Source organism: Mucilaginibacter sp. BGA-UO-ETr-C110, assembly GCF_059567985.1.
Window position 1 is genome coordinate 1,267,606 of the sequence record NZ_JCAQPB010000002.1, and the last position, 115,343, is coordinate 1,382,948.

At 42.0% G+C, this 115,343-nt stretch carries 77 protein-coding genes and 1 riboswitch (2 of these 78 only partly in view); of the genes, 46 read left to right on the plus strand and 31 right to left on the minus strand.

Going from position 1 to position 115,343, the window contains the following annotated elements; all coding sequences use genetic code 11:
* The 9 genes from AC57BQ_RS06545 to AC57BQ_RS06585 all read left to right on the plus strand — a co-directional run.
* A protein-coding gene (locus tag AC57BQ_RS06545; RefSeq protein WP_496405506.1) for a bifunctional YncE family protein/alkaline phosphatase family protein crosses the window boundary here: on the plus strand, positions 1–1,444 show its 3' portion. The gene continues 1,292 nt to the left of window position 1, outside the view; 1,444 of the gene's 2,736 nt are visible here — the last part of the coding sequence; its start codon lies off the left edge, out of view; it ends in the stop codon at positions 1,442–1,444.
* 139 nt (positions 1,445–1,583) lie between these two features.
* Positions 1,584–2,123 (plus strand): RNA polymerase sigma-70 factor, encoded by a 540-nt coding sequence (locus AC57BQ_RS06550; protein ID WP_496405507.1) that lies wholly within the window; start codon positions 1,584–1,586, stop codon positions 2,121–2,123.
* 93 nt (positions 2,124–2,216) lie between these two features.
* On the plus strand, positions 2,217–3,311 hold the full coding sequence (locus AC57BQ_RS06555) for a FecR family protein (protein ID WP_496405508.1): 1,095 nt from the start codon (positions 2,217–2,219) through the stop codon (positions 3,309–3,311).
* Between the two features lie 285 nt (positions 3,312–3,596).
* Positions 3,597–6,863: a TonB-dependent receptor gene (locus AC57BQ_RS06560; protein WP_496405509.1), complete on the plus strand. Its 3,267-nt coding sequence runs from the start codon at positions 3,597–3,599 to the stop codon at positions 6,861–6,863.
* Positions 6,864–6,870: 7 nt separating this feature from the next.
* A complete protein-coding gene (locus tag AC57BQ_RS06565; RefSeq protein ID WP_496405510.1) occupies positions 6,871–8,346 on the plus strand; it encodes a RagB/SusD family nutrient uptake outer membrane protein in 1,476 nt (491 codons plus the stop codon).
* 138 nt (positions 8,347–8,484) lie between these two features.
* Positions 8,485–10,689 (plus strand): alpha-N-acetylglucosaminidase, encoded by a 2,205-nt coding sequence (locus AC57BQ_RS06570; protein ID WP_496405511.1) that lies wholly within the window; start codon positions 8,485–8,487, stop codon positions 10,687–10,689.
* Positions 10,689–13,625: a beta-galactosidase gene (locus tag AC57BQ_RS06575; protein WP_496405512.1), complete on the plus strand. Its 2,937-nt coding sequence runs from the start codon at positions 10,689–10,691 to the stop codon at positions 13,623–13,625. Before AC57BQ_RS06570 ends, AC57BQ_RS06575 begins: the two co-directional genes overlap by 1 nt.
* A 15-nt stretch (positions 13,626–13,640) precedes the next feature.
* On the plus strand, positions 13,641–14,768 hold the full coding sequence (locus AC57BQ_RS06580) for an acyltransferase family protein (RefSeq protein WP_496405513.1): 1,128 nt from the start codon (positions 13,641–13,643) through the stop codon (positions 14,766–14,768).
* An 8-nt stretch (positions 14,769–14,776) separates the two neighbouring features.
* Positions 14,777–18,073 (plus strand): GH92 family glycosyl hydrolase, encoded by a 3,297-nt coding sequence (locus AC57BQ_RS06585; RefSeq protein ID WP_496405514.1) that lies wholly within the window; start codon positions 14,777–14,779, stop codon positions 18,071–18,073.
* 6 nt (positions 18,074–18,079) lie between these two features.
* On the opposite strand, the gene AC57BQ_RS06590 is transcribed toward AC57BQ_RS06585, so the two are convergent.
* The 13 genes from AC57BQ_RS06590 to AC57BQ_RS06650 all read right to left on the minus strand — a co-directional run bounded on the left by AC57BQ_RS06590 (position 18,080) and on the right by AC57BQ_RS06650 (position 43,742).
* Entirely contained in the window at positions 18,080–18,601 is a 522-nt protein-coding gene (locus tag AC57BQ_RS06590) for a hypothetical protein (RefSeq protein WP_496405515.1), read from the minus strand.
* Complete coding sequence (locus tag AC57BQ_RS06595; RefSeq protein ID WP_496405516.1) at positions 18,594–19,865, minus strand: phthiocerol/phthiodiolone dimycocerosyl transferase family protein; 1,272 nt, start codon at positions 19,863–19,865, stop codon at positions 18,594–18,596. Before AC57BQ_RS06595 ends, AC57BQ_RS06590 begins: the two co-directional genes overlap by 8 nt.
* Positions 19,862–21,142 carry a condensation domain-containing protein gene (locus AC57BQ_RS06600; protein ID WP_496405517.1) on the minus strand — a complete coding sequence of 427 codons (1,281 nt, stop codon included), beginning with the start codon at positions 21,140–21,142 and terminating at the stop codon, positions 19,862–19,864. Before AC57BQ_RS06600 ends, AC57BQ_RS06595 begins: the two co-directional genes overlap by 4 nt.
* Positions 21,139–22,419, minus strand: a complete 1,281-nt coding sequence (locus tag AC57BQ_RS06605; RefSeq protein ID WP_496405518.1) for a condensation domain-containing protein — start codon at positions 22,417–22,419, stop codon at positions 21,139–21,141. Before AC57BQ_RS06605 ends, AC57BQ_RS06600 begins: the two co-directional genes overlap by 4 nt.
* Positions 22,420–22,429: 10 nt before the next feature.
* Complete coding sequence (locus AC57BQ_RS06610; RefSeq protein WP_496405519.1) at positions 22,430–23,635, minus strand: glycosyltransferase; 1,206 nt, start codon at positions 23,633–23,635, stop codon at positions 22,430–22,432.
* 14 nt (positions 23,636–23,649) lie between these two features.
* Positions 23,650–24,855, minus strand: a complete 1,206-nt coding sequence (locus tag AC57BQ_RS06615; protein WP_496405520.1) for a glycosyltransferase — start codon at positions 24,853–24,855, stop codon at positions 23,650–23,652.
* A 28-nt stretch (positions 24,856–24,883) separates the two neighbouring features.
* Positions 24,884–25,645, minus strand: a complete 762-nt coding sequence (locus AC57BQ_RS06620) for an alpha/beta fold hydrolase (RefSeq protein WP_496405521.1) — start codon at positions 25,643–25,645, stop codon at positions 24,884–24,886.
* Positions 25,636–25,935, minus strand: coding sequence for an acyl carrier protein (locus AC57BQ_RS06625; protein ID WP_076369424.1), 300 nt, complete (start codon positions 25,933–25,935; stop codon positions 25,636–25,638). The genes AC57BQ_RS06620 and AC57BQ_RS06625 overlap by 10 nt, the downstream gene beginning before the upstream one ends.
* Positions 25,923–30,209, minus strand: coding sequence for a beta-ketoacyl synthase N-terminal-like domain-containing protein (locus tag AC57BQ_RS06630; protein ID WP_496405522.1), 4,287 nt, complete (start codon positions 30,207–30,209; stop codon positions 25,923–25,925). The genes AC57BQ_RS06625 and AC57BQ_RS06630 overlap by 13 nt, the downstream gene beginning before the upstream one ends.
* A 24-nt stretch (positions 30,210–30,233) precedes the next feature.
* Positions 30,234–37,286, minus strand: a complete 7,053-nt coding sequence (locus AC57BQ_RS06635) for an SDR family NAD(P)-dependent oxidoreductase (RefSeq protein ID WP_496405523.1) — start codon at positions 37,284–37,286, stop codon at positions 30,234–30,236.
* An 888-nt stretch (positions 37,287–38,174) separates the two neighbouring features.
* Complete coding sequence (locus AC57BQ_RS06640; protein WP_496405524.1) at positions 38,175–39,614, minus strand: SusD/RagB family nutrient-binding outer membrane lipoprotein; 1,440 nt, start codon at positions 39,612–39,614, stop codon at positions 38,175–38,177.
* A 5-nt stretch (positions 39,615–39,619) separates the two neighbouring features.
* Positions 39,620–42,802, minus strand: coding sequence for a SusC/RagA family TonB-linked outer membrane protein (locus AC57BQ_RS06645; protein ID WP_496405525.1), 3,183 nt, complete (start codon positions 42,800–42,802; stop codon positions 39,620–39,622).
* 379 nt (positions 42,803–43,181) lie between these two features.
* Positions 43,182–43,742: a TlpA family protein disulfide reductase gene (locus tag AC57BQ_RS06650; RefSeq protein WP_496405526.1), complete on the minus strand. Its 561-nt coding sequence runs from the start codon at positions 43,740–43,742 to the stop codon at positions 43,182–43,184.
* Between the two features lie 122 nt (positions 43,743–43,864).
* Positions 43,865–43,974: riboswitch (SAM riboswitch) on the minus strand.
* A gap of 658 nt (positions 43,975–44,632) precedes the next feature.
* On the opposite strand from AC57BQ_RS06650, the gene AC57BQ_RS06655 reads away from it, so the two are divergent.
* Positions 44,633–46,921: a GH92 family glycosyl hydrolase gene (locus AC57BQ_RS06655; protein WP_496405527.1), complete on the plus strand. Its 2,289-nt coding sequence runs from the start codon at positions 44,633–44,635 to the stop codon at positions 46,919–46,921.
* Between the two features lie 16 nt (positions 46,922–46,937).
* Here the strand turns inward: AC57BQ_RS06655 and AC57BQ_RS06660 are convergent, their stop codons facing one another.
* Positions 46,938–47,972, minus strand: a complete 1,035-nt coding sequence (locus tag AC57BQ_RS06660) for a LacI family DNA-binding transcriptional regulator (protein ID WP_496405528.1) — start codon at positions 47,970–47,972, stop codon at positions 46,938–46,940.
* Between the two features lie 272 nt (positions 47,973–48,244).
* Between AC57BQ_RS06660 and AC57BQ_RS06665 the strand changes: the two genes are divergently transcribed.
* The 3 genes from AC57BQ_RS06665 (at position 48,245) to AC57BQ_RS06675 (ending at position 52,624) form a co-directional block, all read left to right on the plus strand.
* On the plus strand, positions 48,245–49,126 hold the full coding sequence (locus tag AC57BQ_RS06665) for an inositol oxygenase family protein (protein ID WP_090470530.1): 882 nt from the start codon (positions 48,245–48,247) through the stop codon (positions 49,124–49,126).
* 148 nt (positions 49,127–49,274) lie between these two features.
* Positions 49,275–50,963, plus strand: a complete 1,689-nt coding sequence (locus AC57BQ_RS06670) for a sodium:solute symporter family transporter (protein ID WP_496405529.1) — start codon at positions 49,275–49,277, stop codon at positions 50,961–50,963.
* Between the two features lie 182 nt (positions 50,964–51,145).
* Positions 51,146–52,624 (plus strand): amino acid permease, encoded by a 1,479-nt coding sequence (locus AC57BQ_RS06675; RefSeq protein ID WP_496405530.1) that lies wholly within the window; start codon positions 51,146–51,148, stop codon positions 52,622–52,624.
* A 73-nt stretch (positions 52,625–52,697) separates the two neighbouring features.
* Here the strand turns inward: AC57BQ_RS06675 and AC57BQ_RS06680 are convergent, their stop codons facing one another.
* Genes AC57BQ_RS06680 through AC57BQ_RS06700 form a run of 5 tightly spaced genes read right to left on the minus strand, consistent with a single transcriptional unit; the run spans position 52,698 to position 57,004 of the window.
* Positions 52,698–53,723, minus strand: a complete 1,026-nt coding sequence (locus AC57BQ_RS06680; protein ID WP_496405531.1) for a hemin-degrading factor — start codon at positions 53,721–53,723, stop codon at positions 52,698–52,700.
* Between the two features lie 3 nt (positions 53,724–53,726).
* Positions 53,727–54,536, minus strand: coding sequence for a heme ABC transporter ATP-binding protein (locus tag AC57BQ_RS06685; RefSeq protein WP_496405532.1), 810 nt, complete (start codon positions 54,534–54,536; stop codon positions 53,727–53,729).
* 2 nt (positions 54,537–54,538) lie between these two features.
* Positions 54,539–55,582 carry a FecCD family ABC transporter permease gene (locus tag AC57BQ_RS06690; protein ID WP_496405533.1) on the minus strand — a complete coding sequence of 348 codons (1,044 nt, stop codon included), beginning with the start codon at positions 55,580–55,582 and terminating at the stop codon, positions 54,539–54,541.
* A gap of 19 nt (positions 55,583–55,601) precedes the next feature.
* Positions 55,602–56,435: a heme/hemin ABC transporter substrate-binding protein gene (locus AC57BQ_RS06695; RefSeq protein WP_496405534.1), complete on the minus strand. Its 834-nt coding sequence runs from the start codon at positions 56,433–56,435 to the stop codon at positions 55,602–55,604.
* 17 nt (positions 56,436–56,452) lie between these two features.
* On the minus strand, positions 56,453–57,004 hold the full coding sequence (locus AC57BQ_RS06700; protein WP_496405535.1) for an HmuY family protein: 552 nt from the start codon (positions 57,002–57,004) through the stop codon (positions 56,453–56,455).
* 327 nt (positions 57,005–57,331) lie between these two features.
* Between AC57BQ_RS06700 and AC57BQ_RS06705 the strand changes: the two genes are divergently transcribed.
* The 7 genes from AC57BQ_RS06705 to AC57BQ_RS06735 all read left to right on the plus strand — a co-directional run bounded on the left by AC57BQ_RS06705 (position 57,332) and on the right by AC57BQ_RS06735 (position 64,891).
* Positions 57,332–59,680 carry a TonB-dependent receptor gene (locus tag AC57BQ_RS06705; RefSeq protein WP_496405536.1) on the plus strand — a complete coding sequence of 783 codons (2,349 nt, stop codon included), beginning with the start codon at positions 57,332–57,334 and terminating at the stop codon, positions 59,678–59,680.
* Between the two features lie 12 nt (positions 59,681–59,692).
* A complete protein-coding gene (locus tag AC57BQ_RS06710; protein ID WP_496405537.1) occupies positions 59,693–60,364 on the plus strand; it encodes an HmuY family protein in 672 nt (223 codons plus the stop codon).
* A gap of 50 nt (positions 60,365–60,414) precedes the next feature.
* Complete coding sequence (locus AC57BQ_RS06715) at positions 60,415–61,128, plus strand: HmuY family protein (RefSeq protein WP_496405538.1); 714 nt, start codon at positions 60,415–60,417, stop codon at positions 61,126–61,128.
* A 13-nt stretch (positions 61,129–61,141) separates the two neighbouring features.
* Positions 61,142–62,086 (plus strand): SGBP N-terminal domain-containing protein, encoded by a 945-nt coding sequence (locus AC57BQ_RS06720; protein WP_496405539.1) that lies wholly within the window; start codon positions 61,142–61,144, stop codon positions 62,084–62,086.
* Positions 62,087–62,177: 91 nt separating this feature from the next.
* Entirely contained in the window at positions 62,178–62,807 is a 630-nt protein-coding gene (locus tag AC57BQ_RS06725; RefSeq protein WP_496405540.1) for a hypothetical protein, read from the plus strand.
* 77 nt (positions 62,808–62,884) lie between these two features.
* On the plus strand, positions 62,885–63,829 hold the full coding sequence (locus AC57BQ_RS06730) for an SGBP N-terminal domain-containing protein (protein ID WP_496405541.1): 945 nt from the start codon (positions 62,885–62,887) through the stop codon (positions 63,827–63,829).
* A 75-nt stretch (positions 63,830–63,904) separates the two neighbouring features.
* Positions 63,905–64,891 carry an AraC family transcriptional regulator gene (locus AC57BQ_RS06735; protein WP_496405542.1) on the plus strand — a complete coding sequence of 329 codons (987 nt, stop codon included), beginning with the start codon at positions 63,905–63,907 and terminating at the stop codon, positions 64,889–64,891.
* 14 nt (positions 64,892–64,905) lie between these two features.
* Here AC57BQ_RS06735 and AC57BQ_RS06740 read toward each other — a convergent pair whose 3' ends face one another.
* Positions 64,906–65,550 carry an FISUMP domain-containing protein gene (locus AC57BQ_RS06740; protein ID WP_496405543.1) on the minus strand — a complete coding sequence of 215 codons (645 nt, stop codon included), beginning with the start codon at positions 65,548–65,550 and terminating at the stop codon, positions 64,906–64,908.
* 213 nt (positions 65,551–65,763) lie between these two features.
* Between AC57BQ_RS06740 and AC57BQ_RS06745 the strand changes: the two genes are divergently transcribed.
* The 3 genes from AC57BQ_RS06745 to AC57BQ_RS06755 all read left to right on the plus strand — a co-directional run bounded on the left by AC57BQ_RS06745 (position 65,764) and on the right by AC57BQ_RS06755 (position 69,924).
* Positions 65,764–66,495 (plus strand): LytR/AlgR family response regulator transcription factor, encoded by a 732-nt coding sequence (locus AC57BQ_RS06745; protein WP_496405544.1) that lies wholly within the window; start codon positions 65,764–65,766, stop codon positions 66,493–66,495.
* A gap of 213 nt (positions 66,496–66,708) precedes the next feature.
* The gene (gene aqpZ / locus AC57BQ_RS06750; RefSeq protein ID WP_076369376.1) at positions 66,709–67,416 is read left to right on the plus strand and encodes an aquaporin Z; all 708 of its coding nucleotides are present in this window, start codon (positions 66,709–66,711) and stop codon (positions 67,414–67,416) included.
* 378 nt (positions 67,417–67,794) lie between these two features.
* Positions 67,795–69,924, plus strand: a complete 2,130-nt coding sequence (locus AC57BQ_RS06755; protein WP_496405545.1) for a hybrid sensor histidine kinase/response regulator — start codon at positions 67,795–67,797, stop codon at positions 69,922–69,924.
* Between the two features lie 77 nt (positions 69,925–70,001).
* Here AC57BQ_RS06755 and AC57BQ_RS06760 read toward each other — a convergent pair whose 3' ends face one another.
* Positions 70,002–71,627 carry a gliding motility protein RemB gene (locus AC57BQ_RS06760; RefSeq protein ID WP_496405546.1) on the minus strand — a complete coding sequence of 542 codons (1,626 nt, stop codon included), beginning with the start codon at positions 71,625–71,627 and terminating at the stop codon, positions 70,002–70,004.
* A 209-nt stretch (positions 71,628–71,836) separates the two neighbouring features.
* Between AC57BQ_RS06760 and AC57BQ_RS06765 the strand changes: the two genes are divergently transcribed.
* Positions 71,837–74,854, plus strand: a complete 3,018-nt coding sequence (locus AC57BQ_RS06765) for a glycosyltransferase family 117 protein (RefSeq protein WP_496405547.1) — start codon at positions 71,837–71,839, stop codon at positions 74,852–74,854.
* A 151-nt stretch (positions 74,855–75,005) separates the two neighbouring features.
* Here the strand turns inward: AC57BQ_RS06765 and AC57BQ_RS06770 are convergent, their stop codons facing one another.
* From AC57BQ_RS06770 to AC57BQ_RS06785, 4 genes are all read right to left on the minus strand, one after another.
* Entirely contained in the window at positions 75,006–75,497 is a 492-nt protein-coding gene (locus AC57BQ_RS06770) for a hypothetical protein (protein ID WP_496405548.1), read from the minus strand.
* Between the two features lie 232 nt (positions 75,498–75,729).
* Complete coding sequence (locus AC57BQ_RS06775; protein WP_496405549.1) at positions 75,730–76,161, minus strand: hypothetical protein; 432 nt, start codon at positions 76,159–76,161, stop codon at positions 75,730–75,732.
* 29 nt (positions 76,162–76,190) lie between these two features.
* A complete protein-coding gene (locus tag AC57BQ_RS06780; RefSeq protein ID WP_496405550.1) occupies positions 76,191–76,865 on the minus strand; it encodes a hypothetical protein in 675 nt (224 codons plus the stop codon).
* Between the two features lie 10 nt (positions 76,866–76,875).
* Positions 76,876–78,255 carry a hypothetical protein gene (locus AC57BQ_RS06785; RefSeq protein WP_496405551.1) on the minus strand — a complete coding sequence of 460 codons (1,380 nt, stop codon included), beginning with the start codon at positions 78,253–78,255 and terminating at the stop codon, positions 76,876–76,878.
* Positions 78,256–78,454: 199 nt separating this feature from the next.
* Between AC57BQ_RS06785 and AC57BQ_RS06790 the strand changes: the two genes are divergently transcribed.
* The 8 genes from AC57BQ_RS06790 to AC57BQ_RS06825 all read left to right on the plus strand — a co-directional run bounded on the left by AC57BQ_RS06790 (position 78,455) and on the right by AC57BQ_RS06825 (position 92,854).
* On the plus strand, positions 78,455–81,055 hold the full coding sequence (locus tag AC57BQ_RS06790; protein WP_496405552.1) for a DUF3857 domain-containing protein: 2,601 nt from the start codon (positions 78,455–78,457) through the stop codon (positions 81,053–81,055).
* A 462-nt stretch (positions 81,056–81,517) separates the two neighbouring features.
* Entirely contained in the window at positions 81,518–82,753 is a 1,236-nt protein-coding gene (locus AC57BQ_RS06795) for a Pycsar system effector family protein (protein WP_496405553.1), read from the plus strand.
* Between the two features lie 25 nt (positions 82,754–82,778).
* The gene (gene ppk1 / locus AC57BQ_RS06800) at positions 82,779–84,824 is read left to right on the plus strand and encodes a polyphosphate kinase 1 (protein ID WP_496405554.1); all 2,046 of its coding nucleotides are present in this window, start codon (positions 82,779–82,781) and stop codon (positions 84,822–84,824) included.
* A gap of 10 nt (positions 84,825–84,834) precedes the next feature.
* Positions 84,835–85,704, plus strand: a complete 870-nt coding sequence (locus AC57BQ_RS06805; protein WP_496405555.1) for an SdiA-regulated domain-containing protein — start codon at positions 84,835–84,837, stop codon at positions 85,702–85,704.
* A 3-nt stretch (positions 85,705–85,707) separates the two neighbouring features.
* A complete protein-coding gene (locus tag AC57BQ_RS06810; protein ID WP_496405556.1) occupies positions 85,708–86,331 on the plus strand; it encodes a phosphatase PAP2 family protein in 624 nt (207 codons plus the stop codon).
* A 223-nt stretch (positions 86,332–86,554) separates the two neighbouring features.
* Complete coding sequence (locus AC57BQ_RS06815; protein ID WP_496405557.1) at positions 86,555–88,909, plus strand: GAF domain-containing protein; 2,355 nt, start codon at positions 86,555–86,557, stop codon at positions 88,907–88,909.
* A gap of 52 nt (positions 88,910–88,961) precedes the next feature.
* Complete coding sequence (locus tag AC57BQ_RS06820; protein ID WP_496405558.1) at positions 88,962–91,550, plus strand: BamA/TamA family outer membrane protein; 2,589 nt, start codon at positions 88,962–88,964, stop codon at positions 91,548–91,550.
* Positions 91,551–91,582: 32 nt separating this feature from the next.
* Positions 91,583–92,854, plus strand: a complete 1,272-nt coding sequence (locus tag AC57BQ_RS06825; protein WP_496405559.1) for a glycosyltransferase — start codon at positions 91,583–91,585, stop codon at positions 92,852–92,854.
* A gap of 63 nt (positions 92,855–92,917) precedes the next feature.
* On the opposite strand, the gene AC57BQ_RS06830 is transcribed toward AC57BQ_RS06825, so the two are convergent.
* Positions 92,918–94,078, minus strand: coding sequence for a putative sensor domain DACNV-containing protein (locus tag AC57BQ_RS06830; RefSeq protein WP_255366970.1), 1,161 nt, complete (start codon positions 94,076–94,078; stop codon positions 92,918–92,920).
* Between the two features lie 164 nt (positions 94,079–94,242).
* On the opposite strand from AC57BQ_RS06830, the gene AC57BQ_RS06835 reads away from it, so the two are divergent.
* From AC57BQ_RS06835 to AC57BQ_RS06875, 9 genes are all read left to right on the plus strand, one after another.
* Positions 94,243–94,827 carry a Crp/Fnr family transcriptional regulator gene (locus AC57BQ_RS06835; protein WP_496405560.1) on the plus strand — a complete coding sequence of 195 codons (585 nt, stop codon included), beginning with the start codon at positions 94,243–94,245 and terminating at the stop codon, positions 94,825–94,827.
* A gap of 50 nt (positions 94,828–94,877) precedes the next feature.
* Complete coding sequence (locus AC57BQ_RS06840; RefSeq protein WP_496405561.1) at positions 94,878–96,050, plus strand: MFS transporter; 1,173 nt, start codon at positions 94,878–94,880, stop codon at positions 96,048–96,050.
* 103 nt (positions 96,051–96,153) lie between these two features.
* Entirely contained in the window at positions 96,154–97,017 is an 864-nt protein-coding gene (locus tag AC57BQ_RS06845) for an SDR family oxidoreductase (protein WP_496405562.1), read from the plus strand.
* Between the two features lie 63 nt (positions 97,018–97,080).
* Positions 97,081–97,605, plus strand: coding sequence for a DinB family protein (locus AC57BQ_RS06850; protein ID WP_496405563.1), 525 nt, complete (start codon positions 97,081–97,083; stop codon positions 97,603–97,605).
* Positions 97,606–97,793: 188 nt separating this feature from the next.
* Entirely contained in the window at positions 97,794–98,399 is a 606-nt protein-coding gene (locus AC57BQ_RS06855; RefSeq protein ID WP_496405564.1) for a TetR/AcrR family transcriptional regulator, read from the plus strand.
* A gap of 293 nt (positions 98,400–98,692) precedes the next feature.
* Positions 98,693–99,832 (plus strand): efflux RND transporter periplasmic adaptor subunit, encoded by a 1,140-nt coding sequence (locus tag AC57BQ_RS06860; RefSeq protein ID WP_496405565.1) that lies wholly within the window; start codon positions 98,693–98,695, stop codon positions 99,830–99,832.
* A gap of 24 nt (positions 99,833–99,856) precedes the next feature.
* The gene (locus AC57BQ_RS06865; protein ID WP_496405566.1) at positions 99,857–103,054 is read left to right on the plus strand and encodes an efflux RND transporter permease subunit; all 3,198 of its coding nucleotides are present in this window, start codon (positions 99,857–99,859) and stop codon (positions 103,052–103,054) included.
* A 30-nt stretch (positions 103,055–103,084) separates the two neighbouring features.
* Positions 103,085–104,503, plus strand: a complete 1,419-nt coding sequence (locus AC57BQ_RS06870; protein ID WP_496405567.1) for an efflux transporter outer membrane subunit — start codon at positions 103,085–103,087, stop codon at positions 104,501–104,503.
* Between the two features lie 329 nt (positions 104,504–104,832).
* On the plus strand, positions 104,833–106,548 hold the full coding sequence (locus AC57BQ_RS06875; RefSeq protein ID WP_496405568.1) for a beta-N-acetylhexosaminidase: 1,716 nt from the start codon (positions 104,833–104,835) through the stop codon (positions 106,546–106,548).
* A 35-nt stretch (positions 106,549–106,583) separates the two neighbouring features.
* Here AC57BQ_RS06875 and AC57BQ_RS06880 read toward each other — a convergent pair whose 3' ends face one another.
* On the minus strand, positions 106,584–106,925 hold the full coding sequence (locus AC57BQ_RS06880; RefSeq protein WP_076369346.1) for a hypothetical protein: 342 nt from the start codon (positions 106,923–106,925) through the stop codon (positions 106,584–106,586).
* Positions 106,926–107,376: 451 nt separating this feature from the next.
* On the opposite strand from AC57BQ_RS06880, the gene AC57BQ_RS06885 reads away from it, so the two are divergent.
* Both AC57BQ_RS06885 and AC57BQ_RS06890 read left to right on the plus strand, forming a co-directional pair.
* Entirely contained in the window at positions 107,377–109,104 is a 1,728-nt protein-coding gene (locus AC57BQ_RS06885; protein ID WP_496405569.1) for a glycoside hydrolase family 9 protein, read from the plus strand.
* 158 nt (positions 109,105–109,262) lie between these two features.
* Positions 109,263–109,451 carry a hypothetical protein gene (locus tag AC57BQ_RS06890; RefSeq protein WP_496405570.1) on the plus strand — a complete coding sequence of 63 codons (189 nt, stop codon included), beginning with the start codon at positions 109,263–109,265 and terminating at the stop codon, positions 109,449–109,451.
* A 51-nt stretch (positions 109,452–109,502) separates the two neighbouring features.
* Here the strand turns inward: AC57BQ_RS06890 and AC57BQ_RS06895 are convergent, their stop codons facing one another.
* The 3 genes from AC57BQ_RS06895 to AC57BQ_RS06905 all read right to left on the minus strand — a co-directional run bounded on the left by AC57BQ_RS06895 (position 109,503) and on the right by AC57BQ_RS06905 (position 111,032).
* Positions 109,503–109,895 (minus strand): iron chaperone, encoded by a 393-nt coding sequence (locus tag AC57BQ_RS06895; RefSeq protein ID WP_496405571.1) that lies wholly within the window; start codon positions 109,893–109,895, stop codon positions 109,503–109,505.
* A gap of 29 nt (positions 109,896–109,924) precedes the next feature.
* Positions 109,925–110,401: a VOC family protein gene (locus AC57BQ_RS06900; RefSeq protein ID WP_496405572.1), complete on the minus strand. Its 477-nt coding sequence runs from the start codon at positions 110,399–110,401 to the stop codon at positions 109,925–109,927.
* Between the two features lie 409 nt (positions 110,402–110,810).
* Entirely contained in the window at positions 110,811–111,032 is a 222-nt protein-coding gene (locus AC57BQ_RS06905) for a hypothetical protein (protein ID WP_496405573.1), read from the minus strand.
* A 158-nt stretch (positions 111,033–111,190) separates the two neighbouring features.
* Here AC57BQ_RS06905 and AC57BQ_RS06910 point away from each other — a divergent pair, with 158 nt between their 5' ends.
* Positions 111,191–112,249 carry a proline iminopeptidase-family hydrolase gene (locus tag AC57BQ_RS06910; protein ID WP_496405574.1) on the plus strand — a complete coding sequence of 353 codons (1,059 nt, stop codon included), beginning with the start codon at positions 111,191–111,193 and terminating at the stop codon, positions 112,247–112,249.
* A 63-nt stretch (positions 112,250–112,312) separates the two neighbouring features.
* Here the strand turns inward: AC57BQ_RS06910 and AC57BQ_RS06915 are convergent, their stop codons facing one another.
* On the minus strand, positions 112,313–113,287 hold the full coding sequence (locus tag AC57BQ_RS06915; protein ID WP_496405575.1) for an alpha/beta fold hydrolase: 975 nt from the start codon (positions 113,285–113,287) through the stop codon (positions 112,313–112,315).
* A gap of 74 nt (positions 113,288–113,361) precedes the next feature.
* Between AC57BQ_RS06915 and AC57BQ_RS06920 the strand changes: the two genes are divergently transcribed.
* Both AC57BQ_RS06920 and AC57BQ_RS06925 read left to right on the plus strand, forming a co-directional pair.
* Positions 113,362–114,216 carry a LysR family transcriptional regulator gene (locus AC57BQ_RS06920; protein ID WP_496405576.1) on the plus strand — a complete coding sequence of 285 codons (855 nt, stop codon included), beginning with the start codon at positions 113,362–113,364 and terminating at the stop codon, positions 114,214–114,216.
* Positions 114,217–114,282: 66 nt separating this feature from the next.
* On the plus strand, positions 114,283–115,343 hold the beginning of the coding sequence (locus tag AC57BQ_RS06925; protein ID WP_496405577.1) for a M1 family metallopeptidase. Its footprint extends 1,507 nt past the window's final position; 1,061 of the gene's 2,568 nt are visible here — the first part of the coding sequence; its start codon is at positions 114,283–114,285; its stop codon lies off the right edge, out of view.

Sequence of the window (115,343 nt, forward strand, 5' to 3'; positions counted from 1 at the left end):
AGAAATGGGTAAGGGTGGGGCAGATGCTGAGATAAGTGAAAGTAGCCCGGAGGCATACAATTCGCATCATCAAAAAGCAACGGTATCTATTATCCCAATTCCCGGTGAGGCACAGTTAAAGCAATATACTCAAAAGGTAAAAGACCTTAACCTGAGTTTCAGGCAACAAATTGCCCAGCTATTACCCCGGAAAAATATCCCTGCACGGCCAGTACCTGAACGTATAGGTGAACCATCCGTGTTTAATCATGTGCTTTACATTATCAAAGAAAATCGCACCTATGACCAGGTTTTAGGCGATATGCCTGAAGGAAATGGAGCAAAATCATTATGTATCTATGGAGATAGCGTTACACCTAATCAACATAACCTGGCCCGTAATTTCTTATTACTCGATAATTATTATGCATCTGGAAAGTGTTCTGCCGAAGGTCATCAATGGACAGATGCAGCTATGGTGACCGATTATGTTGAAAAAAGTGTACGGTCATGGTTCCGCAGTTATCCGCATGTGCAGGAAGATGCTCTGGTGTATGACGGGAACGGTTTTATATGGAACAATGCGACAGATCATGGCAAAACAGTAAGGATATACGGCGAAGCTTGTGCGGTACATTTTGATGAAAAATTAAGCTGGAGCGATATTTACAACAATTACAATGCGGGTAAACCTTTTGCGTTCAAAAACACCAGTACCATATCCAGGGTACGGCCCATGTTGTCGCAAAACTATCCTGGTTCTGATGAACACAAGATCAACGAACAATTGCGAGCAACTGCTTTTATTAAAGAACTAAATGAGTATGAGCAAAAGCCCGGCGATCAGCTGCCTCAGCTGATGATCATGGCACTTTCAGCCGATCATACGGTAGGTACACGACCTGGATTTCCTACACCAGATGCCATGGTAGCTGACAATGACCTGGCTCTTGGGCGTATTGTTGAAGCAGTATCAAAAAGCCGTTTTTGGAAAAATACGGTGATTTTTGTTACCGAAGATGATTCACAGGCTGGCTGGGATCATGTTTCGGCATATCGCACTACCGGTTTTGTGATAAGTCCTTATAGCCGCTTGCAAAGTAAGGTGAGTAAAAACTATAATCAAACCTGTATAGTACGTTCCATTGAGCAAATACTTGGTTTGCCTCCAATGAACATCATTGATGCAACCGCTTTACCCATGTTTGATTGTTTTACTAATAAACCATCAAACTATACCTATCAGGTAGTAAAAAATAAAATTCCATTAAATAAACTTAGCCCTAAACTATCCTCCCTCAAAGGAGCGGCATTACATTATGCGCAACAATCATCAAGACCAGAGTATGATCATATTGATGGGGGAAATGATGATGTGATGAACCGTATTTTGTGGTTTGCGGCCAAAGGAAAAAAAGCATACCCAGCTAAACTGGCCGGAAAGGACACTGATAACGATGATTAAGCGGCTTTTTTTCAGCGGAAATGTTGTTTAATGTATAAATATGCCAATATAATGTCCTGTTATGTTGTAATAAATTTACACATTTGCCTATCAAAAACATTTCTTAATTAATTTAAGCTGTTATTAAATGTCGTCCATTGTGAGTACACAGGAACATATTCGTCGTATTCAGGTTAATGATGATGAGGCGGCATTTAATGAGCTTTATGGATTGCATGAGCCCAGACTAAACAAATTTGCCAATTCGTTTTTAGGTGATCGGGAGGTGGCGCAGGAGATTGTAAATGATGCGTTTTTGAAAATATGGACAGGACGCGGGAATCTGGATACCATAAAGAATTTGCAGGTTTATTTATATGTCTTGATAAAAAATGCCTGCCTGAACCATTTGCGAAACACCTCTACCAAAAAAGTCAAGGAACTTCAGCTTACCGAAACCTATTATTTCCGGTTATCTGTTGATCCTTCTCACTTACTCATTAGCAAGGAGTTGGAGACAAGGGTTTTGAATGCGGTTAACCTATTACCGCCCCGTTGCAAACTCATATTTAAAATGGTTAAGGAAGATGATCTTTCCGTTAATGAAGTGGCTGATATTCTTGGTCTTTCCAATAAAACCGTTTTTGCTCAGTTAGCCATCGCTATTAAAAAATTAGATGACGCACTTGGCGGTAATTAAACTCCGGCATTTGATTAAGCGGTCTAAAAAAAAGTTTTATTTCTTTTAGGAAAAAACAATAGTTGTGTGTCCTTATAGGGTATACAAATTATTATGGGCAAATCCAGGTTTATAGAGTTAATGGCTAAAAGTATGGGCAAAACCGCCACTACAGAAGAATTAGCCGAACTTAACGTGTTTCTTGAACAATTTCCGGAATCAAAAAAAATGCACCAGGTTACGGCTGCTTTAAAAGGAAGCACGAAACAACCTGATACTGTAAAACAAAAAGATATCAGTACAAAGCTTGAAGAGCTTTGGTATAAAATAAAAAGCTCGGACGAGAATTCGAATACTTTTAACAATACAAGTAAGGTAAAATCTTTATTTAATTGGCAGTGGGCGGCCGCAGCTATTTTGGTATTAGGTATAGCAGGGGGCTTATTTTATACATGGAAGTTTCGGCAGGCTGGTCAGGCTGCAAGATTGGTTATGCATGAAGTTCGGGTTCCTTATGGAACAACCCGGAAATTGGTAATGCCTGATGGGACTAAAGTAATGCTGAATGCCGGGAGTACCCTTACTTACCCTGAAACATTCGCAAAAAATACCAGGGACGTTACGCTTAACGGTGAAGGCTTTTTTGAAGTAACCCACAATGCTAAAAGACCTTTTCTGGTACACACCAACGCGCTAACCGTAAAAGTACTCGGAACCGTATTTAATGTTAAGGCTTATAATAACGACAAAAATATCGAAACTACCTTGCTCAAAGGTAAAGTACAGGTTGAATTGGAAAACAACCCAGAGAAAAATATTGTCCTGTTGCCCAACGAGAAGTTATTGGTGGCTAATAACCAAACCCCAACCCACTCACAGGGTACCGGCAATCTGAAAGAAGCAAAAATAGAATACCAGGTAATTACCCTGCCTGCTGTTAAAGCCGATGAGATCAAAGAGACCGCCTGGCTTGATAACCGGATATTGTTTACTAATGAATTATTTGAGGACGTTGCTAAACAAATAGAGCGAAAATATAACGTGCAGATTGTGTTTGAAAACCGGGCACTTGAAACCGAGCAAATAAGTGGCCTGTTGGATAAAGAGTCACTGCAAGATGCTCTTCGGATCATTGAAATAACAACCCCATTTAATTACCACCTGGATGGGAAGACAGTTTATTTGTCGAAAAAAGAGAAACAAAACTAATTTAATTAACCCCTAAAACTAACGCGTATGACATTGAAACATTACTTATCAGATTCCTGACATCCAATAAACAAGGGAAGAGCTGGCACTCCTCCCTGTAAAAACAAATCGGATTTTTATTAACAAGAGTAAGGTGTTGTAATACAGTACTTACTCTATCCATTAATTTTCAAAACAAATGTAATGAAAAAAACAAGAAGGGTATTTCCGCTTCAGGGTGCCCCCGTATGTCTAAAAGTTATTTTGCTGATGAAAGCAGTTTTCCTCCTAATTCTGGTTACATGCATGCAAGTTTCGGCAACAGTGTATTCTCAACAGAAATTTACACTGAGCATTAAGCAAACCGAAGTAAGCAGTATATTAACCAAAATTCAAAAACAGAGTGATTATCGTTTCTTTTACAACTACACCTCCATCAAAAAATTAGGTAAGGTTGATTTGGATGTAAAAGATGCTACGATAGATCAGATACTAAGCAGCCTTATTGATAATAAACTTTCCTACAAAATGGGTGATGATCATGTGGTGATCATATCCAACCAGGAAGATGCCAGTCGGCAGGCTATAATTAAAGGTAAAGTGGTTGATAAAACCGGTGAGCCATTAATTGGGGTTAGTATTAAGCTACAGGGAACAAATATTGGTGTTACGTCTGATATCAACGGTAATTTCAGTATTAATGCGCCTGATGACGGTACGCTGGAGTTAACTTATATTGGCTATGCAAAAAAGGTTGTTCCTATTGCCGGCAATAAAAGCTTAACCATTACGATGGATGCCCTGCCATCGGCCTTAACCGAAGTTGTGGTGGTAGGTTATGGTACTACTAAAAAGATAGATGTTACCGGTGCTGTAGCCAGCGTAAAGGGTAGCGATATTCAAAACCTTCCTGTAGCATCAGCAACTCAGGCTTTGGATGGCCGTGCAAGCGGTGTTAATATTGTGCGTAACGATGGTTCGCCGGGTGCGGCTTCAAGCATCCGTATCCGTGGTACGGGTACGATTAACAATGCCAATCCGCTTATTGTTGTTGATGGGGTGCCAACCAGTGATCCCGATGCTTTGAGTGATATAAACCCCAATGATATTGCTTCTGTTGACATATTGAAAGATGCGTCTGCAGCCGCGATATACGGTACGCGTGCAGCCAACGGTGTTGTATTGGTAACTACTAAAAAAGGTACATACAACCAAAAGTTGGCTACCAATCTTAATTTTTATAATGGCTTCTCAAATACCACTAAATATCTTAACCTGTTAACCGCTCCTCAGCTTTACCAATTAAAAAGAGAGCGTTACACTAATGATGGGGTAGCTATTGATGCGCCGTGGAATAATGATTATTATGCTACTCAAAGAACCGATTGGCAACGTGCTATCATGAAGACAGGTCACGTAATTAATGGCGATGTTAACCTGCAGGGTGGCAATGAGGTATCTACCTATTATTGGTCTACCTCGGTTTATAATGAGGATGGTATAATTGATAAAACCAATTTTAAACGCTTTAGCACCCGCTTCAACTCGGAGCATAAGGTATCCAGCTGGTTAAAATTGGGCGAAAATATCCAGTTAAACTACGCTAATAATGTTGGGTTTGATAATAACAACTCGCAAACAGGTTTGATCTTTTCTGCACTACGTTTCAACCCTGCTATTCCTTTGGTTAATCCTGATGGTACTTATGGTACATCAAAAGCATTTGCCAACCAGTTAGGTGATATCAACAGCCCTTATGCCACTATACAAGAAGCGGACAGGTTTAATAAAAAATACCGCGCTTTAGCCAATGCCTTCGCAGAGATCACTTTCTTGAAAGAATTAAAGCTTCGCGTAAACTATGCTTATGACGGTACCTTAAATCGTGCTTACAATTTCAGCATAGCAGATGTTAACCAGGCAAGGCAAAATACTACCTCTCAGCTAACTCAAACCGAAGGCGAACTTTCATCTCAGTTGTTAGAGTCGTTCCTGACTTATGATAAAGTGTTTGGAAAAAGTCACGTAACTTTTACAGGTGGCTATTCTTACCAAAACTTTAAAGCATATGGCTTTAGTGCGTGGAGGGTAGGATATGATGATACATCAGAAGATCAGCGCGTACTTGGAACAGGTAACAGCCAGTTCAACAATAGCGTACGGGTAGAGCCATCATCGCTTCAATCGGGTTTTGGAAGGTTATTTTACGACTATGACGGCCGTTTTCTTGCTACGTTAACTTTCCGTGCAGACGGATCATCCAAATTCGCACCATCAAAAAGATGGGGTTACTTCCCGGCATTCTCTCTGGGCTGGAGATTATCTAACGAACAATTTATTAAAAACATTAGCTGGATAAGTAATTTGAAATTATCAGGAGGGTATGGCGAACTGGGTAACCAGAACATTGATCCTTTTCAATATACAAGTTTGATTAGGCTTGGCACTACTTATGAAAATAATGGCTACACCTTTGGCGGTGTCGGATACACCGGTGCGGCAGTTTATAGCCTCGCTAACCCGGATATTACCTGGGAGCGTACAGCGATGACCAATATTAGCTTGGATGCTGGTTTTTTAAATAACCGGTTAAATACAACCGTTACATATTTTAACAAAAACACTAAGGATATGTTAATATCGCCACCGGTTGTAGGTTCGGCCGGTTCGGTGGCTATTCCTAACCAAAACATCGGTACCATGAACAATAAAGGTATTGAGGTTGAGATTAACTACCAGGGTGGCGATAAGGTGAAATATTCGATTGGTGCTAACGCCTCGTTTATCAAAAACAAGGTAACCAAACTTAATGGAGAAGGAACCTTTATTAGTTCAACAGTATATGGCCGTTCAAGCCAGGAAATTTCCAGAACATATCAAGGCCAACCAATAGCTTCGTTCTACGGATGGAAAACAAATGGTTTGTACCAAACACAGGCCGAAATTGATAACGATCCGGCACTTAAAAATGATTCGCGCAAGGCTAATATCAGGCCTGGCGACGTCCGTTTCCTTGACCTTAACGGCGATGGCCTGATTGACGGTAACGACCGTGCAAACCTGGGCAATCCTAACCCTAATGTTACCGCGGGTTTACAAGGCAGCATATCATACAAAGGCTTTGATTTCTCGGCAAACTTTACCGGTGTATTCGGTGTGAGCCTTTACAATGCCGATAGGATGCAGGGGATTGATCCAACCTATCCGTTTAACCTGTATGCCGAAAGTTTAGGCCGTTGGACAGGCGCGGGTACCAGCAACACCATCCCTCGTTTATCGCTTGATCGTGCTAATGATAACTACCGTACATCCGACATGTTTGTTGAAAGCGGAAGCTATGTAAGTCTTAAAAATGCCACTTTTGGCTATACACTTCCCGCGAACTGGTCAAAAAAGGCAACTTTAAAAAGCGTAAGGTTATACGCTTCCGGTCAAAACTTGTTTTTTATAACCGGCTATAAAGGCTATACGCCTGAGTTGGGTTATACCAACGGCAATTTGCAAAGAGGTGTTGACGTAGCTCAATACCCATCGGTAAGGACAATAACATTTGGTGTAACAGTTAAATTATAACATCATCATGAAATCGAACAAAATATTATATACGCTTGTATCACTGGCCCTAATGGGCAGTGGCTGTAAAAAAGCGCTTGATTTAAAGCAACAAGGTGTTTACAGCTCTACCAATTATTTTCGTAATGAAGTTGATGCCGTTAACGCGATAACCGGTATCTACAGCATTTTACCTGAAGAAGATTATATAGGCCATGCCGAATCAACATTTGATACCCCATCCGACGATTACTGGCGCTCAGGCGACCACGGCGAGGACGAAGGTATCGAAAACTTGACCTACGATGCTTCAAACGCGGCTATCAGGTATCCCTGGAAATGGAGATATGAAGAAATTAACCGCGCTACCAACTGTATCATTAATATTCCTAAAATAACAGCCATATCTGCCACGGTAAAAAACCGTAGCATGGGCGAGGCCTATTTTTTAAGGGCTTTTGGTTACTGGCGTTTGATGATCATCCACGGGGATGTGCCTATTATTACTGAAGCTGATTATACATCGCTGAATTTCAATGTTGCAAAATCGCCTATTGAAGCTGTTCGTAGCCAAATTGAAGCTGATTTATTGAAAGCGGTTGATTTGTTGCCTGAAAGTTATGGCGCCACTGATCGTGGTAGGGTAAGTAAAGGAACAGCATTAGGTTTGTTAACCAAGTTGTATATGTATTGGGAAAAACTTCCTGAAGCCATTACAACCGGTCAAAAGGTGATCTCAAACCCGGCCTATGCACTTGCTGCTAATTACCAGGATAACTTTACCCGTGCCAACGAAAGCAGCACCGAATTGCTGTTCTCTATCCAGGCTGTACAAAACGTGGTTCAAAACGATTTTACTGTTTATTACATCCCGAGGCCTTGGGGCGGATACGGTTTCAGTCAGCCATTACAGGGACTTGCCAATGAGTTTGAAGCTAATGATCCGCGTAAAGCTGCAACCCTGCTAAGCGTTGGAGACAAAGTAGATTTGGGTGATGGCAATGGCTTAACAACCTTTACTGCCGATCTTTCGGCTACCGGTTTTGCTTTTAAAAAGTATGCCGTATTCAATACTGCCGCTAATGGTGGTGGTGTCGATCACACTTTCGCAGTACCATTGATGCGCTCGGCAGATATTTACCTGTTGGTAGCAGAAGCGCTAATCCGTACACAAGGAGCGGGGGCTGGAGATGCACTGATCAACCAGATCAGGCATCGGGCATCGCCTTTATTAAAACCAGTTTCTGGTGCAGGTATGAAGGAGTTGATCCACGAGCGCCGTGTTGAATTGGCCGGCGAAGATCAGCGCCATCAGGATCTGATGCGTTGGGATAAAGACAAGATCGTAGATATCGCTGCGATATACAATCTTTCTATCTCAAAAGCGCCGATAGATCAATCTAAGAATGTCATATTTGTTCGGCCTAAAAATTACTATTTCCCGCTTCCGCAGGTTGAAATTGATAAGAGTAAAGGAGTTTTGATACAAAACCCTAACTTTTAAAGGATGATAAAATAAACTACCGGCAATCAGGATAAAAAGTTCTCTTGCAGAATACTTTGTTCTGATTGCCGGTGTTTTATAATTGCCCGGTTACGCTTGCTTTAATATCTTCATAATTTTTATTCAATAAACTATTAAATGAGAAAGTATTTACTTGTACTTGTTGTTATGGCATTTGGCCTAAAAGTCGGTGCCCAGGTTGATCAAAAGGCATCATACGCCTTTATTGAACGGGTTATCCCCGGCAAAAGCAGTTCGTTTATTATAGAGGCTATTCCACAGCAAAATGATAAAGATGTTTTTGAACTTGACAGCAGGGACGGTAAAATAATATTGAAAGGAAATAATGGTTTGTCTATAGCCTCAGCCTTAAATTACTACCTTAAAAATTATTGCTTTTGCGATATCGGCTGGAATGGTACCAATCTTAATTTACCAGCAACTTTACCTGTAGTTAAGAGCCTGGTGCATAAAACAACACCATATCAGTACCGTTATTATTTAAATTACTGTACCTACAATTATTCCATGGCCTGGTGGGACTGGGACCGCTGGCAAAAAGAAATTGACTGGATGGCCTTAAATGGGATTAATCTCCCATTGGCTATTACCGGCGAAGAAGCGGTTTGGCAAAATGTTTACAAAAGCATGGGCTTTACCGATAAACAACTGGATGAATTTTTTAGTGGCCCCGCTTATTTTGCCTGGTTTTGGATGGGTAACATTGATGCCTGGGGTGGTCCGCTGCCACAGCATTGGATGGACTCCCATAAAGAATTGCAAAAGAAAATACTGGAGCGTGAGCGCTCCTTTGGTATGAAACCTGTATTGTCATCATTTACAGGTCACGTACCTCCATCATTTAAAGATAAATTCCCCGGTGCCAAGGTTAAAAAAACCAACTGGGATGCCGGTTTTCCCGATGTATATATCCTTGATCCAGACGACCCGATGTTTGAAGCTATCGGTAAAAAATATATAGAGGCACAAACCAAAGAGTTTGGTACAGACCACCTGTACTCTGCCGATACTTTTAATGAAAATGTGCCGCCAACTAATGATTCTACCTATTTGGACGGTATGAGCAAAAAGGTTTTTAATTCCATGGCCGCAGCTGATCCCAAAGCAATTTGGGTGATGCAAGGCTGGATGTTCCATTATAACAATAAATTCTGGCAACCACAGCAGATCAAAGCGCTGCTAAATGCCGTACCAAACGAACAAATGATCGTACTGGATCTGTATAGCGATGCTCATCCGGTTTGGAACCGTACCGAAGCCTATTATGGCAAACCCTGGATCTGGAGCATGCTACAAAACTTTGGGGGTAACATCAGTTTATTCGGGCGTATGCGCCACGTAGCTGCCGATCCAGCGGTAGCTCTGCATGATCCCGAATCAAAAAATATGAGAGGCATAGGTGTTACCCCCGAAGGTATCGAACAGAATCCGGCGCTATTTGCGCTCATGCTGGAGAATGTATGGAATGATACCCCGATAGATGCTGATAAATGGCTTGTAAATTATGCTCAAAGACGTTATGGTCAAAGCAACACCCAGATCAACGAGGCGTGGCATATTTTATTAAACACCGTATATTCTGGGGGCTTAACCGAAGGTGGCCCTGAATCTATTATCGTGGCGCGACCAACATTCAAGAAGACCATCGACAGGGTACTAACTAAACTGGACTATGACCCTGCACAATTGTTTAAAGCCTGGAGCCTGTTTGTGAATGCCTCAGATAGCCTGAAACAAAGCGATGGTTTCCAGTATGACCTGGTTGATATTACCCGGCAGGTGCTGGCCAACTATGCGAGCCCGCTGCAACAAAAAATGGTGGCGGCTTATCAAAGTAAGGATAAAGCAACCTTTAAATTATACAGCACTCAATTTTTACAATTGATGGATGATATGGATGCTTTATTAAGCACCCGGAAAGATTTCCTGTTAGGTAAATGGATCGCTGAGGCAAGAGCAAATGGCATCACCGAAAAAGAAAAGAACCTATATGAATTTAACGCCCGCGATCTGGTTACACTTTGGGGCGATAAGGAAAGCGGTTTGCGAGAATACTCCAACCGTCAATGGGCCGGCTTGATCAAAGGTTATTATAAACCCCGTTGGGAACTGTTTTTTGATCAGCTAAATAAATCCTTAACCCCAGGCATTTCATTTGACGAGCTTACTTTTGACAAACAAGTGAAAGACTGGGAATGGCAATGGGTAAACAAGCATGATAACGCTTATGCTGATGCAACCAAAGGCAATGCCGTTGAAGTTTCAAAACGGTTATTTGAAAAATATCATACCATCATTCAACAAGCATATATCCAACAGTAATGAAGCGTATTTACTTCATATTATTACTCGCGCTTTGTTGTAGTAAAGGTTATGGTCAGGCCATAAACGATCATATATTTCCGGCCCAGCAATCAGCTAAGCCCTTTATTAATTTTGATAGCAAAGGTTTTTTGATCAACGGCAAACGTACTTTCCTGGCATCAGCCGGATTAGAGTATGCACGGATACCGAGGCAACTATGGTACGACAGATTACTGCGGTTAAAACGGGCAGGCTTCAATTGTGTGGAAGTATATACCATGTGGAATTTTCATGAGCCATTGGAAGGTAAATTCAATTTCAGTGGCGACCATGACCTGAACGCATTTTTGGCTATGGTTAAAAGCCTTGATATGTATGCTATTGTTAGGGTAGGCCCATATTATTGTGCCGAATGGGATCTGGGTGGTTATCCACTGTGGTTGAAATTTAAACCCGGTTTACGCGTCCGGGAGGACAATGAAGAGTTTGAAAAATACGTCGATAGCTTTTTTGATAAGTTATTGCCGATAGTTTTTAACCAGCAGATCAATAAAGGAGGCCCGGTAATATTGGTACAGTTGGAAAATGAGCATAATAATGGCTGGGGAACTATTGTACCAGATAATTATTTTAAACACCTGCAAAGTAAAGCGCTGAGTTTAGGTTTACAAGTGCCATACTTTTTTAGCGGTCTGCACCATGCTAGTGACCCTGCTGGTGACGGCACGTTAGATGATCCTAAACGCCCTAATCCATGGTTTTCTACAGAATTTTGGAGTGTATGGTACTCTCAATACGGTGCAAAGCCAACAGACTCCGCGGTATATGCCCGTCGTACCTGGAAGATAATAGCGCATGGTGGCGGCGGCTATAATTATTACATGGCCCACGGAGGATCGAATTTTGCTTATACCAATAACGACGAGGACGCTGCATCATATGATTATGGCTCGGCGGTTGGTCAGGCTGGTGATCTTAGGCCAATCTATTACGGTTTTAAACGCGCGGCGCTATTTGCCCGTAGTTTTCAGGATATATTGGAGAATTGTACCGATGCTACTGCAGCTTATAAAGATATTGCTGTAGATAGTAGCCTGAAGGTAACCGCAAGGTCGGCTGATATCGGCGACCTTATATTTTTAGACAATCCAACTAAAAATGTTATAAAGCCCAGGATTAAGGTTGATAACGATCTGCCGGTAACTAAGGTAACCATTGCTCCAGACGAGATCTATCCTTTGGTGCACAATTATACCATCAATAATGTAATAACGCTTAACTGGGCGCTTACACGTATATACGGGCTGGTTAAACAAGGCAATACCACAACCATTTTGGTTGAGGCCAATAAAGATAATGCTGCACTACTATATTTTAAGGTAAACGGAAAGCCGTCTGCCATACAGGGAGCCAAAGGATTTAAAATAGCCGATGGCAGTATCAGTCTTGCGGCGGCTTTACAAACAGGAAATCCAACGGAATATACATTCGAAGTATCTGGTCAGCGCGTTCGGGTTTTAGTAGGAGATGCATCGGGTATGGATAAAACCTGGATAACAGAAGCCGGAGGGCTACCAGTTATTGTAAGTGGTGTATCATACCTTGCAGAGTTTAGCTCACAAAACAAACAGGTATCAGCAAAAGCAGAATATCCATTGACGGCAAAAAAAGATGGCCCGGTACGTTTGTACCTGGAGGGTAAGTCAATTTTGTTAACTTCTGTATATCAATTGAATAAGTCATTTGTCTCAACTGTAACTTTAGCGCCATGGCAAAACAAAAATGCTTCTGTTTATGCCGCGACGACTTATGATGATACCAATTGGTTTAGTTCTGTCGATCCGCAACAGATGGGGACTGATAATAACCTGACGGCTGATGCCTGGTATCGAACTACGTTGGACGTTCCATCATCAGGAAAGTATACCATGCAGGTTGATGGTGGTGATCGTGCTACTGCGTTTGTCGATGGCAAGAAGACAGCCCGATGGAAAGTCCGGGATGGGGAGGTAACATTCGATATTGAAAAAGGCAAACATACACTGGCAGTATTTACAGCACATGACGGTCGCGATAAACTGGCCGCATATGTAGGAGCGATCACCGATGTAGATAAAAAAGGCTTGTCGGGGCAGGTTCAATTAAAAAAAGGAGGGCCCTTTATCTCCACCACAACTAGCTGGTATTTTACTAAGGCCGAAAAAGCCACCGACGTAAAGAACACAATACCTGTATTTGACACCACCAGCTGGAAAAAATATAAAATTGGTGATGATGTATTTAACAAGCAGGAGGGTTTCGGTTGGTTTCAAACCACTATTCCGGTTCAGGAAGGCAATCCATCCAAACTAACGATCAATTTTAGAAGCGTGGATGAGGATGCTACCGTATTTATCAACGGTAAACAGGTGGCACAACATAAAGGCTGGAACTCACCTTTTGCTGTGGAGGTTAATGATACGGCTGCACTTCAAAAACCAATCGTGCTTACCCTGTTCATCGAAAATTATTCTAATGAGGGTGGGATAGATCAACCTGTAAAAATTAATAGTATTGGTGATGGAATGATCTTAAGCGGCTGGAAAATGTTTGGAGGACCTGGAAACCCGGATGTTGTTGAGGGCTGGAATAAATTAGTACCAAAAACCTCATTTGCTGGACCGCAGTTTTTCCGGTCGCAGTTTACCGTGCCGCAATCACCGGGTAAACACTTGATATGGCGCGTTCATACGGATGGCTTAAGCTATGGTTCGGTTTGGATAAACGGTCATAATTTGGGTCGTTATCCCGAAAAAATTGGCAATATTGGCATGTATATACCGGAGTGCTGGTTAAAAGTGGGTATAAATCAAGTAGTAATTTATGACGAAAACGGTAACCGGCCGGATAAGGTGAGCATCAGATCAGAAAAAGAGGCCGGCAGAGTAACATATACGCTTCAGGGAAAACTATAATTAAAATTAAGATATATGGCTTTAGCAAAGGATAGATTTATAACGCTTGATATTTTCAGGGGCATGACCATTTGCTTCATGATCATTGTAAATGCCCCAGGTTCAGGTGCAGTACAATGGGCCCCGCTTGACCATGCCGCCTGGTTTGGTTTTACACCAACCGACCTTGTTTTTCCTTCTTTTCTCTTCGCGGTAGGTAATGCGCTAAGCTTTTCCAAAAACAAATTTGAAAGTAACAGTGCCTTTCTGCGTAAAATAGGCAAACGTACGCTTATCATATTTTTACTGGGCTACCTGATGTACTGGTTCCCATTTTTTCATCGTGAAGCCGATGGATGGGCGTTTAACCCGTTAGGAAATACCCGTATTATGGGGGTGTTGCAACGTATAGCGTTATGTTACTTTTTGGGTTCGCTGATCGTACATTATTGCTCAAAGCGTATGGCGGTTATTATCTCCGTTATGCTATTGTTGGGGTACTGGGTATTTTTATTGCTGCTTGGGGAACCAGGTAAAGAACTGGCCATGCTGGGCAATGCGGGTACGCGATTAGATATATTAATTATGGGTAACGCACATTTATACCACGACAAAGGTGGCCCGATAGCCTTTGATCCCGAAGGTTTATTGAGTACACTACCAGCTATTGTGAATGTAATAGCCGGTTATCTGGCCGGGGCATATATACAACGAAAGGGCCGTAATTATGAGTCGGTAACTAAATTATTGATAGCAGGTGTTTGTTTGATTGGCATAGCCTTGTTTTGGGCCCAGTTTTTCCCGCTGGCAAAAAAATTATGGACAAGCACATTTACTTTGCTTACCATCGGTATCGATCTGGTGATCATCGGTGTACTGATCTATGCTATAGAAATAAAGAACATCAAACGAGGTACTAATTTTTTCCTGGTTTTTGGCCGTAACTCGCTGGCGATATACCTACTGTCGGAATTGTTATTTACAGTTATTTCGACCATTTGGGTAAAGCCCAATCTGAGTTTTTACGATTGGGTAAACCAGGTATTTTATCAACCGCTTTTCCCCGGAGCTTTTGGTACACTGGTTTTTGCCTTATGTTATATGATGCTTTGCTGGCTGGTGGGTTATGTAATGGATAAAAGAAAGATCTATATCAAAATATAAGTTTACTTATGTATAAAACATCTTTCATAGTAAAAAAGGCGATTGTGCTATTGTTGTTATCATTTGCGATCACCTCAAACACAAATGCGCAGAACCGCTCGAATCTATCATACGTAAACCCATTTATCGGGACTACCAAAAGCGGTGTACTTACACATTGGGGAGGCGATGGTGGCACCTATCCCGGTGCGGTTGCTCCGGCTGGTTTTATCCAAATCAGCCCGGAAACACGGGTTAAAGGTGCAAACGGTTATGATTATGCCGATTCATCCATTTATTATTTTAGCTGCTTTGGCCATCATAGCGGTTTCCCGGGAGGTTCGGCAGGACGTTTGTTTATTATGCCGGTTGGTGCAGACAAAGATTTTGAACCTGGACGGTATAGCAACCGTTTTTCGCACCGCAATGAAGTTGCACGGCCGGGATATTACCAAGTAAAATTCAGTGATAATCATATCATTACTGAGGTCAGCACTTCTATCCGTACAGGAATATTGCGTTTTACATTCCCCGCTAAAACAAAGGCACAGGTTTATATAGGGAATGCAGGAGATATTACCATTGTTTCCGGAAAAGTGATACATGGAGCGGCGCTGAACACAATGATCAATTTTAGCGAAGCTTTTACCGATAAGAAACCGGTAAAAGGTGGTTATCTGTTTACTTTTAAAACAACAAATACATCGAAGGTTATTGAAGTTAAACTGAGTACTTCAACGATAAGCTTTGCGGGGGCACAAAACAATATTGATAAAGAAATAGCTAAATTAAGCTTTGGAGCCTATGCTACGCGTACTGCCAATGATTGGGCCAAACAACTCTCCACTGTTGATATTACCGATAACAGCGAGGCCAATAAAACTGTGTTTTATACTGCTCTTTATCATTCTTTGTTGATCCCATGGGTAATTTCTGATGTGGACGGTAATTATCGTGGTGAGGATGGAGTGGTTTATCATGCCTCGGGTAAGCTCCAGTATGGCGGGTTTTCTCCATGGGATACCTTCCGGTCATTGCATCCGTTGTTAAGTTTGCTGTATCCTGATAAGCAGAACGATGTAGTTTTATCCATGTTGGATATTTATAAGCAAACCGGTCATTTACCTACGGAGAGCATGACGGGCAACCACGCGATACCCATTATTGTGGATGCTTATTTAAAAGGGATTACCGGCTTTGATAAAACATTGGCCTACAAAGCCATGAAAAGTAATATTGTTGATTCGCCTTTTGTACAGAAAGACATGAGCATCTATCACCGGATGGGCTATGTACCGTATACCAATTCGGAATCAGTAACCCGCACAGTAGAATATGCTTATGACGACTGGGCTTTATCTCAATATGCTAAACTGGTGATGCATAATGAAAATGACTATCAGCTTTTACAACAAAGAGGATTTAACTATCGCAACCTGTTTTACCCGGAAACCATGTTTATGCTGCCGCGATCAGGAGCTGATTTCAAGATCAACCCGGCAATGTCGGGCTATAAAGAAGGTGATAAATGGGTATATTCATACTTTGTACCTCATAATGCTAAGGATCTGGTGAACCTGATGGGGGGCAATAATATATTCATCAATCGCCTGGACTCTGCTTTAAGAAACGATGTGATACTATTTGATAATGAAACGGTTATACATCTGCCATATTTGTTTAACGCCGCTGGTAGACCTGACCTAACACAAAAGTGGTGCAGGGACATTATGCTATCCCGATATAAAAACCGACCAGATGGTTTACCCGGCAATGATGACTTGGGAGCCATGTCAAGCGCTTATATATTTAACGCGATGGGGATATTTCCGGTTAGCCCAGGTAAAGCAGAGTATGCCATTGGTTCGCCTTTGTTTCAGTCAGTAAAACTGCATTTGCAAAACCATAAAACATGGGTTATTGAGGCTAAAAACCAATCGGCAGAGAATAAATATGTGAGCGCATTAACGGTTAATGGCAAAGCCTATGAACAATTAGTTTTATCTCATTCAACCATTACTGGCGGAGGTGAGATGCAATTTACCTTGAACATTAATGCCCATAATAATTGGCCGGCAGATAAAGATCCTATAGCATTATCCGAAACCAAAACACCATCGGATATAAAAGTGACCAGTTATAGCCTGCAGAAAACCAAGGTTGAACCGAATGAGCAACTATGGTTGCGCTTTACAGCACAAAACACTGGCTCAATAGGCACAACCCGTATCAGGATATATGCTGGTGGAAAGGTTGTCGCCAGTAGAAACTATCTTGTTCCACAAGGAAACACAATTAATGATTCTATTAGTTGCAGATTATACCGATTGGGGAACGTAACCATAGGTTTGGATAGTGCGGGTGGTAGCATCGCTGAGGTTATTGATCCGGTACGACCTGTGAAGCAGCCGTTTGAAATATTTGGCGTCACTATAAAGCCATTGATACATCGAGGCCAGGAACAGCAAATAAATTACATGGTAAAAAACCTGACCGGTAAAGATCAATCATTTGCCATACCTGTAAAACTGAATGATTCTCTTTTATATACCGATCATGTACAGTTGGCTCCGGGAGAAAGTAAACCCCAGGCTCACTCATTTGTTGACCAAATAAATTGTGTTAAAAATTTAATAATCAATGATTTAAGGTTTATATATAAAGTATTTAGTGATGATACAGGATCATTACTACTTGACCTTTCGCTTACTGCAAAAGGGAATGATCAAATTATTGGTGATAAGTCTGGATTTGGGAATGACGCAAACATCATTCATCCTAAGACTATTGAATTAGAAAGCGGGAAAATGATATTGTTGGGCGATCATTGTTTTGTAGAAGTTCCAAATGCACCAAGCCTGGATAACCTGGGGCAAACCATTACCATGATGGCCTGGGTTTATCCCGAAGGGAAAGAAACCGGATTGGTGGATATGCTCACCAAGGGTGATACCCATGTTTTGCAAATGATCGATAATAAAGCCCTTACCTTTTTTGCCGGTGGTTGGGGCCGCGGCGACTGTACTGTAAACCTCCCAACAAACTGGAAACAAAACTGGCACCATATAGCTGGTGTTTGTAATGGTAATTTGCTGTCCGTTTACATCGATGGTAAATTAGCAGGTACATCAACTGCAGAAGGTCCGGTGAATCTGTCTGTAGCTAATAAATGGCAGATCGGGCGGAATGAAGAGTTTCCGTCAGAACGAATATTTCATGGTTACATGGACGGCATCAAGGTTTTTGCCCAACCATTGTCAGCTACCGGCATCCTGGATATTTTTAATAAAGAGCAGGCCAGCTATAAAAATCAACCCGGAAATTGATCCGCTTTAAGCAGACACCGGAACTTTGGCCTGTTTAGACATATATTTCTTTAATTTCCTGATCGGAAAATAGGTGAAAACTATGGAGTAAACGGCCGCCAGCGCGCCATCTAGATAAGCCATTACCGGCCCGTTGAATTTATAATGGGCAGGTAAGCTTAACTGCGCTATGAACATTACAGCTAAAACAAACAGTAATGTACCCACGCCATTGATAATAGCCGTTTGCATGGCAAATCTGTTCTTATTCAAATCATCACTGATAGCCAAATCAAGGGCTCCCTGTTCAACTGCCAGTATCGTTTTTTTGAGTATATCCAGGGTGAGGATAAAGGGTAAAAATAACGACATGGGCAGCGTAAGCCTGGCCAGGCTTTGTTCACCTTCAAACAAATGGGTATAGCCTAATTTAGCGAAGCTGGCATAGGCTATAATGGTATTGAAAAAAATATTAGGAATGATGTATTGCAGCAGTTTCTTTTGTGCAAACCGTCGTAACGTAGTTTTATGTATTGGTTTATCAGGCATGCGATAATTGCTGTAAATTGGCAAACAATAGGTCTATTGTGGCGGCTTTTATTTTCAAAGCTTCAGCTTCATCAAGAAAATTGTCGTTTGACATAAAAGTGAAGTCCATCCTGTTTTTAAAAGTGGTTGTTACCAATGTATTAGGGTTGCGCCATGGAAACGCCACCGTTGGGCTATAAATAGTTTCGAGTTCAAATGACTGGTAAGTTTCAGGAATAGAAAGCCGGCCCATGTTGGATAGGGTAACATCGTGGGAGCCATCAGTAGCCTTTAAAAATTTGATCATCCTGTTTACTGTCGCGTGCATGTATTCGCCCATCCATAACATTTCATAGGCGTTCATGGTTTCAATTTTGGCAGTCAGATCGGTTTTTATTTTGCGGGCCTGTTCCCAAAAGCCCTTTGTTGAGTCTTTGTCAATAGTCAGTTCCACAATAGGTGCGAAGGCAAACATGGTATCCTGTTTTATTTCGGGAATAAAGCGCCTGATATCTACCGGGCTAATTACCTTGCCGCGGGCTTTAGTACCCCTTACTTCCTGAAACGCTTTTAAAAACGCCACGCATAAAGCGGCATGTACCGATGTGCCCGCATTTTTAGCCGTTTCTGCTATGGCAATGGTCTGTTCCTCATCCAGCTTCCAGTGGATGACGTAGTTTCGGCCGGTTCCAAATTTGTTCCGGGTATTTTTAAGCAGGAAGAATAGCTTGCCCAAAAAAGAATAGATCCGCCCTTTACGCTTGTTTTTAGCGATATCAAAGCTATCAGGCATTAATTCCTGTACCGAATTAAAAGGAGCGTAGGTATCCAGTTCCTGCGCGGGGTTATCCAGTAAACTCAGTATTTCGCTAAGCAGGGCGACACAGGTACCACCATCACAAACACAATGCGGCATTACCAGCAAAAACTCTGATACGGAGGCTGATCTTACCCAAACCACCCGGGCTAATGGTACATTGTCGCCATCAAATAACTTATACCATTCTGTTTCTGATTCTTTTAACCAATCATCGTCGGTAAGCCGTTCTGCAATACGTACGGGGATCGATCGTACATGCTCGTTGGTAATAAAATAGGGGCCGCCTTTCTGTTCCTCATCTATACGAACCCGTAATAGGGGGTGTTTTTGCTGAACCTTGGTAAGCGCTGTATGAAGATTTTCCGGATTGATACTCCCGGCTATTTTTGCCGTGAATACACAATTAAGCGGCGTAGAAGCATCTACGTGCATAATTCTTTCCACCATCATTAGTTTTCTTTTCATGCTACGGCTACCGCTATGTTACCAATCTGTTCTTTGATCATTGATATTATTTTATCCTTTATCGCCAGGGCGTCTTCATAAGGAATAAACCCTTCGCTGGCAATAAACGAAAAGTCCATTTGCCCACGATAGGTAGATGTTACCATGGTAGTGGTGTTACCCAGCGGACCGATCACGGCCGGACTGAATATAGTTTCCAGTTCGAACGAGCGATATTGATACGGTATATCAATCTTGCCCAAATTGGAGAACATACAATCGTTAGTTGATTTTCCGTTTTTTAGCAAATTGGTAAAATTATCCATGGCGGAGTGCGCCGATTCCATCATCATCATGGTAGCATAAGGATCGAGCTTAGCCGATTTTTGATCAACATCCTTTTGCATAGCTTTAATGTTATCTAAAAAATCCAGACCAGCATGTGCCGAAACTACCAGCATCAAACCAAACGCAAATATCTGGTCTTTCTTGATCTCTGGTGCGAATCTCCGGATATCAACCGGGCACGACACCTTATTATGCGCCTGATCTTTCCTAACCTGTTTAAAGGCGCTTAATAGCACCCCGCATAACATAGTATTTACCGTAATACCTGCCGATTTACAATAAAGGATAAGCTCTTTACTCAAGTCTTCGTCAAATTTCCAGTGAATCAGGTAATCTCTTTTTCTGTCAACCGGATTTTTCTTTACCGGCATCAGCTTCAACACTACGGCGGCCAAACCACCAATCAGTTTAGCCTTTATCTGTTTCCCTTTGTTATTCAAAATAGCTGGTGGAATAATATCTTCCACTCCCTTTATCGGATTTTCTTTGCCTATATCCGTAGTCGGATCGTCTAATAGCTGTAGCAATTCGGCTAATATGCTCATGGCTGAACCTCCATCGCATAAGCAATGATGGATAGTAATGATCATGTCAGATACTGTTTCACCTTTTATCCATACCAGGCGTAAGAGAGGGCCTTTAGCTGTATCAAACGGTGTAAGTAACTCTCTGTGCGACTCTGTTTGCCAATCGTTATCACTTAACCGGTTCTCTATTCTTACCGGGATCTTAACCGGTTTTGCTTCATCGATGATAAACCATGGCCTTTGTTTATCGTCATTTTGCACAAAGGCATTCAGCCAGGGATGTTTTTCCTGCACTCTTCCTAAAGCGTAATGCAGATCAGCCTCAGCAAAAACACCACGCAGCCTGAATGGTATCACGCCGTTAAAAGGCAGTGTACCGTCGCCGTGCAGCATTCTTTCACCAAATAATAATTTCCTTCTCATACCAGACTAAGTTCTTCAGTTCCTGTTAATGATGTAATTGTTTCCATCATTTTATCTTTAATAGCCCAAGCATCTTCATAAGGCAGGCTCCCTTCATTGCTGATGAAAGAAAAATCCATTTGTCCGCAATAAGTAGAGGCCGTAAACGCGGTAGCATGCCCTTCCGGTACCATAACAGAGGGACTAAATATGGTTTCCACTTCAAATTGTTTATACTGTCGCGGAATATCCACCTTACCCAAATTAGAAAACATGCAGTCATTACTTGCTTTCTGTTTTCTTAAAAACCGCACTATTTTGTGCAGCGATCCATGAGCGGCCTCTAACAACATAATGATCTTATATGGATCAAGTTTGGCCATTTTGTTCTCAATATCCTGTTGCATGGCTCTTGCATTGCTGAAAAAACCAAGACCCGGATAAGCCGATACCAGTATCATTAAAGCAAATGCAAAGATGTTGTTCTTTTTTATCTGCGGATTAAAATTGCGGATATCAACCGGGCACATTATTTTATTCAATGCCTTTTCTTGCCTAACCTGTTTAAAAGCATCCAAAATTATGGCACACATAATAGTGTTTACCCTGATATCTTCCGTTTTACAGCAGGCTAGCAGGGCCGAACTGATCTCTTCATTCAGTCTCCAATGTATCAGGTAATCCTTTTTTCGTTCCACTGGTTCATCTTTGGATGGCATCAGCGATAAAGTTAATGACGCTATGCCTACCACCATCTTTGCTATAACCTTATGTACCTTATTATTCAGCATTTCAGGCGGAACAACACCCGCAATACCTGTTATAGGTAATTCGGCTGCAATGTGGGTACCCGGGTCATCCAATAGTTGTAAAAACTCTTCCAGGATAACCAATGCCGAACGACCATCAAAAAGACAATGATGCATCACCAGTATAAACTCCGAAACAGGTTCGCCCTTTATCCATACCATTCGCATCAACGGTTCCTGGTAACTATTAAAAGGTACCGACCATTCTTTTACCGATTCTGTTTGCCAGTCGTCATTACCAATTCGTGTCAATGTACGTATCGGGATCTTAACCTCGCGTTTGTCATCAACTACAAACCAGGGTTGTCCATCCTTGTCATTTTCTACCACTGCATTCAACAGGGCGTGGCTTTTTTGTAAGCCCTCCAAAGCAAGGCGAATATCCGTTTCTAAAAAAATACCGCGTACCCGTACCGGTAGAAGCGCGTTAAATGCGTAGTTCCCATCTCCATGCATCATGCGTTCAATAAAAAGTAGTTTTCTTCTCATAGGCTATTGGTTAACTCATCGTTTCAAGTATTTGCTCAGTTTTTGTAAAATCTTCTAATAATTGTACAGCCTTATCGTTGCCACCGGCGGCTATAAAGGTTTCTCTCACCCTAACCGCTGCTTCACGGTATTTAGGGTTTTGTAATAACTCAAAAACGGTATCGCGCAGATCGGCTATCCGCAAACGTTTATAGCGTATGCTTACACCGGCACCTGAATTTTCGATCAGTTTGGCCGTGTGAAAATGATCATAAGCAATAGGGGTGATCAACATGGGTAAACCGTTGGTAAAAGTATCGTTAACGGTATTAAAGCCTCCATGACAGATCACTGCGTCCATGTGCGGCATTAGTTCAGTCTGTGGCACAAAACCATTTACGATAAAGTTATCTGGCCATACCTCAAAAATATCGGGATTGGTGGCGGCTACTATCGTTACCGGTTGATCTGCAAAAGCGGTTATTAGTTTTTGGAAAAATTCTTTACGGATGTCAACCAATAGTGTACCCAAAGACACAAAAACCTTTGGGGTAGTAGCCTTAGCCAGCCTTTCCCAGTCAAAAGCGGCATTGTTAGGCCGGCCTTTTACCGGACCTACAAATTTCATATGCGGTGATACTTCATCAAAACCAGCAAAAGCCTGTGAAGTAAATACAAGATTGAGTTTATGTGAATGGATAACGATCTCATCGCCATAAACACCAAATTCCTGTTGCAGCCCTTTTACCAGGTTTTGCTGCCATTCAAAAATTTTAGGAGCGCTGTTGGCTGTGTCCCCCATCACATCGGGTGGTACAGGTGTAGTTGTTACCGATGGGATGCCTTTGATATAAGCACATAACGCACCGGCAAAGGTGATGCAGTCATTAATGATCACATCGGGTTTCCAGACATCCACAAAATTGCTTAGTCCCGGCATCATGATGCGGGCAAATGGCACGTAGGTTTCCTCCAGAGCCAATTTCATCACCTCCGGGCCTGAACAGGCCGGGCCGTCATCCTGACGTTTCAGGATACGGTTTATTTCGTCCTGGTGCTGCTCCAACTCGGCAGCGGGATAGATGAACTCGCCACCTGCGGGTATATGTTTATCGGCCAGTGGAGTAACACCCAGCCACTTTACTTCATGACCACGGGCGATAAGGCTTGCGCCGATACTTAATGTTGGACTGATATGCCCGAAAAATGGTGGAACAACAAATAAAAATTTTGCCATGGTAGATGGTAACGTTAGTTTTTTAATACTTCTAAAGATTGTTTGGTGGCGACCTGTTCAAGCATATCTGCCGCGGTCTCCGTTCCGCCGGCTTCAATGAACGATCTTTTGATCGTTTCAGCGGCGGTTTTATAATCTGGGTTATTCAATATCTGATGAACGGCTTCTTTAAGATGGTGAGCCTTAAAGCGGTTAAAGTTTAAACGCTCGCCTGCACCGATACGAACCACCCGGCCTGCAACATGCGACTGATCATAGGCAATAGGAATAACCACTAATGGCAATCCATTGGATAGGGTTTCGCAAACGGTATTATGACCACCATGGCAAACAACCGCGTCAAGATGGGGCAGCAGATCAAGCTGCGGTACCTGGCGTTGTACTATAAAATTATCAGGCCATTGCTCAAATAAAGCAGGGTCAGAAACTACCACCACTGTTAGTTCACCATCACCAAAAGCTTCAACCACTTTGGTGAAAAAGTTCTTTTTATGCTCGTGGTCAAAGGTTGTGCCGATGCTCACCAGTATTTTAGGTTTGTCGCTCTGCTGCAGCTTGTCCCAGTCGAATGTTATTTTGGTAGCCGGGCGGTTGATCACCGGGCCGGTAAAGCGGAAGTTAGGTGTTAACTCCATATCACCAAAAAACTCCTGTGACGTAAGTACCATGGTCAGTAGTTCAGAACAAACTATAGGTGCGGTAGCTTCAACGCCAAACTCACGCTGTAAGCCTATTACCTGATTCATTTCCCATTCATGTATTTTGGGCAGCTCCTCCATTACCTTGATAGCAGCGGGCGCAGTTACCGAAGTAGCATAAGGCAGCTTTTTGTTAGTAGCTGCAATAGCTCCGGCAAACATTTGGTGATCAGTAATTACCAGGTCCGGTTCAAATTGATCGAGCAAATAGGCAATACCGTCATAACTATGGCGGTTTAGGGGAATCAATACCTCTTCATACAGGAATTTAAGACTATCAATACCATAAACTATCTTTTTAGTGATAATATCCAAATATTGTTCGCTTTCCCGTTTCTGTTGGTCATTTTCATCATAGCTAATGTGCAGCAGTTCGCCACCTGCGGGGAGTTTGGCCGCTAATGATTCGTCGAGCGTTATCCAGCCTACCCGGTGGCCGCGTTCCAATAAAACAGCGCCCATGCTTAAAGTAGGGTTAATATGCCCGGTTAAAGGAGGTACAATAAATACAAACTTTGCCATAGGGTAGATGTTTTTCGCGGGTAAGGTTTTAATTCATAAAAAATGTGTTGATCATATTGGCTATCAGTACCGGTTCCTGTATCGGGATGTTATGATCGCCGGGAACAGCCGTCAGTTCTGATGTTTTTATTTTTCCGTTCAGCTCTTTGCCGGTTTCCAGGCAATTAGAGTCCGATCCGTAAAGCAGCAGGGTATCCTTGTTCAGAAGTGAGATTTGAGGTTCGTCCAGGAAATCCTTTTCAGCTATCATATCGCTTTTGATACTGGTTTGGTAAAACAGGTACTCATACATCCGGTGGTTGCGTTCCATCTGGCGCTTACCCATTTTTACTTTAGTAGTATCTGTGAAATTCTCCACATAGTGCTCCAAAAACTCACGACTGTAATCGTCAATGATACCGCGGGCTTTCTCATCTTTAGGATCGGGCGCTTCAATTACAACCAGCTTTTTTACCTTGTCAGGAAAACGCAGCGCCATTTTTAACGCGATCAATCCGCCAAAGCTATAGCCGGCCAGGTGTACTCGATCTAAGTTCAATGCATCCATCAAAGCATTCAGATCGTCGGTCATGCTGTTCAAGTCGTAGCCATGAAGGGTGCGCTCGCTCATACCATGACTTTTCAGATCATACATCACCACGTGGAAATGTTCGGCCAAAATGGGCGCTATGTTAAAATAATAAACAGACAGGTTACTGAACATACCATGAACCAGCAGCACGGTTTCGGCCGCGCCTTTGTTAAGCTCCTGGATATGTACATCCCTGTTATTTACTTTGATTACTGGCATTCGTAAATGTAATTGATGATCATACCTAAATTCAGATTGATCAGCTGATCAAGGTCCATAGATGATAACCAACCGGTAAAATCGATCTGGTCACCAAAATGGGCTTTTATTTTTTCGGAAAAAGATACGATCTCGATGCTGTCCATTTCAAGGTCTTTAGTGAAAGAACTTTCTGGAGTGATATCCATTTCTTCCACAAATTCCTCACCTATAACTTCTGTGATGAATTGTTTCATCAGATCAAATATCTCGTCCCTGTTCATTTTTGTTGTTGATGCTACTGTGTCCATCCGATTATGTAGTTTTTATGTTTTAATGTTTTGATATAAATGTCGTTAATGCGCAGTTCGTCGCCTTTGATCTCCTGAACCACGTATGCCTTGGGGTTACCCTGCAGGCCTTTGCCCAGGTACTTGCCATAAGCTTCTTTGGCTACCCAGAAACGGGTTGCCCATTCTGCTTTATCCTTATCTTTTAACAAGGCTGTTTCTGCTTCGGTAAATACCATATCAAAAAAGCCCGCGCCGCGATCTTCTATCGTTTCTATGTCGATACCTACCGGTTTATCATATTGCGCGATACCAACCGCGTCTGTACCTTTATGGGCGATGGATATGTGGATACCATCTGCCAACCCGCCGCTTGGATAGGGTTTACCCAGTTCATCTGCTTTTATTTCAAAGGTGATAGGGTAACAAGCCTGTTGTTTTTGTTTATTAAGCAGGTTCCGCACTGCATCCTTTACGGCTACGCGACTGATCATCCAGATCTTCCGCTTATTTGGCATCAGGGTATTGTGGTGCTTTTTCTCGTCCTGGTTGAAATAACGTTTCAGGATAAAATCCCAGGATACCACCCGCGAGTAAGCCTGATGGAACATGAATATACCCGGCGCTATCTCTTCCGATAAACGGTTATGCAATGGCGACATGGATACATTCCAAAGCGGTTCATCGATCTCCAGCCTGCGGTTTTGCCAGCCGGTGATGATGGCCCAGATCTTGCCATTACGTTTCATTACGAAATCGGCGGTGGCAAATTCATCGTTCAGTTCGGTTAATACACAGGTACATTCAAACTGACCTTTCTGATCTTCCATCGGCTCAAAGAACTCGATCTCCTGGATTTTTACGGGGAAGGCGATACGATCTTTGGTCAATGTCAATTGCAGCCATAATCCAAATAACTGCCCGGCATTATCCAATAGGGAGCCTTTACCGGCGTCACCTTCAATAATACCGGTAATGCCTTTTTTGCCGACAGCTGTTAATGACCTGATACCCTGGTAACGCGGGCCATGGAACATATGCGCGTCATAGATCTGCTCGGCAGTGCGTTGAATATCCAGTAGTTCGCCTACGTCAAAATGCCTGTCTGGTGCCGGACTGAGTTCGCGGGCCAGTTGTACCTCGGCATTGGCAAACTTATCCAGATCAAGATAAACGCGTTGCTGATCTTTCCATTCGCCGGTAACGGTTTCACGGAAGGGTTTTACTACGTTCATCCATTGGAACACTTTAATGTTCATGATCTTTTGTACCTGTTCGCCAGGTGATTGCTCGGCTGCTATTTCGCCAAACATTTCAAATATCATGGTCATAGGTATCACCGGATCCATATCCTCTACACAATGCCAGCCTTTTGGCTGACGTAGTAGGGAATGATCTATTAAATAAGGACAATTATCCAGGGAAACGTCCAATTGTTTCGAAAACGGAACCCGCTTTGCCGGAGCATCAGTTGCCGTTTGCGGTGGTGCTACAGGTGGTGGAGGTGCAGAAACAGGTTGTGCCGTTGTTGTCGCCCTCGCTATAGGTTGCGTAGGCCTGTTTTGGAAAAGCTGCATCATCTCGTTCTGTATGTTCACCATTTCAGCAACATTTTCACTGAAGGCCCGCATGATCGGATCAGCAACGTCAACCAGCATAGCTTCATGTTTTACCGGTGACTGTTGTTTAACAGCGGCAAGATTTTTAAGCCCAGCCAGGTTGTGTACAATAGGTGAGCCCAACTCTAATTTGATACCCTTTGTTTTAACAGGCGAGGCAGTTTGTTTATGACCCATAAAATCAAGTCCAACTTCTTTGCCTTCCACAAACAAGGCTGCCAATACGCGCTGCAGTTGGGTTAAGCCCGGCCGTGTAGGTACGTTTGATGCTATAGTGCTAAAGCTTTTGCCTTTTAAAGTATCATCAATAAAGCCGATCAAACCACCGGAGCCAACCTGTATAAAAACACGGGCACCTTCGCTATATAGTTTTTCGGTAAGCTCACGGAAGCGTACCGGTTTAATGAGGTGCTCAGCGCTCAACTGCCTGATGGCCTCAAAGCCTTCCGGATAAAGTTCCAGCGTAGTGGCCGACCATAAGGGCGTGGTGGTTTTGCGGAACTGCATATTGCGCATCCCGTCCAATATTAAATCCAGTTTATCGGCCACAAAAGGGGAGTGGAAGCCCGATTGAAATGGCAGTACCTGGTGAAATATCTGTTTAGCTTTTAATATCGGTACCAGTTCATCGAGCGCCGGTTTGCTGCCGCAAAGTATCACTTGCTGCGGACAGTTATCGTTGGACAGGTATACATCTTTAATACCGGCCATAATAGGCTCCAGCTGATCAATACCGCAACCTACGGCTATAAAGCGCGAATCTTTTAACTCAAATGTCTCCGGATTCAACACATCCAGCAGTTCCAGTACCGAGCTTTCTTCGGCCAGTTCTGATGAACGCGCTGCCAGCCATTCGCCCAGGCTGTGCCCGGCGTTCATATCAGGTTTTACGCCCAATTGTTTAAGCGCGGTATCCAGGATACTGCTTTTATTGAGTATGCCTAAGGCTTCACTTAGTAAGCCATCAGCTTTGGTATCGTTATCTGGCGCAATGTTAAAGTAGCTGGATACAGTGGAAACCTCGCCCCCTGCCAATCCATCCAAACCAGGGAATACAAAGGCTACCTTGCCGCCATCATTTAGCAGCGGGGCATTGGTGTACCAGATATCCTGTTTATTGCGCCAGGGCATATTTTTAGCCGCTATTTTAGTAGCTTTTTTTAATCTTTCAGGAGTTGGGTTAAATAGCGCTATACGGAAGTTTCCTTTACCTTCGCTAAAATCCTCTGTTTCCAAAGCAGTGATCAGTGCTTCGTGGGTTTCACGTGCAAGTAATAAAACTTCGTCCTTTTTAGGGGAGTTAAAGCCTTCTAATACCACATGCGCGTTAATGCCGCCAAAACCAAAGGCGTTTACACCGGCAAGCTTGGGTAAGCCTGATTCTGTCCAGTTGCGTGAGGTTTGTACCGGCGAAAACCTGGTTTTTTCCATTTGAGCCAAAGGCGTTTCGCAATGCAGGGTTGGCGGCAAAGTATCATGATATAGCGCCAAACAGGTTTTGATAAAACCCGCGATACCCGCGGCCGGCATGGCATGACCAATATTTGATTTTACCGATCCAATACCTGCATCAGGCAATTCAGGGTGGTGACCAAAAAATTGAGCCAGGGTTTGTAGCTCGGTCTTGTCGCCCAGTGGGGTGCCTGTACCGTGTGCCTCCAGGTAACCAATATCATTTGCCTGTACACCGGCATTTTCCCAGGCTTGCTCAATAGCTTTAAGCTGCCCTTTTACCGCCGGACTCATCACGCTGGTGCCGCTGCCATCGCTGCTTACACCAACGCCTTTTATTACAGCGTAAATTTTGTCTTTATCGTTTATAGCATCTTCCAGGCGTTTTAAAACCACAAAACCACAGCCTTCACCAATAATTAATCCGTCGGCTCCGGTGTCAAAAGGTTTTATTTGTTCCTGGCGGGATAGAGCTCCCAATTGCGAGAATATACTCCAGAAAGCGGCATTTTGCCCGGTATGTACGCCTCCGGCTATGATCATATCGCAACGGCCGCTGTTCAATTCCTGTACACCATGGTCAATAGCAATCAAGGAACTGGCGCAGGCCGCATCAAGCGTAAACGCCACACCACCCAGATTTAAGCGGTTAGCCACCAGTGATGCCACCAGGTTGGGGATAAGCCCCATGGCGGTATCGGCGCTGAAACGCCCTTTGCGTAACTGGAACTCCTGTTTTACTTTTTCTATTTCGGCATCGCCTAAACCGGGCAGTATCTCTTTTAATAAAGAGGCTATCTGTTCGCCGGTACGTACAATCTCAATGGCACGGGTTGCACCGGGGCCGGTATAGTTACCTTTACCAATAATGATACCCGTTTTTTCGAGCGTGATGTTTTTTGCAAATACACCGGCATCTTCCAGTGCACGGTATGCCAGGTCGAGCGTGAGCAGATGATCTGGTTCGGTACCTTCAACAGCTACGGGCAGGATGCCAAAACGACGCGGATCAAATTCATAATCGGGAATAAAGCCGCCACGGTTACAGTAAAAACGATCCACAGCCGACTCCTGTTTACTAAAATGCACCGGATCTATCCGATCCGGTGGCACTATTTGAGTTGAATCAACTTTGTTAATTATATTTTGCCAGAAGGTTTCTACATCGCCCGCTCCCGGAAAAATGCATGACATCCCTATTACTGCTACATCGGTTTTCTTCATGTGTGGAATGGTTTGGCTGGTGTATTACCAATTGTTGCCTGCCATAATTAATACCTGGCTTTCTTTGCCGTATTTTAATTCATTTAAAAATATTTCGCGGCCATGTTGCAGCGGTATCAGCGCTATGCCACGGCGTTCGTATTCTTTTTCAAGGGTTGGTGATACCATGCCGGCACCTTTCCACGGACCCCAGTTGATAGACATTACTTTACCGTTGATGCGTTTGTTGAGCGCCCAGGCGTATTTGTCCAGCACGCTGTTAGCAGCAGCGTAATCTGTTTGTCCACGGTTACCATAAACCGAGGCTATGCTCGAGAACAGGATCACAAATTGTGTTTCGGGACGCAGTTGCTCTGCCAGGATACGCAATGGTTTTACCTTGGTATCGAAAACGCGGCCAAATGATTCCGGTGTTTTGCTTTGGAATAATTTATCTTCCAGTAAACCCGCGCCGTGTACCACGCCATCTATGCGGCCATATATTTCATAAGTATCATCAATAAAGCTGCTTAAACGTTGCTCGTCGCACAGATCAAGTGATTTATATACTACGGTTGAACCACCTGCTTCCATTTGAGCGATGGTGCGCATTACCTGGTTGTTTTTGTAGATACGTGCTGTTTCTTGTTCAATCTCAGCGGGTTTTTTAATAACACCCTGTTTGATCACATAAGAACGGATCTCATCTTTTGATTCCAGCGAATCTGCAGCGCTTGCACCGGCTTTTCTTGGATCGGCAGAACGGCCTACTAAGATATAGGTACAAGGATAATCCTTAGCAAAGTGGATCATCAGCTCGGATGTGATGCCCTGGGCTCCGCCAAATACGATCACTACCGATTTTTTATCCAGTTTAATGTGCGATTCTTCTAAACCGGTGATCAATTGTGAAGGGATCAGTTCCATCACGTGTCTTTGATGATCCTGGTAGATCACTTCCGATGGTTTATCGGGATTAAGCAATTCTTTTAGTGTGATATCAGCTATTTCATCCGCTGTCATCGGCGTACCCAAACTTACCACGCGGCATTTAGTTTGCTCAAACTCGCGGTCAAGACTTTTGAAAAAGCCCGGATAACCCTGGTAACGTCTTAATAAGCTGATGTCTTCAAACTCATTCAGATGCAACATGGTATCTGATATGATGTAAACCCATTTTACAGTTTCAAAATCCAGTTTCTTGATCAAAGCGAAGTGATCGATAATACCCACTGTTTTTTGCGAAGCGAACATATTGAGGATGATCAAACCCTGGTAGCCTTCCAAATTTCCGCCTGCGTACACGATGTCAGCCATGGCGCCACGGTGCTCCAGTAAATGTTTAATCTTGATGGCTTGTATGCCACCATCATCAGTGATGGCAAAACGTTTGCCTTTGATAACAGCGTCCTCGGCGGTTGATAGTTTAGTAGGGGTAAGCTCAAAACGCAGGCGTGATAGTGTTTCATCAGTTGTTGTTTCGGCAACAGGCTCCTCTATGATCTTTTTAGCTTCGGTAACCAAACCCTCGGTTTCTGCTTCTATGTCAGCTATCCAGTTGGCTAAACCATTCAATGTTTTAATAGCTGCCAGTTTTTCCATCATATCATCGGCTTGCTCATTGGCTTTTCCGAAGCCGATCTTTAGCTTCAGGTCGCCGATGATCTCCATCCGTTTGATGGAGTCAATGCTCAGATCAGCTTCCATATCCAGATCCATACCCAGCATTTCCTGCGGATAACCGGTTTTATCGCTTACTACAGATAGTATAGCCGTTTTCAGGTCTTCTAATGAAAATTTTACTTTATTGGTTACAGTAGCCTGTACAGCAACTTCCACATTAACGGCAACTGGTGCAGCAGTGGTGGTTTGTGCCGTATTTTCGTTGATCCAGTTCACTAAACCGCTCAATGTTTTGATGCCAGCCAGTTGCTCCATCATGGTATCCTCGCTTTTTTCGCTGTTGCTAAAGCCGCCCAGTTCGGTGCGTAATGTACCAATGATCTCCACTCGTTTGATCGAATCGATGCTCAAGTCGGCTTCCAGGTCCATCTCCATACCCAGCATATCCTGCGGATAACCGGTTTTGTCGCTTACTACCTGTAGCAATACTTGTTTAACATCTTTTTGTACTGCGACAGGTTGAACTGCAACAGGCTGCGCGATAGCTTTTACTTCCTGTTTAACCTCAACAGGGGCAGCTACCGGGATAGGTTGCTGAACATAAGCTTGTTGCTGGTATTGTGGTGCCTGCTGGTAAGCCATCGGGCTGCCCGGATTTTGCCCTAAAAAGGACATCATAACATCTCTTTGAGCCTGTATCAGCATTTTCATGCTGTTCAGGTATTCCTGCATCATCAATTCAGCGCCTGAATTTACGATGGTGTGCGTTTCAGTTCTTACTTCGTTGTTTTTCATTTTAATAGGTTCAATGATAGGCAAGGCACCGTTTGCGGGCAGCTTTCCACTTGCAGGTATAGCGTGCTGACCATTTACGTACCAAACTGCAGCGCTTTTTTTGTATAAAGCTGGTTCGTCCAGGTTTAACAATTTAGCGCCACGGCCTTCAAATAGTTTTTCAATATGGATGTTACGGCCCGTAGCCATATAATCGGCTAGCATACAAAGCAGGTGGGTGAGTTTGTTGCGGCTGTTATCTTCGGCATACAACAATACCTCGTCTTTACCCAGGCAGGCTTTGGTTAAGCCGGTTAACACTTTGCCAGGTCCAACTTCAATAAATATCCGGGCGCCAGCCGCATACATTTGCTGTACTTCTTCCACAAATTTTACCGGTTTTACCAGGTGATCTGTCAGGCGTTCTTTTATTTCATTTGCTTTAACAGGGTAGGCTGCCGCGGTAGTGTTTGACCATACCGGCAGACTCAGATCGTTAAAGTTTACTCCGGCAAGCACTTCAGTATACAGTTCTTTTGATCTGGCTACCAATGGGCTATGGAAAGCACAGGCAACTTCCAGTTTCCTGGCCGATATTTTTGCCGTTTTAAGCGTTTCCATTAAGTTATGTATGGCTGGCGTAGTGCCCGCTATCACACACTGCAACGGAGAGTTATAATTAACCGGGTAAATATCTTTTAATCCCGAAATGATCTTTTGTAGTTCATCCTGGGTAGCGTTTACAGCTATCATAGCACCGGCATCACCGTCAACAACGGCATCTAAAATAGATTGGGCACGTTTGGCGCTTAGTTTTACCAGCTCGTTTTCGTCAAAAGCTCCGGCAAAACACAAGGCTGGCAATTCACCGTAGCTATGACCGGCAACCATATCAGGTTCGATACCCATGGTTTTCAGGAAATTGGCTAGGGCCAGGTCAACAATACCCAGTAATGGCTGTGCCATGCGGGTATCTTTAATGGCTTCTTTTTGTCCTTTTATCAGTTCAGGATCAAAGGCAGCATTAGGGAACAATACCTTTTCATAATCAGGGTACTGTTTTAACAAACTACGCATGGCCGGGAACACCACGAACAGGTCGCGGGCCATATTGATGCGCTGGCTTCCCTGCCCCGGGAACATGAAAGCTACTTTACCTTCCTGTTTTTTAACAATATAAGTGTCTTTGCTTTCGATGCCTGAAAGGGCCAGTTCAACCTTCATCATCAGGTCGTCGGCATTATCCGCAACAATGCTTAGTTGTACTGGTTTTGCGTTGGCTGTTGCCAGGCTAAACGCAATGTCTCTCAGATCGATATTGCCATTGATCTCCAATAAAGCTTTTACGGAGTTTAGTTTTGTTTTTGCTTCGTCGTAAGTATCACCGCGGAAAACAAAAAGCTCCGAAGGCCATGATGTTAATGACGGGTTTTGCAGGGATGCAGGGCCGCTGCTTTCAATTACGGCGTGGAAGTTGGTACCGCCAAAACCGAAGGCGCTTACGCCAGCATAGCGTTTCTCATCCATCCATAAACCAGCTTCGGTATGGAAAGCGAATGGACTGGTTTCGGGATTATAAAATCCGTTTGGTGTTTTTAAATGTATGGTTGGTGGTTTTATACCATGATAAACTGCTAAGGAAGCTTTGATCAATCCGGCTAAACCCGCGGCGCATTTGGTGTGCCCGATCTGTGTTTTTACCGAACCCAGGTGTGTTTGACCCGCAAGGGCCCCTGATTGATTCAACATATCGGTCAACGCGCTCAATTCGGTTTTATCACCAACTACGGTACCTGTACCATGTGCCTCAACCAATCCTAATAATGATGGGGTGATACCGGCTTGTTCATAAGCACGTTCCAGTGCACGAACCTGTCCGATCTTGCGTGGAGCGGTTAAGCCAAGGGCTTTGCCATCGCTTGATCCGCCTACACCTTTAATTACGGCATAAACTCTGTCACCATCGCGCAGGGCGTCTTCATGTCTTTTCAGTACGATCATGGCCACACCTTCACCTAAAGCAATACCATCGGCTTCGCCATCAAATGTAGCGCAGCGGCCCTTGCGGGATAGGGCATGAGTGCTCGAGAACATCAGGTAATCATTGATACCGTTGTGTAAATCGGCACCGCCGGCCAGTACCATGTCTGATTTTTCCAGGAACAACTCCTGGCAAGCCAGATCAATTGCGGCTAATGACGATGCGCAGGCGGCATCTACCGTAAAGTTACGGCCACCAAAATCCATACGGTTGGTGATACGACCAGAAATTACGTTAGCCAGGATACCCGGGAAAGAATCCTCGGTGGTTTTTGGTAGGGCCGCATCTACTTCCGCAGGGATCTCGCCAAATACCTGTTTGTAATATCCTCTGAAGCTATAGCTGTTGGCCAGATCGTTACCGCCTTCGGCACCAATAATCACAGATATGTTATCACGGTCAAAATTACCGCTGCCATAACCGGCGTTCTCCATAGCTTGTTTGGCAACCATTAAGGTTAACAACTGCGTTGGTTCGATAGCGGCCAGTGACTGCGGCGGGATACCAAATTCAAGCGGATCAAAATCGATCTTCGGAATAAAGCCACCCCATTTGGAGTGTGACATATCGTCTGCGGTAGATGCGGGATCGTAATATAGTGCTTTATTCCAGCGCTCATCAGGCACTTCGGTAACGCAATCTTTTCCTAAGATGATATTGCGCCAGTATTCTTCAATATTTTTTGCTTCGGGGAAAATACAGGCCATACCTACGATAGCCACATCAAGCGAACGCTCGGTCGATTCAGGTGCGGCAGGTAAGGCAGCTTTCAGGATATGCTGATAATTGTTTTCGGCAACATCCTGGTGCAATTCCAGCAGGGAAATAACCTTGTTGTGCATCACGGCCACCTGACCGATCATATACATGCCCAGGTTTAATTGGTCAGCTTCATCGATGGTCACCAACTCGTCGCCGCGGCGCTCAATACCTTTGGCAGCAATACGCAGCCTGCCCACGTTAAGGCTTTCCAGTTTCTCCCAGATCTCTTTTTTGTCGATACCGGTCTTTTGCAGTTTAGCTTTTTCTGTGCTAAAGAAATCGGCGAATGCCGTATTCAGGCAGCGGGTTTCATGACCCGGAGCTGTTTCCAGCAATACGGTGTCTTTAGCCTGCATGGCCTGCTCCTGGAATTTGTCCTGTATAGCACCGGTAATCACCGCTTCTTTAGTATATAAATAAGCCGTGCCCATCAGCACACCTACTTTTACGCCTTTGGCTGCCAATGGTGCTGCCATTACCGCTATAAATGCAGATGAAAAAGCATCGTGTATACCCCCTGCAAAAAATACGCTGATCTCTTCGGGTTTGTCTTCTTTTAAAAGGCGCTCAATTTGTTTTTCCCAAAGCACCATGCTGGATAGGGGGCCAACGTGGCCACCGCATTCACGGCCTTCAAAAACAAAGCGGCGGGCACCTTCTTTCAAGAACATGTCCAGCAGGGAAACCGACGGAACATGTAAAAATGTTTTTATACCTACTTTTTCAAGCGGTTTGGCCTGTGATGGTCTGCCACCGGCAATCAGTACCACGGGTGGTTTAGCTTCCAGGATGTATTGCATTTGCTCGTCGCGCAGTTCCTGTGGGGCAAAACCGAGGATGCCAACACCCCAGGTTTTTTCACCTGCGAGTTTTTTGGTATCCATTACCAGTTCTTTTGCACGCGGACCTTTTAATAAGGATAACGCGATGAAGGATAAAGCGCCTGCTTCTGCTACAGCATCGGCAAAAGGGGCTACATCGCTTACGCGGGTCATCGGGCCCTGGGCAATAGGGTAGGTAATATTAAGATCTTTGGCTAAAGGATTGTTTGGTCTGATCACATTAAGTGAGCGTGCCTGGTTCAGGTGACCATACATGGCTTCTTTAATACCAAATACCAGTTTATTCAGTTTTTTATAGCGGTTAACCAGGTCGGTGGCCAGGGCGATATCCTGCCCCATAGGAATATAGCTTTTCTCCGGGTTAAGATCGGTGAAATAAGCTTTAAGATTGTTATAAGTAATATTCTCGGGCAGAGCAGGGGAGTTTGGACGAACCAGCACCCTGCAGTTATCGATCAGTTTGGTTTCGGTACCGCTTAATTTGGTACAAAGTTCTTTCAATTCTTTTGGAGCCGAACATTCCGGGAATAAAGCCAACTGACTGTCGAGCACAATGCCGGCAGCTCCCTGTGCGGATAAGGCAGCGGCTGTATGTATACCTACACCACCCTGTACCCAAACGGGGATATCTTTTACTTCCTGTATAACACGCTGGAATAATATGTATGAAGATTCATAAGCCACATTGCCCGCACCCTCATTACCTTTGATGATAATACCATCTGCACCCTGGGCTTTGGCCAGCTTTGCAGAAGCCAGATCGTTTATTTGATAAACAAGCTGAGTGTTTTCCGGTCGTTTGATCTTCGCGCCGAAAGGTAAAATGATCACGCTCACCTGTTGAGGGAGTTTAATATCAATGATATCACTTCCCGTAAAACAAACACCAAAATCGATTAAGCCACGGCTTACTAAATTTTCAAGCGCTTCTTCGGCGATGGTCTTATCGAGCCCAAGACTCAGTACAGGAAAAGCTCCTGCGTGATGCAAATCAAGTGCAAGCGATACATCGGGTTTTTCAAAGGGGGTTAATCCAATTATTGCACGTTTTTTCATGGTATAGGGTAGGTAAAATGTTAAAATCGATGGCTATCTGTAAAAACTACCATAAAATCCCAGATGAAGGATATACAGAACACTAAATATTATGGCAGATGAAAATAATAAATTAATCTTATACTTTAATCAAAAAGTAAAAATTTAACAACAAAGACATCTTAATCTTATTAATTATACAATAATACCACTATATTTTTATATTTATGCACAGTGAATACAATGAACAGAAAAAGAATAAAATGAAAAAAAAGGCCCTGAAACATATGGTAATGGCCTAATATTATGTTGTTTATCAGGCAGATTAAAGGATTTACCTCAAATAATAATGATAATTATTGGTTAAAAAATAGATTCATCTGAGTTAAATAACTTTATTTGTCGCTATTCTGACCAATTTGTTAATGCTTATTTAATGAAAGCTTTACTTTACCATAATCGACTTATAATATCAATAATTAATTATAATTGATTGATATTTAATAATTTATGATTTATTCTAAAATGGTGATCTGTCAAAGGCTTGTAAGCCAAGGGTTTCTCGGATAGCGGTAATTAAGGACTTATAAAGCCGATTATGGTACTATTTGAAATTTATATTGCCTATCGAGCTAAAAAATAAACTAATGTGTAAGTATTTATATAAAGAAAGCCGCAGTACTAGGTTTCGCGACTTGTTCTCCTTTGTTTTGCGATGATAATCTTACTAAGGGCAGGAAGTTGGTGACGAAGATATAAACAACAGGGGCCGCTTAAAGCGGCCCCTGTTGTTTATGGAGATATTACGAATAAATATGCAGGGATGTCACCCTGAGCTTGTCGAAGGGCTTACGCAGAGGCCAGCCCACCATGCTTCGACGGAGCTCAGCATGACATCCTTATTTAATGTTAGTTCACATCAAACCAAAGTTTGGTGGTGAGCACGTCGGCACCTTGATTGGCAACAGCCGCTTTATAGCTTGTGCCATTCAATGATTGCTCCGTTCCCGGGTAAATGAACCTTACCGGTATTTTCCCGTTCAGCGTGCCGGCAACGGCAGGTTGCAGCTGCGGATAATCTAAACGGCGCCATTCTGCAAAGGCTTCCAGGCCCTGGCCAAATAAGGCTATCCATTTTTGATTACCTATCGACTTTTTATAGTTCGAGGCATCATATTTAACTGCCGCCGAATTGATATAGGTTGTAATGGCTGCATTAGCAATCCCATATTGTTGTAGTGAAGCTGTAACCGCCTGATTGTAGAAATCGGCTGCGTTACCGGCTATAAAGCCACGTGCTACGGCTTCAGCCTGATCAAACAGTACTTCGGCATAGCTGATGATCACTGCTGGTGCATGCGGTGCCAGGAAATAGGTACCTGGTTTTGATGTTTTGGTTAAGCCCAGACCGCTGGCATCGCCAACCAGTAAACCATTGGGCACGCCCACATAGGTTTGTGGGGTAGCATCTTTGGTCGGACTGGCATATATAGGCAAGCGCGGATCGTTAAGCGCAAATAACTGATCAACTATAGTTTTGCTGATGCGATAATCATCGCGGGTATCAAACAAATTGCTGATCGGGTTTTGGTTTGGCGAATCAACATAAACCAGCTGGGCTATCTCGCTGTTTGAGCTGATATAGCCACTGCCTTCGGCCTGGATATCGGCTAATACCTGTTTGGCTTTTTCGGGCTCGCGATCGGCAATGCGAAGCGCGATACGCAGGCGTAGCGAATTGGCGAATTTTTTCCATTTGGTAATAGAGCCACTGTATATCGCATCGCCCAAAATAGCTTTACCTGATGGGGCAAGTGATGCTTGCGCCGCTTTCAGATCATCAAGCAAGGCAAAATAAACATCTTTTTGCGCATCATATGCAGGGGTAAGGTACTGATCAATATTGATAGCCTGTTTGTAAGGCACGTCGCCATATTGATCGGTCAGCAAAGTAAACACCCATGAACGCAATACCAAAGCAACACCTTTGTAATTAGGGTTCGCCTGGGCATCGGCCAGCTTAATGATCTGGTTCAAATTAATAACCCCTTTGGTATAAGCGGTTGTCCACAAGCCTTGAAACGACGTGTTAGTGAATATATAACGGTCGGGATCGGTATATTGTATTTTGGACCAGTTTTGTACAAAAAGCAAGCTTGAACCCATATTGTCTTCTACGCCCCAGTAAGTATCAGATATGTTTTTAATAACTCCTGTAAGCAGGTAATCAGGCTGCGGATTTTGGGTGGCATTTGGATTCTGGTTAATTTTCACCAGTTCTTTTTTGCACGATGCCAACGATAGCAATAGCGTGCCGGATAATATGATGGATGTATATTTAAGTTTCATGATAATTAGAATTTAAGGTTAACATTAAAACCAATGTTGCGTACGGTTGGTAGGGTTAAGTCTTCCAGGCCTTGTCCGTTGCCGGTGTTAAAAGCGGTTTCAGGGTCGATGTTAGGCGCGTTTTTGTGGATGATGAGCAGGTTACGACCAACAACAGCGAACGACGCTCCCTGGAAACCAATGCTTTTGGCCCATTTTTGTGGTACGGTATAACCTAGTTTTATTTCCCTTAATTTGATGTAGGTAGCGCTGTAAACAAATGGCTCATCGGCATTGGTTAAGGCCTTATAGTATGATTGTGCCGATAAGATGGTGTTATTTTTGCTGCCATCGGCCTTTACACCGTTGTAAACAACACCATCATTGTATACCGTTACACCAGCCGGAGCGCTGCCGCTTACTTGAACCGCGGCTGCTGATGTATTGTTGCCAGGGTAATAATAGCTTAAACCGCCGTTAGCTGTACCACGGCCCGGCAGGGTAGATGCCAATATACCGGTATAGGTACCTGTTTGGTTGGTGCCTGAGAAAATAGAACCACCAATGTGCGCGTCGACCAAAACGCTTAAATTGATGCCTTTATAAGTAAAGCTATTATTGATACTACCTAACCAGTTTGGTGTAAACTTGCCCAGGTATTGTATAGTTGGGTTAATAACAGGTGTTCCATCGGCATCTACAACTACCTGCCCACTGGCATTACGCTGAAATGCATTGCCGTAAATAGCACCATAAGGTTGCCCAACAGCTGCCAGTACTTGTACCGTACCATCAGATCCTAAGATATAGCTTTGCAGGCGACCTTCTTTATCCAACGAAACAACTTTACTCTTGTTACGGGAGTAGTTTACGTTGATGTCCCAGCTAAAATCTTTTAGTTTTATCGGCGTTAACCCTAACTGTACCTCTAAACCTTTGTTGTTAATAGTACCGCCGTTGATCAGTTTTTGATTATATCCTGTGGTCGGGCTCACATTAACTTTTAAGATCTGGTTATTACTGTTGGTATTATAAACACTCGCGTCTAAACGGATCCTGTCATTAAAAAAGCCTAACTCAAAACCGGCTTCGGCCGAGGTTGTGGTTTCTGGTTTTAAATTAGGGTTCAGATCTACATTGTTGATGCTTTGTTGCGGATTAGCATTAAATGGAGCGGTAAAGTCATAAGTATTGATCAACTGATAAGGGTCAGTCGCTTTACCTACTTTTGACCAGCCGCCGCGTAGTTTTAAATAGCTTAATATATCGCTTTTAATATCCAGCGCTTCTGATAGTACCAAGCTACCATTAACAGAAGGATAAAAATAAGATAAGCTGGATGCCGGAAGGGTGGATGACCAATCATTACGGGCAGTAACGTTGATAAAAGCATAGTTCCTGAAACCAATTTGTCCGGAAGCAAAATAGCTGTATGTTTTATACTTGCTAAAAGTATTTGATGATATCAGCGGATCGCGTGAGTTGTTCAAGGTATATAAACCGCTTACCGCTAATTTAGGCGCTTTCTGATCGTTATTCTCCAATGAGTTTGCGCGGATGTTACCGCCGATCAACGCGTCGATCGAGAAATCATCGTTTAGTTTTTTAGTATACTGCAGCCTGCCTTCGGTATTGGTCTCGGTAAAATCATAAGCATCTTCTTCGTATGAGCCGAATGGCGTACCATTGGTGCCATAAGCTATTCTGATCTTACGGCGATCGTTATAATAATCGGTACCGGTACGGAAATTTGCCGAAAGGCCATCAATGATCTTGTAGTTTAACTCCGCGCTACCAATAAAACGGTTACGGGTTTGGCTTACCGTATTTTCATAAGCCTGAAAGTATGGATTGCTGTAGTAGCTGTTATTCCAGTTAAAAGTATTGCCATTGGCATCGCGATAGTTTTTTAACTGGCTAATATCAACCTGACGACCAAACCAGGTAAACTGCAGCATGGTACTGGTAGCACGCCTGCCGCCCGAACCTGGTAAATTATCGGCATCGTCCTTAATATAGTTGGCAATGGTAGTTAAAGTTAATTTCGGCGTAAGTTTATAGGTAGCATTCAATAAAAATGAATTACGACCCTGCTCGGTATTGGGAATTACGCCTGTTTGGTGCAGGTTGTTGTATGACAGGCGGAAATCATATTTATCGCCCGAGCTGGCCAATGAGATCCCGTTATTAAGGGTAACACCGGTTAAAAAGAAATCTTTCACATTATCAGGATGTGCTATAAACGGTACGGGTGTGCCGTTGGAGTTAAATTGAGGTATAAGCTGACCATCTAATGCAGGGCCCCAGCTTTCGTCAACGCCGTCATTAACGCCGCCGCCTTTACCATCAACATAACTGAATTTACCGTTGGAGCCTTGTCCGTATTCATTTTGATATTTTGGCAGACCCAATAAGTTGGAAAATGAAGTGTTTGAATTAATAGTAACACCCAGGCCTTTGGCACCTTTACCGGTTTTTGTTTTGATGAGGATAACACCGGCAGCCGCACGTGAACCGTAAAGCGCCGCGGCATTTGGCCCTTTAAGCACCGAAATAGATTCAATATCCTCGGAATTGATATCCGATATCGGGTTGGCAAAATCCCTTGATCCGCCGGTACCTAACTGCTGGGTATTATCAACCGGAAGACCGTCAACCACAAACAGCGGCTGGTTATTACCGGCCACCGAGGTTTCGCCGCGGATAATGATGCGTGATGAGCCCATATCGCCCTGGCTGTTGGTTACATTTACACCGGCTATTTTACCGGCCAACGCGTTTACCAGGTTGGTTTCCTTAGCCTCTGAGATATCTTTTGATTTTAAACCCTGTACGGCATAGCCCAGTGATTTTTTATCTTTTGAGATATTGAGCGCCGTGATCACTACCTCGTTCAAAGCGTTAGCTTGCTCCTCGAGTATAATATGGAGTGATCCATCAGCCCCGGTAACGGATATTTCTTTAGTGGTAAAACCAATATAGGTTATCCGTAACACGTCATTTACTTTGGCGCTTAAGGTAAACTTACCGTCGCTGCTGGTTTGTACACCATTGGTTGTTCCTTTAACAGAAACACTTACGCCCGGCAAGGGAAGCCCGTCTGACTTGGCGGTTACCACCCCGCTTATTTTAACAGATTGCGCCGCAACCGTTTGGATGAAAATAAAAGGCAATAGTATTGCCAGTAGTAGTTTGTAATTTTTAAACATGGTAATAGATTGTGAATGTTAACGATACCATACAGGATCCGGAAAACTAAAGACGGCCAGCCATCCGCAGATCGGATGATCGGGCTGTTGATAATATTGCCTTAAACTGTAAAAGCTTTGATTGTTGGGTTGTGCTATGTTGCCTGAGAAAAAAGCCTGACCGACCTAAGCAACGCTGTAGTTTAACAGCAGCAACACTTGTTTTGCATAGATGACATAGGGGTATTCATAGTAGAAGCAGATAATAAAACGTAAATGTTCAAAATAGAAGCGTTGTTTAAGGTTATGTAATTTGTTTTCATGTGCGGTGTGATTAATGGTTAAATCGATATAGCAATGTGTGATGACAGGATCAGGGACACATGCTTTATTATTTATTTTAGTTTACGGATGCGGTTTTATTGTTCACCAGTGCATCAACCACTTTAACCATTGATGCAAACTCCTGCTGATCATACAGGCGGGTAAGGTAAACGATGCGGCCTTCGCGATTGATCACCACATTACGCGTAACACCGCTCTTTTTATTGGCAAACCTTCCAAAAATATCCGCACCAGGATCAAGCGCCAGGTCATAGGTGATCTTCATATCCTGGTGAAATTTTTGTACTTTTTGCAGGGGCTCGTCACGGTCAACGCCGATCAATACCAGGCCCTTGCTTTTGTAGGCTTCCCAGATGTCTTTTTGTAAGTGCGGCATTTCCTGGCGGCATACACTGCACCAGCTGGCTGTAAATTGTAGTATTACTACTTTGCCGCGTAACTGCTTTAGGGTAGTTTTGGTACCGTTGGTGAGTACCAGTTCAAAATCATCAGGAGCCTGTTCGCCAACTTTAACCAGGTAACCGCGATCAATATTGGCAGAGTCGACAGTTTGCGCGCGGGCTGCAATGCCGGTAAACAGGAAAAGATAAACTATGAGTAAAAACTGGTTGTTCATTGAATTTATTAATAGGGCTCCACTATAATTAAGCCGGTGATAAAAAATTAACAGATTGCAATTAAACAGAAAGAATAGGAGAGGTATGAAGAACAGCCTATAGCCGTAAGCGTGTGGACATATCATTATCTTTTCTGCAAATGGTTGCAGATAGGAATTAGCACCTTTATAACAATCTGTACAGGTTGCTAAGACATCACAGGGCCCTTCCCTCAGTCTTTCTGGATAATTAAAAAATGAAATAAAGAACGATTTCGGCTGCAAACATATAAATAATTCTATTAATCCCATAGACTTTGTATTTATTTAATGATTTTCGCTTATTCCTTACAATCGGGTGGCAAAAGGATGCCTCACCTAAATCCTCTCCAAAGGAGAGGACTTTACTCAACATGTTATTTAGCTCCCTCTCCTTTGGAGAGGGCTGGGGTGAGGCTTTCATCCCTCCAAAAAAATCAGTATATTTGTATATCAGGCAACGGCCCGGTTCTCTTTTTTAGGGAACCGGGCCGTTTGGTTAAGGACAAAATCAAACCAAAATAGACCATTTTTAGTGTAGTTATTTGACAATCAATTATTTAATACTTTTTAAACCTTTCAAAACCCATCAAAAATTTGTTAAAAAGTGTTAAAATGGCGTTAAAGTTTAGTTAAAACGGGTAAAAAACAAGTGTTTTTATGCTGTTTTTGACTAAAAAAGTGTTAAAATTTAAGGTTTAAAAAGTTTTTCGGCAGAGGACTCTTATGAAAATGGATGGTGAATCAAACAAAAATTGGTGAAAACGATTAAGTAAATAATTCAACTATTTTTGAGAAATATGACCTTAAAAATAAGAGATTTGTTTTCGGTCTGTAATCAGATCATTCACCAATTATACCTTCTGTTCACTATGCAATTAAAACGGAGCATCTGCCTGTTGGGCTTACTAACTTTTGTTTACGCGGATAACTTCGCCCAAACCACAATCCCCAAAAAGCAACTGGAGGAGGTTGATTATGTTGATCCGTTGATAGGCACTTCTCTAAAAGGTTTTGCCAAGAGTTTTGAGGAAGGCAATGGTGGCGGCGGCACCATGCCCTGCGTAAATGTACCCTTTGCCATGACCAATTTTGTAGCCCAAAGCCGCGAAAACAAAATGAGCTATATGGTTTACCACTATGAGGATAGCAAGGTTATCGGGTTCACGGCCAGTCACCAGCCTACCGTTTGGATGGGCGATTATGGCTATGTTTCGGTAATGCCGCAGGTTGGTAAATTGCGTGTTTTACCAAAAGAACGCGTGCTTTCCTTCAGCCACAAAGATGAAGTGTCCAAGCCGTATTACTATTCAGTAAAATTGAAAACTACCGGTACAGAAAAGATCAAAGCCGAAATAGCGGGCGCTAATACCTGCGGTATGTTCCGGTTTACTTTTCCAAAGGCCGATCAGGCGCATATCATTATCCAGGGCATCAACCTGAACCCTGAGCTAAAAGATTGGGCCAATGACTATACTGTGCGGATGAAAAAACTGAAGGGTTATGTGCATGTAGACACCGTAAACAACGAAATAACAGGTTACAACCCCGACAGGCAGTCGGCCCAGTTAGGTCCAGAGTTAAAGAATTTTAAGGGGTATTTTGTGATCAAATTTAATAAGCAGATCAAAAAATACGGTACCTGGGATAAGCAGGTGATCAACAAAGGTAGTCACGAGCAATATGGTACCCGTATGGGGGCGTTTATATCATTCCGCACCAAGGCTAATGACGAGGTAAGGGTTGTGGTAGCTTCTTCATTTATCAGCCTAGAGCAGGCTCGGGAAAACCTTAAAAAAGAGATCCCTGACTGGGATTTTGACCGGGTTGTAAAAAACACACGCGACCAATGGCAACAGGCCTTAAAAGTGATACAATTAAGCGGTGTGAGCCGGGATCAGCGGACGATCTTCTACACCGCCTTATTCCATACCATGCTGTTCCCGAGGCAGTTTTCGGAGTACGGCAAATATTACAGCGCTTTTGACGATAAGGTGCACAAAGGCGAATCGTACAATGATTATTCACTGTGGGATACCTTCAGGGCGCTGCATCCGTTGCTAACCCTTACCCAGCCGCAACGGATTGATGGTATGGTACAGTCGCTGCTGCAAATGTACCAGGAGGGTGGATGGATGCCGATGTGGCCAAATCCAACCTATACCAACATTATGATAGGTACCCATGGCGATGCCGTTGTGGCCGATGCTTTTGTAAAAGGTTTCCGAGGCTTTGATACCAAACTGGCTTACGAGGCGCTGCATAAGGATTCATACGATGCCCCGGATGGCGATACCCACAAACGCTGGGGCGACCGCGACCTATGGACAAGTTTTGAAGCCCGCGGCGGCCTGACCAACTATCATAAATTAGGATATATACCTGTGGATAAGACCCGGGAATCTGTTTCGCGTACTATTGAGTACTCTATCGACGATTATTGCGTAGCCCAGGTGGCCAAAGGTTTGGGTAAGGATGACGATTATAAACAGCTGACGGCCTGGAGCAAAAATTATGAGAACGTGTACAATAAAACAACCGGTTTTATGGCCCCGCGCAATTCCGACGGACATTTTTCGGCCAAGCCGGATTCGGGCTTTACCGAGGGAACCAAGTGGACCTATACCTTCGGCGCCATGCATGATATACCGGGGATGATTAAATTAATGGGTGGTGAAAAGGCCTTTGCCGATAAGCTGAGCCAGAACTTTAGCGGAGGCCACTATCGTGCGGATAACGAACCTGGACACCATTACCTGTACCTGTTTAATTATTGCGGTATGCCCTGGAGAACTCAGGAACTGGTGCGCGAGCATACTTCGACACAAAACTTCCGGAACGCGGCCATCGGCATTAACGGAAATGATGATTGCGGACAAACTTCGGCATGGTACATTTTTAATGTGATGGGCTTTTACCCGGTAGCTCCAGCATCGGGCGTTTACAGTATCGGTGCACCGCAATTCCCGTACATAGTTTTGAACCTGCAGCATAGCAAAAAGCTGATCATTAAGGCAACTGGTCTTTCGGCTAAGAATAAATATGTGAAGGCAGTAAGTTTTAATGGTACGCCGATCAAAAACTTCACTATCTCGCACAAAGAAATCAGCGAAGGCGGGACACTGGCCTTCATTATGACCGATAAACCACAGAAATTATAAGATATCGAAAATCTGATTAGTCAGTGGCCCGTGTGGAGTCCCTGACTACAAGTTTGGATGGCAGTGTGATGTTCTCTTTTTCCAGTTGAATGGGCTTCCCCGCAAGGTGGCCAAATAAAAGTTCGGCGGCTTTGCGGCCCATGTCATATGCAGGTTGCAAAACCGTAGTGAGCGAAGGGTTCAATATAGCCGCGGTGATCTGGTTGGTAAAACAAACTACTTTGATATCGTTGGGAATGTTTAGTTTCAGTTCCTCGCAGGCCAGGTAAGTGGTTGTGGCCAAATGTTCAACCGTAGCGATGATGCCGTCGGGTTTAACGATGGTAATATACTCTTTTAAAACGGCTATGTTTTCCTGGTTGTACTTATTGGAGCAACTGAATATGTTTTCTTCTTTGGATTTCACCTGATATTCGGCCAGTGCCTTTTTGTAACCACCTTCACGGGCCTGCAAAATGGAAGGGTAGCCCTCGATGGTAACCAGTGAAATATTTTTACAGCCCCGTTCAAGCAGGTGTTTGGTAGCCATATAGGCGCTGTTAAAATCGTCTGTTTTGATCTTGGCGGTAGGTATATCTTCACAGACCCGGTCGAAAAAAACGATGGGCACACCGGCCTGTTGTAGCTCCTGTATATGGCGGATATCCTTGGTATTACTGGCTACAGACATCAGCACACCATCTACTCGACCGCTGCTCAGATCGCTGAACATTTGTGCTTCACGCTCGTAACTGTCGTGAGTTAAATATATCAAAGCATGGTATTTTTCCTGGCCAACGATGCTTTCGATGCCATTGATAGCCTGGCTAAAAAAGCTGTCGGCAATTTCGGGTATGATAATAGCAATAGTATTGCTTGATCGTTTCCGGAGACTGCTGGCGTAAGGATTAGGTACATAGTGCAGCAGTTTAGCGGTTTCTATAACCCTTTGCTTGGTTTCCTCACCAATGTCATGACTGTCCCGGAGTGCCTTTGATATAGTTGCAATAGATACATTTAACACCTTGGCAAGTGTTTTCATGTTTACTTTGTTACTTTTTGCTTCGGCCATCGGGGTATTGGTTTTCGGGATTTTAACTTCCTGTTAAGTGATTTTTTATCGCTAAACTATAAAAAAGTTTAGCAAGGTAATAAAAATAGCGTTTAAAATAAGTGAGGATAATATAGCTGTCATCTGTACAGTTTAAGTAAACGTTTAAGCAAATAAATACGGAGTTTTTGATAAATCTGATTCTAAAAATGGACAAATTTGTATAACACAGCTATAAAAACCAGCTATAAAGGATTGTTTACCAATTATATTTCCTTTTAAATTATAACATCATGAGCAAGATAATCGGAACGCCGGAACAAGGCCCTCTAAATTCCATAGAAGAATGGGAAGATGATTTATTAGTTCGTTATCCGGATGCTGATTCCATAGCCGCTGGCAGGGATACGCAAGCATATCGTGACTACGAAGCCACTACAAAAGATAGTGTAAGGGAATTTTATCGCTTACAGCACATCAACCAAACGTATGATTTTGTGCTGCAAAAAAAGCAACAATATCTGTCGTTTGATAAACAGGAGATGACGGTTTGGGAAGCCTTTGATTTTTTAAACCAACTCGTTGATGACTCCGACCCTGATACCGACCTGGATCAGTTACAACACTTACTACAAACATCGGAAGCTATCCGTGCAGATGGCCGCCCGGATTGGATGGTGCTGACCGGCTTATTCCATGACCTGGGTAAGGTATTGTGCCTTTTTGGCGAGCCTCAATGGGCCGTAGTAGGCGATAGCTACCCGGTGGGATGCGCTTTTTCTGACAAAATCGTATACGCTCAATATTTTGATCAAAACCCCGATCATCACGACCCTCGATATAATACCAAATATGGCGTTTATGAGCCAAATTGTGGTTTAGAGAACGTACACATGACCTGGGGACACGATGAGTATATTTACCATATTATGAAGCCTTATCTGCCTGAGCAGGCATTGTACATGCTTCGTTACCACTCATTTTATCCACAGCACAGGGAAAATGCTTACAGTCATTTAATGACCCCGCATGATCACCAGTTATTTAAATCGGTTGATCTGTTTAACCCATATGACCTTTATTCCAAGAGCCCTGTGCCACCGGATTGGAAAAAACTGCGCCCGTACTATGAAGATCTGGTTGCTAAATATTTACCGGCAACATTGAAATTCTAAACGGGTTTTCTACAAATACCCCATTAACATAACCGCTGGTGACATTATATCACCGGCGGTTATGTCAATTCATTTTATTTCATAGATTTGAAAAATTGAACCGGCCTTGAAATTACCGGCCTAAATATCCTATTGCAAAAAAATACTCATGCTGAAACACATTTCTACGGCCGATCTGTTGGTCTTTTTCTTCTATTTTATCATAGTTGCCAGTTACGGATACTACATTTATAATCGCCGTAAAAAAGAAACCAATAATAGCTCACACAGCTTTTTCCTGGCCGAAGGATCACTCACCTGGTGGGCTATCGGTGCCTCTATTATAGCCTCCAATATTTCGGCAGAGCAGTTTATCGGTATGAGCGGTGACGGTTTTTTTGCCGGTATTGCTGTAGCTGTTTATGAATGGGTAGGCGCCGCCGCCTTGATCATTGTGGCCGTGTTTTTTATGCCTATATATATTAAGAATAAGATATTCACCATGCCTCAGTTCCTGCAGGATAGGTATAACGGTGGGGTAGCGCTGGTGATGTCGATATTCTGGCTGCTTTTGTACGTATTCATTAACCTTACGGCTATTTTATATCTGGGCGCTTTAGCCATTAACGGATTGTTGGGCGGTGAGTATTTCCATCAAATTATGATCGGCTTGGCCATATTCGGTGTTATTATTGCCCTGGGTGGTATGCAGGTGGTGGGTTATACCGATGTTATACAAGTGGGTGTGCTTATTATTGGCGGTTTGGCTATTACTTACCTGTCGTTAACCATCGTGAGCGAGAAGTTTGGCTTTGGCACCAATGTGCTTACCGGCTTTAATTTGCTATTGAAAAACGCGCCAGATCACTTTCACCTGATATTTAAAAAACCAACGGCAGGCGCTTCAACCGAAACCATAACCAAATACTTGATTTTACCGGGTTTTGCCATGTATGTTTCGGGACAATGGATCAGCAATTTAAACTATTGGGGTTGTAATCAATACATTACTCAAAGGGCTTTGGGTGCTAATATCACAACGGCCCGTACAGGTATTTTATTTGCCAGCTTACTAAAAATACTGATGCCGGTAATTGTAATGTTACCCGGTATAGTGGCTTATGTTTTATATAAAAATGGTCACCTGCCGCAATTAGCCGGAGGGAAGGATGGTGCTTATTCGGCTATGCTATCCTTTTTGCCATCTGGTTTAAAAGGCTTGTCATTAGCGGTTTTAACAGCTGCCATCGTAGCTTCGCTGGCTGGTAAGGTGAACAGTATCGCCACCATTTTTACGCTGGATATCTATAAAAAATACATGAAGAAAGACGCCAGCGAACGCCGTATGGTTTGGACTGGCAGAATGGCTATTTTAATGAGTTTGTTAATAGCCGTAATGTTTACCTGGAATGATGTTTTAGGCATCGGTAGCGCGGGCGGATATACCTTTGTGCAGAAATACTCGAGTTTTGTAAGCCCGGGTGTATTGGCTACTTTCCTGCTGGGTATGTTTTGGAAAAGAACTACCGCCGAAGCTGCTGTTATTGGCATATTAGTAGGTTTTGCTTCTTCCGTATTCTTTAACCAGTTTGCCGTTCAATTGCTTGGGCCCGAAACCATATTGTATTCAGCATTTCATAACGCGACCGGGCAATATGAGATCCCATTCTTTATCTCCCTGAGCTGGTCGTTCCTGATTACCTTTATTGTCATGATAGCAGTTAGCTTAAGAGGACAGGTTATCAATGCCAAAGCTATCGTTATAGAAAGATCGATGTTTAAATTAAAACCATCATCGGTTATACTGATAGCTGTGATACTGATACTGTTATCAGCTATTTACGTAAGGTTCTGGTAATAATCAGGATAATATAAAAAGGCCGTATCTCTGAGACGGCCTTTTTTGTTTAAATAAGGCCCGAATTTATTTGAAGTAGCTTATTATCATATTATTATATTGCTCTATTTGGGTTTTTAATAAATTGTAAGTACGTTTATCGACAAAAAAATAATAATTCAAAACAACTTTATTTAAGCCTTATGAGATTTAAAAAACCGTTAGATTTATTACTAAAAGAAGCCTCTGAAACTGGCGGCGGTACGTTAAAACGCACTTTAAGCAGTTTTAATTTGGTTACCATGGGGATAGGTGCGATAATAGGAGCAGGGCTATTTTCACTTACCGGTCTGGCTGCTGCCAATAATGCAGGTCCGGCTGTTACCATATCATTTGTAATAGGTGCTATCGGTTGCGCGTTTGCAGGCTTATGTTATGCTGAATTTGCCAGTATGATCCCTATTGCCGGCTCGGCTTATACCTATTCCTATGCAACAATGGGTGAATTTACAGCCTGGATAATTGGGTGGGACCTGGTATTGGAGTATGCATTAGGTGCAGCAACGGTATCCATTAGCTGGTCGCAATATTTAACCAAATTTTTACATTATTTCAATTGGGAAATACCACCCCAGTTTACCAAGTCGCCATGGGAAAACATTACGCTTGCTGATGGCTCGGTGGTTCATGGTATCATGAATCTGCCGGCTGTATTTATCATTGTATGCTTATCCTTATTATTGATTCGCGGCACCAGGGAATCGGCTTTTGTAAATAACTTATTGGTTGTGCTTAAAGTTGCTGTCGTATTAGTTTTTATAGCTGTTGGCTGGGGCTTTATTAATCCGGCCAATCATACCCCTTATATTCCGGAAAACACAGGTAAATTTGGTGAATTTGGCTGGTCGGGCGTATTACGGGGTGCTGGTGTGGTGTTCTTTGCCTTTATTGGCTTTGATGCGGTTTCAACGGCAGCTCAGGAAGCAAAAGATCCTAAACGCGGCATGCCGATAGGCATCATAGGCTCCCTGATAGTATGTACCATATTATACGTATTATTTTCACATGTAATGACTGGAGTTGCCAATTATAAAGAATTTAAAGAGAGTGCCGCGCCTGTCGCGGTAGCTATAGCCAAAACCCCTTATGCCTGGTTACAGGAATCTATCATAGTGGCTATATTAGCGGGCTATACCTCGGTAATATTGGTGATGCTTATGGGGCAATCACGTATATTTTATACCATGGCAAAGGATGGATTAATACCTAAAACATTCGCAGCGGTTCACAAGAAATTCCAGACCCCGTATAAATCAAATCTGTTATTCGCGGTATTTGTGAGTTTATTTGCCGCTTTTGTACCTGTAAGGGTGGTTGGTGAAATGGTGTCGATAGGTACATTATTTGCATTTGTATTGGTTTGTATCGGAGTAATGGTGATGCGAAAATCAGACCCTGATTCTCCACGTCCTTTCAGGACCCCGTGGGTACCTTTTGTGCCCATAGCCGGTATTGTTATTTGTGTTTTGATGATGGTATCATTACCCCTTGATACCTGGATCCGTTTAGCTGTTTGGATGCTGATTGGTTTGCTGATTTATTTCTTCTACAGTAAAAAGCATTCACTCATCCGTAATGGTATCGTGAATATTCCGAAGGATCCAATAAACCCACATTTTTAAAAGCGCGGATCTTGTTCAATAAAAATGGCCTGTAAATTTTACAGGCCATTTTGCTTTCCATAGGTATGTTATATTATTTGGAGGTGTGGTTCACCAACTCGCGCCATTCTGTTAATTCGGGAATACCCGGTTTGCGTTTACCGAACATTTGCAGTATCATTTCGCCATCGGTATCGTACAGTTCAATAGAGTTTACATCACCGTCTGTTGATGGTTTAATTACATGCCATACCTCGGCTACCATGTCTTCGCGCAGGTGCAGGTTAAATTCCGGATCGAGTACATTAAACCATGGCCCCATCGGTACCAGTTTGGTGATGTTACCGCTATGGATCTGGATGCAACCTTTGTTACCTACAAATATCATCACGGGTATTTGCTGGGCTGAACATGTTTCGGCAATGGTTTTGAATGCCTGCAGATCAACTTTTTTAGCATACCCCGCAGGAGCCAGGTGCAATGCCTGTGTACGGCTCAATTTAAACTTTCTTAACAAGCCAAAAAACTCATGGCTATCTTTCATGGCTTTCCAGGCATCCTGAAAAGCGGCTATTTCTATCGTAGTATCCGGTAATTCAGCAATGGGTGAGCTTTGTTGCGGATTTACGGGGATCTCCTGATTTTCCAGGTCCTGAAATTGTAATACTAATTGGTCATAAGCCGCTTTGTTGCTGTTATCCGTAAGGTATATTTTGTGAATGGCAACACCTTGCTGATCAAAAAATTGCAAACTTTCGCGGCCATTTTCCTTTACCGCGAATCCGAAATGCCATTGCTGTAAAAACAAACGGAGATCGATATCCTCGCCCAACACCAAACCCGCGTGTGTGGTAAAGGAGATGTTTTGGTAAACACCTTTGCGCTCGCTTACGCAATACTCATTGCGGGTAAGGGCCATCACATAACCCAGGCTGTTTACTTGCTTCAGGATGTTCTCAAAATCTTTTTTTAGCAGGGTTACGGTTTCACCAAGGCCCGTGGCCAGCAGCTCCGCCTCGCTTACCTGCAGATCAGCGGCAATATCCCTGATCCGTTTTTTGGGATTGGCCAGTTTATATTCTTCATATCTTGTTTTCAGTGTGCCTGTTGTTGTTTCCATATGTTAGTGTGTTAAAGGTGTTTTACTTTGTTCAAATATTATTTCGTGAGGTATAATGATCTGTTTTAAGGTTGATGGATTAGTAAACACATCCGCCTCAATTTCAAATATTTCATAAACCGATTTGGGGTTCAATACCTCGGCCGGTGTACCATCGTACCATTTACGGCCACGTTTCATCATGATGATGCGATCGGCATATTGAGCAGCCAGGTTCATATCATGCAGGATGCTTACCACGATGAATTTTTTTTGCGCCATTGATCTTAAAATAGCCAGTGTTTGCTGCTGGTACAATATATCCATACCGGCTACGGGCTCATCCATCAACAGCATGGCATTCGGTTGCTCCCATACCTGGGCTAGTGAACGAGCCAGCTGAACCCGTTGCTGTTCACCGCCTGATAGTGTGGGGTATTGCCGTTCGGCAAATGTTTGCACTCCTGTAGCCTCCATAGTAGTTTGTACGATATGTATATCTTTTGCTGAGGGATTGTTTTGATAATGCGGATAGCGCCCCATCATTACTATTTCCTTTACCAAAAAAGGCAGACTTACTACATTTTGCTGTGTCAATACCGTCCGTTGATGAGCAAGCTCGGCAGACGTATAGTCCTTCAATGCTCGCCCATGGAGGGATACAGAACCGCTTTCGGGCTGATTGGTACCTGATAGTATTTTTAATAAAGTTGATTTACCGGCACCGTTTGCACCCAATATAGCTACCATTTCGCCCGGTTTTATGCTGAAAGAGATGTCCTTCAGTAGTTTGGCCTGTCCAACCAGGTAGGTTATATTATTAACAGTCAGCATACTTAATTGAGGCTTAATTTTCGTTTATCCCTGATGAGTATATACAGAAATACAGGGGCGCCAATCAGGGCTGTGATCACGCCAATGGGTAACTCAATTGGAGCAATCAATGTTCTCGATATCATATCAGCAACGATCAGTGTTAGTGCCCCAAGTAAAGCCGAGGCTGGTATAACATGTTTATTATCAACACCCATTACCAGGCGTATAATATGCGGTACTAATAGACCCATGAAGTTGATGATACCAGTGAGTGAAACCGCCGCGCCAACAGCCATGGTTGACAGCAGGATCACTCTTCGTTTGGTTCGGTTTACATCGAGCCCCAGGTGACCAGCCTGCATTTCGCCCAGGGCAAAGGCATTAAGCGCTTTACCCGATGCCGGCAACAGAATAACGGGGATCAATACGAATGGTGCAAGCGTTGCTACAGTTTGCCAGGTGGCGCCGCCTAAGCTGCCCAGCATCCAAAAGGTAATATTACGTAATTGCTGCTCGCTGGCTAAATAGGTGATCAAGCCTGTAAGCGCACCCGCAAGGGCATTGATGGCTATGCCAGCCAGTAACATGGTAGCCACATTGGGTTTGCCATTATGTCTTGATATCTGGTAAATAAGTAACGCGGTGATACCTGCGCCAACAAAGGCGCCAAATGCCAAAAGATAATAACCGAAAATGTTACTCAAACCGGTTAACAAAGTAGCCTCCAGGCCAATAATGGCAACAGCCATCAGCGTAGCGCCTGCTGATATACCGATCAGTCCGGGCTCGGCCAATGGGTTCCGGAAAATGCCTTGTACAGCTGCTCCGGAAATGCCGAGCGCAGCGCCAACCAGAATGGCCAATAGCAAACGGGGAAGCCTGACAATAAAAATAATAACGTTGTGCTGTTCATTAACTAGCGGCATAGGATAAATGCCCAGTTTGTGCATGATCAGCAAGAATACTTCACTAGCAGGTATGTGTACCGCACCTAACCCAACAGAAACAATGCCGGCAACTAATATGCTGACGGATAAGATAATATATACTAGTCCTTTGGGCATGTATTTAAATAATTTAACACTAAATTTTGCTGTGCAATTGTAAAATGGCCTGATCAAGCCTTGTGCTGAAGTTAATCAGCAGATCGGCATCCATTTGTACAATACGTTTGTTTTTACCAGCGTTGGTTTGCGCCATACCCGGAATTTTCAGGATGCTGTCCATTCCGCCCAGGCTGCTAAACCCAAAGTCAAACATCAGAATGACATCGGGATTAGCTTCCACAAGCGCTTCGGTAGTGTAGGGCTTAAAATCATTAAAAGAATTTACGGCATTTTTACCACTTGCAAGGCTAATGATCGCGTCGATATGCGTGTTTTTGCCGGCCACCATCATTACGCCGGGGCCGCGGGCATAAATGAACAATACTTTGGTGTTTTTAGGTTGCTGCTTTACCAATGCCAGGGCTTTAGCCACTTTATCTTTGGTTTGTTTGATCAATATATCGCCCTTGGCTGTAGCATTTATTGCCGCAGCAACATCCTTAATAAACTGATAAGTGCCATCGATAGTGAAAACTTGTTTTATACGTACCAATTTAATGCCTGCAGCACTCAACTGTGACTCAATTTCTTTTGATACGGAACCATCGGGAGCCAGTACAATATCCGGGTTAAAGGATATCAAGCCTTCGGCTGATACCGAGCGGTTTTTACTAACCTTTGGTAAAGTAGTGACATAAGCAGGGTAGGTGCTGGTCACATCAACAGCAACAATACTTTTACCCAGACCAAGCGCGTCTACCGTTTCGGTTAAAGCGCCATTGAGGGTCACAATACGTTTAGGCTGTGCCTGCGCCTTTGAATGAAAGGTGAGCCCGGCTATTAAAAGCAGGAGATAAAAATATCTTTTCATGTATTTATGCTTTACAATTAATTCTGCGGCTCAATAAAAGCGTATTTAAAAGTGTAATAGCCCGAATCGCCATCACCGTTTTTGTAATAGTTCAGTATCTCTACCTTAACATATTTACCAGCGCTAGTATGCACTATAATGATGCGGCCAGGTATAGGTGTAATACTGTGATTGCTCATATCATAAGTATACCAGCCATTGTTGCTACCCCAGGGTATAGCCTTTGTTTTCTGACTATCCTCCAGGTATCCGCTTACCGGTGCTTTTTGAATTTTATCAAAAGAGGTATCCTTTAAAAGCTGGGCGGTTGTATTTCCCTGGCCGCTTGTACCGCTGTTTACCAATATTACAGTCCGGGCAAAAACAAGATCCCAGCCTTTACCCGTTGTATCGGCGTTTTCAACCCGTTGCCCTTTGTCAAAGCTGAAATAGGTTTTCTGCTTAACCGCGTCCAGGTCATTCACCATTTTATACGCCCCGGTGCCGGTTTGCGCCAATAAGTGACTGCTATAGGATAGTATAGTTAAGGTCAGGACAAAAATATTCCTGCGAGGCTTGTTGTTTTCCATAGCACAAATGAACCTCTTATTTATAATTATTCCAAATAAGATGATTCTTGTTTACGGAATCGGGCTCTTGATGTTTTGGGGTTAATATTCGGGACTATAGTATAATATTTTTTAGCTAAGTATTTTACCACCAAGTATTTGAACTGAAATTACATGGGGTTTAGCTATTTATTTTAATCAACAATATGGCTGTCGAATAAGATAATTACCGAAATAATAGTCCCAAAGTCGTAAAAAATAATCCGAATTCCGGTAATAAAGTATCAAATAAACTAAGCACTTTTGTCTTGTTCTTATTTAGACTGGTTAAAAATAAGAAAACTTTGAATGAAATACTTTTTACCACTACTCATCATGCTCCTGTACGTTAATCATATTCAAGCCCAATCATTAGCTGCCCAAATACAGGGTACGGTTACTGATGATAAAGGCAATGCAGTTGCAGGAGCGGCGGTTACCATTATACAAACAGGGCAGGGTGGTGCCACTACCGAAAAGGGACAATACATAATCAATAACATTGCTGCCGGTACTTATCACATCCGGGTAAACGCTATCGGTTACCGGTCTACAGCGGTTAAGACCACACTGAAAGCAAATGAGCATTTGATTTTACCCATCAGGATAGAAGCCGATGTTAACATATTGAACGAAGTAAACATCAATACAAAAAAGTATAATCCTGATAACCTGATCGACCTTCAGCGTACACCAATGCCATCTATGGTGATCACCCGTAAACAAATTGAACAAATGGGCAGCCGGCGTTTGGACGAAGTGCTGAAAGAACAAACCGGTCTGGCCATCGTGAATGATATCGGCTCGGGAGCAAGAGCCATTGGTTTGCAGATGCAGGGTTTCGACAGCGGTTATACGATGATACTGATAGATGGCCAACCGATGACGGGCCGTAACTCGGGTAATTTCGACCTGTCGCGCATTACCGTGGCCAATATTGAAAGGATCGAGATCATCAAAGGAGCTTCTTCATGTTTATTTGGTAGCGATGCGATGGCTGGCGTAGTTAATATTGTAACACGTCAGCACGTATCGCAAAGTCAGGGCATGGCCGGGGTGCGATATGGAACCTTTAATACCGTTGATGCAAACCTGGAAGGCGAAAGTCCTTTTGCCAATGGTAAAGGCTCGGGATATATCGCTGGAAATTATTACCGAACTGATGGCTTTAATGCAAATCCTTATCTATCAGAGGGCAAAACCGTACCTCCATATACCAGCTATACCTTACAAGGGCGTGCAAAGTATATGCTGAGTACGGTTAACACCCTCAATTTTACCGGCCGGTTTGCATCGCGCCATTCGGTAAATGATAAATCATACACAGGCAGCCCAACAAAGGATATCCTGGATGAGGATGATTTGAACGGATCGGCGGTACTGAACACCAACTTAAGCAGCGGTTTACGTATTAAATCGCAATACTATCTTACACGTTACTCCACTGGTCAAAACATTACCGATCTTACTTCTAATGAAGTAATACCGGGCAACAATTTTGTACAATACCTGCATCGCGGCGAGGTGCAAGCCTCCAAAACATGGTTCAATTCCTTAGTGGTAACCAGCGGTATAGGTACCCAGTATGAAACTATGGATAATGATGCTTACCAGGGCGGCAAACATCAGCAAAATTCATTCTTTTACAGCCAGGGCGATTGGAAGCTGAGTAACAAAATCGGCATGATCGGTGGTTTCCGGGTAGAGCATCATAGCCGTTATGGCAGCAGTCTTACACCAAGCTTTGGTATCAATTATCAGCCTGTAAAAATGCTGGTTTTGAAAGCCGCTATAGCTACAGGATTTAAAACACCAGACTTCAGGCAGTTATATTTAGTGTTTACCAATTTTGCAGGTGGCGGTTATACCGTATTGGGGACCGAACAATTTGCGGCAGAGCTAAAAAAACTGCAGGATGCCGGCGAGATCTCTGCTGTTTTTCCAAACGCATCAAAAGTAAGTACTTTAAAACCGGAACGCTCAATATCATACAGCGCGGGTTTTACCTTAACACCCATCGCTTCCTTTAAAATTGACGTGAACGGCTTCTATAATAACGTTCATAATTTCATCAATACCGATCAGGTGGCTTCTAAAAAGGGAGGGCAGCAGGTATTCTCCTATTTTAACATTGATAAAGCATTTCTCTCGGGCCTTGATGTTGGTTTTAGCTGGATAGCCGCCAAAGGCCTGACTATCGCAGGCGGATACCAACTACTTTATGCTAAAGACAGGGGCGTTATCGATTCCATAAAAGCAGGCACGGGCAATTACGCCAAAGTATACGATCCCAATCTGGGAGTCGACCGCCGCTCCAAAGTCTCTGATTATTTCGGGTTAACCAACCGCTCACGTCATATGGCCAACATTCGGTTCAGTTATGAATATGAACCAAAGGGTATTACAGGAACTTTCCGGGTAAACTACCGTGGTAAGTACGGTTTTCAGGAATCAAACCGGTCGAACGGGTTTCTTGATCCTTACGATACTTATGTCGCGGGCTTTTTCCTGCTCAATGCCTCGGTTCAAAAAACATTGCTTAATAAACACATGGCCGTACAACTTACGGCTGATAATATACTCAACTATCGTGATATGCTGATGCCCGGTCAGCCCGGCAGAATGATACTGGCTGGATTGAATTACCGCTTTTTTTAACGATTAAGATCTATGAAAATGATAAAATACAATTACTTAAAAACGCTCCTTATTGCAGTTGCTTCAGCTTTACTGATCAGTTCATGTACCAAAGAACAAGTAAAGCCACAGCTACAGGATGGTAAAAGCACCGTAGTAAATGATCTGCCCGGCGATGTTGGCAAAACCATCAGCACCGGTTTCAAAACTTTTTATTTCAGCTTTAGCACTAATGCCAAGGTAGATAGCAGCCAAAAGAAAACTTCGCTATGGGATATCGCTTTTGCTAAAGAGTACAACTCTTATGTATCCATCAACAATGGTACAAACGATGCCAGTTACGGCTTTGGCGGAACAGGCAAAGGTAGTATGGTAGTAGTAAACAAAGCCTATGATCAGGTTACCGAAGCTCCTGCGGATGATGTATTTACAAAATCGTCTATCACCGCGGCTGGTTGGGATAGTGGCAGCGGCGATGCAAGCGGCTGGTATTTCTACGATTTGAAAACCCACCTGGCTATACCGGTCAAAAACCGCACTTATGTTTTACGCACCGCCGATGGCAAATATGCCAAGCTCGAAATGGTGAGTATGTACAAAGGAGCCCCTGCTGTAGTAACGGATTTGAACTGGCCTGCACCCTATTTCACCTTCAGGTATTATGTACAGCAGGATGGAAGCCGCAACCTGTCGACCAAAGATTAATGACTTCGATACACACCAACAAATAATATATCAATAACATGTTATCACCAATGAATAATTTAAGAAAGTGGCTTTGCCTGCTTACCATTACCAGCGTTTTATTTACTGCCTGTTCAAAAAATAACGACCCCACACCAACCACTCCCGACCCAACACCCGTTGCCCCCGGATCAGTGTCATTCTATAAACTAACCAGGGTTGAAAACCTTTATGCCCCGGCTGATGACACGAATCCGGCTGCTGCACTGCCACCTTTATATTACAGCCTGGAAAATAAAACCCAGATAACCGCCGATTTTGCAAAAACTGCCTCATGGGATATGGTATTTACGGGCACCTATAACATTTTTATAGGTAGCAATGGTGCAACAGACCACAAAACCGAAGGCGGGATACTTATTTTAAAACAGCCATTTGAACAGGTAACCGACGTGCCAAGTGATGATCAATTCACAACTACCAAATCATTCGGACTTGATGAAGCCGGAAATTTTGGTCAGGGAACCGGCTGGGCCTTGTACGATTTTGATGGTACCAAAATGGGTGATGGCAGCGCCTCAAAACAGCACGTAGTTTATGCTTTACCTGCAACACGAACCCTGATAGTTAGAACCGCAAAAGGGAACTATGCCAAAATCAAAATGATAAGCTGTTATAAAGATGTATTTACAGCTGATAAATGGTTTATTGATACCCCCCACATGTATTTCACTTTTGAGTATGTAATTGTACCGAAAGGCAGCAAAAAATTCGAAATCAAATAATAAGTCCGGATAGATGAAACTTAAATTTATACATTTCCTTGCGTTCATTTTATTAACGGCAGCTTTTGCGTCATGCAAAAAAACAGTAGAACTGCCCGCCTTACCCAAAAGCAGTATTACTACTTATAAGGTAGTTAACCTGCCTGATACGGTTATCTACGGAGCTATTGATCAGTTAGATAAATCTATCACCATATACATACCCTATTTTTATAACCTTACGGTGATTGATCCGGAGATCTCTGTTTCTGACGGAGCCAGTATAACAGAAAAGGTCGAACCTTTTCTGATCAGTACTGTAAGCGTAAAATACACAGTAAAAGGGGCAGATGGAACCAGTACTACTTATACTGTTAAGGTAGTACAACAAAACCCACCATCGTTAACCATTAACTGGGCCGATGAGGAATATACAGAAACCAGTCCGGCCATGTATCTGCCGTCCATCCTGGGCGATTTTCATAGTTCAAACAGTGGAGGGGTTAAAGTAACTATAACCCATAGTAAAACAGGGAAGGCAATTACACTGCTTACTCCCAGCATTACACCTTCTGGTAACTCATACAGCCTGGGTGCGCAGATCCCTGCTGATGCAGACACTGGTTCCTATAGTGTGAAGGTGGATTTCCTGGGAAATACCGCGACCTTAAAAAAGCCATTGCATATAAAATATATACAACCAGGCGTGGTGATGACCTATCAGGAAGTAAAACAGGGTGAAAGCATTACGTTTTTAGCCGATCAATCTGTTTTTATCAATCTAAAATCGGTTAAGGTAACGGTGAATAACACTACTTATGATCTGCCTATTCAAAGTTATACCCTTCAGACCATGAAGCTTAAAATTCCGGATGATTTCCCGGTAGGCGATTATTTCTACAAAGCAGCTTTCAGTTTTGAATTTGAAGGTTGGGACACGGTAAACAGAATCGGGATGCTGGTAGTGCATGCCAAATAAATCAAGGTTATACTGTCTTGCGTACGGAGGCATTTAACATATATACAATTAATCAATTCACACTTTAATTACATTATCTAATTACATTATCATGAAAATCAATTTCTTAAACGGATTAAAATCAGGTTTGGCAGTAGTTGCCATCGCGGTATTGGCAGTTTCTTGCTCAAAGGATAAGGGTGCTACTCCCGCAGGTTCCGACGCTACAGCTAATTCAAACCTATCGGTTAATGCTGTGCCGGTTAGTAATACTTACACCATTACCGGCAGATATGGTAACCCGGCTTCGGGGCCCGCTGTTTATGGAACCGTATATGTAAACCTGGCTACAGGCGCACAAGATACGCTAAGCAATACTGTTGGTGCTAACGTGCTCTTCACAGGTACAAACAACTCTGTAATACAGGTACCTGCTACTTATACATTGAAGTATTTGTATAACACCAGCAAAACATTGGCTACCTTAAAAACAAGTGATTTTACATCGGTTGCAGCTGTAACCAGTGTTGGTCGTAATACATCAACAACTGCTACGCCAAACGGTTGGTACAATTATGTTGTTCCTGCAGGTGTAACGCCAATTAACGGTATATACATCCTGGTTACTCCGGCATCTGGTAACAGCTATGCTATACAGATCACCGGCGCTGTTGGCCAGGGTTCTGCTATCAGCAACAGGGGGGTATACACTATTAAAACAGGTGTTATCAACAATCTTTAATTAACCTTTATCAGCAAGCCGGCAACCGGCTTGCTGATATTAACCGGTACCTCTACTAATAATTTAACATTTGAATAATGATCTACTTTAAGTCCCGTTCCGGGAGGCATATTATTGGCGCTTTAGTCATCATCCTGATAACCGCGCTGGCATTTTCATCATGTAAAAAGGATTATGTAAAATATCCTTATAATGATATTGAGCGTTTTGTGATCAAGGACGCCAATGGCGCCGACTTGAAGGCTAGCATTGAAAATGATAATATCATTGTTTATTATCCCCCTTTTCAAACCGTACCTGATTTTATCAACCCACAGATCACAGCGTCTGACCGCGCAACCGTTGAGCCCGCTTCCGGAACAAAAGTAGCTTTCAAAACAGGTACAGTTTTTAAGGTAAAAGCACAGGATGGTACTGTTAAAACCTATACACTCAAAACGTACCTGAGTGCACCATCTCCAACATTCACCATCTCCGATTTGCCCTATCGTCCTGGCGCGGATGTGTACCTGACCGGTGAATTTATGAATCCGGATACCAACGTGTCCAAGCTATACCTGGTCAGCCAAAATAATAAGGAAATACAGATCCACAGCTCATCATTTACACAATTTACCGCGTCTACCTTATTCTTCACTATTCCTGCAAGTATAGATACAGGCAGCTATCGTATTAAATTAAAAACAGGAGATCAGGTTTTAGTAAAGGGGCCCATACATTTAGATCCACCTTTTCTTATTTTGAATATTCCGGCAAATACTACCACTGTAAAAAGAGGGGCGGAGCTTGTTCTTCAACCGGTTAATGGTTCTTTGAGATATTATACGTCGCAGATCAGCAGCCAGGCTATCTTTTTTCAGCCAGCAGCCATCAATGTTAATGTTACCTCGATTACCAATACGGAGTTGAAAATAGACATACCGGCAAGTTTTCCGTTAGGTGACATTAGTTTTGTTTCGTTGAAGTTTAAAGACGGTACAGAGTATCCGATAAATTTTGATAGCGTTCAGGTTATAGAATAAACACAACACCTACATATATCTATGAAAACATAGCCTGCGCCTTTTGGGGAGCGGGCTATAAAATTAAATCACCAAATGCATATCAAATCAAAGATCGAAGGTTTTGAAGACTGGCTGTTTATAGAAGAACTGCCCGATAGCTACAACGTGCAAACGCCGCTGGCCGAAAAAAGCATGACCATTAAACGGCCGCCGGTAAATCAGTTTTCAAATCATATGATCAGTTCGGGAGGTTTGTTCCTGATGAACGTGCATATGCAATTCAATGAACCAGCCAGTATCCTGTTTGAGATAGAAGGCGAAACCGTAACCTCGCAGTTTATATTTTATGAGCATAAGCAGGCCATGGATGATAAACAGCGTACAAAAAAAATGCGGGGTGGAGCAAGGCATAATATTCGTTATATACCGTCACTATCAGGTAAATATGAGTTGCTGCCAGATGTGGTTTACAACTACTTCCTGGTGGTGCTGTCAAAAGAATATTATTTTCATCTCATTAATCAGGACTCCTCGCTGCATGCCGATTTTGTGCAGGAAATCAAGAATGGAAAATACACTTCTATATCGGCGCAGGATCTGCTGGTATCGCATGAAATGAAGCAAACCATCAACGATATTGTGGAATGTAAAAGAACAGGTGAGTTGAAACGCCTGCATACCGAGTCGAAAATATTGGAACTGCTGATGCTCCAGATGGAGCAACTCCAGAATGATCAGCACGATGAGGTACGAAAATATACCAATCTGGAGCAGGAAAAAATAGAGCAAGCCCGGGATATTTTAGATCAGGATTTTGCCAACCCGCCTGTACTGCCGGTTTTGTCACGAATGGTATCGCTGAATGAGTTTAAACTGAAACGTGGTTTTAAAGCCTATTTCGGCACTACCATTTATGGATACGTTACCCGATTAAAGATGGAACGTGCCCGGCACCTGCTTGTTGATCAAAAAATGACCATCAGGGAGGTAACTTATGAGGTTGGTTTTAAACACCAGTCGCACCTGTCAGAAGCGTTCAAAAAGTATTTTGGGATACTGCCAAGCGAGATTAAGGCTTAAATGGTAAGGTTAGTTTAATTATTTCTTACAAAACGTATTGAACATCGATAATCAGCTCCTATACCATAAAAAGTATTAATATCTGTTATACCAGCCAATGGTCCGCCATTACTTATAATGCCAAAAACAATAGGCCCAAGATCATCGGTTGGAATCATAAATGTAGCTTGATATCCAGTGCCTGAATAGTGGTCACTAAAATAAAAACCAGCAGGTATTGCGGTGAAACCAGAGGAGTTTATACCGTTTGTATCTGCCCACCCGGTTTTTGACATGAGTGAACTGACCGTATTAGCTGGAATTTCATATGCATTCATGTCTTGTTTTGCGGGGCCGACTTGCTTGGCGCCAAGAGCAACCACTAAATTTAAATAATCAGCATAAGTTGGGAGTCGCCAGCCGGTGGGCAATGTAATCGCTTTTGCCTCTTTCATTGTATAAAGCTTACCAAAAGCTGGATTGTTTTTTACACTATCATCATAGTTTGTCCCACCCGGGCCATTATAATTTACTGATGTCCAGGTCAGGTTACCAATAACAACTGTACTATAAGAGTTTCCAGAAATTGAAATTGATTGGGGCTTAGGATCATTATTTTTTTTAGAGCAGGCGTTAAGCGTAACAGCTACTATTAATGAAAAATAAAGAAGCTTTTTCATGGTTTGTTTGAATTGGATAGGAGGTTTAGCTATATGCGGATATAAATATAAACAAAATGCACTTATCAGGTTCGCATTATTTTTTGCCGAAATGGGGAATAATATACACGATTTTTGATTATTCCTGTATGTTGTATAGCTTCATACATAGGTTGTCGGAAATAGCTTTTATATGGTCTGAATTTTGCCTTGATCAAGTTATATTCAGAACCTATGTCGATTGATTGCATAATTGTTGATGACGATGAGATGGTGCTTTTCTCTCTTCGCGTTCTTGCTGACAATACCCCTTTTTTAAACCTGTTATCGTTTTATACCGATCCTGCCGAAGCGTTGTTGGCTATAGAAAGCCAAAACCCCCAGCTTGTTTTTCTGGATATTCATATGCCCGGGCTCAATGGTATTGAATTGGCCCGCATCATTAATGAGCGCATGGGTGCCGATGCGCCGCGTATTATTTTTACTACCGGATTTAAGCATTTTGCTGTAGATGCTTATAAAGTTAACGCCCTTGATTACCTGCTTAAACCAGTTGAGCATGATGCTTTTATGAAGGCGGTTTATAAGGCTAAAGCAGATATAGAGAACAACAGGCAACTGCAGATCTTAGCAGATTATACGGAGCACGACTTTATTTTTTTAAGGGTTGAATATGAATTGGTGAAGGTTTATCTAAAGAACATACTCTACATCGAAGGATTTAAGGATTATGTGAAAGTTTATGTAACCAACACCGATGGTTATATAAAATCATTGACTACCATGAAAAATCTGGAAGAAAAATTAAAGACCGGGGCATTTATGAGAGTACATCGTTCATTTATCGTGTCGCTGGATAAGATCGATAGTGTTACCAAAAGTACCATCAGGTTTGGAAAAATACTCATACCGGTTAGCGAACAATATCGCGAACCTTTTAGAAAGTTTATTGACAAATGGTTTTAACCTTTATCTCCGGATTTTAAACTTTTGTCGACAGGATGGTGGTATCTGTCGAAACTATTTAATATTAGATTTAAAACTTATTTTATTTGATGTGGATTTGCAATATAACAATGCGTAGCTTTATATAACTATGCACAGGTTATGGTATAATTAAACCCATGTTGTAGTTTAACTATCATTTACCTGATCCTTTAACCTAATTTTATAATTCAAATGGAAACAAGCACTTTTTCAAAATTTTCGGCCGAGTTTTTCGGCACACTGGTATTGGTTTTGATGGGCTGTGGCAGCGCGGTAATTGCTGGTGCCAACGGCACAAGTGGTGTTGGTTTGTTGGGTATCTCTTTTGCTTTTGGTTTATCGGTTGTGGCAATGGCTTATGCTATTGGCCACATATCAGGTTGCCATATTAATCCGGCCATTTCTATAGGTATGGTTGTTGCCGGCCGTATGAAAGCAAATGAAGCAGTTATTTATATTATAGCCCAGGTATTGGGCGCTATTGCCGGTGCTGGCATTTTATTACTCATAGCATCCGGAAAAGATGGGTATAGTGTAGCGGCTAATGGTTTAGGGCAAAATGGTTATGATGCCTTTTCTCCAGGCCATTACAATTTAGTATCCGGCTTTATTGCCGAAACCGTTTTTACCTTCATCTTCTTGCTGGTGATTTTTGGTTCAACATCTACCAAAAATATACATGGCGGTTTCGCGGGCCTATCAATAGGTTTAAGCCTGGTGCTTATCCATATAGTAGGTATCATGGTTACTGGTGTATCGGTAAATCCTGCACGTAGTATTGGCCCCGCACTACTGGTAGGTGGAGCAGCCATCAGCCAGTTATGGCTATTTATTGTGGCCCCAATATTAGGTGCCGTATTAAGCGCCGCAGTATGGCGTCTTTTATTAGAAAGAAAATAAAATACAAATACACAACCAGGTCTGCACGGTTATTCCTGTTTGACCTGGTTGTATCCCCCAATTAACACAAAAATAAACTACTTTTTACCGGCTGTTTTTAATAAGGATCAAGCCCTTATCCATCCTCCTGTTATTACCCCAATAACTAATTACCGGCAAAAGTTGTTAAGTAATACTATATTCCCACCACATAGGGCATCCTTTTTTAACCCGCAGAAATTTCGTTTATGATCTGTATTTTTATTTAATTGTTTATATTTTAAACTTATTCTTACATTGAGTTAGAAATATATCTCCCCGGGCTTTAATAAATGTTATTATTGCCCTTGATTTTGCCAGTTAAATATCGGCATGATACTTGTTTAGCTTACCGCCTTAATGAAATCTACATATACTCAAAAAATCTCGAGGACAATTATGCTGGCGTTTTTAGCATTGATCATTATCCTCGCTATAATCGCGCTTTTTGTACGTAATTCTATCTCCAATAAATTACAGGATCTTTCCAAACTAGCTCATGACGTTGAATATGATCAAGCAAGGCCGCAGCAGGCCTTATTGTTATTACATGAGGCCGAAGATGATTTCCAGGAGTCGCTATTAAGTACCGGCGATGAAAAAAGTAAAGCCTATAAAGCCAAGTTGTCACAGGCATTTAACCTGATCGATACGCTACTGAAGGATCATGCCAATATGCCTGGCCTAACCGAAGAACAACATCAAAAAGTGCTGTATTGGCACGTTAAAAAATTAGAATTATCGGGTAAGTTATATGAGCTTAAACACAATTTTGATTCCCTGCTTACCGTTTACGCCGATTTTAATGAAGCTGCCGGTAAAAATCCGGTCAGCATCAGTATGACTAACGGAACCCGGAAAAAGAATATTGAAAATAAAGCAGACACCATAAAGAAAGATATTTTAGGCAAAAAGAAAGGCCTCTTCGGGCGACTAAAAGATGCTATCGTTAATAAAAATGGCAACCCTTCCTCCAGTATTATTGTGGTTAACCATAGCCGGACAAACTTGTTGGTTGACTCGGCCACCCGCAAAGTGGCTTATCAGGAGAAAAAGAATTACAATCAGAAATTAAAACTACTACAGGATCGAAATGTCAAACTGCTGGCTACACAAAAAGACCTAACAACACTCAACATCCATATCCGCAATGAGCTGGAAAACATTATAAATGGTGTAAAGGATATCAATTACAATATCGCTAACGAGTTTAAAGGGATGACATTTAAAAGCTACCAGGAAACCACACGGCTAATAAATAATTTTTACCTGGCCGCGCTTTTCCTGGTATTGATATTTGCCGCATTACTCATTGTATTTATACTTAAACTTGGCGTATCTGAAACCCTGTTACGGCAGGAAAATCAGCGGTCGGTAACTATTGCCCAGCAAAAAATGGATCTGTTGCAGCACATGAGCCATGAAATACGCAACCCGCTTACCGCAATAAAGGGCTTTCTGTATATATTCAGTCAAACCAATTTGTCACCGCGGCAGGCAGATATGCTGGGTTCTATCAGGCTTTCGTCTGATATGTTGTTACGCACATTGAATGATACGCTTGATGCCGCCAAAATGGAGAATAGCGAGTTTAAGATCAACCGTGACCCTTTCAATGCCGATTTTGTATTAAAAGAGGTGATAGAAAGCATGGAGTTTAGCGCCACTAAAAAGAAACTCAGCCTGGAGTATCATTTTGAAGGCGATAAGAGCGCCCTGGTTTTAGGTGATAGTTTCAGACTTAAACAGGTGATGGTTAACTTGCTGAGCAACGCCATAAAATATACCAACGCTGGCGGTGTTACCGTAAAAGCTTCTCTGGTATCGGTAAATAAGGAAAGCAGGCTGGTGGTTGATATTACCGATACGGGTGCCGGTATCAGTACAGAGCAGCAGGCCAATCTTTTTTCTAAATACTATCAAACTAACTCAGCAAAAGGTCAAACCGGAACAGGGCTTGGGCTTTATATCTGCAAGCAACTGGTTCAACTGCAAAAAGGGCAGATCAGTGTAAAAAGTACCGCTGGTAAAGGGAGCACCTTTAGTTTTTATATACCTTACGAAGCCGGCAGTCACGCTATTGATAAACAAAAAATAGATGATCCGCTATCATTACTTAGCGGTATCAGTATCCTTGCGGTGGATGATAATGAGCTGAGTTTGATGTTCCTGAAAATGATGACCAGCAAGTGGAACATTAAATTTCATCAGGCCCATAACGGAGAGGTGGCGTTAGATATCCTGACTAAAGAAACAATCACCGTTATATTAACCGATATCCAAATGCCTACCATGGATGGTCATGAACTTATCGCCGCTATCCGGCAATTAAAAGCCCCATTGAATGAAGTTCCTGTTATCGCTATCAGCGGCACCTCGAAACCATCAGATGCCGAAAAACTTTCGAAAAAAGGATTTTCGGGCTTTGTTACCAAGCCATTTGCTGAAGCCGAATTGGTACGACAGATAATCAGCGCGTTGCAATTGTAAGTCTTAGTTTGTATCAAGTATCAAGATTCTCGACTTGCTGGTATTTTGTCATGATACTTGATACTAACTACTTGATACTAAAAGTCGTGATATAAATTCCTGAAGCCGCTTTTTACACCAAATGTAACCAAAGTGGTTTTGTTATCATTTAAAGCATTTTTTTCCTGCCTGTAAAGGCCACCGATCTCAATGCGGAGATTGGTTTTAGGATTTACCAGGAATGATACGGTACCCTCGCCATAATAAAGTTGTGTGCTGATGCCCTGGCCAATAACCGGGGTTGGGTTTGGATTAACCGGATATGGTTTGGTGAGTAATTTTCCGTTATTGTCGGTTGCGTTAGCATCAAGTCCGTATTTACCATAATCAAGCTGACCCTGAAAATCAAAGCGGCCAACTGAGTAGTTGATGATACCTAAAAACTCCCTGAAGTTAGCACCAAAAGGATGAGCAAGCGGATCGCCAAAAAAGGTGTAGTTATTAAGCGTTTGCGTGCTGGAGTAGGTGTATGGTTTTACGGTATTAAACTCAAAAAGATAATTTAAACGGTTAACCTTAAATATATCGGCTCCGCGTATACCCAATTGTACACCATTGGTATTATCCAGGTTATTGCCCGAAAAGAAGTTGCTGAATTTAAACCTGTCAAGCAGTAATTGACCGTAAATGGCTGTTTTATCAAATATTTTGTACTTACCTGTAAAACCCATAAATACATTATCCTTTGGGGATGCTGATGATCCTAAGCCGCTGGAAAATACTAAAGGATTGATAAAGTTCACATCAAAACCTCGTCTGTTTCCCTGTGCATCGGCCTCTGGTGTAATCAAAGCGTTAAAGAAGCCTAATGATACCCGGTTGCTTACGTTCCAGTCTAAATAATGAAACATAGCCCATTTGCGCCTGTTGCTTCCCAGCTGGTCAAATTTGGGCGCCTGCAGATCTTCGAGATATGCCCAGGCCATCATGTATTGCACTCTGCCCAAATTTGCAGTAACCCGTAATAAGGGCATGTTTGCGGCATAGTCCGATAATAGCAGTGATCTGTAGCCGTCGCCTACAAACATTTTATCCTGGCCCAGGGTAATGTTCAACTGTTTTATAGGCGTATAGGATGCAATAGCAGTAACGTACGACCAATCCTGGGAATCCTGCTTCTGGCCATTGTAATGACGGGCATAAGCCTGGCCGGGTATAAAAGCATTGGTATTTACAACATCATTATAATAGTCCGGAAACTTGGCCTGATCTTCAAATCCACTGGTGTAAAACGAGAATTTGGTACCCACTGTACCGCCAAATTGAAAGCCGCGGGCATTTAAATAGGTTGATCGTTTACCGGAAAAATCTCTTCCAACCTGTAAATCTGCAATAACGTCTCCGTAAAAAGTATAATCTTTAGTTTGTACGTCAAACAGGTGCTCGTTAAACAGCTTACGGCTAAGCCATGTTTTGCGCTGGTCACTTACTCCTATATTCATAACAGAATCATAGGTGCCATTGATGAGGCTGTCAATTAAAAAAGGGCGTAAAGACGTGTGAAACGAACTTTTTGTACTATATATATCGCCGTTGAATTTTTGATAAAGCAGATAAGATTGTGGTAAATAAACAGATTGCGCATTGCTTATCTGAACCGAAAGGAGGAGTATCCCCGCTAACAAAAATAATTTTATAGACCGAACGAAGTAGAGTTTTTGCATCACAACAAAGTAAGCATTATTTATATTAACATGAAAATTGGATAAGCTTATTCACTAAGGAAATAACCCCTTATTTGTTTGACAAAATAACAGATTAATGATTGTAAAAGTTAATTTATGTTAAATTTGGTGGCACGAAACTGTTTTTTTTTAATAAGCTATAAAAATCCTGATATTTGCCCGCGCTATAAAACCATACGATATATTAAATGCAATACAAAAAAATCAATAACCTTTTAGGCTGGCTTTGCTTTGTTATAGCTTCTGTTACCTACATTTTAACACTTGAGCCCTCCGTAAGTTTTTGGGATTGCGGCGAATTTATTTCATGTGCTTACCGTTTACAGGTAGCCCATCAACCCGGGTATCCTGTTTTTGCCATGTTGGGCAAATTGTTTTCGCTGTTATCATTCGGCGATAATACCAAGGTACCTTATTTTACCAATTTAGGCTCGGCAGTAGCCAGTGGGGCAACTATCATGTTCTTGTTTTGGACGATAACCGCACTGGCCAAAAAGATGCTTTTAAACAAACGTGATGATGTGGTAGAGCAGTCAAACCTGATCCTGATTATGGGAGCGGGCCTGGTTGGCGCACTGGCTTTCACCTATACTGATACATTTTGGTTTTCGGCGGTTGAAACTATTGTATTTGCCTTATCATCATTATGTACCGCTATTGTATTTTGGGCCATATTAAAATGGGATGCCCATGCCGATGAAAAAGGGGCCGATAAATGGCTGGTTTTTATTGCATACGTAATAGGTTTATCAATTGGTATCCACCTGCTTAATTTGTTAACTATCCCGGCTATCGCCATGGTATACTTCTTTCGCAGAAGTAAAAATATTACCGTTAAAAACGGTATCCTGGCATTTTTAGCCGGTGTTGTTATCCTGGGGCTGGTACAATACGGCATCAGGGGATACACCATAAAGTTTGCTGCTTATTTTGACCTTTTCTTTGTAAACTCTCTTGGATTAGGTTTTGGCAGCGGCGCGTTTTTCTTTATATTGTTAATTGTTGTGGCGCTTGTAGGTGGTATTATATATAGCATCCGGGCTAAAAAACCAACGCTCAACCTGGCTTTATTATGCGTGACCTTTATTTATTTTGGTTATTTTGCTTTTGCCTATATACCCATCAGGGCCACTGCAAATCCCGATTTGAATAACTCGCACCCTGATAACGCTTTTACCCTTTACGGTTACCTAAACCGTATTCAATACGGTGAAACCCCTTTACTGAGTGGCCCATATTACGATGCTACCGTTACCGACCAAAAGGAAGGCAGCATCATTTACCGTAAGGGAAAAACACAGTACGAAAATGCTGGTAAAAAGATCGAGACCGAATACAGTCATACCACGCCTTTCCCTCGTATGTACAGTACCGAACCAAACGATGTTCAGTTTTACAAAGAGTGGCTGCGCATTCCCGATGGTCAGGCACCTGGTTTTGGCGATAACCTGAAATTTATGGCCACCTGGCAAATGTACCAGATGTACTGGCGTTATTTTCTGTGGAATTTTGTAGGCCGTACCAATGATGCCGACGGACAAACCAGTATGGTGGGTATCGACGGTAACTGGACTACGGGTCTTTTTGATAAAAACTTACCAAAATCAGTAACTAAAGGAACAACCTATACGCCGTTATATGCCCTGCCGCTCATCATTGGCTTAATAGGGGCCTTTTACCACCTTAACCGTAAAAAGAAAGATGCGCTTATTGTGTTGTTATTATTCTTTTTTACAGGGCTCGCTATTGTGCTGTACGTTAATCAGCCCTCCATACAGCCACGTGAGCGTGATTATTCGTATGTGGGCTCGTTTTATGCCTTCGCCATCTGGATTGGCCTAGGTGTTATTGCTATTGCCGAATTCGCACGTAAATACATCAATGCCAATACGGCCGCAATCGGGTCAACCGTGATCTGTTTATTACTGGCTCCGGTATTGCTGGCCAGCAAAGAGTGGAAAGATCATGACCGCTCAACCAAATGGACTGCACATGACATGGCTTATAACTACTTGATATCGTGCCCGCCAAATGCCATATTGTTTACCTATGGCGATAATGACACCTACTCTTTATGGTATGACCAGGAAGTAGAAGGTATCCGCCCAGATGTGCGCATCGTTAACCTGAGCTTGTTTACCGGCGACTGGTACATCCGCCAGATGCAGGGAAAAATGAACCAGTCGGAGCCATTGCCTATCACCATGCCTTATGATAAATATAAGGAAGGGGTGAGGGACATCATTTATTACAGCGACCGTAAAATAGCCGGGCCTGTTGAAGTAAAAGAAATATTTGATTTTATCTCTTCAGATGACAGGGCAGCGCAGGTACAATATTCAAGCGGTGACTGGGGTAACTACTTACCAAGTAAGAACTTTAAAATTACCATTGATCCTGATGAGGTAATAAAAAACGGTGTGGTTGCTCCTGATCAAAAAGACAAGATCACTAAAGTGATGGACTGGAAATTCACATCAAACTATGTTACTAAAGATAACCTGGCGATGCTGGATATTTTGGCCCACAACCATTGGAAAAGGCCAATTTGCTTTACTACCACCATTGGTAACGACAACCTGATCGGTTTACAACCTTACTTATATAAAGAAGGCTTTACCTATCATCTAATCCCTTTTGAAAAAGATACCACTAAGCGCGATCAGCTGGGTAAAACCAATACTATGGTGATGTACAACAACATCATGAACAAGTTTAAATTCGGGAACTTTAAAAATGCCCGTTATCTGGATCATGAGTCAACATCAATGTTCTACCCCGTAATGGCATCAACCTTTATTGACCTGATACAAAACCTGATGCAGGAAGGGCATAATGACCTGGCGCTGAAAGCGCTCCATAAGTATGATCAGGAAATGCCCGATATTACGCCATATATTGATGTGGCTGGTCGTAAATTATTCCTGGCTCAACTGGCATTTCAGCTCAATGATGTGGTTTTGGGTAAAAGGCTCACCACAAGCATTGATGATTATGTTATCGATCAGTTGGATTATAACTATCACCTGCTATCTGATAATTCCAGCAGCGTAAACATGCGCGACGTGCAGATCAGTTTGCAATTGCTCAACGGCATAGCCGATTTTACAAAGGAAAACAAGCAGGCAGATATCAATAAAAAGGTATCGGCACAGTTGAATGATTATATGAAAAAGTTTGCTCCGATCTTAGGCAGCGGACAATAGTATACTTTCAGTTATATCAAAAAGCCATCTCATTTTGTGGGATGGCTTTTTTTTATGCGCTTCGTCTCGCTTGTAGCCTCCATTATTATAGCTCCAGCTATTCAATTATATATTACCACAAGCGGGACGCTTGCGGTAGCGGGGGCTGGATTTACTCCCATGCATCTGTATTGATAAGTTCAGTCAAGGGCATGTTGGTAATTTTCATTAAATTTTCGCTTTGAGGATTCCCGTAATCAAAATTCTTAGATAAAAGAATCTCCAAATGTTGTTTTTGCCAAAGCAGCATTTCAAAATCCCTCAACTCATAATCCTCTTTTGTAATATTCCACGGCAAACCCATTTCATCCATAAGAATATCAATTTGCTTATAGCCTGTAAGAGAGAGCTGTAAATATAAACAGATCTGGTTGCTATTCTTCACATAAGCATATAATCCCATTATGGGAATACCCATTAGGCTATATGATTTTAATGAACCTTTCAATACTCGATTGAAATTATAAGTTCCAAGTGGATGATTACTTTCAAGTAAAGCCCGTTTGGTATTTTTACAGGGGATAAATTCACTTTTAATAAATAAGCTTAATTTTTCCTCACTAAAAACAATCTCTTTTAATTCAAAACATGTTGTCTTTTCCACTTGCGAGTACGATAAATTTGATATTACTAACAATAGAAACAGGTTTATGCTAGTTTTCATTAGTTACAACTATAAGGAAAAAAATCGCTTCTTTCTTCGTTTTGAAAAATGATGCCCCCCCTGCTACCGCAAGCGTCCCGCTTGTGGTCTCCATGATTATACCTTCAGCTATTCAATTATATATCACCACAAGCGGGACGCTTGCGGTAGCGGGGGAAAATTTCAAGGGTCATTATTCCTTTTCCAAATGATTGATAACAAAAATATATTGAGGGTCTGTCACTTCTATTTCTGGTATGCCCTTGTTAATGGTTACGATACCATATACAAAAATGATTTTATGTTTTAATTCGTTCACATTTAGTTTGATGTCATCCCCCTTTATGATAATATTTAGTCGCAGATGATCTTTATCTTTAATTTTTAATATTTTTAGATCTTTGCTTATCACCTCATAACCCTGAACTTTCTCCTCAATATTTACTTTTCTTCCGTTATAATTTTTTATTTCCTGAAGTGGAACCGGCGGAGGATAAAGGGTAATCACCGTATCATTTAACATTACTTCGTGATTATATATGCTTTGTCCCGTTGTGGCAACAGTGAAATTGAATAACGAAAACGCTACCATTAAAGGCAAAAGAGATGTAATTATACTTTTCATTTTAAAATTGATTAATGTCCTTATTCAAACTAAACAACTTTGTAGTTTTCATACATAAGGTCATTGTCAAAAAGGTAAAAATATAACGGGTATTCATTTTTAGTTTCTTTATCCACTCCATACGGAGTTCCTCCTTCAATTGGATAAGAGAATAATGTTTTATGATGTACGTATTCATAACCTAAAAAAGATGCTTTTGCCATTTCGAGCATTTTATTAAAATGCTCGCTTGTGGGATCGGCTTTCATATTTGCTGAAGATATTATTTTAAAACTTAAAGGATTGTGCCTTGCGATTAGATGTTCTTTAAAGACAAAAACCTCTTCATAATATACTGTAAAGTGTTTTGATAGTAATGATACTTTGATATTGAGATGGCAAGTATTTTGAATCCCATTTAATGTCTCATCCATCAGTTTTACAAAAAAGGAGTAGTTTGGAAATTGTCGATGCAGTTTATTGAAGGTTTCATTCTTTTTAAAGGCTACTTCTATTTTTTCGATAAAATCCCTGCAGTCATTGGGAAGTTCTCCTGCTATAACATTATTTATTTTGTCATCCAATATTTTTTTCAATGATTTGTAACCAGCATACATCTCATTAAAAAAGGGCAGACCAATAGGATAAAAATGGTGAACCCTTTCTAATAACACCATTACAACATCGGGTAATTTTACCTCTATTTCAATATCTCTATCCGTCATATTTATTATTTTAATTTCTGCAATATGGCGCAGGTGTTGGGACTATGTTTCCAGCACAGGGCCCCGTAGCAAATGTCGATCCTCCTCTAAATGCATTTAAGTTTGCAAAAACCAAAGAGCTTACCTCTGCACGTAGAGCGACCGATGTGGGTTTTATTTCTCCGCCATGAAGAGCTACTACCATCATATTCAAAGCTAAATTATAAGCAGCAATAAATTTCGCTGAAGCAGTTGCTCCACTTACATTTCCATCTGAAGGTATTTCAAAGCATATTGTGCCAAAGTTAACAGGTATTTCTGTTTCCACACCATCATGATTTACCATAGCTGTAAAGGAAAGATTGCTTACTGATCCAGTCCAACTGTTCCCGACTTGTGTTACAGCTATGTTACCACATAAACCCGCCCCATTTTTATCAAGCGTTATTTCCGAATAGGGAGTTGTAACCTCCCCACTACTCGGCGCCGGAGCCACAACCACACATGGCCCGAGCGGTGCAGGAGACGGGAACCCCCCGCCATCATCAGGTGGTGGCGGGGGTTGCATACTGTTTACGGCTTGACCTGTAGATTGGCCACGTGCAGTACCAGGCGGGCAAGACGGCGGTGTATAACTACCGTTGTCGCCTCCTCCGCTTCCGCTACCGGCAAAGCATTGAGTGTATTGGTACTCTACCTCCACAAGTTTTCCATTCACATAGGTTAAATCGTAATAATCGAAACACTCTTCTCCTCCCGGCTCTACCATATTGTCTGGCTTTAATTTGGAATTGCCAGTGCTTTGCATTTTAGTATTCGGTGTTACTGTCTGTGCCCCAGGCACAACAATATGCCCATCCTTATATCGCCAACCACTTACATATTTACCTTTTGGAGTAAAATAGAGCACCAGTCCGCTAAAATCAGCCTCACGTTTATTGTAAGTATTACGGGCCAGTTTATCCAGGTCGTTTTTTAAATAGGCCGAATCGGCAATCAGTGTCATGACATACGCATCATAACTTGTTCCATTGCTTAGCAAAATATACGAGCTGCGGCTATAGGTATTATTGGTGGTTTGACCAGTGGTCATGTTTTTGATGGCCGAACCAAATTTAACAGACGGATCAACCGGCATTTCTATCACCTGTTGATTAAACCTCGAATAGCTGGCGGTATGCTGCCAATCGGGTTTTATCAATTGGCTCCAATCTTTATTCCCCGTTGTAGCCTGGGAACTAAGTTTGCTACCGGTAGGATAAGTGCTTTCGTACCAGCTTTTGGCCTGGGCAATGGCCGGATCGGAGACTTTATTCTGCTGATCAGTATGTGCATCTTTTTTACAGCTGTTAATGATAACCGCAACTAAACAGGTAGCAGCAAGTAATAGCAGGGGCAGTTTTTTGAACATGGTTTAGGTATTTTATTTCATATTTAAATAATATTTCCAATATGTTGTTAATATTTTAGCATTGCAATAGGTGTTTTCACGGTATTTATAAAACAACAATATCTTTACGTTATTAACATAGGAGAACTTTTTTATACGCTCTATGATATTTTAAATAAATATCGAAAAGTCAGGTTCTTTCTTTATTTTCAATGCCTGTATGCCAAAGTTTTTTAAAATATACCTAACCTTAATTTTTTGCCCGCTGTTACTGTTGTTTAACAATCAATTAGCTAAAGCAGGTACCCCGGTTGTGCATCAATCTCCCAAACCTGCATGGCTCAGCAACTTTAAAACGTATAATCAAAAGCCATCGGCACGAACCATTGAAAGGGGCTTTTTTTACGCGCTTATTGAAGAACAGATCCAGGTAGAGAAACAGGCCGATTACCATCACGTGATCCGCGAGATCGTATCAGAAACCGGGATTCAAAACGCCTCGCAGATATCCATCAGCTTTGATCCGGCCTTTGAACGCCTTGATTTTCATGATATCACCGTTTGGCGCGATAACAAACCATTGAACCGCCTAAAGATATCGGCCTTTAAAGTACTGGCCGACGAAAAGAACCTTTCTGATTTTTTATACCAGGGTACTTTCTCGGCCTTATGCATATTGGATGATATCCGTAAAGGCGACCGGATCGAATACTCTTATACATTGACCGGTCGTAATCCTATTTTTAAAGGTAAGTACTGCGATAATATTTATTTTCAATGGTACACGCCAATAGCCCACCAGTATACGGCTATCATCACTTCGGCGCAAAGAAAACTCAATTTTAAATATTTTAATAACACACCAAAAGTAACGGTTTCTGAAAACGGGGGACTTAAACAATATGCTTATGAAGCCTTTCAGGTACCCGCCGGTCAGGATGATAATAACCAGCCTGATTGGTACGATCCGCTGGGGCACGTGCAGATCAGCGAATACAACAGCTGGGCAGAGGTGGTTGACTGGGCGCTGAGTATTAACCCTACCGCCATACATATCACCGGTGAATTGGCCGATCGTATAAAGCAGCTTAAAACCGAAGCTGGTGACGATAAGGAGAAATACTTCAGGGCGGCCGTAAGAACGGTACAGGACGAAATTCGATATATGGGTATCGAGATAGGGCAGTACTCACACCGTGCCAATGATCCTCAAAAAGTGTTCAAACAGCGCTATGGCGATTGTAAGGATAAATCACTGCTGCTGGTATCCATGCTGAATGCAGATGGGATCGACGCGCACATGGTTTTGATAAATGCCAGCCGCAATGAGCATATAGCCGACTATATACCCACCTATTATGCTTTTAATCATGCTGTGGTTACAGCCACAGTTAACGGAAAGCAAGTTTGGGTAGATGCCACTATTGATTACCAGGGTGGTGCAGGCACCGATATTTATTTCCCTGATTATGGGAAGGGACTAGTATTAAAAGCCGGTAATAATTCCCTAACCACCATACCGCCATCAAAAACAGGCAAGATCACCGGTAAGGATATTTATACCATTAAAGATGAAAAATCGCCGGTACTGCTCACCGTTAAAACTATTTATACCGGCAATCACGCCGATAATCAGCGAGATAGGTTAGCATCAAACAGCATGGCCGAAACAGAAAAAAGTTACCTGGATTACTACGCAAAAATATATACCAAAATTGAACGGAAGGATTCTGTAACTGTATTGGACGACATACAAAAGAACATCATTACCACTACAGAAACCTACCTGATCAGCAATTTCTTTAAAAAAGACTCAACAACCAACCGCGTATCTGCAGGACTTTTTGCCTACAGCATATCAGATATGTTTCCTGGTATTACAGGGCAAACAAAAACGCCTGTATCATTAAGTTATCCATACAACCTGGAATACACGCAGCAGGTGATATTGCCAGGCGGCTGGGATATGACACCGGTTAACAACACTATTAACCGGGATTATTACCGTTTTTCTTCAAATTACAGTGCTGTAAGCGATAGCCTGTTTTTGCGATACAAACTAACTTTCCTTAAGGATAATGTACCGCTTGATAAGCTCCTCGAGTTTAAAGATGACATTAAAAAACTCAATAACAGCGGCCTCAGCTATAGCTTCTCTTACCTTGGAGCGGATGCTGCATCATCGGTAACAGGCATTAATGGCTTTATGATCCTATTGGTTACCATACTGATAGTGGGCCTTGTTTTTGCAGGTATGCGGATATATCAGCGTGAAACTCCTGCCATAGTTTTTGCTCATGGTTCAGGCTTTCAACCGATAGGTGGTTGGCTCGTACTGGTGGCCATAGGTCTGGTGTTAACAGCTGCCGCCGCGGTTTTTCGTCAGTTTTCAGATGATGTTTTTAGTCTGCATACCTGGACTGCCTATAGCGGCAGCCGGCATGAATTTAACTATAAGCTGGTGCTGGTATACCAGTTGGCCGGCGACACGATATTAGCCGGTTATGCCCTGTTTTGCCTGGTGCTGCTGCTTAATAAGCGCGATATATTACCCCGTTTCATTATTGGATATTTTATATATGGCGTAATTTTCCTGTTTTTAAAGATCATTGTTGTACAGCCATTACATAAAGCCACTTTAATTAATGATAGTATATCGGTTTCTGTGCGCGCGTTTGTAATAGCCGCCATCTGGATTGCTTATTTCAAGAAATCAACCCGGGTTGAGGAAACATTCATTGTGCCTTATCCGCCATACAATTATAGCTATGAAGGGCCAGAAACACCGGCTGAAGAAGAGCAGTCGCACCAGGAAGGGTAGACGTTTTGTTCCGGCGGTATATTTTCATCATAAATCTTGTACAGGTTGACTAAAGCGATTTCTATCCCTCTATGTATTCTTCGCGGTTTTGCGTATATTTGTATAAGCAACGGCCTTGTTTTCTATATGAATAGAAAACAAGGCCGTTCTGTTAAGAGATAAAATAGCACAAAAACAGGTGGTTTTGTATTTATATATTTGATTATCAATATTTTAATACTTTTTAAAGTTTCAAAAATCACTCAAAACCGTGTTAAAATTTGTTAAAAAGTGTTAAAATCGATGGTTTTGAGTGAACTTTCGGGCGTTTTTACCCCGTTTTCGAGCAGAAAAGTGTTAAAATTAGAGGTTTAAAAAGTTTTTGGATCGCCACATCAAATAATATCCAACGAACATTTAACAGCCTGCTGGAAATATTAATTTTTAAAATAAATTTGATTACTTTAACCATAAAAAGCTATCATGAAATTTCAACAGTTGTTAGAAGAGGTAAAACATTATGTCATATCATATTTCGATGTGCATCATGATCCCGAACTTGCATACCATAATCTTAAACATACCAAAGACGTAGTTGCCGCCGCTACCCAGATCGCCAATCACTATCAATTATCTGACGAGGACTTTTTTATAGTACTATCAGCAGCATGGTTTCATGACACCGGCTACTTTGTTGATAAAAGCAATCATGAAGTAAAAAGTACCGAGAATGCAACCCATTTCCTGAAACAACAAAAGGTAGATAACGCGGTAATTGACAAGGTAAATGCCTGTATCATGGCTACCGAAATGCCGCAGAAACCAACCAATCAGCTGGAAGAAATTTTGTGTGATGCCGATCTGTTTCACCTGGGTACAGATGATTTCAGGGAAAAAAGCAAGCTGATGCGTAAAGAGCTGGAAGCTTGCAGACACGTTGAAATTGATAAAGAAACCTGGCGGGCTGGTAATATTTCGCTATTAGAATCGCACCATTACTTTACTGATTACTGTCAGCTGCTGCTAAATGACCAGAAGCAAAAGAACCTTGAAAAATTAAAGGAAAAACAAACCGACGTGGAAGAAAAAGCCGAAAAAAAGGAAAAAGCTGAAGCTGGAAAAGTGACTGAAACAGATCATGTTGAAGCTGCTCTTGCTAAAGAAGAGGATCATCATGAAAAAAAGCATAAAAGTGATAAGCCCGAAAGAGGTATCGAAACCATGTTCCGTATAAGCTCAGCCAACCACCAGCGTTTGAGCGATATGGCTGATAATAAAGCCCATATCATGATCACGGTGAATTCCATCATCTTATCGGCTATTATCAGTTTAGTATTGCGCAAGCTTGATGAGCATTCCAACCTGTTGATACCTACGTTTATGTTGCTTACGGTAAGTTTAACTACCATGATATTCTCTATCCTGTCAACCCGGCCGTCAATTCCACCGGGCATTTTTTCGCCTGAGGATATCGAGAAAAAGACGGTTAACCTGCTCTTCTTTGGTAATTTTTATCGCATGTCACTGAATGATTATAGCGATGGCATGGTGAAAATGATGGATGATAAAGATTTTTTATACGGCAGCCTTATCCGCGATAACTATTCGCAGGGCGTTGTGCTGGGCAAAAAATACAGACTATTGCGGGTTTCCTATAATATATTCATGTTCGGTCTTATTATCTCGGTAGTTGCGTTCCTGATCTCATCACTGATATAATCTGCTAAACAAAACATCTGCTTTTATGGATCATTACTCATTTTTTGACAGGGACCTGAGTTGGCTGCTATTTAACGAACGCATTTTGCTGGAGGCCGAAAAGGAAGATTTGCCTGTAATGGAAAGAGTGAATTTTCTTTCGATATTTTCTTCTAACCTTGATGAATTTTACCGGGTAAGGATGCCCGTTATACTGGCAGTTAACAAGCTGGCTAAAGGCGCCGCACACGAAAAGGAGGACGTTTTACTGGAAGCCCAGCAACTGATTGAGCGGCAGCAACAGAAATTTGGACAGGTATTTACCGGCCGGTTGATACCATTGCTAAAACAAAATAAGGTAAACCTACTGTTTAATGAACCTTTTCCGGAAGCTGTTCGGGATAAAGTAGCCGATTATTTTTTTAGCCAGGTAATGGCTTTTCTGCAACCCCTTGATCTTTCCGAGACCGGAAAAAAGTTCTTTCCCGAAAACAACCGCCTATATTTTTTAATCACCCTGGATGTAAAGGGCGAAAAGGAAAAAACAATACTGCTTAATATACCCTCCAATCAACTGCCCCGTTTTTACAGCGTATCGGCAAATGACCAACAGTATATCATATTTTTGGATGATATTATCAGGTATAATTTGGATAGGTTGTTCGCCAGCGAAACCGTAAGCGGATGTTATAGCTTTAAAATAACCCGCGACGCCGAGCTCGATTTGAAGGATGAATATCATGGCGACCTGTCTGAGCAGATCGAAAAACAATTACTAAAAAGAGATATGGGTATGGCCACCCGGTTTTTGCACCAACCGGGCATCCCGCTGCGCACACTGCACTCCATAACCGAAAAGTTGGGTCTGCAGGGCTCAAGCGTGGTAGAAGGGGGGGCGTATCATAATCTGAAAGATCTGATGGGCCTGCCTGTTGGTTTGCCTGCTTTACGTTATACCCGCTGGCCGCCAATTGTCAATACGGGTTTTATCGATAAGGAATCGTTGTTTGATCATATTGCAGACCATGACCATATCTTTCATGCGCCTTATCAATCATACAATAGCATATTGCGGTTTTTTAACGAAGCAGCTATTGATAAGGACGTGCAGGAAATATCCGTTACCCTATACCGGGTAGCCAGCGACTCACGCATAGTAAATGCTCTTATCAGCGCGGCTTGCAATGGCAAAAAGGTGAGGGTAATGGTGGAGCTTAAAGCCCGTTTCGATGAGGCCAATAATATTAAATGGGCCAAAAAAATGAAGGCTGCCGGCGTCGAGATCATCTATAGCGATAAGGCCTTAAAGGTACATGCTAAAATAGCTTTGGTAAAAAGATTGGTGAATGGCCGGGTTAAATATGCCGGATTGCTGGCTACAGGTAACTTTAACGAAAGCACCGCAGCTTTTTATACCGATCATATTTTAATGACAGCCAATCCGGCTCTATTACGTGAAATGGAACTGTTGTTCATGTTCCTGGGTAAAAAAGCAAAAACATCCGAAGGCTATCCTATTGATTTTAAACATTTACTGGTTGCCCAGTTTAATTTACAGCAACGTTTCCTTGAGCTGATCGATCGGGAGATCGGCAACGTGAAAAAAGGCTTGCAGGGTGCCATCACTATCAAGCTAAATAACCTGGAAGAGCGTATATTGATCTCTAAATTATACGAAGCCTCGCAGGCAGGGGTAAAAATATCGCTTATTGTACGCAGTATTTGCTGTATTATACCTGGAGTTAAGGGAATGAGTGAGAACATTACCGTTCGTCGTATAGTTGATCGTTATCTGGAACATGGAAGGATATTTATTTTTCACAATAATAATGAACCGGAGGTTTTTCTGGGCTCGGCCGATTGGATGAATCGTAATATTTACCGGCGTATTGAGGTATGTTTCCCGGTTTATGACCAGAATATCAGGGCCGAGATCATACAGATCATCGACCTGCAGTTAAATGATAATGTGCAGGCCGTGATGCTCAATGAAGACTTACAAAACGTAAGCATTGAAAAACATGAACCCCTGGTACATTCGCAACGGGGTATATATGAACTTTTACAGCACAAAATTGATGAGAAAGTTTAAAAACGACAAAATGAAGGGAAAGATTGCTGCTTTGATCATGATGATGATTGCCTGTACCGCGGTACTTTTAGGCATATCCTGTACCACTAAACCAGAAGCTATTGTAAACCCTAAGGGTTACGATCTGAGTAAACCGGTAAAGTATAATATGCACATCAATTTAACGGAGATATCGGGTATTGCTTTCAGGCATGGTAAAAGCGATTCTTTGTATGCGGAGGAGGATGAGAATGGTAGCATATATTATCTAAAATTGGGTGATAAAAAGGTGAATGAAAGTCGTTTCGCCAAATCGGGTGATTATGAGGATATCGCGATCTGTAATAATTACATGATCATATTACGCAGCGATGGCACCCTTTTTACCTTTCCGTTTAGCCAGATAAGAAATAAAGAGATCCCGGGTGTTAAAAAAGTAAAAGATGTGATACCAACCGGAGAATACGAAGGCATGTACGCCGATGAAAAAACAAATAGTTTATACATACTCTGCAAAAATTGTGATGGAGATAAGGGCAAGGTGAGCAGCGGTTATATTTTAAAATTGCAAAGTGATGGTACGGTTAAACCTGCTGGTGGTTTTAGTATAAATGTTAAAGAAATAGAGCAACAATTGACCGGTAAAAAGAAAGGCGCGTTTCGCCCATCGGCCCTGGCCAAAAACCTGAGTACCAATGAATGGTACGTTCTTTCGTCGGTTAACAAAGTGCTGGTGATTACCGATGCTTCCTGGAAGGTTAAAAATGTTTATCCCCTGAATCCAAAGTTATTTAATCAGTCAGAGGGTATCGCGTTTGATGATCATAACAACCTTTACATTTCAAACGAAGGTGACCTGGTTAGTGCCGGTAACGTATTAAAATTTAACTATATTAAGTAATTGATGATAAAAGGCAAACCGCTTTTCCTGTTTTTAATATGGCTCTTTGTCTTTATAAATCCTGGACGCAGCATAGCACAAAACCTTGATGTTGATATTTTAAAAAGCATTAATCCAAGATATCCAACCTCGCAGTATTGGCGTGGTACCAGTAATTCGGCATATTATGTTGCTGGCGCCGCGTCATTCGGTACCTTAATTTATGGATTTGCAAGCAATAATGCCACAATAAAGCGGAACGCAACCGAAACATTTATTAATTTGGGTGCAAGCGTGTTTGTTACCCATTTGATAAAAATAAGTGTTAACCGTACCCGCCCGGCTGATCGCTATCCTGATGAGATATTTGTGAATACCCAAACCCATAACCAGTCATTCCCATCGGGGCATACCAGTTTGGCTTTCGCTACGGCAACAACACTGTCTATGCAGTACAAAAAATGGTATGTTACCGTACCTGCTTATGCATGGGCATCGTCGGTAGCCTACTCCAGGATGTATTTGGGTAAGCATTATCCAACAGATGTATTGGCCGGTGCAGCAGTGGGCATTGGCACGAGCTTAGCCGGGCATTGGTTTAACCAAAAGCTGTTCAAACAGTCTCAGAAACCTAAAAAATATGACTAAATTAATACTATGAGTTTGATACTAAACATAATACCTATTGTTTAATTACAAATCTGTTACTTACAAAAGCCATTGATAGTTATACCTTTGACATGGCAAATGTATTTTAAGCGTTGTGACAAATTCGCGGCAATAAAAAGAATAACCAGCCAATCTGAAGAAGGGTAGTACCCGTATCTTTCAACAGTTTTTAGATTTTTTAACAGGGTAATTCTATATAATAATGCACACAGAAGTTTTAAATATAAATAAGGATGACTGTTTTTTATGCCAGGTAGATACCTGCCTGTCATTTAATCCCTTCGTGGAGCATTTAAAGGAGCGCATAAAAACTGAGAAAACACTTAAAAGTGAATTTTACAGGTATGTATTAAATAAATTTGAACAAGACACCTGTATTGATCTGGATATGCACCCCGAAGATGCTGAAAAGTACCGGGAAATGCTCGAATTGATCTATAGCATACTTACACCACCTATTTTAAATGAACAAGAGTTTTTTTGGGCCCTGAGTACACCCGTACCTGAAAAAATATTCTTTAGTACCGATGCTTTTTTCGATTTCCACTCCAGCAATCAATCCAGCTTACATGCGGTAAATATGAGCCAGGGTGAGTTGTTTAGCCAGCGACAGAAACGTTTTATATATAACCTGATACTGGAACGCTTATACGGTTTTACAGCGGTGTCAAAAAATGAAATGCTGTTTACCAATGCCGATCCAGAAACCGGGCTTTCACGCTATTATAACATCCAGACCAACACGCAGTTTGTTAATATAAAATTAGTTGGCGACTTGCCTGAGATCAATTTTGATGCCATTGAACCCTATATTAATGATTACGAGGGGATAGATATTTTAGAAGATATACTACCGCTTTCTAATTTTAAGTTTGAGGGTTTTACGGTGATAACCCTCACAGATGTAACACTTCCTCACGCGATTGAAAGTATCCGCAATGAATTGGTTAACCATTCCAATAAAGAAGCTGATCAGTACGATTTGATCATCGATTCATTGAAAACGCTTTCCGAAAATCCGGCCATTGAGTTTGGATTATTGCCCTTTTTAACGGTCAATAATAAATTGATATTCGATACCAATGAATGCTCTCAAAGTGTACTGATCTCATCGGCAAAGGAATTTAGCCTGGCCGAAGAAACATTTTATGCCATTACCGACGATTACAAGCTGAATCCGAAACCCATATTTTTCAGATCGCTCACCGACGAAAAGATATCAAAGCATCCCTTTCTAAATGTTTTAAAGCAGGCCGGTATTAAATCGTATGGTATCTTCCCGGTTTATTACAACAAAAAGATGGCGGGTATCATGGAAGTTTATTCTTACCAGGAGATCGTGTTTTATGAAAAATTGTTGTCAAAATTACAGGCGGCCATTCCGCTGGTAGCACAATTGCTGCAAAATAGTATCGACCAGTTTTCGTTCCGCATAGAAACCATTATTAAGGACAAATTCACCTCGCTGCAACCATCGGTTCAGTGGAAGTTTAATGAAGTTGCCTGGAATTATCTGAAGAAAAGTAACCGGAAAAAGAAAAACCAGGAAATAGAGACTGTAGTTTTTGATAATGTATACCCTTTATTCGGCGCTGTTGACATCCGTAACTCTACCATCGAACGTAATAGTGCTTTACAGGAGGATCTAAAGGCCTTGCTGACCATTATTATGGAAACGCTGACGATATTAAAAAAACATATTCACCTTACATTGACCGACAGGTTGATATTTAAATGTGAAGAGTGGCTGGAAAAAGTGAACGGCTTTATAACCACCAATGATGAGTTGATGCTCGACGGGTTTCTGAATAATGAGGTTAATCCTTTTCTTGATCATTTCCGGAAAAATTATCCCAATGAAAAAGAAGTGATTGACCGCTACTTTGATTCGCTTGGCGAAGAGAATGGAGTGTCGTTTACCAACAGGCGTAACCTGGAGGCTTCCATGCAACTCATCAATACCTCCATCAATCATTACCTGGAACAGGTGCAGGAAGAAGTACAGGGGTCATACCCATGTTATTTTGAAAAATTCCGTACAGATGGGGTGGAATATGATATTTATATAGGGCAATCTATAGCACCGGAAAAGATGTTTGATGTCTTGTATTTAAAGAACATCCGTTTGTGGCAGCTCAAATCAATGGCCGAAATTGCCAGGCTTACACATGGATTAACCGAGCAGCTTTCAAGGCCTTTACTAACCACACAACTGATATTTATACACTCAAATCCTATAGATATCAGTTTCAGAAATGACGAAAGACGTTTTGATGTGGAAGGTGCCTATAACATCAGGTACGAGGTGGTCAAAAAACGTATCGATAAGGTTTTAATAGCCGGAACCATTGAACGTTTAACCCAGCCCGGTAAAATAGCCATGGTTTATTTTAACCAGACAGAGGCTGCCGAATATCTGGAATATATAAAATATCTACAGGAAGAGGACATATTGTTGGATGATCTGGAACAGCTTGAATTGGAAGAATTGCAGGGTGTTACCGGCTTAAAGGCGCTTAGGGTTGGTGTTAATTACGAAATAGCTTTAGAAAAATAAAACTATTTTGTAATATGCAATAGTTCTACTATCGCAAAACAAAAACCATATCATGCGGCCTGCTAAAAACGTGTTTAAATTATTATTCCTGTTTTTAACGGGAGTTTTTCTGTTAGGCCAGCAAAGTTTAAAAGCCCAGGTTACAGGCGATAGCATAAAACTGGCTATTGAGCCTACCTATAACGATGTGAGCAAAACCCACCGGTTTTTCCTTGGCGAGAGTTACCGGAAGCTTTGGGCCGCACCGGTTAAGTTACCCATATTTCATATTGCCTCAGAAAAAGGCGGCTTAAAAATTCTGCAAAAGGGTGGGGGACAGCAAACCAAATCATTGCGTCTGCAGGATTCTACCGGGCAGCAGTGGGTGTTACGTACCATTCAAAAATATCCCGAAAAGGGGCTGCCGGTTGATCTAAGGCCTACTGTTGCTAAAGATATATTACAGGATCAGGTATCTGCAGCACATCCGTTTTCGGCCCTTACCGTGCCGCCACTGGCCCAGGCACTGGGTGTACCGCATTCCAACCCCAAAATTGTTTATGTTCCTGACGATCCCGCGCTGGGCGATTACCGGAAGGATTTTGCTAACCAGGTTTTTTTATTTGAGGAACGCGAACCCCTTGATGCCGACAAAACCGATAATACCGCAAAAGTACAGCGAAAATTACAGGACGATAATGATAACCGGGTTAATGAAAAGACGGTTTTAAGGGCACGACTACTGGATATGCTCCTGGGCGACTGGGACAGGCACGAGGATCAATGGCGCTGGGAAAAAATAGACGGCAAGCACGAAACAATTTATGAGCCTGTACCCCGCGATCGCGACCAGGTGTATTACAAAACATCGGGGGTATTACCCTGGATAGTAGCCCATCAATGGTTAAAATCAAAATTTCAGGGTTATAGCAATGAGATCAGGGATATTAATGGCTGGAATTTTAATGCCCGGTATTTTGACCGTTACTTTTTAAACCAGTTGAGTGAAGATGACTGGAAAGAGCAGATCAGTTATGTGCAATCCAAATTAACAGATGAGCTGATCAACAAGGCCATGAAATTAATGCCTGACACCATCTACCAGCTTTCAGGTAAAGAGATAGCCAATAAAATGATAGCCCGTAGGAATGGACTTGCCAAACAAGCGCTGGAATATTACCGCTTTATATCGCGCGAAGTAGAGATCCCGGCAAGTGATAAAACAGATCAATTCACTGTTCATAATGAATCGAATGGCGATTTAACTGTAACGGTTAACAAGATCAAAAAGGATGGCAGCGTTGATAAGGTAACCTATCACCGCACATTTATACCCGCTGTAACCAAAGAAGTAAGGCTTTACGGTTTTGCTGGTGATGACGTTTTTTCAGTTACAGGTAGCCAGCCTTCACCCATCAAGGTACGCATGGTTGGCGGGGATGGCATGGATAGTTTCGCTGTGAGCGATAGTTTGCATAATAAACCTAATCTATATATCTATGATCGTTCAGATCAGCAGAATAAGCTGCCGCCAACATCGCAGGCAAAAAATAAAACATCCACGGATACTACTGTAAACAGTTATGATAAAACCAGCTATAAATTCGACCGGTTTGAACCTATTATTTTAGCCAATTACAGTAATGATATCGGGATATTGTTGATCGGTGGTTTTTCTTATGAGAAGCATGGTTTCCGCAAAGAACCTTATTCGTTTAGGGAAGAATTTTTAACCAATTATTCGCTCGAGCGGAAATCGTTGTTGTTCACCTACGTGGCGGAGTGGAAAAAACTGATCGGTAATAATGATTTTGGCATTAACATACTGTCGAGAGGGCCAAATAACCTTAGTAATTTCTTTGGGATAGGTAACAATACCGTTTTTGAAAATAAAGGCGATCACAAGATCTCCTACTACCGTAACCGGTATGATTATATTACAGGCGATGTTTCGTTGCATCATACCTATGATAACTGGCGTATAAGCGCTGGTTTAGCCGGACAGTTTTATAATAGCCAGGCATCAAACAACACCGAGCGTTTTTTGAATGATTATAACCAGGCATACTCCAATGAAAAAGTATTTGGCACCAAAGTTTATGGAGGAGTAACCGCCAATGCCCGGCTGGATACCCGTAACAAGCTGATTATACCCACGCAAGGGGTTTTGTGGAATACAACCATCAGTGGATTTTCCGGTGGTGGCTCAGGCAGCCATAATACCTATGGGCAGATATTGTCGGAGTTTAGTTTCTATTTAAACCCCGACAGGGATTCTGTTTTGGTGATAGCCAATCGCACTGGCCTGGGTACCACAGTAGGTGATGCAGCTTATTTTCAACTGATGAAGCTGGGCGGAGCGCAAAATTTCAGAGGTTTTCATACCAACAGGTTCACGGGCAAAACCATTGCTTACAATAACCTGGAATTGCGGCTGAAAGTGCTTGATTTTAGCTCATACCTCTTACCGGGTTCATTAGGTATCATTGGCTTTAATGATGTAGGTCGGGTATGGCAACCGGGAGAATCATCCGATCAATGGCATGATGGTTATGGAGGCGGTATCTACCTCATTCCGGCTCAATTGGTGTTAATTGAAGGTGTGGTTGGTTTTTCTAAGGAAGGGGCTTTGCCTTATATATCAATAGGTTTCAGATTTTAATGATTTACTACCTATCCCTATTTAACAAATAAATGAATATAGGTATTTATACTTACGGCACAAGAGGTGATGTACAACCCTATATTGCTTTAGCTTTAGGGCTCATGGACAGGGGCCATCAGATCACCTTATCAGCGCCAGAGAACTTTGAAGACCTTGTTTCGGGCTTTGGTATAAAGTTTCACCCGCTTTATGGAGATGCTGAGCAAATAATGAATTCGTCGGAGGGGCAAAGTGTACTGCAAACCGAAAATACCATTAAGCTGATGAAGTATTTTTTTAAGGTACTTTATAGCATCAGAGTTCCTTTACGTAAAAGCTATATAGAAGGTATAAGTCAGGTAGATTTTATCATTGCTAATTCGGCAACATTGCCCATTGTGAGTGCTATTGCCGAAAAGCAAAATAAAAAGTTGGCTTTAAGTTATTTTATGCCACCGGTAGTGCCTACCGCGGAATTTCCACTAAGCGACTTTGATTTTTTGAACTTTGGTTGGTACAATAAATTAACCTATAAAATAGCACACAGCTTTTACTGGAAATTTGTAAAAAAAGAAACTAATGAGTTTCGCCGGGAGCTGGGTTTGCCAGAGTTGAAAGAAAATCTGATAACGCATATAGGTAAAGCCCAACCTTTAGATCTGTATTGTATAAGTCCATCTTTAATTCCGCAGCCCCGCGACTGGGAAGGCAACCATAAAATAACAGGCTTTTTATCCGTTCCCATTGAAAAACTGGAAACTGATGCATCCAAAAAGGATGACCAAAGTTTAATTAATTGGCTTGAACAGGGAGAAAAACCTATTTATATAGGCTTTGGGAGTAACGGTATGGGTAATAGCGATAAGTTCACTGATATTTTACAGGAAATATTGAATAGTACCAACGAGCGTATTTTGTTTTGCACAGGCTGGGCTTTATATCATGATTTACCTATTCATAAAAATCTTTTCGTTACCAAATATGTAAACCATGACAACATCTTACCCAAATGTAAGATTGGTATTTTTCATGGTGGTGCCGGTACACTGGCTGCCATGCTTCGCAACAATCTGCCGGTTATTATTATTTCATTCTATACCGATCAACCAGCCTGGGGTAAAATAATTGAGCGTAAAGGATTGGGTATACATATACCTCTTAAGCAGTTAAAGACAAGTAAACTATTGGAGGCGATTGAAAAAGTGCAAACCAACGAAGTTGAACAATGTGTATTACTTATGGCGGAGAGAATAAGAAACGAAAACGGCCTTGAAAATGCTCTAAATGAGCTGGAAAACTATTTTAATTTTCCAACCCGCTAATATTTTCCAACCCTTGTTCAAAGGATTGAACATTTTCTCTTTTGGATTTGTTCTCAACCAAGTTTACAGCAACAAAATATCTATTTGGTGTGCATGAACCATATTCACCACTGGCGACCATGCAAAAACTGTAAAACGGCCATCCTGAGAAGCCACCAGGGCAATAGCATCCTTTTGATCGAATACAAATTGAGCGGCCGATAAATGCCTTGTACCTCCGTTTTGCGCTGGATGGATTATCTTGGTAGAGCAGCCAACCACAGGTTCGGTAACAATGATCTCCTCGACCCGAACGCTTTTAGACGATCGGCCGATCTTGGCGCCAAAGGCCAGTAACTCGTGCTTATCGTTTATTACTGTTGCTCCGTCTATAGAGGTTAGTCCACCGATGGTATCCACAGCCCTGCGCAGTTTTTCCTGCCAGGAGGTATGGTATTTTTCGATTCCCTCATGTATCATCAGGTCGGTAAGACCCGAGAAAGCCGGGGCTACGGGGTAGGATATCGGTGTAATGATCGATTCCATCCAGTCGTCATTTTCAGAGGGTACTACCAGCAAGATCCCGCCACGACGGTGCGCCTGCATGGAAGCTGCCAGCTGTACCAACACATTCACTGGGTCGTTCCAGGAGGACGGTAGGGTAAAATCAAGCATGGAAGTGAGTATGGTGGGGCAATCGGAAAGGGTTGAACCTTGCTCATCTACCACTTTAATATCATCACCTTTCAGTATAGCGATGTTTACAAATTTACCAAAGCCATCAACACGGCGGTGTTTAATAACTAACAGACCTGGTTCTATCACTTCCAATACAAAGCAATAAGCGGGTATGGCCAGTGTGGTACCCCAAACATAAAGCTCACCATCCTCAATCCATACACCTAGATGTATACCCGGCTGCTGAACAGCGGAGGCAAACTTGGTCAGGATATTTGGTGCCAGTGGTATTTTATGACCAAACAAGAGGGGTTGCCCGGCACTTTCGGGTGGTAGGAATGCCAACGTAAACTTTGGCGAATACCCTTCTTCCCGGCGCAGACTTGCCCAAAATGCTATATCAATTATGTTTTCAATGATGCTAACATCAGGAGTGGGGGCGGCAACATCTACATCGGCGTTGGCATTAACCAAAGAATGAAAATATTTAAAATGTCTTTCAACCGAAGGTGCTACAACCCGGGCAGCTTTATAAGTAGGTTCAGAGGTCATGCTGCTGGTTTTCATTTTTTTCAATAGAATGCTTGTTGTGTTACCAAAAATAATGCTATTTACCTGCTGGCACAAACAAATAGCTCAAAATTGCAATTAACGGATAATTCTGTTTTAGTAAAGTAATATCTTAATTTTATAATAGAGGCACATTGTCTTTATATTGATATTTGTTTGCTATGTACCAAACGCTCTTACAATATATTATTGATTACTCATTAATGGAGGTATCGGATCAGGAATTTGAAATGATACAGGCTGCTTTTAAACCCAAAAAGCTGCGCAAAAGGCAATACCTGTTACAGAAAGGTGATGTATGCAAATATCTTTCGTTCGTTTGTAAGGGTGCTATGCGACAATATTCTGTAGATGACAAAGGCATTGAGCATATAGTAAGATTTGGTATTGAACGCTGGTGGATGGCTGATTATGAAAGTTTTACCACCAATACGCCTTGCAACTACGATATTGACGCCATAGAAGACACAGAGCTCTTACAAATAAGCAGCGAACATTTGGATGAGTTAAAGTCGAAGGTTCCGGCCGTAGACGCGATGATATCAAAAATGAACCAGCGGAGCTATGTATCCCATCAAAAACGGATACACTCATCCATCAGTCAAACTGCTGAAGAACGGTTTACCGATTTACTGAATACTTACCCTGAATTTCTACAGCGTTTTCCTCAAAATATGATCGCCTCTTACTTGGGTATTTCTCCCGAAACATTAAGCCGCATCCGCAAGCAGATGACTTTGAAGTAATAGTAGCTGCACTTGTAAATTATCCATACTTTTGCCACTTTAATACAGGTATGGATCAGGTTACAACTCCCGGGAAATTAAAATTACGAATTGCCTGCGGGGTATTCTTTTTTATTTCGGGGTTTGGGTATTCATCGTGGGCTTCACGCATTCCATCAATACAACAACAGTTACATCTCAATGAGGGGCAGTTAGGAGCTGTATTATTTGCTTTGCCTATCGGTTTGATGCTTACCATACCGATAACCGCAAAAATGTTAAAGCATTTCAGCAGCCGGAGCATTATGCTGGTGGGTGCTATTGCCTTTAATCTTTTACTGTGTTTGCCTGGTTTTACAGCTTATATATGGCAATTGGTGGTGCTGCTCTTTTTCTTCGGTTCGGCACGTAATATATTCAACCTGTCGGTAAATGCGCAGGCTGTGAGTGTACAGGGCTTTTATGACCGGTCTATCATGGTTACTTTTCATGGTATCTGGAGTATGGCAGGCTTTGCTGGAGCTGCTGTGGGGTATTTGATGGTATCTTTTAATGTTGCCCCATCTTACCACTTACTATTTGTAGGGATAAGCATGATCATTATAACATTGATCTTTTATCCCCATGCTTACTACGAAAAACCAGTTAATAAGATCAATCGGTCTGTTTTTACCTTACCCGATAAACACCTGATCAAGTTTTCATTGATCTGCTTTGCATCTATGGCCTGTGAGAATACCATGTACGATTGGAGCGGTATATACTTTCAAAAAGTACTTCACGCCTCAAAACCGGCGGCAACAGCAGCATTTGTAGTGTATATGGTATCCATGACCATTGGCCGGTTTACCGGCGATAAGTTGGTAGCTTCCGCAGGTATAAAAAAGGTACTTAGTTTCAGTGGTGTTTTAATATTTACAGGGCTGCTGTTTTCTGTCATATTGCCATACAATTACACAGTTTATGTGGGTTATGCTATGGTGGGGATGGGGGTATCCTGTGTGGTGCCACTGGTATTTAGTATGGCAGGTAAGTCTCAAAGTATGAATACCGGGCAGGCATTGGCCGCCATATCAACCGTAGGCTACCTTGGTTTTTTGATTATACCCCCGGCTGTCGGTTTTATAGCCCAGGCAGCTGGATTACGCTGGGCTTTTGGCATAGTGGCGGGTTTCGGAGCTTTGATCATCGTCATGGTATCAAAGCTTAAACCGCAAACCGAAGCTGTGGTGGGTACACCATAAAGGCGGAAAACTTGATAAATGTCAAGACTATTTTCTGCTTTATGTCATTTGGCAGCTTTGGCACTTACCTCACCTTTGTTATGTAAATAAAAACATAACAATAATGAAAAAGATAGTTTTAGTAACCGGCACAAGTACCGGATTCGGAAAGTTAATAACCCAAACATTATCAAAAGAGGGGCATACCGTAATTGCCGCCATGCGTGGTATAGACGGTAAGAATCAAGATGCTGCCAGGGAACTTGCTGCATGGCCAGGTGTTGATGTAGTGGAGCTTGATGTAACCAGTGATACCTCTGTTCAGGAAACCTTCGAAAAAAGTCTTGCTAAATATGGCCACATAGATGTATTGGTGAATAATGCCGGTGTAGCAGGTTTTGGCGTAGCCGAAGCCTATACGCTTGATCAGGTACGGCGCTTGTTCGAAGTGAATTTTTATGGTGTGCTGCGTACTTACAATGCGGTATTACCATCTATGCGGGCCCGTAAAGACGGGCTGATCATTAATCTTTCAACTGGTGCCAGTGGTTTTACGGTACCGTTCATGGTTCCTTATATGGCTTCTAAATTTGCCATGGAATCGCTTACGGAGGGTTTTCAGCATGAGCTGAAGGATTATGGGATTGAAAATGTATCTATCCAAAGTGGTGTATATCCAACAGAAATGAATACCGGCGTTAAGCCTGGGGTTAATGCCGACAAGGAAGATATTGTAGCAGCCTATGGAAGTGCAGCAGTTGACGCATTTAACGCGGTAGGTGCAGCCTTATTTGGCAAGATGGCTGAATTTGAAATGGATCCGCAAACTATAGCCGATGGTGTGCTGGAACTGATCAATAAAGAAAAGGGTACACGCCCGCTACGTTTTCCGTTGGATGCCATTGCACAGGGCACAGATCATGAGTTTGTAAAATCTCGTGCCGAAATCAAGAGCAGATGGGCTAAAAACTATGGAGTTAGCTTATAATTGCATCAAATTAAAAGTCCGGCGTTTTTTGTCGGGCTTTTAATCATCAAAAACCACCATAACATGAGCAATACTATAACCGAAACCAATGCACTATCACTGCTGAACACAGCAGTTAAAGTGGCTATATCTAACTGGGAATTACAAAATACCCGCCTTAATAGTTTATTAGATAAACTAACCGATGATCAACTGGCTGCACAAACTGCCCCCGGTCGTAACAGTGGGGTTTATCTACTGGGGCACCTGACCGCTGTAAGCGATGGCATGTTCACCTATCTGGAACTGGGAGAAAGGCTTCATCCTGAGCTGGATGATCTGTTTGTGAAAAATCCGGAAGCTGCTGATCTGGAAAAACCATCCATAGTGGAGTTAAAAGCTTATTGGAATAACGTAAACACACAGCTCAAACAACAGATGGAAGCATTACCGGCTGAAGCCTGGTTTGCGAAACACAGCGCTATATCCACAGCCGACTTTGAGCAGGAACCGCATCGCAACAAACTGAATATTTTGATCAACAGAACTATTCATCAGGGTTATCATTTAGGGCAATTGATTTACTTATTAAGTAAAACAAAGGCCTAAAGCGTTTTACCTGACAATTCAATGAAATGATTTTGACAAAAGGATGGTAAATAAAGTTTAGATCCTTTATACTTTTGCCTAACGCTGTTAAATGAATTAACAGGCGTTAAAAACCGGGAGCTGAAATAAATCCCGGTTGTTTTTGTAAAATCATTTAACACTGTTAAATAATTTAATTAAGTAAAAAAGTGGCAAGCAAAGAACGGATACAACGCTTAAAAGAAGAAACCAGGATCAGTATCCTGGATGCTTCTCTCCATATTGTAAAAGAGGAGGGTTGGCAGGCTTTGAGCATGCGTAAAATTGCCGATGTGATTGAATATACCGCGCCCATTATATATGAATACTTTGCCAACAAAGAGGCTATCCTGTTGGAGCTTACCCGAAAGGGCTACCTGATATTGACCAGGGACCTACAAGAGGTGAGGGCCAAACATAAGTTGCCGGCAAAACAATTGGAAGCCATGTGGTTGGCTTATTGGGACTTCGCGATGGAGAACAAAGAGCTTTATCAACTGATGTTCGGAGTAGAAATGAATTGCTGCTGTGATATGGTGGCAACTCTCGAAGAATCGGAAGGCCCGTACAACGAATTCAGCCAGGCTATTATTGAACTCATGCACATTGAAAACCCAACCAAGGATATGGTATGTTTAAAGTACTATACCTTTTGGTCTGTAGTACATGGATTGATCTCGATCAATATCCTGCGCAGAGGTTACTCTGATGAAATGAACCAACAGGTATTAAAGGATGCTATTGGAACAATCATCAAATCAATCGAACGGGTTTAAAAATTTGCGCAGATTAAAACAATGTTAAATAATTTAACACTGTTAAACATATAAAGTTTAAACATCTATCTATCAAACATATAAATACATACAATCATGGACATCAATTTTTACATTTTACTCATCAACAGCATTAAGAAGCTTAAAGCTGTTAAAACAAGCACAGCTTACCAGGAGTGTTAGCTACATACAATCAGATCATAATACACATGAACATAACTCAATCAACATATATGCAGACCGCAAGGTCATTTCAATCTCTATCATTTATCATCATCAAAAATTAATTATTTATGAAAAGTTTCATTTTAGCGCTTTTAGCACTTTCATTATATGGTTGTTCTTCAAAGCCTCAAACACAGCAAGCTCCACCACCACCATCTTTACCCGTAGCCGCTGTTACAGCAGGCACACAAACTACTTACCAGGAATATCCTGCATCAATAGAAGGTACTGTTAATGTAGAGATACGCCCACAAGTGAGTGGTGCTTTAGATAAAGTATTTGTTGACGAAGGTGCTTTTGTAAGCGCTGGTCAGCCAATCTTTAAAATTAACGAACAACCTTACCGTGCAGCTTTAAATAACGCGATTGCCGCTTTACACGCTGCTGAAGCAACCCAGCTTAATTCACAACTGGAAATTGATAAGTTAACACCATTAGTTGAAAACAAAGTAGTTTCTGAATATCAGTTAAAAACTGCTAAAGCGACCAATCAGGTTGCAAAAGCAAACATTGAACAAGCTAAGGCAAACATATCAACCGCTCAGATCAATTTGGGTTATACCCTGATCAAAGCTCCAGTAAGTGGTTACATTGGCAGGTTAATTAAAAAACAAGGAAGTTTAGTAGCTCCAACAGATGTTGATGCACTTACTCAATTGTCAGACGTACACGAGGTACACGTTTATTTCTCATTGGGCGAGAAAGATTTTGTAAACTTTAAAGAACAATATCCTGGTCAAACCCTGGGCGAAAAATTAAAACAACTACCGGCAGTATCTTTATTGTTGGCAGATGGTACCGAATATGCCAAACAAGGTAAAATAGATATGATCGATGGTCAGTTCGACAAAAACACCGGCGCCATTACTGTACGTGCAAGTTTTGCTAATCAGCAAGGTCTGTTACGTTCAGGTAACACCGGTAAAGTTCGTTTGAGCCTGGAACATAAAGATGCTTTAATAATACCCGAATCAGCAACTGTTGATATGCAGGATAAAGTATTTGTATTTACCGTAGGTGATAGCAGTAAGGTGAAAAAGAACGCTATTACCATTGTTGGCAAAAACGGCGACAATTACCTTGTTAAGGACGGCGTAAAAGTAGGCGACCAGATTGTGTTAAGCGGTGTCGATAAATTACAAGAGGGTATGGTGATCCAACCTCAAAAGGCTACAGATAAAGTAGCTGCTGCCGTAACAAAAAACTAATACATACACTTAAACTTTAAAGTCATGTTTCAGAAATTTATAGAAAGACCGGTACTCTCAACTGTTATCTCCATATTATTGGTGATAGTTGGTGTGCTTGGTTTAACAAAACTGCCCTTAGAGCGGTTTCCGAATATCGCGCCTCCGTCGGTATTGGTTTCAGCTGTATACCCGGGCGCTAATGCCGAGACTATTTTACGTTCCGTGACCCCGTCATTGGAAGAAGCGATCAATGGTGTGGAAAACATGACCTACATGACTTCCACCGCCAGTAATGATGGTACATTGGGTATCACGGTTTATTTTCAACAAGGCACCAACCCCGATCAGGCGGCTGTGAACGTTCAAAACCGTGTTTCACAAGCAACAAGCCAGTTACCTGCAGAGGTTGTACAATATGGTATAACTACTACCAAGCAGCAAAATAGTTTTATTGGCGCTATGGGTATTTACTCAGAAGATACCAAGAAATACGACGCGACCTTTATAAATAACTATGCACAGATCAATATTATTCCGGAGATCAAACGTATCCCGGGTGTAGGTTCTGCCAGTGTATTTGGCGGTATTAAGGATTACTCTATGCGTGTTTGGTTAAATCCTACTCAATTAGCAACTTACAAAATTACGCCCGCCGAAGTAATGGCCGCTATACAGGACAAAAACCTGGAAGCAGCGCCTGGTAGGTTAGGGGAGCGAAGTAATGAAGCATTTGAATATGTAATTAAATATAAAGGTAAGCTTACAACACCAGAGGAGTATCAAAATATTGCTATCCGTGCAAATACAGATGGTTCTGTGTTACGTTTAAAAGATGTGGCACGTGTTGAACTGGGTGCTTATAGCTATAGTAGTGTGAACCGCTTAAACGGACACGAAGGTATTACTATTGGTATTATACAATTGTCGGGTTCGAACGCCAATGAAATCCAGATTGCCATTGATAAGCTGATGGTAAAATTATCAAAGGATTTCCCGGTAGGTATCAAATACAATCAGTTTTATCGTACTAAAACCGACCTTGATGAATCAATTGACCAGGTTGAGCATACATTGGTAGAGGCTTTTATACTGGTGTTTATCGTAGTGTTTATATTCCTGCAAGATTTCAGGTCAACATTGATCCCGGCCATAGCAGTTCCGGTGGCCATTATTGGTACCTTCTTCTTCATGAACCTCTTTGGTTTCTCTGTTAACCTTTTAACCTTGTTCGCTCTCGTATTGGCCATCGGTATTGTGGTGGATGACGCGATTGTGGTGGTGGAGGCGGTGCATGCCAAAATGGAGGATAATCCGAACCTTACCCCGAAAGAGGCAACTACCGAGGCTATGCACGAAATTAGCGGTGCCATTATATCTATTACATTGGTTATGGCGGCGGTGTTTTTACCGGTTAGTTTCATGACAGGCTCAACGGGTATATTTTACCGGCAGTTTGCATTAACAATGTCTATCGCCATCATTATTTCGGCTGTTAACGCATTAACTTTAAGCCCTGCCCTGGCAGCTTTATTTTTAAAGAATAAGCATACAGCTGATGGTCATGAAGCACCTAAAAAAGGTTTTGCCGAGAAATTTTACGCAGGCTTTAACGGTGGTTTTAACTATATGACCACGAGATATGTTGGGGCCCTAAAGATCCTGATCCGTAATAAATGGATCAGTATGGCTGGCCTTGCATTAATCGTTGTTGCTACAGTTTACCTGGTAAACAGAACAAAAACGGGCTTTATTCCAACTGAGGATCAAGGATTTGTGGCTATCGCTGTTTCAACACCATCCGGAACTTCATTAGCCAATACCAGTAAAATAATTAACCAGGCCGAAAAAGAGTTGAGAGGATTGCCATCAGCACGATTTGTGATGGCGTTGTCTGGTTTTAACTTTTTAACGTTATCTAACAGCCCATCAGCAGGTCAGATCTTCTTGTTGTTAAAACCTAATAAAGACAGGGGAGCCGTTAAGAATATTGATGATATACAAAATATAATAAGAGGAAAATTAGCTGGTATACCAAGCGGTACCTTCTTCGTGTTCAGCTTTCCAACTGTTCCCGGATTTAGTAACGTAGAAGCTTTGGACGTACAGCTACAGGATAGAACCAATGGCAGATTGGATAAATTTAGCGGCGTAGCCAATAACTTTATAGGAAAGCTGATGGCAAAACCAGCAATCGCTTATGCCTTTACCTCTTATAAAGCCAATTATCCTCAATTACAGTTAGAAGTTGATGATGAAAAGGCCAATCAATTAGGAGTAAGTGTCAGAGACATTTTATCAACTATGCAGGCTTATTTTGGTACGGCGCAAGCTTCAGACTTTAACCGCTTTGGTAAATACTATCGTGTGATAGTTCAGGCTGATATTGCCGACAGAACCGACCCTGCATCTATTGATCGTGTATTTGTTAAAAATAAGGCAGGAGAAACCGTGCCTATCAATACCCTGGTTAAATTAACCCGTGTTTATGGTTCAGAAACTGCTTCGCGTTATAACCTGTTTAACTCTATCGAGGTAAATGCTATTCCTAAACCGGGCTTCAGCTCTGGTGATGCTATTAAGGCAATTGAGGAAACAGCTAAAGAGCAATTGCCAAATGGTTTTGCTTATGAGTTCTCTGGTCAAACACGTGAGGAAATTTCTTCAGGCGGACAATCAGCTGTGATATTTATGCTTTGTTTGATATTTGTATACTTCTTATTATCAGCACAGTATGAAAGTTATATCCTGCCATTGGCGGTAATACTTTCAATACCTACAGGTATATTCGGTGTGTTTGTAGTATTAGGTTTAACCGGTATCGAAAACAACATCTACGTACAGGTAGCCTTGATCATGCTCATCGGTCTGTTAGCCAAAAACGCCATCCTTATTGTGGAATATGCGGTACAGCGACGAAGAGCAGGTCATACTTTGGTTGATTCGGCTATAGAAGCAGCAAGGTTAAGGATAAGACCAATCATCATGACATCACTAGCCTTCGTGTTTGGTTTGTTCCCGATGAGTATCGCTACCGGTCCATCTGCACAAGGTAACCACTCTATAAGTATAGGTGCAGCAGGTGGTATGCTTTCAGGTGTAATCCTGGGTTTATTCATCATACCGGTACTGTTTGTGATATTCCAATACTTGCAGGAAAAAGTTTCAGGAACACCTAAAGCACCGGCAAATAATGGTGGTAAAGATGTTCATGTAACAGACTTTGAACTGGCTAAAAATTAATCAGGCATAGCTACAAATAATCAAAAGAAAATGAAACGATATATAAATCCATACTCCTTTTTAATACTGATGGCTGTCTTCATAAGCGCTTGTAAAGTATCAAAGGATGTGGCTACCCCAAAAGCAGAGCTGCCTGCTACTTTCAGAAACGCAGCCAACACCAGCGATACCAGCAGCATTGCCGATGTTCAATGGAAGAGCTTTTTTACCGATGCTACGTTGCAAAAACTGATTGATAGTGCTATCGTGAAAAATTACGATATGCAGATCGCTGTTAAAAACATCGAGGCGTCACAGTTATTGTTTAAACAGGTAAAATGGAACTATGTTCCTGAGCTTAACTTGAATGTAACGGCTAATACCAACAGACCATCTAATAATAGTTTGAATGGTTTAAGTACAAGCCAGTTTCTGGGTACCAAGCATGTGGAAGATTACAATGCTAACCTGGCTTTAACCTGGGAAGCTGATATCTGGGGCAAGATCCGCAATCAGAGCAGGTCTGCGCTGGCATCGTATCTGCAAACAGCCGAAGCTAAAAAGTTGCTTCAGACTAATATTGTAGCCAGTGTATCACAAGGTTATTATAACCTGTTGATGCTGGATGACCAGCTGGCTATAGCACAAAAAAATGTAAAGCTTAATGATAGCACTTTGCGCATTATCCGTTTACAATTTGATGCAGGTCAAACCACTTTATTAGCTGTACAACAGGCCGAGGCACAACGCTTATCTGCGGCCCAGTTAGTTCCGGGATTTGAACAGAATATCGCTATTCAGGAAAATGCCATAAAAATATTAACTGGCTCACTTCCTGACAGGGTTGAACGTACTGCTCGTTTAGAAGAAGTGGCTATACCTGAAAATTTATCAGCAGGTGTACCGTCCGCAGTAGTAAGCCGCAGACCTGATGTGAAAAGCGCTGAGTTAGCCTTAACTATTGCCAATGCAAACGTAGGCATAGCACAGGCTAACATGTACCCGTCACTAACTATCACCGGAAGCGGTGGTTTGAATACTTTTAAAGCAAGCAACTGGTTTACTATCCCGGCTTCTTTATTTGGTACTGTGGCCGGCGCGGTAGCTCAGCCATTATTACAACACAGGCAGTTGAAAACACAGTACAAAGTTGCACTGGTTGACCGTGAAAAAACTGTTTTACAGTTCAGGCAGTCTGTTTTAAATGCTGTTGGTGAGGTATCTGATGCTTTAGTAAAGATCGAAAAACTGAAAACACAGCAAGGCATTATTGCTGATCGTGTAAGCACTTTACAAAAAGCTACCAGCAATGCCAACTTGTTGTTCAGAAACGGACAGGCTACTTACCTGGAAGTGATCACTGCTCAAAGCAATGTATTGCAAAGCGAGCTTGATCTGGCAACTGTACAAAATGCACGCTTAAACGCTGTATCAGACCTGTACCGCTCAGTAGGCGGTGGTTGGAAATAAAAAATAACTCCACCCAATATATATGTAAAGCGGCCCTATGTTTACGGGGCCGCTTTTTTTATTAAAGATTGTTTTTATAAGCCGGATACGTTGAAATGAGTACAGCTTGTAAATCCTAAAAAGGTATTATCATTAGGTACACCATGGAGCGGATTGATCTCTCTTAATGATTTTAAATTAGCCGTATTGTATTGATTGTAAGCAACCCCTGTTCCAGGAAATATATACCCACCCAATCACCAATTGTACTTATTGCAAATAAATTACCTTGAAATAGCCGGATTTTTGTTATCATAGCGGCACCCGGATTGATTTGAACTTTTTATTGAATGAAATTTAAACTATTAGCAGCATTTCTTTTATTTTCTGTTTGCGTAAAGGCCCAAAACTTAAACATCATCCCGCAACCTCAATCGGTTACTAAGGCGGTTGGGCAATTTTATTTAAATAATCGCACTACCATCGGCACAAAAGATACCGCTTTATTGGCCCTGGTGACTTACGCTCAGAAAGAGATATACAAAGCAAAAAGTGTGGCCCTTGTGCAAAACGGCACTGGCTCTGAAAGCTTAATTGACCTTGTATTAACTAACACGTCAACAATACCAGGTGCCTATACATTGAATATAACACCAGAGCGTGTCACCGTTTCGGCATCAAATAAAGAAGGTGTTTTTTATGGATTAATGTCATTGCTGCAGCTTGTGAAAGATCAGCAGGCCGATAATGACAACAACATCTGCATACAAGCCTGTAAAATAACCGATGCCCCACGTTACCAATGGCGGGGCCTTATGCTTGATGAATCACGGCATTTTTTTGGCAAAGAAAAAGTAAAGCAACTGCTTGACTGGATGGCTTATTATAAACTGAATAAGTTTCATTGGCACCTGACTGATGTACAAGGATGGCGCATTGAGATCAAAAAGTATCCTAAGCTGGCTACGATAGGAGGTATGGGCAATTACAGTGACACCTCTGCCGAAGCTGAATATTATACCCAGAATGAGATTCGTGAAATTGTAGCTTATGCAGCGCAACGGTTTATAACAGTAATACCAGAAATTGATATGCCCGGGCATGCAACTGCTGCCAATAAGGCATATCCGGAATTTACCGGTGGAAGTGTTGCCGGATACCCCAATTTTACCTTTAACCCTGCCAATGAAAATACTTACCAGTATCTGGCAGATATCATCAAAGAAACAAATTCATTATTTCCGGCACATATGATCCACTTGGGTGGTGATGAAGTTTCTTTTGGTATTAAAGCTTGGTCGTTGGATACAGCTATTGCACGTATGATGCAAAAAAAGAATTTTGATGGTGTTAACCAGTTGGAACAGTACTTTTTTAAACGGATGGCGGACACCGTTACCAGTTTGAACAGCAAAATACTGGCTTGGGACGAGGCCACAGGGGGAAATTTACCTCCTGATAAAACGATCATTTTTTGGTGGCGACAAAATCTCCCTGGTCAGTTACACCTGGCGCTTCAGAAAAATTACCAGGTAGTGCTTTGCCCGCGTTTGCCGCTTTACTTTGATTTTTTGCAGGATACCGGCCTTGTAGCTGGCAGGAATTGGAATGGGGTATTTAACAGGGTAACGGATGTTTATAATTTCCCCGATAAGCAAGTGCCTGCTGATGAGCTAAATTCAAAACTTATTGTGGGTGTACAGGCCAATATCTGGACAGAAACGATAGAATCCGAAAAACGCCTTGATTTTATGCTTTTCCCGCGAATTGCCGGGTTGGCTGAAGCTGCATGGACTTTACCAGAACAAAAGAATGAACTGGCTTTTACCGACAAATTAAAAGCTGACTTTAAGAATTACGATGCTGCTGGTGTTTATTACTATAATCCGTTCGACCCATCTTTTCATCCGGAAGTTGTTGATTTTGTACCACGTATCAGGCTGGTTAAAGCGCGATCATATGTTCGTCATGCTTCAAAAAGGGAACATGGAAAAATAAGCCGGAAACATACAAGTTCGAAGAAGGATCATAAAAGCTTAAAAAGATCTCATAAAAAAAGGAAATAACCAATTGGTTATTTCCTTTTTTTATGTTTTAAAACCTATCTGTAAGTAGAAAGATGGGTTGTTTTTATGGTGAGCATAAATGATTTACCTACACTTATTTTAACGTTTTTATCCAGTAGCAAAGCCTTTACAGCTTCGTCTGTTCTGATAGCTTCATAAAGATCACGAGCTACAGGCGAGCCGCTGATATTATTGGTCACCTTACCATTTTCCATACTGATGTTAAAGGTATATCCTGTTTTGCTGCGGCCACCCGCCGATTCAAAATCTGTTATATTCAATTTAAACTGCTGATCTTCATTCAGGCTCTTTTTCAAATGCAAACGAATAACCGGCATATACCTTTGCCAGGTAGCTAAAAACTTTCTTTCTTCCATACTATGCTTCTATAAAAAATGAAGCCCTTGTGAGGTATTATTCTACAAGGGCATTAAAACGATTATAAGAACCGGCGATATTTCCTGATCTTATTTATTGAAAATTATTGTTTGTTAAATTAAAGGTAACGATGAGCTGCAGGCTCTCCATGATGTTACCGCATGATTTTTCAAAGCTAAGTAAATTAATGTGTAAAGGGACTATATTATTCAATAAACTTCCGTCCCGATTTTTCTCATTCTGAAAATTCAGGGTGATCAGTTATTTGATGAGTTGTGTGGGAGTAAATCAGTATGCTGTAGAGGTAATATAGGGGCAAATGATGCCCTATTTAAAACAGTTCATAAAATCAGGGGGATATTAATTAGTAATTTGCACATACAAATTTTTGTCAGCAAAAAAATGAGCCACATCTCCAAATTCAAAATATTATTGACCTGTTTTTTAATCGTGCTTGCATTTATTACGCAAGCAGCGCCCATAATTTATATTAATCAGGTTGCTTTTGATGTTCGGGGAGCAAAAACGGCGGTTATCCGTAATGATATTAAACTAAGCGGCTTATCTTTTAAACTGATCAATTCATCAGGTAAATCTGTTTTTATCGGTACACTAAAAGGGCCCGAACAGATAAATGATTGGGTTAAGAACGCCTTTTTTTACCAGGCAGATTTTTCATCATTTAAACAAAGCGGTAAGTATAAATTAAGTATCAGTGTAAATGGTAAATCTTATCTTTCTGACAGTTTTGAGGTAAGCGAGAACGCGCTTGCCGTGAATACGCTTCCATCTATTATTAGTTATTATAACAAGCAAAGGGCCAATACGCCAACCGAGCTTGATGTTGATAAAGCCGTAATACTTTATGGTAGCAATAAAACGGCAGACGTACACGGTGGCTGGTGCGATGCCTCTGGCGATGTAAGTAAATACTTTTCTCACCTGGCTTATGCCAATTATATGTCGCCACAGCAGATTCCGTTGGTTACCTGGTCAATGGTTAACGCGGTGCAGACTATACCCGATTTATTGCAACAACTTCACGCCAATGATAACATGACCAATGAGGCCTTATGGGGCGCTGATTACATCATGCGTTCGTTATCAAAAGAAGGATATTTTTATATGACCGTTTTTAGCTATTTCAGTAAAGACCCCAAAGCACGTCGGATTGTTGGATTAAGAGCTAACAGTGTAACAACCGACGAATATCAATGCGCTTTTCGCGAAGGTGGAGGGATGGGGATAGCTGCATTGGCTCGTATCTCCACTTTAAAAAAGGACGGAGATTTTAAATCGGCCGAATATCTTGCCGCTGCCAAACGTGCTTTTGCCCATCTGCTCATAAATAATACCAAATACGATGATGATGGTAAAGAAAACATCATTGATGACTACTGTGCTTTGATGGCAGCTACCGAACTTTGGATAGCTACAGACAGTTCATTTTATCATGAAGAGGCCCGTAAACGGGCAAAGAATATAGAGAAGCGGATGAGTCCTGTAGGTTATTTTATCAGTAATGATCAGGGGCGCCCATTTTGGCATGCCTCCGATGCCGGTTTACCTGTTATCGCTTTGTGCCGGTACTTAAGTAAGGAAAAAGAGCAGACCGAAAGAGCCGTAGCGTTAACCGTTATTAAAAAAGCGCTTGATTATAACCTGCGGGTGACCAATGAGGTTAGTAATCCCTTTGGCTATGCCCGGCAAACTTTTCGCCTGGGCGATCAAATAAAAGATGGCTTTTTTATACCGCATGAAAATGAAACCGGCTGGTGGTGGCAAGGTGAAAACGCCCGGTTAGGATCATTGGCAACGGCCGCGATAGTAGGTGGTCGCCTGGTTTACCCACAAAAGGGAGGTTGGGGAGTAAAAAAGGATCTTGCTGTTTATGCGTCTGATCAATTATCCTGGATCCTGGGCTGTAATCCATATTCCATGTGTTTCATGTATCAGTTTGGTAAAAATAATGTGCCCTACATGAGCTCAAGTTTTGGGCATGGATCTGGCAAAGGGGGGATATCCAACGGTATCACCGGTAAGGAAGGTAACCCTGATGGCAGTGGTATTGATTTTAAAACCGAAGATAAGGGAAACGAATGGCGTTGGACAGAACAATGGTTGCCTCATGCCGCATGGTTCCTGCAAGCTATCACGGCTACAGCCGAACCCGAGTAACATTAAGGTCTAAATTTCAGAATTATTGATCATTTCTTTATCTTAGCACTCATTAGCCAGGATTAATCAACCGCGGCTAAATATCTGCAAAGCCCAACCAATCATGTGCTTTATTATGCTGTAATGCGGCTGTTTTAAGTCGCACCAAAATCAATATTATGCTGATAGCTATAATGAAGGTCTGTATTTTTCTATGTATCCTGATATTACCATTCCGGGGCCCTTCCAGGCGACGGGAAAACACACCAGATCAGCCTCAAGGCACTCAGGTTTTTTCAAAGTATGGTGTAAATGAACGCGGAGGTTTAGAAGTGATCGAAACTGATGATCGTATTCAACCCGATTGAAGGAATAAAAACATCTCTCAAATCTGGTTTAAAGAATTTGAGAGATGAAGACTACTTTTTACTTTTTTTGGATAAAGCCAGAATCTCGTTCTGGATCATCCTTTCTGATATGATCTTTTTGATGAGTTCAACAGGTAATGGTTCTCCGGGAACGAAATGAAGCGTTGAACCAGACACCCTGACGTTTTTAAGATCTTCTTTCATTGATTTTACCAGGCCTGGGTTCATGGTATAAAAACTGCAAAACTTTTTATTCACACCAATACCTACCAGCATATAATGGTATTTATAACATGGCAACTGGTAGCTTATAGATTCTGTTGCCTGCGGTACTGCAGTTAATATAATATGCCTTAACTCTTCAAGCGTAGGCCTGAATGATGCTGGTTGCTGCCCAATATATTCCTCAGCATCGCGTGGTGGCGGAAAATCAGAGCCCCTCATATCAGCTAAATATAATGAATTGATTATGCTCAGGCTTGCGCGTAGGCATCCTTTAATTTTTGAATATCAATTTTAACCATTTGCATCATGGCCATCATTACAGCGTTTGCTTTTTTAGTGTCTTTGTCTTTCAGCATTTGCTCTAATTCTGATGTTGCTATCTGCCATGACAGGCCAAATTTGTCTTTCAGCCAGCCACATTGGCTCTCTTTTCCGCCGTCGGCAAGTAAAGCGTTCCAGTAAAAATCGATCTCTTCCTGCGTTTTGCAATCAATAGATAGTGATATCGCTTCAGTGAGCGGAAATCCTGGGCCGCCATTTAATATCATGAGCCCCTGTCCGTCCAGTTCAAACCGGGCTACCAGGATCTCCCCGGCTAACTGCGGGTGTGTTTCACCATAATAGGTAATATCTAAAATTTTTGAGTTTTTGAATATCGAAGTATAAAAATCGAGGGCCTCCTGAACTTTACCGTTGAACCAAAGGCATGTGGTGATCTTTTGCATAATGTATTCTCCTTAATTTGTTTTAATATGATTTGCTATCAACTTGTTTTGATATACCAAAGTTACCCGAAGCTTTCCTATTAAAAAGGGGGTGAATATGACAATATAAGGGGGCGATTGCGTAGTAGGGGGGCAAAATATTTCTCCGAAAGCATGTATACGGCGAATACCTAAAAGTGGGTTTACATGGTTTACACAATTTATGGTTAACATGGAGTTAATTATCTTATAATCAATTTATTAATATGATTAATTCCATGAATTGTGTAAACCATCATGTACTGGGTTTACATTGATCAGCTTAGCACAAAGTATTTCATGCCAAAATGTTTAAAAAAAGCAAAGGGCGATCTGTTAACAGATCGCCCTTTGTATATCGAAAATGAAATTTTCTTTAAGATTATATCACTTAGGCGTTTTTTGATTTCTCGCCGGCGAATGGTAAGGTTGATATAAAGATAACCATGCCAACACCAAAAGTAATAAACCCGCCATAAACGATTCCGGCAGATGCCTGAACTCCGCTGACAGAATCAGCCGGGTTAAACGCGTGATTTGGCGTGAAAATAAAAAAACTACCTATTAATAATATGCCTATTGTTGTGATTAAAAGCCCTAATATTCTTTTCATGTTTTTGATGTGAAACTGTAATGCCGCAAATGTATAAACTTTAATGCAATCAACAAACATCACTTCGCTTAAAAAACTAACTTAAAGTTGATAAATTAGGACTTTATATAGCAAACCATGTAATTGGTCATATCCTGTTGTTATACCAAACACTACATATGAAAATAAAACATTTAAAGATCGCTTTTTTTATCGCGCTAACCTGGTTAGCAGCGTGCAAAGACCCCAATGCAACGCAGAAAACTGAATTGAGCTTACATACTTTTTTAAAAGATACCACAAAAGGAGTACAATCGGGAGGGATACAGGTGGTTCGCATCAATACTCCCAAAGGAAAGTTTAATGTATGGACAAAGAAAATTGGCAATAACCCTAAAATTAAAGTGTTGCTGCTGAACGGAGGGCCTGGTGCTACTCATGAGTATTTTGAATGTATGGAAAGCTTTTTACCAGCCGAAGGCATTGAGCTGATCTATTATGACCAACTGGGTACAGGAAATTCCGACAATCCTAAGGATACAGCTATGTGGAGCTTACCCCGCTATGTAGAAGAGGTGGAGCAAGTAAGGCAGGCACTAAAATTAGACAAGGATAATTTTTACCTGTTGGGCCATTCATGGGGTGGCATCCTGGCTTTGGAATATGCGCTTAAATACCAGCAACATTTAAAAGGACTCATCATTTCCAACATGATGGCAAGCTGTCCGGATTATGGTAAATATGCCGATAATGTTTTGGCTAAGCAGTTTGATCCTAAGGTATTGGCTCGTATCAGGGCTATTGAAGCAAAAGGCGATTTCGAAAACCCGGAGTATATGCAATTGCTGATACCCAATTATTATGCAAAACACATATGCCGTTTTCCGTTTGAACAATGGCCCGAACCTCTTTTGCGGGCTTTCAACAAAATCAATCAGTCCTTATATGTAACCATGCAAGGGCCAAGTGAATTTGGTATTGCCGGTAAATTAACGCATTGGGATCGTAAAGATGATCTTCCTAAAATTTCTGTTCCGGCCTTAAGTATTGGCGGAAAATATGATACTATGGATCCTGCGCATATGCAGTGGATGGCTACCCAGTTTCAAAACGGCAGTTACCTGTATTGTGCTAACGGTAGTCACATGAGTATGTACGACGATCAGCAAACCTATATGAACGGTTTAATAAAGTTTATTAAAGGTGTAGACGAAGGCGAGAAGAAAGTGAAGCTGTAGGTTTTTAATAACAAACGAAAAAGCCAGGTACATTATACCTGGCTTTTTTGTTTGATGCCGTATTTACTTAGGCAGATCTTTCATGAATTCCAAAATATCAGCACCAATTTCCTGTGCATGGGTTTCCAGTGCAAAGTGACCGGTATCATAAAACTTCACTTTGGCATTTGGGTTATCTCTCTTATAAGCTTCGGCACCGGCTGGTAAAAAGAAAGGGTCGTTTTTGCCCCATACGGCCAGTAGTTTTGGCTTTTTATCCCTGAAATAAGCCTGGAATTTTGGATACAACACCACATTACTTTTGTAATCCACCATCAGGTCGACCTGGATTTCCACATGACCGGGCAGGTCGAGAATATACTTGTCAAATGTATAAGCTTCCGGTTCTATCAGTGATTTATCGGTCACACCGGTTTCATATTGAAACTTCACCATATCCAACGATACAAACGCCTTCAATGCATCCTTGTTCTCCTGCGATGGATCATTCCATGCTTTTTGGATCGGGTTCCAGGCGGTGCTTAATCCTTCTTCATAAGCATTGCCGTTTTGTGATATGATACCCGTTATCTTTTCGGGATTGGCCAGTGCCAGGCGAAGACCGGTAGGAGCGCCGTAGTCAAAAATGTAAACCGCGAAACGTTTGAGTTTTAGATTATCAATAAAGCCTTGCATGGCTTTGGCCAGATTATCAAAAGTGTAACTGTATTTGGTATGATCGGGCGCGTCTGAAAAACCAAAACCCGGCAGATCGGGGGCTATAACATGATATTGGGTAGCCAATATAGGTATCAGCTTACGAAACATAAATGATGATGTTGGGTATCCGTGCAGCAGTAGGATCATCGGGGCATCTTTAGGCCCCGCCTCACGGTAAAAAATATTCAGATCGTTTACTTTAACATTGTTGTAATGGATGGCTGTAGTTTTCATTTGATTGTTTTTTGTAGGATTGATTTGTTGGGCATGCAGGGGTAAAACTCTACCCAGGATAAGCAGTAATATTATCTGCCATTTTGTTTTCGTGATTGATTTCATAGTTCAAATCTATATTGTATATTTGATTATTAAAAACGATTAATAATAATATATATAATCATAAAAAGTGATTTATGAATAGTAATGATCTTAAAATATTTGAGGCAGTGGCTGCTCATGGTAATTTTACCAAAGCCGCCGAGGCGATGTTCACCGTGCAATCAAACGTGACCGCGCGAATAAAAAACCTGGAAGAGGAATTGAATGTACAGTTATTTAAAAGAACATCACGTGCGGTAGAGCTCACATCGGCAGGAGAGATATTTATCCAGTACTGTAAAAAACTAAACTACCTCACCGAAACTTTAAAACAGGAGTTATCAGATGTTCATAAACTATCCGGCTCACTTAAAATTGGATGTATCGAAACCACTATGGCGCTTAAAGTGCCTGGGGTAATACAGGAATTTACGGATAAATATCCCGATGTGATGCTGATTTTCAGGGCTGATAATTCTATGAATCTGATCAATGATGTATTGAATTACAAGCTTGATGCCGCTTTTGTAGCTGCTCCCGTTACCTCGCCTGAATTGGGCGTACACCTGATAAAAGAAGAAAAACTGGCTATCGCGACCGCCGCAAATTATCCCGATCTGCCGGAGTATATTAAAAAAGGTCAGGTTAAAATTGTTGTTTTTGATGTGGGCTGCAGCTATCGCCCCAAACTGGAGGAATGGTTAAAAACCCAGGGAATCTTTAATTACCAGTGTACCGTGTTGAACACGCTGGAGGGTATAGTGAATTTTGTAGAAGCAGGAATAGGTATAACCATTATGCCCGAAGAACTATTCAGCCAGATGTATTATAACCGGAAAATAAAAACGTATCCCATTGAAGGGGAACAAGGCCTGTTGACCACACTGATGACCTATCGTAATGATCTGCCCCAATCAAACGCCATGAAAGTATTTATGAGCTTGTTTTGATCATCAACAACTGGCTTCATTTTTATAAATTTGGTGACACTGCTTTCAGGCTGTTACATTTTCCCTATGATCTTTAGAATATATACACGTGGTATCGTCTTATTTCTTGTAATTTTTAATGCTATAACAGCTTATGCGCAGGTAAGTGCCCCTACAGTTGAGCCGGGTGTGTCACTGGCGCTGGCCCGTTATCGCCGCTCGGTGATCAGCGATATTCTATACACCCTTAATTTTGATATTCCTGCCGATAAAAATAAAGGAATTGAAGCCAGGGAATCGATCAGCCTGGTTTTAAAACATATTGATCAGCCCTTACAGCTCGATCTGAAACAAAACCCGGGTAAAGTTCATGCTATACAGGTGAATAACAAACAGATTCCTGTTAAATGGGAACAGGAGCATTTACTGATAGCGCCAGGATTCCTGCGTAAGGGGAAAAATATGATTTCGCTTCAATTTACTACCGGCGATCAATCCCTGAACCGCAACGACGATTATTTGTACGCTTTATTTGTACCCGACCGGGCACGAACGGTTTTTGCCTGCTTTGATCAGCCAGATTTGAAGGCTAATTATCTGCTAACGCTCACCGTGCCGGCAGGATGGAAAGCATTGGCCAATGGGGTTATTACTGATTCCCTAAGCCAGGGTGGGAGAACAACGTACAGATTTAACAAGTCGGATAAATTGAGCACTTATCTGTTTTCATTTGCGACGGGAAAATTCAACTCTGTTAAACAACTTATAGGTAATAGAAAGGCAGAGTTTTTATACCGCGAAACAGATACCACCAAAATTAAATTAAGTATCAATCCAACTTTTACAGCGCATAAAGATGCCATTGATTTTTTACAACAGTGGACAGGCATCCCGTTTCCTTTTCAGAAGATAGGCTTTATAGCCATACCCGATTTTCAGTTTGGTGGTATGGAGCACCCGGGCGAGGTGCAGTATAAAGCTTCGGCCGTGTTTTTGGATGATGGGGCTACAAAAGACATGATCATATCCCGGTCGAACCTGTTTTCGCACGAAACCGCGCACATGTGGTTTGGCGATATGGTAACCATGCAATGGTTCAACGATGTATGGATGAAAGAGGTGTTTGCCAATTTTATGGCCGACAAAAT

Bases quoted from the DNA above. Each gene is read 5' to 3' on its own strand.
- AC57BQ_RS06555 (WP_496405508.1), top strand. From the start codon at position 2,217: ATGGGCAAATCCAGGTTTATAGAGTTAATGGCTAAAAGTATGGGCAAA.
- AC57BQ_RS06560 (WP_496405509.1), top strand. From the start codon at position 3,597: ATGCAAGTTTCGGCAACAGTGTATTCTCAACAGAAATTTACACTGAGC.
- AC57BQ_RS06565 (WP_496405510.1), top strand. From the start codon at position 6,871: ATGAAATCGAACAAAATATTATATACGCTTGTATCACTGGCCCTAATG.
- AC57BQ_RS06570 (WP_496405511.1), top strand. From the start codon at position 8,485: ATGAGAAAGTATTTACTTGTACTTGTTGTTATGGCATTTGGCCTAAAA.
- AC57BQ_RS06575 (WP_496405512.1), top strand. From the start codon at position 10,689: ATGAAGCGTATTTACTTCATATTATTACTCGCGCTTTGTTGTAGTAAA.
- AC57BQ_RS06580 (WP_496405513.1), top strand. From the start codon at position 13,641: ATGGCTTTAGCAAAGGATAGATTTATAACGCTTGATATTTTCAGGGGC.
- AC57BQ_RS06585 (WP_496405514.1), top strand. From the start codon at position 14,777: ATGTATAAAACATCTTTCATAGTAAAAAAGGCGATTGTGCTATTGTTG.
- AC57BQ_RS06590 (WP_496405515.1), bottom strand. From the start codon at position 18,601: ATGCCTGATAAACCAATACATAAAACTACGTTACGACGGTTTGCACAA.
- AC57BQ_RS06595 (WP_496405516.1), bottom strand. From the start codon at position 19,865: ATGAAAAGAAAACTAATGATGGTGGAAAGAATTATGCACGTAGATGCT.
- AC57BQ_RS06600 (WP_496405517.1), bottom strand. From the start codon at position 21,142: ATGAGAAGGAAATTATTATTTGGTGAAAGAATGCTGCACGGCGACGGT.
- AC57BQ_RS06605 (WP_496405518.1), bottom strand. From the start codon at position 22,419: ATGAGAAGAAAACTACTTTTTATTGAACGCATGATGCATGGAGATGGG.
- AC57BQ_RS06610 (WP_496405519.1), bottom strand. From the start codon at position 23,635: ATGGCAAAATTTTTATTTGTTGTTCCACCATTTTTCGGGCATATCAGT.
- AC57BQ_RS06615 (WP_496405520.1), bottom strand. From the start codon at position 24,855: ATGGCAAAGTTTGTATTTATTGTACCTCCTTTAACCGGGCATATTAAC.
- AC57BQ_RS06620 (WP_496405521.1), bottom strand. From the start codon at position 25,645: ATGCCAGTAATCAAAGTAAATAACAGGGATGTACATATCCAGGAGCTT.
- AC57BQ_RS06625 (WP_076369424.1), bottom strand. From the start codon at position 25,935: ATGGACACAGTAGCATCAACAACAAAAATGAACAGGGACGAGATATTT.
- AC57BQ_RS06630 (WP_496405522.1), bottom strand. From the start codon at position 30,209: ATGAAGAAAACCGATGTAGCAGTAATAGGGATGTCATGCATTTTTCCG.
- AC57BQ_RS06635 (WP_496405523.1), bottom strand. From the start codon at position 37,286: ATGAAAAAACGTGCAATAATTGGATTAACCCCCTTTGAAAAACCCGAT.
- AC57BQ_RS06640 (WP_496405524.1), bottom strand. From the start codon at position 39,614: ATGAAACTTAAATATACATCCATCATATTATCCGGCACGCTATTGCTA.
- AC57BQ_RS06645 (WP_496405525.1), bottom strand. From the start codon at position 42,802: ATGTTTAAAAATTACAAACTACTACTGGCAATACTATTGCCTTTTATT.
- AC57BQ_RS06650 (WP_496405526.1), bottom strand. From the start codon at position 43,742: ATGAACAACCAGTTTTTACTCATAGTTTATCTTTTCCTGTTTACCGGC.
- AC57BQ_RS06655 (WP_496405527.1), top strand. From the start codon at position 44,633: ATGCAATTAAAACGGAGCATCTGCCTGTTGGGCTTACTAACTTTTGTT.
- AC57BQ_RS06660 (WP_496405528.1), bottom strand. From the start codon at position 47,972: ATGGCCGAAGCAAAAAGTAACAAAGTAAACATGAAAACACTTGCCAAG.
- AC57BQ_RS06665 (WP_090470530.1), top strand. From the start codon at position 48,245: ATGAGCAAGATAATCGGAACGCCGGAACAAGGCCCTCTAAATTCCATA.
- AC57BQ_RS06670 (WP_496405529.1), top strand. From the start codon at position 49,275: ATGCTGAAACACATTTCTACGGCCGATCTGTTGGTCTTTTTCTTCTAT.
- AC57BQ_RS06675 (WP_496405530.1), top strand. From the start codon at position 51,146: ATGAGATTTAAAAAACCGTTAGATTTATTACTAAAAGAAGCCTCTGAA.
- AC57BQ_RS06680 (WP_496405531.1), bottom strand. From the start codon at position 53,723: ATGGAAACAACAACAGGCACACTGAAAACAAGATATGAAGAATATAAA.
- AC57BQ_RS06685 (WP_496405532.1), bottom strand. From the start codon at position 54,536: ATGCTGACTGTTAATAATATAACCTACCTGGTTGGACAGGCCAAACTA.
- AC57BQ_RS06690 (WP_496405533.1), bottom strand. From the start codon at position 55,582: ATGCCCAAAGGACTAGTATATATTATCTTATCCGTCAGCATATTAGTT.
- AC57BQ_RS06695 (WP_496405534.1), bottom strand. From the start codon at position 56,435: ATGAAAAGATATTTTTATCTCCTGCTTTTAATAGCCGGGCTCACCTTT.
- AC57BQ_RS06700 (WP_496405535.1), bottom strand. From the start codon at position 57,004: ATGGAAAACAACAAGCCTCGCAGGAATATTTTTGTCCTGACCTTAACT.
- AC57BQ_RS06705 (WP_496405536.1), top strand. From the start codon at position 57,332: ATGAAATACTTTTTACCACTACTCATCATGCTCCTGTACGTTAATCAT.
- AC57BQ_RS06710 (WP_496405537.1), top strand. From the start codon at position 59,693: ATGAAAATGATAAAATACAATTACTTAAAAACGCTCCTTATTGCAGTT.
- AC57BQ_RS06715 (WP_496405538.1), top strand. From the start codon at position 60,415: ATGAATAATTTAAGAAAGTGGCTTTGCCTGCTTACCATTACCAGCGTT.
- AC57BQ_RS06720 (WP_496405539.1), top strand. From the start codon at position 61,142: ATGAAACTTAAATTTATACATTTCCTTGCGTTCATTTTATTAACGGCA.
- AC57BQ_RS06725 (WP_496405540.1), top strand. From the start codon at position 62,178: ATGAAAATCAATTTCTTAAACGGATTAAAATCAGGTTTGGCAGTAGTT.
- AC57BQ_RS06730 (WP_496405541.1), top strand. From the start codon at position 62,885: ATGATCTACTTTAAGTCCCGTTCCGGGAGGCATATTATTGGCGCTTTA.
- AC57BQ_RS06735 (WP_496405542.1), top strand. From the start codon at position 63,905: ATGCATATCAAATCAAAGATCGAAGGTTTTGAAGACTGGCTGTTTATA.
- AC57BQ_RS06740 (WP_496405543.1), bottom strand. From the start codon at position 65,550: ATGAAAAAGCTTCTTTATTTTTCATTAATAGTAGCTGTTACGCTTAAC.
- AC57BQ_RS06745 (WP_496405544.1), top strand. From the start codon at position 65,764: ATGTCGATTGATTGCATAATTGTTGATGACGATGAGATGGTGCTTTTC.
- aqpZ (WP_076369376.1), top strand. From the start codon at position 66,709: ATGGAAACAAGCACTTTTTCAAAATTTTCGGCCGAGTTTTTCGGCACA.
- AC57BQ_RS06755 (WP_496405545.1), top strand. From the start codon at position 67,795: ATGAAATCTACATATACTCAAAAAATCTCGAGGACAATTATGCTGGCG.
- AC57BQ_RS06760 (WP_496405546.1), bottom strand. From the start codon at position 71,627: ATGCAAAAACTCTACTTCGTTCGGTCTATAAAATTATTTTTGTTAGCG.
- AC57BQ_RS06765 (WP_496405547.1), top strand. From the start codon at position 71,837: ATGCAATACAAAAAAATCAATAACCTTTTAGGCTGGCTTTGCTTTGTT.
- AC57BQ_RS06775 (WP_496405549.1), bottom strand. From the start codon at position 76,161: ATGAAAAGTATAATTACATCTCTTTTGCCTTTAATGGTAGCGTTTTCG.
- AC57BQ_RS06780 (WP_496405550.1), bottom strand. From the start codon at position 76,865: ATGACGGATAGAGATATTGAAATAGAGGTAAAATTACCCGATGTTGTA.
- AC57BQ_RS06785 (WP_496405551.1), bottom strand. From the start codon at position 78,255: ATGTTCAAAAAACTGCCCCTGCTATTACTTGCTGCTACCTGTTTAGTT.
- AC57BQ_RS06790 (WP_496405552.1), top strand. From the start codon at position 78,455: ATGCCAAAGTTTTTTAAAATATACCTAACCTTAATTTTTTGCCCGCTG.
- AC57BQ_RS06795 (WP_496405553.1), top strand. From the start codon at position 81,518: ATGAAATTTCAACAGTTGTTAGAAGAGGTAAAACATTATGTCATATCA.
- ppk1 (WP_496405554.1), top strand. From the start codon at position 82,779: ATGGATCATTACTCATTTTTTGACAGGGACCTGAGTTGGCTGCTATTT.
- AC57BQ_RS06805 (WP_496405555.1), top strand. From the start codon at position 84,835: ATGAAGGGAAAGATTGCTGCTTTGATCATGATGATGATTGCCTGTACC.
- AC57BQ_RS06810 (WP_496405556.1), top strand. From the start codon at position 85,708: ATGATAAAAGGCAAACCGCTTTTCCTGTTTTTAATATGGCTCTTTGTC.
- AC57BQ_RS06815 (WP_496405557.1), top strand. From the start codon at position 86,555: ATGCACACAGAAGTTTTAAATATAAATAAGGATGACTGTTTTTTATGC.
- AC57BQ_RS06820 (WP_496405558.1), top strand. From the start codon at position 88,962: ATGCGGCCTGCTAAAAACGTGTTTAAATTATTATTCCTGTTTTTAACG.
- AC57BQ_RS06825 (WP_496405559.1), top strand. From the start codon at position 91,583: ATGAATATAGGTATTTATACTTACGGCACAAGAGGTGATGTACAACCC.
- AC57BQ_RS06830 (WP_255366970.1), bottom strand. From the start codon at position 94,078: ATGAAAACCAGCAGCATGACCTCTGAACCTACTTATAAAGCTGCCCGG.
- AC57BQ_RS06835 (WP_496405560.1), top strand. From the start codon at position 94,243: ATGTACCAAACGCTCTTACAATATATTATTGATTACTCATTAATGGAG.
- AC57BQ_RS06840 (WP_496405561.1), top strand. From the start codon at position 94,878: ATGGATCAGGTTACAACTCCCGGGAAATTAAAATTACGAATTGCCTGC.
- AC57BQ_RS06845 (WP_496405562.1), top strand. From the start codon at position 96,154: ATGAAAAAGATAGTTTTAGTAACCGGCACAAGTACCGGATTCGGAAAG.
- AC57BQ_RS06850 (WP_496405563.1), top strand. From the start codon at position 97,081: ATGAGCAATACTATAACCGAAACCAATGCACTATCACTGCTGAACACA.
- AC57BQ_RS06860 (WP_496405565.1), top strand. From the start codon at position 98,693: ATGAAAAGTTTCATTTTAGCGCTTTTAGCACTTTCATTATATGGTTGT.
- AC57BQ_RS06865 (WP_496405566.1), top strand. From the start codon at position 99,857: ATGTTTCAGAAATTTATAGAAAGACCGGTACTCTCAACTGTTATCTCC.
- AC57BQ_RS06870 (WP_496405567.1), top strand. From the start codon at position 103,085: ATGAAACGATATATAAATCCATACTCCTTTTTAATACTGATGGCTGTC.
- AC57BQ_RS06875 (WP_496405568.1), top strand. From the start codon at position 104,833: ATGAAATTTAAACTATTAGCAGCATTTCTTTTATTTTCTGTTTGCGTA.
- AC57BQ_RS06880 (WP_076369346.1), bottom strand. From the start codon at position 106,925: ATGGAAGAAAGAAAGTTTTTAGCTACCTGGCAAAGGTATATGCCGGTT.
- AC57BQ_RS06890 (WP_496405570.1), top strand. From the start codon at position 109,263: ATGCTGATAGCTATAATGAAGGTCTGTATTTTTCTATGTATCCTGATA.
- AC57BQ_RS06895 (WP_496405571.1), bottom strand. From the start codon at position 109,895: ATGAGGGGCTCTGATTTTCCGCCACCACGCGATGCTGAGGAATATATT.
- AC57BQ_RS06900 (WP_496405572.1), bottom strand. From the start codon at position 110,401: ATGCAAAAGATCACCACATGCCTTTGGTTCAACGGTAAAGTTCAGGAG.
- AC57BQ_RS06905 (WP_496405573.1), bottom strand. From the start codon at position 111,032: ATGAAAAGAATATTAGGGCTTTTAATCACAACAATAGGCATATTATTA.
- AC57BQ_RS06910 (WP_496405574.1), top strand. From the start codon at position 111,191: ATGAAAATAAAACATTTAAAGATCGCTTTTTTTATCGCGCTAACCTGG.
- AC57BQ_RS06915 (WP_496405575.1), bottom strand. From the start codon at position 113,287: ATGAAATCAATCACGAAAACAAAATGGCAGATAATATTACTGCTTATC.
- AC57BQ_RS06920 (WP_496405576.1), top strand. From the start codon at position 113,362: ATGAATAGTAATGATCTTAAAATATTTGAGGCAGTGGCTGCTCATGGT.